Here is a 115,343-nt window from a genome sequence, read left to right as displayed (position 1 = left end):
ATCAAACAGCTTGCGGCCTATGCCTGACTGGTTGGTCGCGACCACCACCGTGTAGCCCGCCTGGTTGAGGCGGGCGATGGCTTGCAGTGAACCCGGAATCGGCTTCCATTCTTCGGGCGACTTGATAAAGTCGTCCGAGTCCTGGTTGATAACGCCATCGCGGTCAAGGATGATGAGTTTCATCTGCAATCCTGGTTAGTGTTACTCATATGTTCCATCGTGTTTCTGGTATTTCAATGCTGCCTCAAGCTGCCAGCTTGGAAATGTCGGCAACCTGGTTCATCATGCCATGCAGGCTTGCCAGCAAGGCCAGGCGGTTATTACGCAGGGCCAGGTCTTCTGCATTCACCATGACATCATTGAAGAAACTGTCCACCGCTGCACGCAGGGCTGCCAGGGTTTTCAAGGCACTGGTGAAGTCGCCTTTGGCAAATGCCGCATCCACTTCCGGTTTGACATCGGCCATGGCCTTGGCCAATGCCTGCTCTGCAGCTTCCTGCAACAATGCTGGCTGGACTGCGCCTGGCGTACCCTCGGCTTTTTTGAGGATATTGGTAATACGCTTGTTGGCAGCCGCCAGTGCTTCTGATTCTGGCAGGGCAGCAAAGGCTTGTACAGCTTGCAGGCGTTCAACGATGTTATCGAGCGTATCTGGTTGCTGGGCAACCACAGCTTCAACTTCACTTTGTGAAAAGCCCTTGTCGCGTAACTGGCCGCGCAGACGGTCAAACAGGAAGTTCAGCACATCGGCTGTCGGGTCTGTGAAATTGGCATTGCCAGCAAACAGTGCGACAGCCTGTGCCAGCAAGGTATTCAACGACAGCGGCAAGCGTTTTTCCACCAGCATGCGCAAGATACCCAGGGCATGACGGCGCAGCGCAAACGGGTCACGGTCACCGGTAGGTTGTAAGCCTATACCCCAGATACCGACCAGGGTTTCCAGTTTGTCAGCCAGTGCCACAGCAGTGCCTGTCAGTGTCGCAGGCAATGCATCACCGGCGAAACGTGGTTGGTAATGTTCAGACGCGGCAGCGGCAACATCCGCGTGCTCACCATCATGCTGAGCATAGTAAGTACCCATGATGCCTTGCAGCTCAGGGAATTCACCGACCATATCGGTCAGCAAGTCTGTCTTGGCCAGCAGGGCGGCGCGTTCGGTCAGGGCGACATCGCCATTCAGGCTGGCAGCAATCTGGCCAGCCAAAGTTTTAACGCGTTGCGTACGTTCTGCCTGGCTACCCAGTTTATTGTGATAGACCACATTTGCCAGCAAAGGCAGGCGTGACTCCAGGGTCTTTTTCTTGTCTTGCTCAAAGAAGAACTTGGCGTCCGACAGACGCGGGCGCACGACGCGCTCATTACCCTGAATGATGTATTGCGGATCGCTGGTTTCCAGATTGGAGACGATCAAAAAGCGTGAACGCAATTTGCCAGATGCATCTGTCAGGGCAAAATATTTCTGATTGGTCTGCATAGTCAGGATCAGGCATTCTTGCGGCACAGCCAAAAATTCCTGTTCGAAATTGCATTCATACACCACTGGCCATTCGACCAGGGCGGTCACTTCATCAAGCAGGGATTCAGGCATCAAGACCTGGTCTGCACCTGCTTTGCCCAACAGGGCTGTGCGTATCTGTTCTTTACGCTCATTGAAGCTGGCAATCACCTTGCCTTCGCTTTTCAGGATGGCTGCATAGTCTTCAGCCTTGGCAATGCTGACTTCACCCGCGGACAGGAAACGATGGCCCTTGGTGATGCGGTCACTGTTCAAGCCCAGCAGGGACAGTGGCACGATGTCAGCGCCATGCAAGGCGATGATTTTGTGCACAGGGCGCACAAAATGCACAGTCTCACCATCAGGACGCTGGTAGCTCATGACTTTAGGAATAGGCAGTTTGCCTATGGTTTCTTCCAGCGCAGTTTGTACTGCCGGTGCCAGGGCAGTGCCTGCTGCTGTATAGCTGTAAAAGAAACTCTCGGCCTTGCCATCCACAGCACGTTCCAGGTCACTGACCTGCAGGTTGGGGAAACCCAGTGCTGCCAGTTTCTTACCCAGCGGTGCTGTCGCATTGCCAGCCGCATCCAGTGCCACTGAGACAGGCAAGACTTTTTCACGCATCAGCTTGTCCGGGGAAGTGGCGCGCACACCAGTGATGCTGACGGCCAGACGGCGTGGTGAGGCATAGCTGGTTGCTACCGACTCAGCTTCGAGGAAATCGCGTGACTTCAGACCAGCGACGATACCGGCGCTGAATGCTTCACCCAGTTTGGCCAGTGCCTTGGGTGGCAGCTCTTCGGTAAATAATTCTACTAACAGTGTTTGGCTCATGTTTCTTATCCTACGTTCCGGCGTTGTGCCAGAATCTGTTTAATGATGTTCTTGTGGGCTATACGTAAAGCCTGTGCAGTGCTTATGCAGCGCTTATGTAGCGGCGACGGCAGCGGGAGCAGGCTTGTGCTTGTCATCCGCGGCGCACATGGGGAAGCCCAGTGCTTCACGCGATGCATAGTAAGCCGCAGCCACGGCACGCGACAGATTGCGTATGCGGCCTATGTAGGCAGCACGCTCAGTTACTGAAATCGCACCACGCGCATCCAGCAAATTGAAAGTATGTGCAGCCTTCAAGATCATTTCATAAGCTGGCAGGGCCAGGGACTTTTCTGTCACTTCCAGCAGGCGTTTGGCTTCTGCTTCGTAATTTGTGAACAGGGAGAACAGGAAATCAGTATTCGAATATTCAAAGCTGAAAGTCGATTGCTCAACTTCATTTTGATGGAATACATCACCATAAGACAGGCGCACGGTCTTGCCGTTTTCTTCGCGCTCAGTCCAGACCAGGTCATAGATATTGTCTACACCTTGCAAATACATGGCCAGACGCTCCAGGCCATAGGTGATTTCACCGAGGATAGGTTTGCAATCCAGACCACCGACTTGCTGGAAGTAAGTGAATTGCGTGACTTCCATGCCATTCAGCCAGACTTCCCAGCCCAGGCCCCAGGCACCCAGGGTAGGGTTTTCCCAGTCATCTTCAACAAAGCGTATGTCGTTTTGCTGCAAATCCAGGCCAAGGGCTTTCAGCGAACCGAGGTAGAGATCGAGGATATTTTCCGGTGCAGGCTTCAACACCACCTGATATTGGTAATAGTGTTGCAGACGGTTAGGGTTTTCACCATAACGGCCATCCTTGGGGCGGCGTGATGGTTGTACATAGGCCGCCCGCCATGGTTCTGGCCCGATGGCGCGCAAGAAAGTGCCGGTATGTGAAGTCCCCGCGCCCACTTCCATATCGTAAGGTTGCAACAGGGCGCAGCCTTGCTTGTCCCAGTAATCTTGTAATGTCAGGATAATTTGTTGAAATGTGAGCATCGTGCTATCTGCCTTTGTCACTTCTTGAAGAAGCGATGAATAAAGTTTGCCAAACCTTAGATTTTAACGGCTTTTGCGTAGGATAGGCGAATTTGCTTGATGCTATTTTATTAATTTTTGGGGCTTAAATGGAGAAAATCTTAAGACCATTAACCACATTACAGAGGAAGGAATGATTTTTTGCAAAAAATCATCGTTTCGTAAGCAAACAGCATGCTGTTCGAGTTCCTTACTGCACCACAGAGAAAAACAGAAGGAAAATATGAGGATGCTTATTATTTTGCAAATATTTGTTTTGTATTGCGTGACGCAATTGCAGCATAAGTAGGCAGCTTTGCTCGGGCGGTTTTTGTTGCAATTCATGTGGCTACGCGGTATAAAAATCCACCTGCCAATAAAAATAGCGAGTTTAACCGGAGACCGCAGAGCAATGGCTATCGTCGATCCTGATCTTACCCTGGATGCCGAGTCACACCGGCTGGAAGAGTGGTATCTCTTGTTGGGGGAACTTTCCCATTGCTTGTGGTACACGCCAGAATTGCCTGAGATGTTGCGTGGCTTCTGTCGCATCCTGGTACAGCGTGCTGGCTATCTGTGTGCCGAGGTGGAACTGGACTTGGGTGACAAGTCAGAAATTTACCGTTTTCGCGCCGACAGGCAGGCTGGAAAAGAGACAAAATACCTGGTTCTGCCTTTGCAGCGTTATGGTGATGTGCTGGCGCAATTGCGTGTTGGTGCTGACTTTGATCTCAGTGAAAATGGTGATGCATACAACATATTGAGCCGCTTTGCCAATGAACTTGCGCAAGCCATCCATGCCCTCAGCAGCACGCATGAGCACCATGATCTGCAAGACAACATGGAGATGCTGGCGCTCTCGGTGCAGCAAAGCCCGTTTGCAGTAGTCATTACCAATGCTGATGGTGAACTTGAATATGGCAATGACAGCTTTTGCCGTATTTCTGGCTATGCATTGAACGAGGTGCTGGGCAAGCATGTATTCTGGAATTCTGGTGACCCTGCTGATGAAAAAGTCATGCGCATCATCAAGGCGCTCAAGGTCGGCGAACACTGGCAGGGTGATGTGCTCAGCCACCGCAAGGACGGCACTGCCTACTGGGAAAGGCAGATGGTCAGCCCGCTGTGCGATGCTGACGGGCATATCACCCATCTGGTCGCTGTCAAACAAGACATTACCGATAGCAAATTCCAGTTGAAGGAAGTCGAGCAGGCCCTGCTCTTGCGTGAACAAGCTTTGGTATCAAGCAGTAATGGCATCATGATTACCCGCAGTGATGACAGTGATCATTCCATCGTTTATGTGAATCCGGCTTTTGAGCGCATTACTGGCTATGCGGCGCAAGAAGTCATCGGTCGGGAAGGGCGTTTCCTGGTAAGAGAAGATCTGGCGCAACCAGATCTCGAAGAGATACGCACGGCATTGCGGGAAAAAAGAGCAGGGTGTGCACTGTTGCGCAATTACCGCAAGGACGGTACGCAATTCTGGAATGAGCTGCATATCTCACCCGTCAAGGATGCGACGGGTGCCGCCACCACGCATTTTGTCAGCGTCATCAATGATGTCAGTGAGCGAGTCAATTACCAGAAAGAACTGGAATACCAGGCTACTCATGACAGCCTGACCGGTCTGGCCAACCGCAATTTGCTGAATGATCGCATCACCCAGGCCATCGCCTGGGCCAAGCGCCAGGACTTGTCGGTGGGCTTGATGCTGCTTGATCTTGACCATTTCAAGCTCATCAATGATGCATCTGGCCATGGTGCCGGGGATGAAATGTTGAAGCAGGTCGCTAACCGGCTCAGCCATTGTGTGCGCGAAACCGATACGGTGGCGCGTTTGGGCGGTGACGAGTTCGTCATCATCCTGACTGATTTGCCTGAGACTGGTGATGTAGATATCGTCGCTGAAAAAATCCTTGCCGCACTGGCGCGTCCGTTTGAAATCAATGGGCATGATGTATTTGTCACGGCCAGCATAGGTATTTCGCTATATCCGCGTGATGGTGATCATGGCGAGATTTTGCTGCGCTATGCCGACATCGCCATGTACCGCGTCAAGGAGCATGGGCGCAATAGCGTGCGTCAGTTTATTCCCGAAATGGGTGTTACTGCCATCAGCCGCCTCAATATGGAAGGCGCATTGCGTCGTGCGCTGGAAAGACATGAACTCACTCTGCATTACCAGCCCAAGATAGAACTGGCTACTGGCTATATCGTCGGCGCAGAAGCGCTGGTGCGCTGGCATCACCCGCAGATAGGCTTGATACACCCCATAGAATTCATTCCGCTGGCAGAAGAGACAGGGCTCATCCTGCCTCTGGGAGAATGGGTTTTGGCTGAAGCGTGCCGTCAGCAAGTCAACTGGAAAAAATCTGGTCTGGCTGATTTGAAAATTGCCGTTAATATGTCACCACGCCAGTTCCGGCAAGAAGATTTGTCTGAGCGCGTCGCTGCGATTTTTGCCGAGACGGGCGCTGATCCGTCCAATGTCACGCTGGAGCTGACTGAGAGCATGGTCATGCAGGATGTCAACAGTACGCTGGTCGCATTGCGCGCCTTGAAAAACCTGGGTTTGTCGATTTCGCTGGATGATTTTGGTACTGGTTATTCCAGCCTTTCTTACTTGCGGCGCTTCCCTATTGATGAACTGAAGATAGATAAATCCTTCATCAATGACATCCATGAAAATCCTGATGATGCAGCAATTGCCAGCGCCATCATTGCCATGGCACTGAGTCTGAGCCTGAGTGTAGTTGCCGAAGGGGTGGAAAAGAAAGAACAGGCTGAACTCTTGCGCAAAATGGGTTGCAGCCAGGTACAGGGCTATTATTTTGGCCGACCCATGGACGCCGCAGGTTTTGCCATCCGCTATCGCGAGCATATCAATGAATAAACTCATGAATAAGCTGATCTGGCGTACAGGCAAGGTGAGCGAAATCCCGGAATTGCTGATGGCAGCAACACTGGAGAAATCTGCAGCCGTCGGCGCGGCGACTGTCTATCATTTTAAGCACGATGGGCAGGAAAAACTGGCGATTTCCCTTCCCGATGGTCAAGCCCTGATCATAGAACCTCTGCCCAGTGGCAGGCCACGCAGACGGCGTGTTGACCCTCTCAAAACAGGGCAGGTGGGCAAGCCTGTGAATGCTAATGGTGATAGCTGAGTCAAATCTCGCATCAAGCTTCTTATGGCGTCATGCGTATTTGCCAGGCAACAATGCCGTTGAGAGATCATTCTAGCGGGCTACCACTAAGCTGTTGGGAGTTGCAATTGCTGCAATTGCTGCAGCGACCGTGTTTTCATATTTATCTCACCACTGGCAGTCATTACCCAGGCTCAGGGTATTTGAGAAATGCATGATTGTGTTGCTGATGCAAATGCGCGTAAAGAAATTCCCGGCTTGAAATGATATTAAAAATATATTTTTATGGGGTTGAGATGTTGTTTGTGGCTTGTTTGTGGCTTATCTCCACTATTTTTATACTTTCACAAGCCCTGGTAGCAAACCATCACCTGACATATCCATGATATTTCACTTATCATGCTGTCATGATAGAAGATCAGGAAGTTTCCCTCCCCCCTTATCCTGGTATCCAGGAAAAAGACATACTGCTGGTACAGACGCCCGCAGACGCAGAGCAAGCCTATGCAGAGATGCTGGCAGCTGATATTTTGGGTTTTGATACAGAATCCAAGCCGGTATTTTTCAAAGGCCAGCAATCCGATGGCCCGCATCTGATACAACTGGCTACCGATAGCAAGGCTTATCTTTTCCCCACGCTCAAGGCACAAAACACCGATGCCGTGAAAGCCCTGCTGGAGTCGAAAGACATACTCAAGGTTGGCTTTGGACTCAGCGATGACATGAAGCGTCTGAAAATCAAGCTTGGCATCTTGCCACAGCACGTGCTTGACCTGGCGCGTGCCATGCGCGAAAGCAAGCAGCGCGACATGGGGGCGAAAGCAGCGGTCGCCAAATTCTTTGGCATGCAATTGCAAAAATCCAAAAAAACCTCTACTTCCAACTGGGCCGCCCCAGCCCTGAATGACAGGCAAATCATGTACGCCGCCAATGATGCGCAAGTGGCCTTGCTGGTCTACAGGAAGTGGCTGGCACTTAAGCAGTGATGCAGCAAGGCTGAACTTTAAGGCGTCCCCAATGTCAGATGGCTCACGATAGCCGAGTTGATAGGGGATGTATGCTGGCAAAAAAGAAAATGTTGTTAATCCTCGCAGGGGCTTTTTTTTCTCTGTTTAACGAAGCAGCGCAGGCCGATGGACTGGCAGACTTAAAAGCCGCCCTGGCACGTCTGCCAGGGCAAACACCGGTGAAAGCTGTAGTCGAAGCCAAAACCTGGAGCCGCCAGGGTGACGGCAAGGATGCTGATGAGCAAAATGGCCAGGCCAGTATCAGTCTTGATGACAGCCCCCGTGGCTTGCAGCTTTTGTATAGCAAGGATTTATTGACGCGTCTCGAAACTGAAGAGCGCGCCAAGGAAAAAGATCCCAAAGCCAAAACTCCCACCATTGCCGCCATCAAGGAAGTCAATTCATCAGAATTGCGTCCCATGGTTTCTGCTGTCGGTAATCTGTCGCGCGTCTTGGAAAAGGCCATACTCAAAAATGAAAAAGCCGATGCTACTTACAATGGCAAGCCCGCGCGCTTGCTGAGTTTCGAGATTTCTATTGAAAAGCTCAGCGAAAAAGATCGTAAATACGTCAAGAAATTCGAAGGCAGTCTGGATGTATGGATAGGCCCGGATGGCATCCCGCTGGCCAGCCGTATGCATCAGGCTATCTCCGGACGCGCTTTTGTTGTCATCAGCTTTGAAACCAAAAATGAGGAAGAGCTGGTGTATGGAGTGAGCGGCGACCGGTTGGTTGTTACCAGAAAAGAAAGTAAGAGCAGTGGCTCAGGTGCCGGTGAAAAAGGTGAGATGCGCGTGGTCAAAACCCTGCAAGTGCAATCTTGATAAGCCTGAACTTGCTGCAACGCAACACCGATAATGCATAATTGTTTTGTCGATTTATTTGGGTTTGACATTACAATGTAGTGATGTAAAGCTAGTCTACAAGAAAGGTAATTCCAGTGTTTAGCACGCCTTATTTTCCTCCTTCTTCTGTTTCATCTTCCGGTCACTACAAATTGCGTAAGCTGCCTGACTTAGCCGTCACTGCTTTGCTGGTATGTCTGGCTTATGGCGCCTATGTTCCTGCTATCCACGCCGCCCCGGTGCTGGCAGAAGGCTCTGCCGCTGTCGCGATAAATGCAAAGAAAGTCATCAGTCATGATGTCTATGCAAACTGGCGCAGCATACAAGGCAATGTCTTGAGCCGTGATGGCAACTGGGCAGCCTATGCATTGGTGGGACAAGAGTCGGACGGCGAAGTCGTCGTCAGGAATTTGAAAGATGGCCGCGAATTTCGTGCGCCACGCGGCACTACACCGGCATTCAGTGCGGATGGACGTTACCTGGCTTTTGCGATTGCGCCAACCAGAGTAGAACTGGACAAGGCCAAGAAGGACAAGAAGAAGGGTGATGATTTGCCCAAATCTGGTTTGGGCATCATGAATCTGGCGACGGGTAAAATTGAAAACCTGGACAGGGTAAAACGTTTTGCCTGGCCAGAAGAGGGTGGCAACTTCCTGGCAGTCTTGTTCGATGCGCCCAAGGACGCAAAGAAAGATGCGAAGAAAGACGCTGAACCTGCCGCCAAGGACGATGATGATCAGCAGGCTGCTACGGCCAATGCCGCAGCAAAGAAAAAAGACACGGGTACAGAATTTCTGTTAATCGATGTGGCGAATACCAAACGCAGCAGCTTCAAGGACGTCGCTGATTTTACCTGGTCAAAAAATGGCGAATTGCTGGCTTTCAATGTCATCACCAAAGATGCACAAAAAGACGGCGCGCGTGAAGGTGTTTACCTTATCAGCCCGCAAGACCTGACACCACGTGCAATCATGGCAAGTGCAGGCAGTTACAAGCACATGAATTTTGATGAAGCTGGCCGTCAACTTGCCTTCGTCAGCAACCGTGATGACCTGGCAAAAAAACACGCCGAAGCAGATAAGTCTGGCAAGAAAAGTGCTGATACAGACAAAACTGACAAAGCTGAAAAAGAAATTACTGCATACAATCTGTATTACTGGCGCGCCGGTGATAGCGAAGCCAAAGCCATTGTCACAGCTGATACGGCAGGTTTGTCAGCAGGCTGGCTGCCCAGTGAGCATGCCAGCCTGAGCTTTAGCAAAGATGGCCAGCGCCTGTTCTTTGGGACCGCAGAACTGGCCAAGGCTGACGCCAAGGATGCGCCAGAACCCTTCAAGGTTGATCTCTGGCACTGGAAAGATCCTGAGCTGCAATCCATGCAAAAAGTCAAGGCAGAGAAAGAAAAACAGCGTAGCTATAAAGCGGTTTTCCATATCGCTGAGCAACGCTTCGTCCAGCTTGCCAACAAGAATATCCCAAATGTATTGATCAATGATAATGCGCGTTTTGCCATGGGGGCCAGTGATGTGCCTTACAAAATGCAGCAATCATGGGATGCGCTGTATCACGATGCCTATGCAGTAGATTTGCAGACTGGCCAGGCTCGCTTGCTGGTGCAAAAATTGCGTTATGTACCCAGCCTGTCGCCAGGTGGTAAATATGTGCTGGCCTTTGATGCCAATAGCAGCGTATGGTATTGCTGGTCAACTGCAGATGGCAGCAAGATCAACCTGACAGGAAAAATCAAGACACGTTTTGAAGACGCAAAACGCGATACACCTGAAGTCAAGGATGCCTATGGTTTTGCCGGCTGGACTGAGGACGATGCCAGCGTAGTCTTGTATGATCAGTTTGACTTGTGGGAAGTCAATCCGCAGACTCAAACCAGCCGCAACGTGACAGCAGGCTATGGTCGCAAGCACAATCTGGAGCTGCGTTATGTTCCTGTCGATATGGAGAAAAAACCGCCTGCTGATGAACCCTCACCCGTCGCCGAAGCCAAGGCTTTGCCGACAGATTCATGGATACTGGCCGCCACTAATGAAGGCAATCGCTCTACCGGTTATTACCAGCAAAACCCAAAATCTGGCGAACCAGTCAAACTGATACATGGCGATAAAATGTTCGCTGGCCTGATCAAGGCCAAGAAGGCAGATACGGTATTATTTACGCAGCAAAGTTTTACGGAATTCCCGGACTTGTGGACCAGCAACCTGGCTTTGCAAAACCCGCAAAAAATCAGCAATGCCAATCCACAGCAAGCCCAATTCAACTGGGGCAAGCAGGAAATGATTGAATACACCAGTCTCGATGGCAAGAAGCTCAAGGCCTTGCTGGCCAAGCCTGAGAATTTTGATCCGGCAAAAAAATATCCGATGATGGTCTACATCTATGAAAACATGTCGGAAAGTTTGCATAAATATGTCCCACCTGCACCTAGCCAGAACATCAATGTCACCCGTTACCTGAGTAATGGTTATGTCGTGCTGCGCCCGGACATCGTGTATAAGACTGGACATCCGGGCAAGAGTGCCTATAACACTGTCGTGCCAGCAGTACAAAAAGTACTGGCGCAAGGCTATGTCGATCCCAAACGCGTAGGCATACAGGGGCATAGCTGGGGTGCTTACCAGATTAATTACCTGATTACGCAAACCAACATGTTCCGTGCTGTTGAAGCTGGCGCATCGATGGCGAACATGATCAGTGGTTACGGTGGCATACGCTGGGGCACAGGCATGAGCCGCGCCTTCCAGTATGAAAAACAGCAAAGCCGTATCGGTGGTGCGCCGTGGAACAAGACGGCCGAGTATATAGAAAATTCACCCATATTCTATGTAGACAAAGTGCAGACGCCTTATCTGACCATCCATAACGATGATGATGATGCAGTGCCATGGTATCAGGCCATAGAATTTTTCACCGCTTTGCGCCAGTTGGGCAAGGAAGCCTACTGGTTCAATTTCAACGGTGAAAAACATGGTCTCAAAGAGCGCGACAATATGAAGTTTTATACCGTGCATATGGCCGAGTTCTTTGATCATTATTTGCTGGGTAGTCCACGTCCTGAATGGATGGACAAGCCTGTGCCTTATCTGGAACGGGGCAAGAGGGATGTGATGGGGCAGTTCAAGCCTGCTGCGGCAAAGGCTGAGTGATTTTTGGGGAGCCGCTTGCGGCTCCTCGCTAGCTGCCAGCACTTCAATCATAAGATACACGGCAATCTTAAATTCGTCGCTCCAGCGCAGGCTGGAGCCCAGTGGCGTTTGTTGCATTGCCGTGCTTTGATTAAAACGATTGCCCTTCGTGGATACAAGCCGGGTCTCGGCCCGGCAGCCGAAATTCTTTCTGTGTGTCGCCAAAGAAAGAATTCAAAGAAAGGCGACCCAGGCGTAGCACTCCACTGCGCCGCTTGCAAGCGGCTTAGATGTTGGCAGCGCAAAGCATGCTTTGCGAAACCCTGCCAACATCCCCTACGGGGTGCCCATTTGTGCAGTACAAAAAATGGGAAGATCCGAAACTCGCCTGCGGCCTTGCTTTAGGAACATGCGCTTGCAAGCGCATGTCGTTATGCAGGCGGGCAGCATGCTGCCCTACGCGGGTCGCCCGAAACCCCTGCTACACCTCAAACAGCGGTTCTTCTTAATCCATTTTCTGTACTGCACAAATGGCGGCTACACATGGGAACTGCTAACTTCAAAAACAACCCCAAAGTCAAATCCAACAGCAAAAGCAACATTACCCCCTCCGCAGCAATCCAGATGATCTGAGCAAATTGCTAACAATGGGCAAGCAAATCAAACACTTGCTCTCATAAAACTTTAAAAATGTCGTAAACGTACAATACATCCATCATCGAAGCAGGTAGCATCCACTACATGCCCAAGACCGACAAGACTCCAAAAGCGCAAACGCATATCTGGCCAGCCAGTGGTCAGACGGCTGAGCATGTGCTGATGTATATCGTGCGTGACACCCGTGGTTGCCATCTGGACGGGCAGGATCTGTTGAATCGCTATCCTGCCACGCCGTTCTGTTCTATTACCTGGATGCTGGAAGGCGAGGTCTGTCTGGTGCAGCAGGGAAATGTCAGCAAGGATCAACGCTTGCCGCAGGTATTTATGGCCGGTTGTCAGAGTCAGTATGGAGTATCCATGAATCTGGGTGACAGGCATAGTTTTATGGCAGTGTTTTATTCAGATGCTTTTCATGTCCTGTTTGGCCTCGATCTGGAAACCGTGCAAGATCACTTCGTCGATGCCAGCGATGTATTGAATCCACAAAGCCGGACACTGCTGCAAGCTGTTGCCTCGGCTGATTCCCACGCAGAGCGGCGTCAATTGATTGAAACCTATGTCGCGCAAAACAGCAGCTCCCTGCTCGCCAGTCCCTGGTCACGTTTGCGCAAGATGGGGCAAAACCTGAGTTTGCGCCTGAGTTGTAGTTTGCTTGGGGTTGGTGCCCGCCAGGCACAGAGGCGGGCCAGGAAGGAAGCTGGCTTGCCCTTGTTGGGCTTGTCCAGATTATGGCGCGCCACGCGCAGTCATAGCCAGGTCTTGCTTGATCTGGAGCAGGGGCACACGCCGAATTGGACCGAGCATGCCAGCGCAATGGGTTATGCAGATCAATCTCACTTGATCCGGGATTGCAAGGATGTGTCGGGACGCAGTCCGCAACAATTGGTGAACGATGCCCGGACCAATGAAAGCGACTGGATTTATCGCTTATAAGCGGTACATAAAAAGCAGTACATAAAAGCAGGACATAAGCGGGCATAAGAAAGAGTCGCTTCTCCAAAACCTTAAATAATCCCACATGACTACTCATCAACGCCTGCATTCCCTCGATAATCTCAGAGCCATCATGATGTGGCTGGGCATAGTCGTGCATGTGTCTGTCAACTATATGGTCAATCCTGCACCTACGCCCTGGCGCGATAACCAGACCAGTTTGCTGGCAGATTTACTCATCGTCTTCATCCATGCTTTCCGCATGCCTGTGTTTTTCATCCTGGCCGGCTTTTTCGTTGCCATGCTGGTCGCCAAGCGTGGAACGACTGCCATGCTGCACCAGCGCGTGCGCAAGCTGGTCTGGCCCTTCATGGTGTTCTGGCCTTTACTGCTTGTCTCAATGAGTTTGCTGGTGGCAGTGTATGCGCATCTGAATGCTTTTGGCACGATGGGTCTGGACTTTGACCTTATTCCACAAATACCTGGCCGACCTCGGGTATCGCTGCTGCATTTGTGGTTCATCTATTACCTCTTCCTGTATTGCCTGGTGTATGCCTTGCTGCTGCGTTGGATCGCATTTATTCCATCGGCGCTTCAGGATGGTTTTGCCAAAACCTGGAAAATGCTGTGCAACAACTGGTGGGGTGTACTTTTGTTGGTTCTGCCTTTGGCGGCTGTTGGGAGCATCTACCGTAATGGCATGGTGACACCACTTGGTTCTTTCATGCTGCACCCCGCCGAATTCATCCATAGCGGCATGTTTTTTACCTGCGGGATTTTCCTGTATCGCTTTCAGGCAGATTTGCTTCCCCGCTTTGAGCGCAAATGCTGGTGGTATCTTGGTGCTGGCTTGCCTGCATTCATCCTGTTTTTGGCGCTGGTCAATATTGGCGCTAACGCAGAGTCAGCCAGCCTTGGCATGCAGGCAGTAATGGCGTATTTGTACAATAGCGTCAGCTGGCTCTGGAGCTTTGCCCTGATAGGTTTATTCCTGCGTTACCTGCCCAGCCAGAATCGCTTGCTGTCATATCTGGCAGACAGCTCTTACTGGGTTTATTTGGTGCACATGCTGGGGACGGTAGGGTTTGGTGTTTTGCTATATCACAGCCCGCTTGGTGCAATCGGGAGGCTGATCTGCAATATCCTGTTCACAAGCCTGTTTTGCCTGCTGAGTTACCACCTGCTCGTGCGCCACGGTTTTGTAGAGCGCTTCCTGAATGGCGGTGTGCAAAAATTACCGGCTGATTCTGGCTCTGTCAGCCAGGGAGTGACTTACTAAGACGTGGACATATTTCTTCTTATACCCTATACGTATAACTGCAATCAGTTCCAGTATTTGCAATTAGCACTGGCTTTGGTGCATGATAGCAGGCACCTTTAATACAGTCATAAGCGTAGGGATAATGGATATGCAAACTTCAGGTAACAAGGTACTTGCACCTTTGCCCAGCGGGCATGGTGCGCGCTGGTGGAAGTCTTTCGGGCCGCAGATAGTCGTGGGTCTGTTGGCCGGCGTAGTGGTGGGTTTGATAGCGCGCAACATGGGTACACAAGGTAGCGAGGCCAACTGGCTGCAGGTCGCGCTTGGTGCAATCGGCAATGCCTATGTGGGCTTGTTGAAACTCATGATCCCGCCCCTGATATTGACTGCGGTGGTCAGCAGTATAGCCAATCTGCGCCGTTTGCAAAATGCAGCACAGCTGGCGACACAAACCCTGATCTGGTTTGCGATTACTGCTTTTATCGCAGTTGCCATTGGTTTGACGATAGGCTTGTTGGCTAACCCAAGTGCAGGTGCGGTCGTTGACGCTGCCAAGGCGAGCGCACCATCAAGGACAGGTTCCTGGTGGGCTTTCCTGAATCAACTGTTACCGGGAAATATCCTGGGTATGACAGCCAGCAGCTCAGTCAAGCTGGTGGGGGAGAAAGCAGTCGCCAGTACCCAGCTTGGTTTTAATGTATTGCAATTGCTGGTGATTTCTATTGCTGTTGGCGTGGCTGCACTCAAAGTTGGTGAACGTGCTGAGCCATTGCTACGTTTTACTGATGCTGTCGGTGCAGTGGTGCAAAAAATATTGTGGTGGATCATACGCCTGGCACCGATAGGGACACTGGCCCTGCTGGGGGATGCGGTAGCTAGTTATGGCTGGGACGCGCTGGGTTCGCTCGCCAGTTTCAGTGCCTCAGTCTATGTGGGTTTGCTGTTGGTTTTGTTCGTGGTTTATCCCTTGCTGGTCAAGTTGCATGGCTTGTCAGTGCGTCAGTATTTCAGCGGCGTCTGGCCAGCCGTGCAACTGGGGTTTGTGTCACGCTCATCGATGGGTACCATGCCTTTGACAGAACGGGTCACTGAGCGTTATCTGGGTGTGCCGCGTGAATATGCGGCCTTTGCCGTGCCCTTGGGCGCAACCACCAAGATGGATGGTTGCGCCTCGATTTACCCGGCCATCTCGGCTATCTTTATTGCACAATTTTATGGTCTGCATCTGGATGTGACTCAACTGGCTTTGATCGCCCTGGTTTCTGTGCTGGGTTCAACTGCGACCGCTGGCACGACTGGTGCGACCGTCATGCTGACACTGACCTTGTCCACGGTTGGCTTGCCGCTGGAAGGCGTGGGTCTGTTGCTAGCCGTAGAACCCATCATTGATATGGGCCGCACTGCGGTTAACGTCGCTGGTCAGGCACTGGTGCCAACGATAGTCGCCAAACGCCTGGGTTTGCTGAATCTGGAACTTTACAATGCTGAGCGTACTGCAGAAGCACTGGAAGCTGAACCCGTGGCACATTAACATACTGAGTAATCATGTTGATGCTTTTTATTGCAAGAGCTTATTTCAATGGTGCGCATGACTATCTTCGATGCTGCCGTGGCCCGGTTACAAGCCATGGCAGCAACTCTTGAGGCCTTGTCTGGTGTCAAAATTGGGTTGTTTGAGTATAGTTACGACTGTTGAGCATTTTCATCAAACAATAATGGATTGATATGTCAGAGCCACAAGATTCAATGTAAAAATTATCAGTCTGAACCTGCCCTGCAACACTATCGCAAGTCCTGCTTGTAAGTCTGCGGGAATTGTTAAATACTGGAGTTGGGAAGGTTCCACAATCTCCGTCTCCTGTTCTTATTGCGCTCCTTGCTCATCAAGACGAAGTGCCTGCCCTGATTTGAAAGTTTGCAGGCGTGCGTGCATTTCTATTACTGTTTTTCTTTGGCGTCTGTGCAGATGTCAGTGCTCGTGAACAGCCAGTGCAGCGTGAGGTATTGCGCTTTTCTTCTTCTCTTAGCGAAGCCGCTGAGGCTTTCGTAGACAGTAAAATTCTGTTGGAAAAACTGTGCAGACAAAGCGGCCTGAACTGCAGCCTGACAGCCTATCCGCCCGGACGTGCGGTGAGGATGTTGCAGGTTAGTGAAACAGCAGGCGAATTGCCGCGCTTTGAAGAATTTCAACATCTGGCACCAACAGCGAGCCGTGTCCCTACAGCTTTGGGTTATCTGAGTTTCAGTGTGCTGACCCATGACAAGAATATTATCGTGAAGTCTCTGGGCGATCTGAACAGGTATAAAGTATTTTATGTGCGTGGTAATGCAGCCATCGCGGCACACAAGGAGCTGGATCATCTGATTGCGGTCAGTTCGGAATACGATTGTGCCTATATGGTGTTGAGAAAGCTGGGTGATGCCTGCATCATGACCAAGTCACTTGCGCTGAAAATGCTTGAAGAGAATCAGCCAGCACCAGGTAGCTATAACCTGCAAGATTTGTTTTTCAAGCCTGTATATTTATATCTTTCCCCCCGTTACCAGTATCTGCAAGAGATTTTTGATCAGAAATTGAAGAATATGCGGCCAGAAGAAAAAATCGCGCAATAAATTTTAATACAAAGGTATTTACCTAAGTATTGGTTTGCGCTATATTATTCGCATGTCAATTCAGCAAATCCAACTCGACCATTTATTTTCTGCCCTCGGCGACACGACCCGTCGTGCAGTCTTGGCACGCTTATGCAAAGGGCCCGCAGCAGTCAGCGAATTGGCGCTAGAATTTGACATGGCCTTGCCTTCGTTTACCCAGCATTTGCGGGTACTTGAGCATTCAGGTCTGGTGATATCAGAAAAAAAAGGCAGGGTAAGGACTTACCAATTAGCACCAGAGGCCTTAAAAGAAGCTGAGCAATGGCTGGCGTCGCAGCGCAGTGATTGGGAAAAACGCTTTAATCAACTTGATGCATATTTAAACAAAATAAAGGAGAACCATGATGTCTGATGTCACGACGGAAGAGGGTAAGTTCGATCTGGTGCTGGAACGTATAGTCGATATCCCGCCATCTCTGGTGTGGGCTGCATGGACTACGCCCGCTCATTTGCTTGAATGGTTTACGCCCGCACCCTGGAAAACCGTGGACTGTGAAATTGACCTGAAAGCGGGTGGCATCTTCCGCACTGTCATGCGTTCGCCTGAAGGTGTTGATCATGACAACGCCGGTTGCTATCTCGAAGTCATACCCGGCAAGAAGCTGGTATTTACTGATGCCCTGGGGCCAGGTTTTCGTCCTGCCGGCAACTCCTTCATGACCGCCATCATTACATTTGAAGCGCATGAAACGGGTACAAGATATAAAGCCGTTGTCCTGCATAAGAATGCGGAAGACAAGCAAAAGCATATGGAAATGGGATTCCACCAAGGCTGGGGTACTGCTCTCGACCAATTGGTCGCCCATATGAAAAAACTCAATTGACAGAGTAAAAAGAGGACGCAGACGGCATGCTACAACTCGCTTTTTTACACACTTCATCTGTACATGTGGCGGGCTTTGATGCGCTGATGCTGGAATTGGCACCAGAGCTTAAAGTACATCATCATGTTGATGAAAGTCTGCTTACGGCGGCACAGCAATTTGGAGCCGCTGATCCTGTCGTTATCAACAGCGTAGAGGCAGCGATGCAAGAGGCGGCCGCCAGTGGCGCGTCCATGGTGGTATGCACCTGTTCCAGCATAGGTGGGATTGCTGAGCGCATGAATGGACGATCAGGTTTGCGGACAGCAAGAATAGATCGTGCCATGGCAGACCGCGCAGTTGCATCAGGACCACGTATATTGCTGGTCGCGGCACTGGAAAGCACGCTGGCTCCCACCACTGAATTGTTGATGGAATCGGCCAGCGCCTCAGGTAAACCGGTAGTGATCAGTAATCTCTTGCTGGACCATGCCTGGGCGTATTTTTTGCAAGGGGATAGTCATGCTTATTTGCAAGCCATCACTAATTCTGTCAGAGCTGCATTGCATGAGAAAACTGCTGACATTGATGTCGTGGTATTGGCACAGGCATCAATGGCAGCAGCGACGAGAGGTTTGAATGATATGGGCAAGGAAGTCTTATCCAGCCCCAGGCTTGGAGTAACACATGCCATCAGTTTACTGCTGAAAAACCAGAGCATTATCCTTACGCAAGCCGGGAGCGGCAATTACTCAACTAATACTCAATTTTCCTGGTAAATCGCAAACACTGCACCTTGAGGATCAGCCATGACAGCAAAGCGACCAGTATTTGGAATATCGCTAGGTGGCACATAAGTAGCCGCACCCAGGGCCTGCGCCTTGGTAGCCGTAGCATCGCAATCTGCAACACTGAAATACGCCAGCCAGTGCGAGGGTGCCATGGCACCGTCAGGCAAGTCCATCATGCCACCAATGGGCGTGCCATTGTGCTGCCATTCCGTATAAGTCATGCCACCATCGCTACCTGTTTTTGCACCCCAGCCAAACAAGGCCTTGTAATACGCCTCTGCTTTTGCCGTATCACTAGTATTGAGTTGTCCCCAGCAAAATGCACCCGGCTCATTATGTATACCAACGCCAATATTTTTGCCTGGCTGCCAGATATTATGGAATGCACCTGTAGGGTCTTTTAATACAGCCATGCGGCCCAGGTCAAACACGTCAAACGCCGGGACAATGACTTCGCCATCCAGTTCTGTGCTGTGCTTTGCAGTCGCATCTGCATCCTTGGTAGACACATAAATCGTCCAATGTGGCGGTACGCCAGCCTGCTGCTCAGAATCCAGAGTGTATGCTGCTGCGGCATCATTTCCCTTGAGCTGGAAAATGGTGTAGTAACTTCCTGGCCCCATCTCATTGTCCTGGGCGCTCCAGCCGAACAGTTCACCATAAAATGCCTTGGCGGCATTTTGATCATTGGTGGCGAGTTCTACCCAACAAAAGGCACCAGGTGCGTGTGAGCTAACGATACTCATGCTGATATCTCCTTCGATTTTTATTTCGGTATGAATTCATTTGATGTAACCGCAGTAATGAAACTAACGCAGTAATGAACTTAGATATAACAGTGCAGCCTCAGAATTATAAGCCGCTGCACCAGAAATGAAATGAGAATCTGTATGGAATATATGCACTTCATACGCTCGTTAAAACTTAATGTTATGCTATCGCATATCATTTTGTTGCTCGTCTGCAATTTATACTGGCATCAAAAGAAAAATCTCCTGAAATTATTCATTCATGCCATATAAAAAGACGCTGTTTTCTCTCTTCATTCTTGTGATGCTGACCGCCTGTCAGCCAGGTAATAGATCTGCAGCCAGTGCGCCTTCGCAACAAGATGCAATCCCTGTAGTGAGCAAGACTAGCCTGAGTGACTTTGAAAATTACAGCATGCTCAGCATACAAGATGACTGGAAGGTCGTCAGTTGGTCGGGTAAACCGGCAAGCCTGCCAGGTATTAAAAACAAAGCAGGAATATCAAGCACAATCAGCACAGTCAGCATACTGAAAAAAGAAAAGCAAGCCTGGCGGGTGGTGTCGCAAAAGCAGTTTGCCGATAGCTATAATCCACGCCTGCAGCTACATACTGAATTTACCCTGGCAGGAAAACCTGTATTCGTACTCAAGATACAGCAGGGTGCCGCATATGAGGAGTTGCAGGTTTATGGCATGGTACAAAGCGAATACAAGTTGCTGCAAACCCTGGTGGCAGGGGCTTTTGAATGGACTTATGATGTAGCCGGGAATAAAAAATCTCTGCTGGCAATATCTGCAACACCAGGTGAACAAGCCGAATCTTATCAATGGAATGGTCAGCAGTTCATGCTCATCAATGCTGCCGATGGTGCCGACGCTACTACTGGCACATCAGCAAAATCTGCTGGCTACGTCGTCGATTAAATTAATTCAGAAAACGAATTCAAATTGAAATTTTTCAAAAATGTAGCTCTTGCAGCGAACTCTGTATTTTTAATTACATTCATTTCGCTTGCAGCTAATGCGGGCGCGCAAACAGTAGCTATCACCATTGACGATGGCCCCAATCTGGAACAGACACCTAGGCTAAGCCCTGAACAGCGCAATCAAGCCATGCTGAATGCCTTGGCTAAACATGGCGTATCAGCAGCTTTGTTTGTAACGGCGGACTATGCCGCAAAACAGCCTGCCGGTTATGCACTGGCTAAAGCCTGGGGGGATGCCGGCCACGCTGTCGGCAACCACAGCATGAGCCACCCTGATTTGCACAGTGATAAAGTCAGCCTGGCGCAATATCAGCAAGAAATCCTGGATTGTGACCAGATCATCAGCACTTTGCCTGGCTACCAGAAATGGTATCGCTATACCTATCTGCGGGAAGGTAATACGCCAGAAAAGCGTGATGGCATGCGTAATTTCCTGAAGCAGCAAAATTACCGTAATGCCTATGTCAGCCTGGATACCAGCGACTGGCGCCTGAATGAGAAACTGGTAGACGTGCTAGGCAAAAATCCACAGGCAGATGTGAGCGCCATCAAGCGTGCTTACATGGCTCATGTACGTCAGCGTGCCGAAGCTTATCGCGCCTTGTCCTGGCAATTGCAGGGACGCGATATTCCGCAAGTCATGCTCATGCATCACAATTTGATCAATGCTTTGTGGCTTGATGACGTTATCGCCCAGTTCAAGGATATGGGCTGGAAGTTTACTACACCAGCTCTAGCTTTCAGTGATCCTGTTTATCAGTTGATGCCAGAACGGGCAGCAGCGGGACAAAGCCTGTTACTGTCCATGGCCAGAACTTTGGGATTGGGCAAATTTAAGGGATGGGAGCGTCTGGTTGATGACGGTGATTTTGAGATTGAGCAATTGAAACAACAGGGTTTGTAATTTCTGGCAAAACCAGTCAGAGACAAGCATTGTGGCGCTCAACATCCATTTTCAAGGCAATATTGACAATCATCAGCGTGAATACAGGCAATGGCAGGACAAAATAGTTGTGTTCATGCACCAATAAGGTGAATCGAAATCTCTTTGCTTTACTCGTGCTGATGAATGTTGTCTTGTTTTGTATTCAGTATTTGTATTAAAAATTGTTGCTCGCCTTCAAGCATACTCCCTTTGGTATATGATCGAATCGGGTGAGTTTGTTGTTCCCTGAGTATTGTCGCTCACATCATGTCGATGCCGGTTTTCTGCATGCTGAACATGTGCAAGCAATCTCTGACCACGAATACCGGGTAGATATGAGTCTGGATACTTCGCATAAGAGCAATGATGACTATCAGCATTTGCTGAGCTTGCACCGGCTATGCATGAATGGTATTGCCCGCAAGGCTGCACTTGATGAGAGCTTGCATCTGCTAGTTGCCAGCCTGGGGATTCACTATGCAGGGTTGCTGACAGCTATCGTAGTCTTGCGTGGTGCTGAGTCTGGGGCTGAAACCAGTGTATCGATTGCATCAGATTTACCTGAACCTTGCATCGCTGTCGTGCATGCCATGCCATTCATGGCCGAAAATTTTCAACCTGCAAGTGCTGATACTGCGCAATTTGAGAGCCCGCATCAGGGCAGGTGTATCAAGGATTTGCAAGAAGCAGCGCAAGCTCGTGGACTGTGCCTGGTTGATGGCCTGCCTTTTTTTAATCATGAGCATACTTTGCTCGGTGGCTTGCTCTTTTTTGCAAGGGATAGATCCTCCATTAACAAGCCTGAAGGGCAAGTCCTGCATGAGCTTGCCAGCCTGATCGCCACTCTCGTACAACACGAACATGATCAGCAAAAAATCCAGCAGGCACAAGTATTGGTACGGCAAAGCCAGGCTAGCATGCAGCGTATGGTATTGGCGATAGAAGGCAGTGGCACTGGTATCTGGGACAGGGATGTGCCAGCCGGGCAAATTCATTACTCGCCGGGCTGGAAAGCAATACTCGGCTATACCGATGCAGAAATCTCGAACCGCATAGAAGAAAGTTATACCAGACTCCATCCTGAAGACCTGCCCTATGTGCAAGCCACCATGAAAGCACATTTCGAAGGGCAGACTGAACAATATGTGGTTGAACACAGAGTGCGTTGCAAGGATGGCAGTTATAAATGGATATCCAGCCGTGGCAAGGTCGTCAGTCGTGCGGAAGATGGCAGCCCCTTGCGTATGATAGGCACTACTACTGACATCACTGCCATGCGCACCTTGTCACAACGCCTGCAGGAAAGTGTTGATCTGGTGACTTGCCTGACCAATGAGGTGCCCGGTCTGGCCTATCAGTACTGCATGCATGCCAATGGTGAAGAAAGCTTTACCTACCTCAGCGAAGGTGTACACGATATTTATGAATTAAATCCGGCACAGATGCATGAAGGGGTGGCACTGGTACATGCGCGCATACACCCTGATGATTTTCCTGCTTATCGCACTGCCGTCCTGAAATCAGCCAGCAGATTGGAATACCTGCATCTGGAATACCGCGTCAACCTGCCGCAGCAAGGCATACGCTGGCGTCAGATGGATGCCAGACCGCGCCGCTTGCCAGATGGATCTACACTGTGGCACGGCTTTATTACTGATGTCACCGAACACAAACGCATAGAGCAGGAGTTGCAGGAACTGGCGACCATCGATTTTTTAACGCAAATTCCGAATCGCCGCAGCTTCATGGGCCGCATGGAAGAAGAGCTGGCACGCGTACAGCGCGGTGCCAGTAAATCAGCCGCAGTCCTCATGTGTGACCTGGATAATTTCAAGCTGATCAATGACAGCTATGGCCATGCTGTTGGTGATCTGGTACTCAGGCATTTTGCCCATATCCTGCATGATGAATTGCGCAAGAGCGATTATGCCGGCCGCGTGGGCGGTGAAGAATTTGCCGTGGTGCTGGCAGGTACCGGCATTGCCGATGCCACTGTTTTCGCTGAGCGCGTGCAAAAACAATTACTGAATACGCCAGTTAATGTACATAGTCACATCATCCCGGTGACGGTCAGTATAGGTATTGCCATCATGCAGGCAAGCGATATTGACGCTGATGTATCGCTATCATCCAGCGACATGGCTTTGTATCGTGCCAAGGAGGCCGGTCGCAACCGTATTATCGTCGCTGCAGATTAAGCACTATGTTTTGTTTGCCAGCCATTCTGCCCTGTCCATGGAGTAGACTGCAGTATCCATGTCGTACCAGCGTTCTATGCCGCGATATTGCATGCCCAGTTTTTTCATGACATGGGCTGATCCATGATTGTCCTGGTGACAGACGGCGCATAAGGATTCTGCCTTGAGGTTTTCAAACGCAAATGCAACCATGGCTTGCGCGGCTTCTGAGGCATAACCCTTGTTCCAGCTCTCCTTGCGCAGACGCCAGCCTGTTTCCAGGGGATTGGCCGGGTCGCGTCCTAGATATTGTATGCAGCCAGCACCGATGACTTCATTGCTATCGAGTTCTATGAAACTCCACCAGGAAAAACCATACTCTATCCAGCGTGCCTTGACGCGCTCTATCATGGCCTGCGTGTCTTCCGGTGTATCTGGTTTGCCGGTAATGTATTGCATGACTTCCGGCTGGCTGTTCATGTGGAACAGGCCATCAAAATGGCTGTCGCTCATTGGTTCAAGGCGCAGGCGTGCAGTAGTGAGTATGGTCATGATCAGTCGGGTGGCTATGGGAAAGTGTTGAGTGTAAGCTTGAAAGTATTAGGTTTCAAGCACATAGCCATACGATCTGATATTTGCTAAAAAGTTTCAAGCCCTCAGCACATCCCTGATAAACACAGTGAGATCAGTAGACTGTGGCATGACCTTGGCCTGGTACATCATGTCACCGACAAAACCGCGATGATAGGTAGCGTGATTGACGACGTGCAGCAGCATTTCCTGGCAGCTCATGACACCCTCGCCACCACCGATGAAATTGAAATTGATGACGCGCTCCAGATCATCTTCATTCAAGTCTTGCGTGAAATTCCGGTACCACTCATTCATTTTTTTTGATGCATTCCACAGTTCGGTCAGTGGCGGTGTGGTGGCCGTATTGCGGTCTTGATATTCATGTTTTTGACCCAGTAAATGGGCACGAAAGACATCGTCGATGACATACACGTGGTTCAGGGTATGCAGCATGTTGCCAAAGCGTGTCAGACGAGGGCGCAATATCTCTTCTTCTGGCAAGGCACTCAGCATGGAAAACATCTTGTCGTCTGCCCAGGATTTATAGTGGGTCAGCATGCGTATATTCGATAACATCGTCATTCATATTCTCCGGTTGGATAAGAAAACCTGCCTCTCAGATAGAATATGCTTGTTGATATTGCGCCAGTAGATACAGATGTTTGCGATTACGGCAGATACAATGCGAAAAACAAAAAAGCCACCAGAACATCAGTCTGGTGGCTTTTGAGCCTGCATCAGCGAGGAAATTATTTCTTGAATTTCGCTTCAGCGATGCGATCAGCGATAACGCTGGTTGGCAAGCCTTCTGCATCAGCGCGGGCAAATACTTCTGCCAGGGTTTCACCGATACGGCGTACATGGGCGACCATGCCGTCTTCTGGCGTGTTCAGGTATTCGTAACAAACCTTGATGATGCCACCGGCATTGATGACAAAGTCAGGCGCATACAGGATGCCTTTTTGACGGCAGAGTTCGCCCATCTCTGGCGTCGCCAACTGGTTGTTGGCGCCACCTGCAACGATCTTCGCTTTCAAGCGTGACAAGGTGTCCGGGTTCAGGGTCGCACCCAGAGCGCATGGTGCGTAGATGTCGGCTTGTACGTCATAGATGGCATCGATGGCGACGACTTCTGCACCCAACTCTTCTTGCGCACGTTTCAGTGCGGCCTGGTCGATATCGGTGACGATGAGTTTGGCGCCGGCTTCTTTCAACTGGCGTGCATAGTCATAACCTACATGACCCAGACCTTGCAGGGCCACGGTCAGGCCATCAAAGCTGTCGCGTTTGAAATGGTGTTTGACTGCTGCCTGGGCACCCACGAAGCAGCCCAGTGCGGTATACGGGGATGGGTCGCCACGGTCACCCAGACCGGCAACGTATTTGGTTTTGCTGGCAACATTGGCCATGTCAGCCGGGCTGGTGCCTACGTCTTCTGCCGTGACATAACGGCCGCCGAGGCGCTCCAGGGCTTCACCCAGGGCTTCAAACAGGGCAGGGGTCTTGTCAGTTTTTGGGTTGCCGATGATGACGCTCTTGCCGCCGCCGATAGGCAGGCCAGCAACTGCGTTCTTGTAGGTCATGCCGCGCGAGAGGCGCAATACATCACGTACAGCTTCAGCTTCATCTGCATAATTCCACATGCGGCAGCCACCCATGGCCGGGCCAAGATTGGTGTTATGGACTGCGATAATGGCTTTCAAGCCGGATTTGGCTTCGGATGCGAACACGACTTGTTCGTGGTCGTCGAAATTGATTTCATTAAATACAAAAGCGGTCATGCTTATGGCTCCGCGCGGTACAACCAGGTTCTGCCAGATCAGGCAAATGCAGTAGTGCCGCAAAAAAGTGATTAAATAAGTGGTGTTGTTATGCAAGTAAAACAGTCTCTGATCACTGGTTGGTGTAATCAAAAACACAAGGCGGTGATTGTGTCACGCGTGCGAAGTATAGGGTAAGAGGGGGCGAAACTCAATCTTGCCCTCTGGTTAAGCGTATGTAAGAGACTCAGGCTGCGACACTGATTTGCGTCATATCAAGCAATTCTTTCATGAAGCGCTCCTGGGTTTTCAGGCAAAAACCGGCTGAATAGGGATTCATGAACCCATGTTTGCTGCCTTTGACCAGTTCTGCATCGTGGTTGCGTTGCCTTAAATCGGCCACCAATTCTGCCGGTTCAAATGCCGCTTCCTGTTCGGCAAATATCAGGCGAGTAGGGCAGGCGGGCTGCACATCGCGATAATCCCGTATGCGTGAACCATAAAACAATATGGTTTGCTGCAGGCTGGACATAAATGGATTGGCACTATTGAGCCACAAGGCGCTGGCACCGGCGCTAAAGCCTATGGCGTAACGCAGGCTGGACTGGTTGGCAGCTATCAGTTGGGACAGGTGTTCTGCATACGCGCCAACTCCACCCTCGGCAATAAAGGCATGGTAAGCCAGGGTTTCTGCCGGGTATTGTGTTTTCTCACCGCTAAAAGGCGATGCAATCAGGCAAGGCACAGAAAATTGCCGGGCAAAACTGGCGATTGCCGGCGTATTGCCAAAAACATCAGTGACGATTAATAAGACAGGTGGTGAAGCAGGGGTGAATACAGTAACAGACACAATAAGCAGCTTGGTAGATACGCAGGAGGCGGGAGCCTACCGGACTTATGCTGACATTGCAAGAAACACGCTTATATTTAGCTAATGTTGCAAGCTGGTAATGCATGATTGACACTAGCATGCATGCTCATGGATACTTGGCAAGAATTGGAACTTTTTGTTACAAATCAGCTTCTTAGTGAAACATTCATTATAAATATACGGAGATCCACCATGTTGCGACCCAGTCTGATTTTTCTTTCCCTTGCCTTGTCATTGACGGCATGCAGCAAGGGAGGAAAGGATGGCAAGGAATCGGACCAGGCCAAGGCCAGTGCCAGTGCAGGTTCAGCAAGCTCAAAGTCAGCCAGTGCCAAGATACCGGACAGCCCCTTGCTGGTGACGCAGGAAGATTTGCAAGTGATACAAAATAGCGCACTGTCGTCCGGCCCTGTGATTACCGGTTCGATACAGCCAGAACGCAAGGCCGATCTGCGCTCAGAATTGTCTACGGTGGTCTTGCAAGTATTGAAAGAAAATGGCGAGACAGTGAAACGTGGTGATTTGCTGGTGCGTCTGGATGATACCTCGATACGTGACAGCCGCAATTCTGCAGAAGAAGCTGCCAGGGCATCAGCCCAGTCACTGGAGCAGGCCGAACGACAATTCCAGCGCCTGAAAACTTTGCGCGCATCCGGCATGACTTCTACCCAGCAACTGGAAGATGCGGAAATCCGCCGCAATAATGCCCAGAGTGATCTGGTGGCCGCCAAGGCACGTGCTGCGCAGGCGCGTCAGCAAATGCAACGCACGGAAGTGCGCGCCCCCTTTGATGGTGTAGTCAGTGAACGCAAGGTTTCAGCTGGTGACACCGCACAGATAGGCAAAGAACTGGTCAAGGTTATTGACCCCACCAGCATGCGCTTTGAAGGCTTGCTGTCGGCCGACAAGGTGAACAATGTCAAGATAGGCCAGACCGTCAGTTTTCGTGTCAATGGCTATGGTGACCAGGTTTTTGCAGGCAAGGTGAAGCGTGTGGATATGGCAGCAAACGCCACCACCAGACAGGTGGAAGTGCTGGTAGCCTTTGCAGATGCCACACCGCCAAGAGTATCTGGCCTGTATGCTGAAGGCCGCATAGAAACAGGTTCTACCCAGACCCTGATGATCAAGAGCACAGCCTTGCTGCGTGATGGCGACAAGGCTTATGCCTGGCGCATCAAGGATGGCATCATCAACAAAATCAGTATTGTCGTTGGTGAGCGTGATCCGCGTCGTGGTGATTTTGAAATACGTAGTGGCCTGGCAGATGGCGACAAGGTGATACGTAATCCGGTTTCCACCCTCGTGGATGGACAAAAGGTAAAAATGGTAGCCTCAGCCGGTGCCGACCTGACTGCTTCAGCCGCCTCGGCTTCAGCTTCAATATCGGCTTCAACTCCGGCAACTGCCAATCCACAAGGGAAATAAATCATGTTCCTTTCCGATTTCAGTATCAAGCGTCCGGTCGCGATGATCGTTATCATCATCGCCCTCATGTGCATGGGTTTGCTGGCGCTGAAGAAACTCAAGGTCAATCAGATTCCCGATGTGGAAGAGCCAGTACTGGTAGTAAGCATTCCTTATCCAGGCGCATCACCAGAAACGGTGGAGCGCGAGATCATCAATCGCCTGGAAAAATCACTGCAAAGTATTTCCGGCGTGTACCAGGTGCGCTCAACGGCGTTTGAAGGCCGTGCACAAGTCGTGATTGTTTTTAATTTCAATAAAAACCTGATCGAAGCCTCGGATGAGGTGCGCAATGCGATTGCATCGGTACGCTATAAATTACCGACAGAAATGCGCGAGCCCATACTGCAGCGCAGTGACCCCTCGGCGCAACCGATCATGCAACTGGCCTTGTCTTCCAGTACGCTCAGCCATGCCGAAATTTCACGACTGGCAGAAGATGAATTGTCCGACAAGTTTCGCGGCATAGATGGTGTTGCTACCGTCAGCGTGAATGGTTCCCTGCGCCGTGAATTGACAGTATTACTACACGCCCAAAAACTGCGTGAATACAATGTCTCCGTTGGAGAAGTGGTCACTGCATTGCGCAATCAAAATACCACCGCACCAGTGGGTAAAGTGAGCGGCAAACTGGATGAACAAAGCATACGCCTGATAGGCCGCATAGAATCTCCGGCAGAATTCCAGAATATCGTTATCAAGCGCCGTGGTACTGATTTGGTCAGGCTGGCGCAAGTTGCTGAGATTGCTGACAGCTTTGCCGAAATTGGTGGTTTCAGTGTGCGCAATGGTAACCCCAATGTCGGTATCTCAGTCACACGCTCACGTGATGCCAGTACTGTGACAGTAGCCAATAAAGTACGGGACTTGATAGAAGAGATTAATAAGACCCTGCCAAAAGGCAGCAAGCTGGAAGTCACACAGGATGGCGGCAAGGATGCACAGTCCAGTCTTAACAACGTCATTGAGTCATTGATGTTTGGTGCCGTGCTGACGATTTTTGTGGTGTACGTATTCCTCAATTCATGGCGTTCTACCCTGATTACGGCGATGAGTTTGCCGACTTCAGTGATTGCCGCTTTCATCGCGGTGTGGTTGTGCGGCTTTACCCTGAACTTCATGACCTTGCTGGGCCTGTCACTGGCAATCGGTGTATTGATTGATGATGCGATTGTGGTGCGCGAAAATATCGTGCGTCATATGGAAATGGGTTCAGACCGCCGCACTGCCGCCAGCAATGGCACCAAGGAAATTGGTCTGGCGGTTGCTGCAACCACCTTCTCTATTATTGCCGTGTTTATTCCTGTGGCCTTCATGCCCGGTGTTTCTGGTGAATGGTTCAGGCCGTTTGCGCTGACGGTTGCCAGTTCTGTTCTGGTCAGTCTGTTTATCTCGTTCACGCTTGATCCCATGTTGTCTGCTTACTGGGGTGACCCGATAGGCCATCATCTGGAGCCCAAGCGTGGTATCAGTCTGGTGCTGGCCAAGTTCAATACCTGGTTTGATCACCAGGCTGACCGCTATGGCAACGTGATCGCCTGGGCCCTGCATCACCGCATCTGGATGGCGCTGATCGCAGCACTCAGTTTTGCCGGTGCCGTCGGCCTGCATGCGGCCAAGGGGGGAACCAGTTTCTTGCCAGTCTCTGACAATGGCACTCTGGTTATTGACGTACGCACGCCATCCAGTTCCAGTCTCGATTATGGTCGTATGAAAGTGGAAAAAGCCGCTGAGCTTGCACGCACCATTAAAGAAACCAAGGCCACCAATAGCGTTATTAACAGCGGCGGTGGTCGCGTGTATGTAGACATTGGCAAGAGTACCGAGCGCAAACGCTCAGCAACTGAGGTGGGTGTCGAGCTGCGTAAGCTGGTAGCCACCATCATTGGTGCTGAATACGTGGTGCAGGATGATCTGAGTAACGGCGCCAGAAAGCCAGTACAAATCAGGTTCTCTGGCCCTGACTCGAGGAAACTGACCGAGATTGCCACTGACTTCATGGGGCAACTGAGTAAAGTGCCGGGAGCGGTGGACGTAGGTTTATCCGAGCAAGATCCTAAAGATGAGTTGCAGATAGAACTGGATCGCGGCCTGGCAAACTCCCTTGGTATCTCGGTCAATGATGCCGCCCAGGCCTTGCGTGTGGCGTTTGCTGGTGTCGAGATCGGTGACTGGGTTGATCCCACTGGTGAAGCGCGTGACGTGGCAGTGCGCCTGCATCCGGATGACAGAATCAGTGCAGAAAACATAGAACGTCTGCCTATCGCTGTGGCCGGTAGTGACAAGATGGTGCCGCTGGAGCAAATCGCCAAGATCACCATGGGCAAGGGACCAGCCAAGATCCAGCATACCGATGGCAAACGCATGATAGAAGTATCTGCCAACGCACAAGGTAAGTCTTCAGGTGAAGTCACAACTGAGGCTTTGAAACTTGCCAGGGCCATGAATTTTCCTGCCGGCTTCGGCATAGAACTCGGTGGCGCGGCACGTTCGCAAAAAGAATTGTTTACTGAAATGACCATCGCCCTGGTATCTGGCATAGGCCTGATGTACCTGATCCTGGTCATGCAGTTTGGTTCTTTCACTGCACCTATCGCCGTCATGCTGTCCCTGCCTTTGAGTCTGATAGGTGTGGTAGTGGCCTTGCTGCTGACCAAGGGTACATTGAATCTGATGAGCTTCATCGGCATCATCATGCTCATGGGCCTGGTAGCCAAGAATGCGATTCTCTTGCTTGATTGCGCCAGGAAGCGCGAAGAAGAAGGCTACGACCGCGAAGAGTCACTCATGTATGCTGGCCGCAAGCGCCTGCGTCCTATTCTGATGACGACCTTTGCCTTGATTGCCGGTATGTTGCCGGTGGCCATAGGTCTGGGTGAGGGCGGTGAGTTCTATCGCCCGCTGGCGATCGCGATTATTGGCGGTACCATCACTTCCACCTTCCTGACTTTGCTGGTAGTGCCGACCTTCTATGACAGTATTGAAATCAGCCGTGACCGCATGCTGGCCAAGTTCCGCCGCCGTGAATCACGCTGGAATACCTTCTTTGCCTTCATCGCGACTTTTGTTGAAGCCTTGCTGACATTGGTCATGGTACGTTTTATTTTCCGTCTGCCATTCAGAGCGTGGCGAAAAATCAGCGGCAAACCTTCAGTAGCCTGATGTAAAAAATGCCCACCTGACAAGTGGGCATTTTTATTTTCAGTGCAGGATTTTCTTTATACGCAATAAAATTTTTTTGCTTAAATTTTATTCATAACCGTATCGTGATGAACCCATAAGTTTTTTATTTTTGCAGTGCACAAAGTCAATATTCATGCGGCTTGCAGCCTGGTTGAAGATTCGCTTTACATGGTATTTTGATGGCTCTCTGGCATCATTTTCAGGCTGTACTTCAAGTGATCTTCAATACACTGGTTTTCCAGGTCAAATGGGGGCGTTTTCAGGCTTGACTACCCCCTCACAAATCTGGATACTTCGCCCACTGTTTTTCCAGATATATCCATCTTATATGCTGGCAAAACTTATCCTTGACCCCAAAAGGCAAGCCCGTCTTCAAGAGAGATAGTTTGCCCAGGCTGTGAAAAAAACAATTGAACAGGAGAGACGAATGACTCAATCCGTGGCTATGGATAGCGTTGAAAAAGCGCAAATGCCAAAGCAAATACCCTATATCATCGCCAATGAAGGCTGTGAGCGCTTCAGCTTTTATGGCATGCGCAACATCCTCACACCTTTCCTGATTACCAGCCTGCTTTTGTCCATGCCAGAAGAACTGCGCAAGGGTATGGCAAAAGAGGTGTTCCATACTTTCGTCATTGGCGTATATTTCTTCCCCTTGCTGGGTGGCTGGCTCGCCGACAGGTTCTTTGGTAAATACAATACCGTTTTCTGGTTGAGCCTGGTGTATTGCTGTGGCCATGCCTGCTTGGCAATTTTTGAGAGTAACCGCAACGGATTTTATACCGGGCTATTCCTGATTGCCCTGGGGTCGGGGGGTATCAAACCCCTGGTGACCTCCTTTGTTGGTGACCAGTTTGACCAGTCGAACCGCTCCCTGGCGCAAAAAGTATTTGATGGTTTTTACTGGATCATCAACTTCGGTTCTTTCTTTGCCTCTTTGCTGATGCCCATCTTCCTCAAGGAGCTGGGGGCAAGTATCGCTTTTGGTATCCCGGGTTTGCTGATGCTGATCGCGACCATCATTTTCTGGTCTGGCCGTACCAAATACGTTCACGTGCCACCGGCACCGCGTGACCCGCATTCTTTCCTGAATGTGGTGCGTACTGCATTGACCACCGATGTACCAGGTCAGGCAAAAAGCGGTTACTTCATGGCAGTGGCGGGTGCCTTGCTGGCAGTAGGTTCTTTGTTCCTGATTCCTAAAGTTGGTATCGTTGCAGCACTCTGCCTGGCATTGGTGCTGGTTCTTGGTTTTGGTGGCATGGGCGCCTGGATGCAACTGGAGCGTGCCCGCGGCATTCATCCTGACGTAGCAGTTGATGGCGTGCGTTCAGTATTGCGCATCCTGGTGGTGTTTGCGCTCGTGACTCCATTCTGGTCTTTGTTTGATCAAAAGGCATCAACCTGGGTCTTGCAGGCAGATCAGATGACCAAGCCTTCATGGTTCCAGTCTGCTCAAATGCAGGCTCTGAACCCACTGCTGGTGATGTTGCTGATTCCTTTTAATAACCTGGTCTTGTATCCGTTGTTGAAGCGCATGGGCGTGGAACTGACTGCTTTGCGTCGCATGGGACTGGGTATTGCTTTCTCTGGTCTGGCCTGGATCGTGGTTGGCTTCATGCAGTTGGCCATTGATGGTGGTAACCCCCTGACCATCACCTGGCAAATCCTGCCATATGCCTTGCTGACTTTTGGCGAGGTCCTGGTATCTGCTACCGGTCTGGAATTTGCCTATAGTCAGGCACCACTGGCGATGAAGGGTGTGATCATGAGTTTCTGGAACTTGTCGGTCACTATCGGTAACCTGTGGGTCTTGCTGGCCAACTCCAGTGTCAAGAGTGAAGCAGTGACCGAGCAAATCAAGTCTACTGGTATGAGCGTCACAGCTTTCCAGATGTTCTTCTTTGCCGGTTTTGCATTGCTGGCAGCTTTCCTGTTTTCTCTGTATGCGAGAAGTTATCCTATGTTGAATAACTATCGTCAGGCCAAGTAAGACAATGACGCGCAAAAAAACCGCATGAATTTATCATGCGGTTTTTTTTCGTCCGGCTGTTGCTTAAGTAATTGTTTAGCTGATTGCTTAGCTTACCATTCAACGCAGTATTTCGTTCAGCACGCGTCCTTCAGAACCAGAAGGCGGGCGCACACGTAACAGGTGCGCCAGCGTAGGTGCAAGATCCATGACTTCAGCATATTGGCCATAGGAGCCTGCCTTGAAAGGTTTGCCCATCAGTATCAGCGGCACATTGGTGTCGTAGATATAGGGTGAGCCATGCGAAGTGCCGTGAGTCTCGCTACTGAAGTACCAGTAAGGTTTTACTATCACCATGACATCGCCGGAGCGTTGTTTATGCCATGCACGTTGTACCAGTGTGCCTATGCGGGTACGCGGCAGGTTGCCATTTTCAAACTGCGTACGGGTAAAACTATCTGCAACACCTGGCAAACCCAGCAAAAATCTGGCGGCAGCATTTTCCACATCTTCGCGTTTCAGGTTTTTTTGCTCTAGCAGTTTATAGTCGAGCAAGAAGTTGGGAGCAGACCATTTGCGAACCAGGTCTTTTTGCCCAAATTTTTCTGACAGATGCTGGTTCAAATCTGCGGTCATCTTTTTGCTATCCAGACGTTGCGCATCACGTTTGATGGATTGTGCAAATTCCGGCACATTCGGGAAACCGTGATCGGCGGTCAGCACGACCATGGTGTTTTCCAAACCTATACGCTTGTCGAGATAGGTGAAGAAATTTGCCAGCATCCTGTCCAGCCTTTGCAGATGATCATGTGACATGCGACTCTCTGGACCAAAGCTGTGATTGACATAATCATGACTGGACAAGCTGACACCCAGTACATCCGGCACGCCAGTCGGGTTTTGCCCCAGTTTTTCTCCTTCGATGGCGGCGCGGGCAAAGTCCAGGGTCATTTCATCGACATAGGGGCCAGTGTATAAATCTTTATAGTAGTCAGCATCAGGCTTGCCCGACTTGCTGGTATAGACAAACGGGAAACGCTTGTCTTTTTCTTTTTGATTGATGACCAGTTCATCATTGGCATCATTCACATAAGCGGCATCAGGCAGTAGTGGACGCCATTCCTTGCCATAAAAACGGTCTTGCGGTTTTGCAGCCTGGTATTGCTGTACCCATTGTGGGTGGGACTTCATGTAATACGTGGAACTGGCAAAATTGCCGGTCTTGCTCATATACATATAAGCGGTGCCAGTTTTGCCCGCCAGCAGGATCGCACCCCTGTCCTTGCCGGATACAGTAATCACCTTGCTGTGCTCGCCGTTCGAATAGCGCAATTCATCACCCAGGGTACTGACGCGCAGATTGGCAGGGGATGTGCCGTCACTGCCCTTGGTTTCTTCACCGATATAAGTGTGTTGCTTGTCTTCTGTGCAATAGATGGATTCCAGCGTGACCGGGTCTATCCAGTTATTGCCTATGATGCCATGTTGATAAGGATATGCACCAGTGAGCACGGCAGAGTGACCCACTGCTGTCACAGTAATTCCATGCGCCTGATGCGCATCTGAGAACCAGGCGCCCTGATCCAGCAAACGGCGGAATCCGCCCTGACCAAATTGATCACGATAACGAACGACTTGTTCCTGAGGCAGACCATCGACGACCAGAACCACGATCAGTTTGGCTTGTACGGGTTTTTCAACTGCAACAGCAGCGTGGGACGACAGGCTGGCAGAGGCGGTGAGGCAAGTCAGTAAAAACAGGCGGCGCATGGGCCGGGATATGCTTGGCAAGGGATTCTTCATGATGTATTGTCGAATGGTCAATGATGGTGGCGTTGGCTGATATGGGTTAGCATAGGCTAATGTAAGAGCCGACTTTGACACTGATCGGCACTCAAACTAGCATACACTAAGTGATGCTTCTGACAAGCGCATGACAGCGTAAATCTTGAGCAAAATACATAAGGTTTCCAGTATGTATTTTTTTATATTACATTTCACTTCGGTCCTTTATGATTGTTGCAGCCCAAAAACAATCTGCCTGATCTTGCATTTTCTTACTTTGCTCACCGTTGCCCGGCAGTAAAATGAAATGGCGCATCCCAGCATACATATAAGCGCGGAGCCGGGCTCTGATAGGATCATTCTTGAACAAAGATAATTATTTTGCTTACCTGTTTGATATCTTGCCAGTCGCAATAGCGATTGTTGTGGATGGTAAATTGGTAAAACTCAATCCCGCTGCGGTGCAGTTGCTTGAAGTCAGCGATGAACAGCTATTGATTGGTAAATCTGTCGATGAATTTGTTCATCCTATTGATCAACCAAGGTCACAAGGACGATTGAAGAAGCAGGGCAACAATTGGGCAAATGCGAATAGCAAGTTTCGCATACGTACCAGCAAGGGTAATTTCCGCATGCTGCTGGTGATCAGTAATGCCATCGTATTTGAGGGCAAAGATGCTGTCATGATCAGTGGTATGGACATGACTGAGCATAATGAGATGGAAGAGCAATTGCGCCTGAGTGAATTCAATTTCCGGCGTTTGTTTGAAAACATGCAAGACGTGTATTACCGCACCGATGTTGACGGCATAGTGCAAAAAGTCAGTCCGGCAGTATCTAAAATATTGGGATACACCCCTGAAGAGATTGAGGGCAAGCCTGCCGCAGCACTATATCCGCAGATGGCGGACAGGGAGGCCTTCAGAAAAGAAATCATGCTGCACGGTATGGTCAGTGATTTCCCCGGACAAATGGTCACCAAAGATGGCCGCACCATTGATATTTCAGTCAATAGCCAGGCCCTGTTTGACGACGAGGGTAATTATGCAGGGGCAGAAGGTATCTGCAGAGATGTTACCCAGCGCAAGATGCTGGAAAGGGAATTGCAAAGACTGGCAACCACAGATTCCTTGACTGGCATAGCCAACCGCAGAGCCTTTCTTGAGCATGCCGAGCACATATTCAAGAGCTGTCAGCGCTACCAAACCGAGATGACTTTGATGATGCTGGATCTCGACTACTTCAAAAGCATTAACGACAAATATGGCCATCAGTCTGGCGACCAGGCGCTGATTCGTTTTGCTGAGGCCGTCAAACTGGAGTTACGAGAATCAGATTTGTTTGGACGCCTTGGAGGGGAAGAATTCTGCGTACTCCTGCAGCAGGCCAGTCAACCAGAATCCATGCTGGTGGCTGAGCGCATACGCGCTCACATACAGTCCCTGGTCTTGAATTCGGCTGCTGGCGATGTCTTCGTGCTGACTGTAAGTATAGGCATCGCGACATACAGGTCAGAAGACGATCGCCTTGGCCGCTTGCTGGAGCGTGCAGACAAGGCTTTATATCAGGCCAAGAGTCATGGCCGCAACCGGGTTACCTGGGAAATCTAGAACTCATTTCATAAATAGGTTGAGATGCGTTTGCCTCATAACACGGGCTGGCAAAGGTAAAGCAAGGAATTCGTGCAGCATGCTGCACGCCTGCGTACGATGTGCGCTTGCAAGCGCACATGTGCCCTGCAAGGGGACGAGGCAGTCAATAGCGGTGCTATTGATCACGAGTCGAATTGTCAAAACCTGCAGTCCAGCACGCGTTATGAGGCAAACCCTTAGTGAACTGACGATTTGGGCGCATTGCAGCGTGCAGTTTGTTACCTCGCCCTCGCTAAGGCACCAGCCTTAGCTTCACAGGGTACACACCTTAGGCCTTGCACTGCATCCCAAATCGTCTTGTTCGCACTCACCCTATTTATGAAATGAGTTCTGGAATTTCCCCAGGCGACTGGCTGATCAGGCGCTCAGGCTCAAAATCAGTAACAGATAAATCAGCAAAGAACATCCTGCCACGAACAGCAAGGCTATCGTGCGCCACAGGCTGGCAGCTACTCCCAATTGATAAGCCTCACGTAATTGCCTGAACATATGCAGGGGCGGCACAAAAACAAATAACAGCGATGCCGTGGTACTAAAATTCATGGCATTCAGTATGGCCGTGGTCATCAGAAGCAAGGCCATGAAGGACAGGGAGTACAGCGAAAATACTGCGTGATCGAACATGCCATATCTGCGCTTGAAGATGAAGAGCAGCCATAAAAACGGCAAGGAGATAGGCATGAGCATGAAGGCAAGCTTGGATGCATTGCTCTTCATTTTGTATAAGGTCAATTCAGGTGTATTGACCGCATGCCTGATTTTTTCCTGTATGGATGGAAGAGAAGAAGTAACCGTTACTTTTTGTTTTTTCTCCGCTTGCTTTGCCTGATTTTCTTCTATTTTTTTATACAGTTTTTCATCCAGTTTTTGCGCCAGTTTTCCCACGCCACGGTTCTTGTCATCGTCCTTTACCTGGCTGTTTCCATCATTTTTGATGCCAAGTAAATTCAGTGAATTTTCCAGTGCAGTGATCTCTGATTTAAGATCGGCGATGCTTTCATCCAGTTCTTCCAGTTTTGAGTTACCTGCCGGCAGTTGACCGCGCTCGCCCTCCAGGGATGTCAACTTTGCCTGACTCTCTTGTAAAACCTTGCTGATACCTTCTCTGGTATGCGGTTTGTCAGAAATGCTCTCGAGCGGATTACTGGTCGTGAAAGAAAACACAAAGAACATCACGAAGATCAAAAACAAAAACAGGGCCAAAGGTGATACATAGCGCGTGCGCTGACCTTCTATGTAGTCACGGGTCAGTTTGCCAGGTGACCAGATCAGTTTGGGAATGGTCCGCCATGCCTTGGTCTCAAAGTGAAACAGGCCATGCAAAAGCTCTTCTACCAAATGCAGCAGGGAACGATGAATATGGGCTGATTGTCCGCAGGCATGACAATATGCACCCTGCAGGACGGCATTGCAGTTGGCGCAGGTATGATGAGCTTCATCAGTACTGGCAGCATGATGCACGCTTTTTTCTGCTTCGTTCACTAACACTGCTTCTGCTGCAAGGTCTGCAGCAATTTCTACATCCAGATTCATACGTTTGCTCTCTGATTTTTTTGATTGTACGATGTTGAGCTTCCCTCAGTCCGGCAAGATAGCACAATTCAGGTATGGATTTGATAATATGGTGGACTTTTTCCAGTTGGCCGTTAGAGCTTCTATTTGAGTTGCTTGCAAGGATATCCGTATGCGTCTGTTTCAAATATTGCTGTCTTCATTCTTGCTTGTGTTGAGTAGCGAGGTACTGGCCCAGCGGGCTGCCTCTGGTGAAGATTGTTTCTTCTTGGGTGGGCAGGCTGATGCACGTGTATGCCTGGAAAAACGTGTCATTGACAGCGATGTGCTACTCAGACAGGCGGAGGCAGATACTCTTGACCATGTGCGTCGCTGGGACGACACACCAGAAAACCGCAAGCGGGTGAATAATTATTTATTATCCTCAGGCAAACAATACTTGCGCTATCGTAAAGAACAATGCGAATTACAGGCCGCCCTGGCTGCTGGCGGCACCGGTGGTTCTCATCGGCGTTTCTTGTGCATACTGGAATTGAATGAGCAGCGCATGACTCATTTGCAAAGCGTGACTGAAGTGGTGAAGCGCTAAAAATACCTGCCTGATCTGGCGCAGAAGGGGTCTGGGTAGTTTGCTATGAATGCGTTACCTGATCCATATGGCACTTGTCAGTGAACCTGGTTTCTTGCATATTTACTTATGCTATCCCTGCAGTTGGTGCTATCCTAGAAGTCACTCCCTTCCTGCGTATGTAAAATCCCAAGCTGATCAGGCAGTTCAAGATCAGCCTTCATCAGTGTCATGCTTTATCTGTTGCAAATTGAAATCGTTTGATTTTTGATTACAAAGGTGCAAATAATGAAAAGTACACGCCTGTTCCTGATAAAAATCGCTGGCTTCATGATCTTAATGTGTAGTGCACTGACAGCCAGCAGTGTGGAAACTTATAAGCTGGGCGTCAATGCCCCGCGCTCAACGCAAGAGACCCAAAATCAGTGGCAAGACCTGGGCAAGTATCTGAGCAAGACAACAGGTAAGCAAGTAGAAATTGTCCCCATGGAAGTGTCCAAGGTGTTTGGCGATGCCAGTGCCAAGAAAGTTGATTTCATCCTTGCCAATCCCAACCAGACCTTGATGCTGAAGGTGAAACTGGGGGCGTCGCTGCTGGCTTCCCTGAATGGCAAGCAGGGCTCAGTATTTGGCGGTGTTGTCGTGGTTAAAAAGGGTGGTGCTATCAGCAAGATAGAAGACCTGAAAGGCAAACCTGTCAGTGCCTTGGGCATACAGTCTGCGGGCGGTTATTTATTCCAGGTTTATCATTTATCCCAAAAGGGTATGCAACCAAGGCGTGACTACGGCTTGTTCACGACCACCAGCCAGGACGATTCTGTGCTGGCTGTGCAGTCAGGCAAATCCAGCGCAGCTTTTGTCCGCACCGGCATACTGGAGAACATGGCCAAGGAAGGTAAAATCAAGCTGGAAGATTTCACTATCCTCGACGAGCGAAAAGATGCAAAATTCCCATTTCTGCTGACGACAGAACTGTATCCCGAATATTTCGTGGTCGCCTTGCCGCATGCGAATAAAGATGTGGCAGCTGAGATCAAGGCCGCATTACTCAAAATGCCGGCAACTGAGCCTGCAGCACAAACAGCAGGCATCAAAGGTTTTATTGAACCACTGAGCACCTCGACGCTGGAAAGCGCCATGCGTGCTGTCAAAGCACCGCCATTTGAATAATGCTGCTCGCCATAAAACCTGCCAGAGGCATCATCGCATCGCAGTGGTGATGTCTCTGGTTTTGATTAGTTCAGGTAATTTGATTGACAGTAAACCAGCCTTGTCACAACCAGCCGGATTTCTTGAAGCGGTAATATAAATAAGCACAGGCTGAGAACATGATGCCTACCGCCATTGGATAGCCATAATGCCATTCCAGTTCTGGCATGGCTTTGAAATTCATACCCCAGATACCGGCAAATGCGGTGGGTACCGCAAAAATTGCCGCACCTGCAGCCAGCCGCTTGTTGACTTCACTCTCATCGATGGCGACCATGGACAAGTTCACCTGTATCGCCGTGCTGATGGTGTCACGTATGGTTTCGATCGAGGTGTTGACGCGGTAAAGATGATCATATACATCGCGGAAATATTCCTGGGTATTCACGCACAAGGCTGGTACACGCCCACCAAATAATTTGCCGCATGCTTCCATCAAAGGTGTGACCGCATGTTTGACTACCATGATCTTGCGCTTGAGCTGATACAGGCGCTGGATATTTGCTCGTTCACTGCCCTTGGTAAAAATCTGTTCTTCGATAAGTTCCAGTTCTTCTTCCAATGTTTCTACGACAGGGAAGTAGCGGTCAACGACGGCATCAATCAGCGCATAGAAAACAAATGAAGAACCATGCTTGAGTAAATGTGGTTCGCGCTCGCAACGCTGGCGTACACCCAGGAAGTTTTGCTGACAACGGTTGCGCACCGACAATACATAATTTTCACCGACGAAGAGATTGAGTTCACCTATGTTCAGTTCGCCATCCAGCATTTCCACTGTGTGGATGACGGCAAACAAAGAGTCACCATATTCCTCGATTTTTGGCCTTTGATAGCCATGGCGCGCATCTTCAACGGCCAGTTCATGCAATTCAAATTCGACCTGCATTTCCTGCAATTCTTCATCCGAGGCATCGCGCAAGGCTACCCAGACAAACTGGTCTTTTTGTTGCACATAGTCGCTGATTGCTGCTACCGATATGTCGGACAGTTTGCGGCCTTCCTGATACGTAACGCAATTGATTAACATGTTTCAGTTTTCCGTCTTTTGTTAGGAGAAAAATAGCCTTAGTCTGATCCAATATGAGCGCTATGTAAACTCAGGTCTGGCATGGTTCAGTTTGTGTCATAGGAGGTTGTATCGCTGGCGCGCCACCAGCGCTTGTCTACCCGAAAGTTGAAGCGGCGCCGGAATTGCAAAGGGCTCATCTGGGTTTCTCTTTTAAACAGCCGGCAAAATGAACTATTGTCGCGGTAACCACATTGCTCTACGATGGCGCTGATATCCAGCATGCTGATTTCCAGCAATTGCTTGGCTCTTTGTATACGCAGTTTTTGCAGATACGAGAGCGGCGACATACCCAGCACTTCATTGAAATAGCGATTGATCGTGCGCGGACTGACGGCAGCGGCATGTGCAACTTCCTGCAGATCATAGGTGCGGCTGAGATCTGCTTCCAGCCAGGCACGGGCTTTGAAGACGATGCCGTCACGCGCTTTTGCTGACAGCACGGGGTTCATGTCTGCACTGATCTTGTAGCGCTCTTCCTGGTAGTAGGTGGCATCGATCGCACTATTGGCCAGGGCATCTCCAGAATGCAGGCGCATGACTTCATAAATCAAACGGTAATTGCTGGCTGGCGCACCGGTAGTAAAAATGTTGCTATCAACTACGACCTCGTGACGCAGATTCAGCAAGACATTTGGGTAATTATCGGCCAGCCAGCCACTCATCATCCAGCTCATGGCAGCCTGCTTGTGCTCAAGCAGGCCTGCTTCTGCCAGAAACCCGGTAGCGTTATAGCTGGCTGCGATGATGCCACCAGATTGATGGCGTGCCTGCAGCAAGGCTTTTTCTGCACCACCGGTTTTAACGCGCCTGTCCAAATCATAGATAGTGTTTATTTGCAGACCAGGCATGACCAGCACGGTTTGCCTGGCGGGCAGATATTCATCCGTGCCATCGAAGCCTGGTGCCATGGAGTTTGTCAGCCATGGCAAATGCAGGGCCTTGCCATGCACATCAATAATGCGCCAGCGAAATGGCAGGGCACGCCTGCCTGCCTGGCTTAGTTTTTCAGGGTTTCTCAAACTCCACAAGGTATTCCCCGCGGTAATGGCGTCAATGCTGGTCAGCATGGCACCAGGCATGCAGCCGTCCAGAAATAAGAGATCAAAGCGTATCGGTAACATTTGATTACATAGATTTGCTTACAAGTCATGGCTGAATCAGCACATCGCTTGTCTATTTTAGCTTATTAATTTTCCCCAAGCATGAATATACTTACTGCACAGAAACGATATTTCTGTTTCCAAACGGTGGGTGCGCACTCCACAGGAAAGGTTTTGTAGTCCCTCAAACTGCTTATACTTTGGATAAGATCATGCACTCACTTGCTCAGACAAATACCATCATTGGTATGCCACTGGACGTCCCTCGTCATAATAAGAGAGATGCTTTCAAGCGGCAGACACCACAGACCCCAGTATATCCCTGGCCGGACAAGCAGATTCCGAGTTTCAAAGTCAAGCTGGTAAATACCAGGAATGATAGAGAAACCATCGACATGCTGGTCAATGAACGCTTTTCCTCGCGTGGATATGCCCATCCTGAGGCGAGCAAAGCCGGCAATATTCTTAGCCTGCAGGCGACCATAGAAAATCGCGTGGTTGGCACGCTCAGTGTGCAATTCGATGCCGGTGAAGGCTTGCCGCTTGATAAGCTGTACCAGTTTGAACTGGATAGCTTGCGCAGGAGAGGTGCAAAGCTATGTCAGTTCACCAAGCTGGCGATAGAAAAAGAAGTCAAGTCCCGCAGCGTACTCGCGTCCTTGTTCCACCTGGCCGAGATATGGGCATTGCGGGTGCGCCAATACAACTATATCTGCATAGAGGTCAATCCCAGGCATGTGGCGTTTTATCAGCGCATGTTGAAATTTACGGTCTTGAGCGATGTCAGGGATAACCAGCAGGTGCAGGCACCATCTGTTTTGCTAGGCATCGATTTGCATTATGTTGCCAGGATGATAGAGATTTTTGGTGGCAAACCTGAGTTGGCTGACACCGAGCGTTCTTTTTATCCCTACCTTTTCTCCCATGAAGAAGAAGCCCGTCTGGCTGCCCGCATGCAGGGTTTGAGTGAGCAATAAAAATGAAACCATTACCAGCACATCCTGCTCAGTCAGCTTCTTCTTTTGATTACGATCAGGCTTTTTCCCGTAATCTGGGTTGGTTCACCGAGGCAGAGCAGGCCCAACTGCGTGGCAAGAAGGCTGCCATAGCGGGCATGGGTGGCGTAGGCGGTGCGCATCTGCTGACCTTGGCCAGACTGGGTATCGGTGCTTTTCATATTGCAGACTTTGACCAGTTTGACCTGCCTAATATGAACCGCCAGGCCGGTGCCATGCAATCCACCCTCGGCAAGGACAAGGCGCAAGTCATGCAGGCCATGGCCAGGGATATCAATCCTGAGCTACAGATAGAAGTTTTTGCCCAGGGTATAGGGCCAGCCAATATGGATGCCTTTCTGGATGGTGTGGATATCTATATTGACAGCCTGGACTTTTTTGCCTTCGATACCCGCCGCGCGGTGTTTGCTGCCTGCTATCGCAAAGGCATACCGGCTGTGACTGCAGCACCACTGGGTATGGGCACCGCAGTACTGGCGTTCATGCCGGGCAAAATGCGTTTCGATGATTATTTCCAGATGCAGGGCCAGTCAGAGTTTGAGCAAGGCATACGTTTTTTAATCGGGTTGGCACCGGCACGTCTGCATGGTTCTTACCTGGTTGATCCTAGCCGTGTGCGGCTGGATTTGAAAAAAGGCCCGTCAACGGTAATGGCCTGTCAGCTGTGTGCAGGCGTAGCTGCAACGGAAGCTGCAAAAATTCTGCTCGGACGTGGCAAAGTGGTTGCTGCACCGCGCGGCATCCATTACGACGCTTACCGGCAAGAGTTGAAGAAAACCTGGCTGCCAGGTGGCAACCGCAATCCCTTGCAAAAAATTAAACTGGCGATTGCCAGACGCATGTTAGGCCAGAAACTGGCCGAAGCAGAAAGACAGCATGAGCCCGCTTGAATACATACTGGACAAGGCACGCTGGGCACCTAGTGGTGACAATGTACAGAACTGGCGCTTTGAAGTTGTCTCGGAAGACGCTTTCATCATTCGTGCCTTTGATACCCGTGACACGGTAGTCTATGATTTCGATGGCCGTCCCAGCCAGCTCGCCCTCGGTGCTCTGCTGGAAAACATCAGCCTGGCAGCCAGCCACCAGCACAGGCATGCAGAATTTTTGCGTATAGACAGTCAGGGAAATTTGGACAATAGTCAGGCGCTTGCTTACCAGGTCAGGCTCTTGCCCGTCGACATCTGCATTCCACACCCTTTGGTGGAGATGATAGAAAAAAGAAGCGTGCAAAGACGGGCACTATCTACGCTGGCTCTGCGTGCAGAACATCAATTGTTGCTGGAGCAGGCTGTAGGTGGTAACTTCAGCATATGCTGGTTTGGTGGCTGGCAGCAACGCTGGAAGATGGCGAAATTATTATGGCAGAATGCAAAAATACGCCTGACCATGCCAGAGGCTTTTCCCACTCATAAAAAAGTCATAGACTGGGGTAAGCAATTCAGTACAGATCGCATACCGGATCAAGCCATAGGCATGGATAAACTGGGTTTGCTATTGATGCGCTGGGCCATGCATAGCTGGCAGCGGGTCAACTGGATGAATCGCTTTATGGCAGGCACATGGCTGCCACGTTTGCAACTGGATCTGATTCCGGCATTATTTTGCGCCACACATTTTATGATCGTGGCAAGGAAAGAGCCGCAAACTGTAGAAGATTTTATTGCTGCTGGCCGTAGCCTGCAGCGCTTCTGGCTGACAGCTACACAGCTGGGCATACAATTGCAGCCAGAGATGACACCACTGATCTTTAGCTGGTATGTCAAAGCCGGACGCTCTTGCAGTGATACTGCGGGTATACAGGAGCAGATGCTGGAATTGCAGCAAAACCTGGCGGCGTTGTGCCATCCCGCTGTTTTGAAAAATACCAGTTTTATGGGTAGATTAGGTTATGGCAAGGCAGCACAGTCACGCTCTTTAAGATTGAAGTTGCAGGATTTATGTCTTCAGCCCGGTGGCGACCTGAAAGATAATTCTCGCGACTGTCTGGCCGTGAGCAAGCTTCCTGCCAGGGAATATAGCTGATTCACACAAATTGTATAGCTTGAACAATTATCACTGTCACGCCGCAGGATCAGCGTCAGGAACGGGTGGGAGAAGACGCAGGTATTCTTTGCGGACGACTTCATAACATTCGCAGACGCGGGCTTCCATTGCAGGCCTGTCCACCACCGTGATATGACCACGTCTGCTGGTAATCAATCCATCTTTTTGTAATTGGCCTATGACTTGAGTGACGCTCTCGCGACGTACTCCCAATAAATTGGAAATCATTTCCTGGGTGATCACGATATCATTTGAATGCAATCTGTCCATACTCATCAAGAGCCAGCGGCACAATTGTTGATCCAGTAAATGGTGCTGGTTGCAAACGGCGGTTTGTGAAGTCTGGCAAATCAGTGCCTGGGTATACAGCAGAGCATATTGCTGCAACTTGCCACCCAGGGAAAATTCCCTTTTCATGACTTTTCTGCTGAGCTTATATGCCTTGCCGGTGCTTTGGACTTCTGTGCTGGACGGCATGCTATCACCACCCATGAAGATGGAAATGCCTACCATGCCCTCATTACCTACCAGTGCCACTTCACTCGATGAACCATCTTCCAAAGCGTAGATCAGCGAGACGATGCCAGAGATAGGGAAATACAGAAAACGTACATGGTCACCAGATTCCAGCATCGTCCATTTCAAAGGGAGAGGTACCAGTTCCAGGTCGGGCAAAATACGCTCGAAATCTGCCTTGGGTAGCGCAGCTAATATACTGTTCTGTTTTGGATTTTCAGACCATGCAGCTTTGCTTATTTTTTTCATATGCGCTTTAAGGTAGCTTGCTTGTTCTACCGCAGGCTTGGGCAGGCTGTAACGTCAAAGCAGTTTACATCTTTTCGGAAGCAGTCTATAGGTCAATTTGCTTGCGCAGGTGGAAACAACAACATTGCAGGTGCTCATCCTGATTTACCGTTAATAGTTTTCTCCAGGCTTAGCTGAACGTACATAGAAAAAGTGGCGCTCAGAATGAACTATCCCCTCATATCAAGCGATATCAGGGGATATCCATCATGCCTTGGCAGCCTTGTTTTTCTCAGTCTTTCTCTGCAAGACAAAAATAGGCTGCGCCCATTCAGTATCTTTTTTCTTCTTGCTGGTGATCAGTGTCAGTTCTGATGGGTCATACACATCAGTATTATGCGTCAGCGGCGTCGTCATCAGATACTGGGCATCCGTGTTCTTCAGGAACTCACCAACCAGCTGGATATTGCGTATATCCAGATGGGCGAAGGGTTCATCGATGAAGACAAAACCGCCTGAACCATCGTCAGATTTCAGCAAACCTATCAGCAGTATCAGTGACTTCATGACTTGCTGGCCGCCAGATGCTTCACCATCATTCATGCCTATCGGGCCTTTGCCGTCAAACTTGAAGCGTACATGCAAGCCAGCCTGGGCCAGTTGTATGTCGTCATTCTCCAGTTTGACCGGGTCGGTATGCACTTCTATGCCTGCCAGCTCACCTAGTTGCTTGATGTTCTTGCTGTATGACTTGATCGTGAAACGCAACCTGTCCATATAGGCGGCGCGGGCATTCACGGTGGCTTCTATCGCCCGGTTATTCTGGTAGCGGCGTTCATCAGTCTCAGCCTGGCGGCCTTGCAGCAGGGCGTTCAGGCGGGTGTATTGATCGACCACGGTGGAATCAGTTTCCCAGTCATCACGCGCCAGGTTATTCGTCAGGCTGCGTATGCGCAATTCTATCTGGTGGACGTTTTCATGCTCGGCCACCAGTTCCTTGCGGTGCGAAGCGCGCTTCCAGTTATGCGGCAGGGTATGCCAGGTGTCGCGCATGGCGCGCAGGGTTTCAAATTGTTCCTTGCGTTCATCGGCATGGCGCTTTTCTGATGTGCGCAATTGGGCTTCGGCATCGGCAATTGCAGCCTTGGCCTGCTCCCATTTCAAATGAGCTACCGAGCGTTGCTCGGTAGCTGCTTTCAGCAAAGGTGCGATTTCACCGAGGCGACCGCCGACTTCCATGCGCTGCTGTTTCAGCGGCTGAGTATTGCGGCTGGCTTCTTCAAATTCTGCATGGCGGGCACTCAGTTCTTTTGCGGCGTCAACACCAGCCAGGCGCGCTTTGAAAGAGCTGATTTCACCTGCCAGTTTGCTGATCTGCATGGTCAGCACATCTTCTTGCGATTGCAGGCGTGGCAAAGACTTTAGCAAGGCTTCCAGGCGCTGGGTGCGGCCTGCATTACCAAAGCGATAGCGTGATACTTCGACAAACAGCGAACGGCCACCACGGCGCTCGAAATGATAGGCGTCAGGCGTAATCCATTCCTGGTTCTTAGGCAACTTCATGCCAAGCTCAATTGAGCCTACGGTATCGATGCGCTGCAGTTGTTCTATCAGCCAGCCAGGTGCCTGGCCAGTGAAGTTAACGACAGACAGCAGGCTCTGGTCCTTGACCACCGGTGCACTGATACGGTCAGGCACAATGAAGTGGCTGTAGCGCTGCTTTTCACCAATGCGGTAAGCGGCAGAAGCATCGGTGGCTTTGTCCAGCAAGATGACTGAGGTATAGCCGCGCAATACACCTTCTACCGCCGCCTGCCATTTAGGATCGGTTACTTCGACAATCTCTGGCAGCATGCAATGTGGAATATTCGCATCAGTGAGTGCACGGCGCATCTGGCGCACATTCTCAGGGTCAGGCAGGGCAGACTTGCCTTGCAGGGCGGCGATGGTTTCCATCTCGCCAGCAATACGCTGGGTCAGGGAATCACGTTCCAGTTTCTGGCGTGACAGCTCGGCTTCTTTCTTCTCCAGATCGTCAGCGATATTGGCGACATCGGCATCAGCTTCAGCAGCCAGTTTTTGCAAACGGGCTTTTTGTTCCAGCAGGCTTTCTTGCGGTTTGAGTTTGCTGTTGATCTGTCCCAGCTTTTCTCGCAGTGATGATTCTTCAGCTTCCAGTGCAGCTTCTGCCTGCTTGGCATCTGTGACTTGCTGTGCCTGCTGTGCCAGGTGCTGGCGACGGTCAGACAGGGCCAGGTCTTGCGTCTTTAAAAAACGCTTGCTGGCACGCAGGGCCTGGCTGGTAGTGCCCGCTTTTTCCAATGCTTCATGGTATTGCAGGGTAGGCAGTATCTCTTCCTGCAGGTCGCGCTTTTCTTTGTTCAGGCTTTCATACTGGTGGTAATTGGCAACGCGCAGGCGCAAGCCTTCCAGATTGGTTTTTGCACCTTCCAACTCGGTTTCAAAACGCTGCAATTCAGTTTCAGTATCACGCTGGTGACGCTTGGCGTCATCATAGGCATCCAGCACTTCCTTGTCGCCAAAGACCTGGAACACCAGGTCCAGCAACTGGCGCGGCGCGTATTCACAGAGTTTGTCTGTCTCGCCCTGTTCCAGCGCCAGTACTTTACCCATGGCATTTGACAAGCCTGCATGTGACAAGCGTTTGCGATAACTTTCCACACCCAGCCAGTCATTGGCTTCCTGTATTTCTTCTATCTCGGTTTTGCCGCTGCGCATCAGGTATTGGCGCTTCCAATCACCACCATTTTTTTCTATCTTGCAAAACAGCGTGACCTCATCTTCATACAGGCCAGACATGCGGAAAGGGCGGTTGGAAATCTGCGGACCCACCGCGCTGTTATCCACCACCGCACGTATCCATGCTGTTTGCTGACCTGAGTGGCGGGCGTAATGTTTGTACGAACGCCCCATCGAACATTCCAGGCCAAACAGGGTGCGCAAGGCATCCAGCAGCGTGGTTTTACCCGAGCCATTTTGCCCGGCGATGGTAATGATCTTGGCATCGAGAGGGATGTTCTTGATGCGTTGCCAATAATCCCAATGGACAAGTTCAAGCGATTTGATATGAAACATGGTGCTTATTCTTTTTCGGTATTGGTGTCGGGATTGATGTCTGGACTGGCGTCTATATCAGTGCTGGTATTTGCACTTGCATCGGCAACGGGCGTTTCCACGTTTGCTTCATTTGTTTCAACAGAGATTTCAGCTTCAGGCGCAACAACAGGTGCGATGATGGCAGGTGTACGTGGTACCGGGATCTGGAAAATATCTGACAGCGCGCCATTGATGATGCGGTCTTTCAGGGTATCGGTATCCATGAGCAAATCCAGCAGCGGGCCTTCCAAAATCAGATCTGCCTTGCGCTCAATAAAACCTACGCGTGCCAGTTGGCCCAGGTTCATGTCCATGCGGGTTTTCTTGCCCAGCTTTTCACCAAAGTCTGCCAGCAGGGCGCGGTAGGAAATACCTATCGAGGTATCTTCTGCGCGCGGCATGGGTTTGTCTTTGCCGAACATATCATTCTGGTCTTCTTCTGCCAGTTGATGGGCTTCCTGGCGTTCACGCTTCGGTAAAATGATCAGTGACCACAAGACTACCAGCAAGGCCACGCCATCGCGAGCCAGGCCAAAATTATTGTTTTGCCAGGTCTCTTTGGTACCAAATACCTTGGATTCGCTATCGCGTGTCAGTGCCAGGGTCACATAGTCGGCATACACGTTATCGACAAACTTCATGCCGCAGGCTTTCAGGCGTGTATCGATCTCGGTGCGGAATAATTCATCTGACAAGGCGCGCTTGACCAGTTTGTCTTCACGGCGCAGGGTCTGGTGCGCCAGCAAGCGGGCGATCAGGATTTGTGCATCTTCGATCATGGTGTTTCTCTTGTCTGTACAGGTGGTGCAGATGGTGCAGATTGTTCAGCGGGTGCAGATGACTTCGCTTTGCGTGCTGGCTGGACTGCGTTGGCCGCATCGGGGGCGTTCAGGCTGGCAATGGACATTGCCGCGACATGTTCATCATGCACCTTGTGCATTTTGTCTTTGGAATTGAAGACCAGCGGCAGGCGTGCCAGTATCCCGGTTGCGCCCTGCAAGGCGGATTCATTGGGGTCACCCAGCAAAGGCAGCATGGAGGCCCGGTAAGAGGCAATCGAAAAATTCGACGGTAATAAAATATCTTGTAGCGAGATCGGTTTTTCTGAGGCATCGGCCTCAGTCAGCAAGGCCAGCCAGTGATCGAGCTCATGCAGGGCATCGCTATCATCGTTGGCAATCGACGGTGCATTTTCACCGGCAGGCAAGGCACCAGCGAGGGCAGAGACACGGTGGCTCAACAACTCACTCTCGGCCACGTCTATCATTTCTGAGGGCGTGATGAACATCGGCGTTACAGGTTTTGCCAATGCATCGTCAGCCAGTGCTGCCAGATCATCCTTTTGCAACAGCCAGGTCTTGATATCGGTGGTCGACAAGCCAGACTGACCCAGATGCACACGCTGGCGCTCAATCTGGTTCAAAGCTCTTGAGAACATGCCCTGCATATTCAGCAAGGCACTCTGGGCGCGGCCTATGGCCTGCGCTGCCCTGTGTGTTGCTGCATCGGCACGGCTGTCATTGGTGATGGCATGGATGATCTCTGAACCTTTTTCTACCCAGTCACAGGCGGTATGCCATTTTTGCTGGGCAGTGCGCAACTGGAATTCTGAGCCTGAGGCTATCGCATCCGAGAATTCTTCCGTCAACTCTATCAGGCGGCCCAGCAAGTGATGCAACTGTTCCACCGAGACGCCGCCAACGGCCTGTGCACCGGCAACCTGGGTGAGCATATAACTCATCTCAGCCTGGTCATTGTTTTCTTCGACTTGCAGCAAGGACTCTATCGCCGCCAGTACATTGCGGGCTGTCGGTGCAATGCGGTAGACCGACTGGCTGGCATCCCAGATTAGCAAACCGGTAGAGCGCAGGCGTGACAATACCGTCTCCAAAGCATCTGCTTCGAGATAACCGAGTTTGGCATTGATATCTGCCCGGCTTAGCGAAGGTGTTTCCACATCCGCTGTCAATTCCCGCAAAACCAGCAGGCGCAACAGCACCCCGTTGAAACCGCCATGAAACAAAGCCGTAAAAGCCTGTAAAACAGGCTGGCCACGCTTCAGGGGGAATACAGCGGAAACGTCTTCGGGAGTAATACCAGGCTTGAAATAGGTCTGCAGAGCGAGATCGTCTTCGTTCTGAACCTCAGCGTCGTTACTTATATTTTGCATGCGGGCATTTTAACCGCTTGCAGCCTGCTTGAGTATTGTCAGGATTTTAATTTTTGGCAGTGCGCATCAAGAAAATGATGTTGAGCATATGGCTAAAAATCCATTTTCTTAATGCTAATGCAAGTTTGTATAGCGAATTTATAAAATATGGATAATTTAAAAAATGTTGCTTTAAAATTAATCAGTGCAGGCGTGATCTGTCATAGCGATGTTCTATGATTTGCAGAAGCAGCACTTCACGCTCTGTTTCATTGGCATGTAACAGACGTGTCACCGCTTTGCGCGGTACCTTGAAGTAGCGACGGCGGTTTGAACGCATGTCCAGCGTGCGCCAGCCTTTTTCGGTCAGCCATTCCCATTGTTCATAGTCAATAGGCACGATCAATTGCATCTTCAGGCGTTTATAGACAACGGTGCTGCCAAATGCCGGTTTAGGGCCAGGTGGTGGCAGTTCGCGGTCATGGCGCACTCTGAAGATAGTCCTGAAACCGTTTTTGATAACGTCAATTAACATGGTGTACTTATTGAAATAGCAAAGAGAAAATATGCGCCAAATCTGGTCTGGCAATTAAATTCTGGTATCCGCCATCTCTACAGGATGTCTGTGGATATTTGAATGACTCACCACTGTGTCTGGCAGTGGGAGAAGACATCACCAAAATTGAGGAAATATTTTAGTCGTATACCAAGTATTTCCTTTCATATTCTCGTGTAAGTTTTTGTAATCTTTGGATTGCATGGTTACATTAATTCACATTTGGCCGGATTTTAAAAGTTGTTTTTTTGATTATCATTATGATGTGCTGCGCGTTGTGTACGTATTGTGTACATTGAACTAGAAAAGAATTCGGACAAATTGGGTGGATTCTGAAATTACCGCACTTGCATCTGAGCTTGCAGCTTGTGAGAAAAAAATTCATAAATGTAAGAAAATGACTTGTGAGCAGACTAAGTATATTCAACTGCCATATAAACCAGGAGAAAGCCATGACCACGACATCAACTCAATTTGCCACACTGGGAGGCGGTTGCTTTTGGTGTACCGAAGCGGTATTCCAGCAAATTCGCGGGGTATTGAAAGTGGAGTCCGGCTATTCTGGCGGGGCAGTGCATCAACCCACTTATGAACAAATCTGCACGGGCAAAACTGGCCATGCAGAAGTGGTGCGCCTGACGTTTGATCCGGCTGTCATCAGTTACAGGGAATTGTTGGAAATTTTCTTTACCATCCATGATCCAACCACGCTGAACCGTCAGGGTAATGATAGTGGCACTCAATACCGTTCCGTGATTTTTTTCCATGATACGCAACAGCAGGCAACTGCTGAGCAAGTCGTCAAGGAAATGGCGATGGTCTGGGATGATGCGATCGTCACGGAAGTCAGCCAGGCACCAATGTTTTATATTGCGGAAGACTACCACCAGAATTATTTCCGCCAGCATCCGCAGCAAGGCTATTGCTCATTCGTGGTAGCCCCAAAAGTCGCCAAGGCCAGGAAGATGTTTTCCAGCAAGCTGATCACTTAAGCATGATCAGAAGCTATGCCTACCATATTTGAAAGACTGATCTCTGGCGAGCTACCCTGTGCCAAAGTGTATGAAGACGCTTTGGTGTTTGCTTTCATGGATGCCGGGCAGATTAATCCTGGTCATGTGCTGGTCGCCAGCAAACAGCCTTACCCGACCTTGATGGATGCTGATGAAGCCACAGCCATGGCGATGATGCGCGCTGCGCATGCGATAGCCAGGGCTGTGCAGCAAGAATTTCAACCTGAAGGCATGACTATCTTGCAGGCAAATCGTGAAGCTGGCTGGCAAACTGTGCCGCACCTGCATTTACATGTGCTGCCGCGCTTTGCCGGGGATGGGGTAGAGCTTATCTGGCCACGCAAGGAGCCAGGCCTGGAGGTATTGCAGGCATATGCAGCGCGTTTGGCACTTAGTCAGGAAATTTGCTCGTTAACATGAACCTGAGCCAGAAGAACAGGAGAATTACAGCTTCTCCTGTTTTTCAAATCCATTTCACATCATTCAACGCAATTTATTCCTGAGCGCATCCATCATTTTCGGTATGCTGTCTTTGCTCATGCTATCAACTATCCAGCCCAGGCCCATGGGCACCGGGCCCGGATCGGTAAAGACATGGTATTTGACGACAGTTTTGGCGGGGTTGTCAGCCAGGGCTGTCAGTTCCCATTGACCTGAGGTATCGGCTATGGTTTCTTCCTGTTTCAAACCTTCCCATGGTTGCAATTTCCAGCTCAGATTACATGCGGCAGAGCTGACTTTGGGTGTCATTTTTAAGCGGTATTTTTTTATTTTCCCCAGCGGCAGATTCAGTGTGAAATCGACCAGGGCAGATTCATCTGGCTGACGAGTGACCTTGGCCTTGGCCGTATTAGGCATGAAGCTGGGATAGTCTTCATAAGCCTGTATGGTTGCGCAGACTTTGGCGACAGGCGCATTCAGGATAGTGCCTGCAGCAAAAGTCTTGCCATTGCTGTCTGCCTTGCTTTGATCTATCAATTGCACTTGTGTTTCAGTGAATTTGCTGGCGTCGAGTTGTGCTGCCTGGGTAGTTGGCAGCAATAGCAAGCTGGACGTGATGCCAATTAAAACTGATACATGCTTCATGGTTTATTCACACCTTCGCGTATTTTTTCTATATTCACTTTTTTCAAGTACTCCGGGATATTTTTCCACATGCTGTGATAGCCATAGCCACCCTTCATCAATTCTTCCAGTGCCTTCTCTTTTGTCCAGGCTTGATACAGGATACGGTACATGGCAGTCACCAGGCCAGTGCGGTCAGCGCCGTGCATGCAATGCAAAAGCACAGGGCCATCCTTTTCTGCCGCCTTGATGGCACGCAGGGCAGAGATGACATTGGTATCATTGATATTCCAGGTATTGATGCCTATGCGTTGCAGCTTGATACTGGAATCTTTGAAGATGCTGGCGTCAGAATGAAAGGAGCGTAAGCTGACCACCGTCTTGATGCCCAGGGATTGCAGTAAGGCGACATCCTTGCTGTCGAGTTGGGCGCTGCGGTAAAAGTCTTGATGTACGCGGAACAGGTTTTGCGTTTCTGCTACTGGAGTCGCCCAGTCCGGGGAACGAGTTTCCTGTGCGCTGACGGCACTTGTGACTAGCAAGACAGCACAGGACAGTGCAGCCAGATAGCTGTTGCCACGCTTATTTTGCATCTTGCTGATCTTCATGATCTTATTAAGCATGTTTTTTATACGAATAAATATAGAGAAAAATGGCACCGATTAATCCTACCCAATAATCGGTTGGTACACCCAGCAACCAGTGTATATGCCATGGCACATCACGCGGGCTGAAGCGTGAAATGCCATATGCCGGATTCATTACGAACCATAAAAAATCCTCGACTATCCAGAATGTCATGATATTGGCGATGGCACGACATTCCAGTTTGACCGTCCATTGCTGCAACATCGCAAAGGGAAAATGAAAAAACAAGGTGATGAAAGGAAAGACCCAGGCATGGTAACCCGTCATGGCCCTGCCACCCCAGAAAATGTCCAGCAGCCAGTGCTTTTCTATACGCCAGGTTGGCAGATTGGCTGCCCAGCCGCCACTGCCTTCGATCTGGATTTCTACCTGCGCAAAGAACAGCGCCAGTACACAGACAAAGATAAAGCAAAGCAAGAAGGCCTTGAATGCATTATTAGTTGAATTGTTAGCAGATTTCATCGTCAAACCAGGGCTCAAACCGGTGCATCCAGTATGGTTTGCAAGACCTGTATTGCTGCCTGTGGACGCCCCAGCGCTTGCGCCTTGAGATGCATGTCGTGCAATTTATCCGGATGCTGTAACAGATGATTCAGGCGATAGGCCAGGCTGACATCGTCATAGGCTTTCAGCGCAACACCTTGTTCCAGCAAAAAGTCGGCATTGCGTTCTTCCTGCCCTGGAATTGGTGAGTTGACGATCATGGGCAGTCCCATGGCCAGGCATTCAGATGTAGTCAGGCCACCGGGCTTGGTAATGACCAGATCAGCACAGGCCATGAGGCGTTCTACCTTGTCAGTGAAGCCTTGTGGAAGCAGGCGTCCGGGATAACGCAAGGCCAGTTTTTGCAAGGCTTGCAGGGCAGGGGCGTTTTTGCCAGCCAGTACGATAAGCTGAAAATTGCCAGGTAATGACAACAGGCGTTCAGCAACTTCGTCGAGGCCACCCAGGCCAGCACCACCGCCCATCAGCATGAATGTTTGCAGAGATGGATCGAGGCCGAATTCTGCTGCACAGGTTTTCCTGTCCAGTGCCTGGGTGAAAGCAGGCATGATGGGGATGCCAGTGACATGAATGCGCTCAGCCGGGATGCCAGACGTACGCATACGGTCGGCAACCTCTTCGCTGGCAGCGAAATAGCCTGCCATGTGTTCATGCACCCACATCCTGTGTAAATCAAAGTCGGTGACCTGTACCCAGACCGGGCAATGCAGCCTTTCCTTGCGCAGCAGACGTGACAACATTTCGGCAGGCAGGAAATGGGTGCAGATGATAACGTCCGGTGCAAAATCGGCAATAGCTTGCAGTAGAGGACGGGCATTCAGGCGCTCTATGCCGCGCCTGAGTTTTTCCATGGTGCTGTCAGACTGCGCTTCATTACTGGCGTGGTAAAGATAGCCCCACAAGGTCGGTGCCTTATTGACCAGCTTGATATAGAAGTCTGTATAGATTTTACGAAACCCGGCGGTGACAAAATCCATTACGTCCAGGTGCAAGACTTCAGTGTCGGCAGCGTGTTGCAGCGCGGTAGCCTGTATGGCCTGGGCAGCACGTTTATGGCCTGCACCAGCAGAAACGCTTAATAACAAGATCTTTTTCTTAGGCATGGACTTCGGTGTCGGTAAAAAAACACCGAGGATAACATGGTCTGTAAACCATCATGCCAAATTGACTTGCTGACTACCTCCTCACAGGAGGTAGTCCGGGGTGCGAAATAACATCAAAGAAGTTCAAATAAGCTCAAGGTTGCAGGCGGGATATCTTCCAAGCGCCATTGTCATCGCGGGTATAGATGATACGGTCATGCAGGCGCGAGCTGCGGCCTTGCCAGAATTCTACGCGCTCTGGCACTAGCCGGTAGCCACCCCAATGGGATGGGCGTGGCGGGTGATCGCCAAATTCTGCCACTACGGCGGCCAATTTTTGCTCCAGTGCTTCACGGTCAGAGATAGGCTGGCTTTGCTGCGAGGCCAGTGCACTTTGGCGGCTGCCCAGTGGGCGGCTGTTGAAGTAGGCATCATTTTCTTTGTCACTGAGCTTTTCTATGCGGCCTTCTATACGTACCTGTCTCTCCAGTGCAATCCAGAAAAACAGCAGGGCAGCATGGGGATTATTTTCCAGATCCTGGCCTTTGGCGCTATCGTAATTGGTGAACCAGGAAAAACCTCTCTCGTCAAATTCCTTGATGAGTACGATGCGTGAACTGGGTTTGCCTTCCACATTTACTGTAGACAGTGTCATGGCATTCGGCTCTGCCACATCGGCTTTCAAAGCCTGATCAAACCAGTTGGCGAACTGGCTGTAAGGATCGCTGGTTACATCAGATTCAGCCAGGCTGGCTTTTTTGTAGTCGGTGCGGATATCAGCTACGGACATGGTTTTCCTTGATAAAGTATTCAGAAGATCGGTATGTTTTTTTATGCAGCAATACCACGCCTTGCCTGCATGGCCGCGCCCAGCGCTGCCATTTGCGCCTCAGAAAACAGTCGCTTGGCCATGGGGGCGATCTGTGTTTCCTCTATCTGCATGTGTTCGATGTACAGTGCTTGAAAGTCTTGCACTTCGCTGGCAGATAAGGATGCCGCGCTTGCTGCTGCAATGGCACTTAATTGCTTTTCTAATTGTTGCCATTGCGCCGCCATGTCTTCATGTTGGTTAAGAATTTTTGGCAACAAACTGGCTAACAGGCTTGCATCTTCATTCTTGGCAGTGACTTGCAGTTCAGGCAATAGATTGATTTCTTCATCTTCGTGATGCAAGGGCGCTGCCTTAATGAAGTAATTCAAAACAGACTGCGCGGCCTGTTGGGCATCCTTGTCTGCTCCGTGCGCAGGCAAGTGCTCCAGCAGTTTAGTCATGGTTGCCAGTTGTTTGCGTATGCGATCATGGCAATGCTTGAGTACTGCCAGGGGCTGATCAAAGCCTGGGGCACTGTCGAATAGAGTATTCATGTTCACCTTGCATGTGTTGATCTGCCTATTATGCAATAGACAGGCTAGCCATGCTTGCGTCATATCAAATTCAGACGTGCTGACTTGGACGCGCTAACTATGCGCCAGACAAATATATTCCCCGGCGATAGCTTGGCTCTTGCTTGCCCGCTGAGTTGCTGCAGCGCTTTCTTTCAAGTCGTTCAGATTGAAACCATTTTTCTGCAAAAATGCCGGGACCTGGTCTTGTGCCATGCCAGACAAAAAAGGTTCGGCTTTTCTTTTCAGAAAAAAATCGATGATCTTGCTGGCCGGACGGAAGTTGGGCCGGCCGTCTGCCTGGATTTCCATCCAGGTGAAAATCAATGATGTCTCGGTTGCGGCTATTTTCATTTGCTGTAATAGCTGGGCAATATTGGTGGTCGTCAAATACATGAGCAAACCTTCTGCGATGAACAGGGTCTTTTGTCTTGCATGAAAGTGCGGACAACTGCTTAACACTTCGGCCAGAGATTGTTTACCCAGTTCAGCCGCGATATAGTGTATGCGATTTGCGTGTGATGGTCCTGCCGCAGCACGCTTCACAGTCTGTGTTGCCGGATGATCGATTTCTATCAGTTTCAATCCGGCAAACTGCTCAGCCAATTCCATGCACAGGGTATCGTAACCCGCACCTATCAAGACGATCTGACGTGTACCAGCGGCGACAGATTGTGCGACATATTCCCTGATCTGCTTTTTGCGCAAGACATAGTGCAACAAGATGCCTGGCAGAGTGATTTTCTCTGCCGCATAGGTCAGTGTGCGAAACCAGTGGCGTGCAACAAGGCCGGACAGACGCGGGTGGCTGGCCCGCAATAAGCGTCGGCCATGTACTGCCATCGCGTGTGGCACCAGGTCGCGGTAATCCGGATCACGCGCCAGCATCTGCACCCCGGCTGCGACGATCAGCGCAGTGTTGCTGGCCTGATTTGTCTTCATGCTGCCTGCTCCAGGTCCGCAGAGAACATGGCTGCATGATGCAGGAACCAGGTACTCTGAAATAGTGAATCAGGGTCAAAACGGTGCTTGTAAGCCAGGAAATTTTCAAAGTTGGGATAACAGTGGCGAATTTGCTCAACTGTCGCGAAGCGTCCATAAGTCAGGTAAAAACTGCCATCGCGTTTGATCGCCAGAGTTATCAAGCGACGGAAAGCTGCAGCGGTGGCGGCGATACCGCTCTCAGTATGTTCAGTATGCAAATTAAAGATGACGCAGGCATAATCTTGTTTGGCCCAGGGTAAAAAACTTTCTGTATCTGCCTCTATCAGGCGTACCGTGCCATAGATGAGATCCACTCCGTGCTGGCGAAAATCCTGCGCAGCATCATGCAAGAAGGCTGGCAGTTCAGCTTTGGGTACATACAACTCACCTATCATCTCCGAACCTTGATGCCCAAGCAGGCTGTCTATCTGTTTGTGATAGCCATCCAGATAAGTGGTTTGTTGCAGCCTGTCACTCCAGTAAACCTGGCCGGAACTGGCGATATAGTGCTGGGCATAACAATCAAAGGCACGGCTCTTGTCCACATGGGCGAGTACCAGCAATTGCTGCCATTGCTCATCGCTGAGCGCATGTTCTTCCTTGATGCTGCTGGCATCAGATACCGGGCAATAGCAGGAAAATACACCGCGCTGTAAAAAGTCCGGGCTGGCAGGGTCGATGGCGAACTGGAAGTCACCATAAGCGTAGCCAGCATCTATGCGTTGTGCAAACGCGGGCATCAACTCATCCAGCGAGATGATACTGACATCACGTCGCATTTTTTGTCTTTTAGCCAGACACAGGCTGACTTTGGTAATGACGCCAAACATGCCATAACCACCTATGACCAGTCTGAAAAGGTGGCGATTGATTTCGCGGCTGCAGTGTTGCAAGTTCCCCTGCGCATCAAGCAGGCTGAAGCTTTCTACGTCGGCAATGAACGGGCGCATTTGCAAGCCACGTCCATGTACATTCGCAGACAGGCAACCACCTATACTGAGGTCATCGGCCCCAGTTTGTTTTTGCCGTATGCCCCACTGATGCAAGCTGTCTTTCTGGGCGGCTTCCAGGTAATCAATCAGCGCAGGCCACTGTATGCCAGCCTCGACCGTGATGATGCCCAGTTCGCGATCGAAGTCCAGCACTTTATCCATGCCACGCATGTCCAGCAAGACCGCATCTTCAGCAAACTGCTGCCCACCCATGGCATGGCGGCCAGCACTGATGGCGATCTTTTTGCCATTGCTTTTTGCTGCGGCCAATGTGCTGGCAAGCTGTGCGAGATTGGTCACTTCAACAATCCTGCTCACTTTTGTGAGGTTGAGCGCGGAATGCACATCATTTACATTGATTACGCTATGTGACTGGTTTTTGTTGGGCATGTTGTTTTCTCCTGATTTGAAGATTCCATTTTGCGATTTTGGGTATTGATATACAATCTATTAAAAATTAGTATTGAATATCAATACCTGACGTTACTTTGTCACTTAAATTCATCCAGAAAGTGGGCGCAACATGAATCTGACTCAGCAAATCACGATTGCCCTGAAAAAGCATCTGAAGCAAAAAGGCCTGACTTATGCGCAATTGGCAGCCCATTTGCAAATCAGTGAAGCCAGCGTGAAACGTTTGTTTTCTGAATCGACGTTCACAGTACGCAGGCTGGAATCCATCTGCCAATTGCTGGAACTTGATTTCCTGGAACTGGCAAGGTTGGCGCGCGGCCAGCAAGAGTTAAAGGGGGAGCTATCAGAATCGCAAGAGCAAACACTGGCAGAGCAACCCAGGTTGCTGGGCGTGTTTTATCTCTTGCTGAACCAATGGCAAGTCAAGGAAATTGCCAGGCAATTTGAGATTGCAGAAACTGAGCTATTGCAGTTACTGATGAAGCTTGAGCGTCTGGGCCTGATCGAATTGCATCCAAATAACCGCATCAAATTATTGACCCATACCACCCTGCAATGGCGTGATGACGGCCCCATACGCAAGAAGTACCAGTCGCAGGTCATGGAAGAATTTTTGCAAAGTGATTTTCACGAAGAACAGGCGATTTTACGCTTTGAAACCCGAGAACTTAGCGCAGCCTCGATTGCAGTATTGCAAAGAAAAATGGCGCGCCTGCTGACAGAATTTAATGAGCTGGCTGACATTGATGCCAGCTTGTCATCAGAACAAAGGCAGGGCATGGCACTGCTGTTGGCAACCCGACCCTGGGTATTTTCGCTGTTCTCTGACTTGAAGCGCAAAGCTGGCAGTAAAGTCACGGCTTGAGCCGCATCAAGTAAAATAGCGCCTGCTTACAATGTCCAGCCTGCGGGCGCAATTTTCTTATGCAAGAAGTAATAGATATCGATTTTGAGCGCCGCTTTGGTGGTATTGCCCGTTTATATGGGGCTGCAGGTCTTGAACGTTTCAAGCAGGCACATGTCTGCGTCATCGGCGTGGGCGGTGTCGGCTCCTGGGTGGTAGAGGCGCTGGCGCGTAGTGCCATAGGCCGTATCACCATGATAGATCTCGACAATGTGGTTGAATCGAATATCAACCGCCAGATACAGGCTAATACCGATACTGTCGGCAAGGCCAAGGTCACTGCACTGGCCGAGCGCATTGCCCTGATCAATCCCTATTGTAAGGTGAACGAGGTTGAAGACTTTGTCACCCCAGACAATCTTGACGCCATGCTTGGCGAGCCCGGTTTTGATTATGTGATTGATGCGATCGACAATGTCAAAGCCAAGACTGCCTTGATTGCTTATTGCCGCCAGCATGCGATACCGCTGATTACCATAGGTGCAGCAGGTGGGCAGACTGATCCTGGCAAGATAGAAATACGCGATCTCTCACGTACCGAACAAGAGCCTTTACTGGCGCTGGTACGCAAGCGCTTGCGTCAAAACCATGGTTTCCCGCGCGGGGCAAAAAGCAAATTCGGTATTGACGCGGTATTCTCCATGGAAGCACTCAGCATGCCAGAGACTGCCGAAGCTTGTGAAGTCGATCTCAATCCCAGTGCCGATGGTAGTGCTGGTGTTACAGGATTGAATTGTGCAGGTTTTGGTTCTTCCATCGTCGTTACCGCCTCTTTCGGTCTGATGGCAGCTGCCCAGGTCTTGCGCAAACTGGCTGCGCCCGGCGTAGACAATCAAACAGAATAATTTAGGCATTTTTCAAATTTCATACCAATATTTGCGTATGGAAACAATCTTTCATACTTTGTCGGGAAAATAGCTCAAGAAATTGTGAAATTTTAGTCAGACCTTGAGTTATTGCCTCTTAGCACTTACAGTCAATTGTCAGACGAGTATATCTCGCTCTGTGGTTCTGCTTTAGTCCTGCTTTGGCCTTGATGATACTCATGTATCAGGCCAGATTCAAAAAAAGTCCTTTGCTTTAACCATGGTTTGTCACGTTCAACACAGCGTTTACGGGGGCAAGTATGTTTCAGGATATTCGCATCAAGACCAGGCTCATCTTCAGTTTTATCTTGTTGACAGCTTTGGTGTTATCCATAGGTGTGGCTGGCTATCTGAGCCTGAATGCCAGCAATAATTCGATTAAAACCGTGTATGACGACAGACTGGTCGCTCTGGGGCAACTAGATGCTGTCATGCGCCTGATTATGCGGAATCAGGTCATCGTCGCCAAGGCCATTACAGACGATCCAGAGAAGTCGGCAGCGCACATAGCCGCAGTTGAGAAAGGCAAGACAGAAGCCAGCAAGATATGGTCAGAATACATGGCGACTTATCTGACGCCAGATGAAAAAATCCTGGCCGACCAATTTGCTGTCAGACGCAAACAGTTCCTGGATGAAGGCTTAAATCCCGCGCTGGCTGCATTAAAAAATAAAGAGACGGACGCAGCGTCAAAATTATTCCATGGCAAAGTTGACCCCTTGTTTTTGACGATGAAGGAGAACATGGATGCACTCATACAACTGCAATTAAATGTCGGTAAATCTGAATATGAATCTTCGCAAAGCTTCTTCCACAGCTTCCAGATTTATGCCGCCATTTTCATCGTCTTGTCGGTGTTGTTTGCATCTGCCATGGGCATCTGGTTGGTCAACAGCATTTCACGGCCTTTGAATTATGCGGTTGAGATTGCCAATAATATCGCTGCAGGTGATTTACGCCAGGATATCAAGGTTAGCTCTAAAGATGAGACAGGCGAATTGCTGCAGTCGCTGTTCAATATGAACAAGAGCCTGATTTCCATCGTCAGCCAGGTCAGGATCAGCACGGACACTATTTTCACTGCATCGAACGAAATTGCAACTGGCAATCTGGATTTATCTGAACGTACTGAAAGCCAGGCCAGTTCACTGGAGGAAACCGCGTCGTCAATGGAGGAGCTGACCTCGACCGTACAGCACAATGCTGAAAGTGCTGCGCAAGCCAATCAACTGGTCATGTCTTCATCTGATTTTGCCAGCAAGGGCGGCGATGTGGTTGGGCAAATGGTGAATACCATGGGAGCGATCAAGGATAGCTCGCGCAAAATCGTCGATATCATCGGCGTCATTGATGGCATTGCTTTTCAGACCAATATTCTGGCACTGAATGCGGCTGTCGAAGCGGCCAGAGCCGGTGAACAGGGGCGTGGTTTTGCCGTAGTTGCTTCAGAAGTACGCAATCTGGCACAAAGATCGGCAAGTGCTGCCAAAGAAATCAAGCAATTGATCGGTGACTCAGTATCCAAAGTCAACGCAGGTACTGCACTGGTGGATGAAACCGGCGTTACCATGAGCCAGATCGTGACATCGGTCAAGCAGGTGGCAGACATCATGAGTGAGATTGCTGCGGCAGGCGGTGAGCAAAGCCGTGGGATAGAGCAGGTTAATGTGGCTATTACCCAGATGGACCAGGTGACCCAGCATAATGCCGCTTTGGTGGAAGAAGCTGCAGCAGCAGCCCAAAGCTTGCTGGAGCAGGCCGATAATCTGCATCAGGTGGTAGGCGTATTCAAAATGGCTGGCATGGCAGAAGGTGGTGACGGCAAAACCGGCAAGTTTAAGAAAGCGCAAGCAGCAAATCAGGATCAGCGTTTGCGATTAGGTTGAGCAGGCAATAAGCAAAGCCATAAGTAAAGCAATGAGCAGTAAACATAAAAAAGCCAGTCTGACTTTATATCAGACTGGCTTTTTTGAATTTCCAATCTTTAATTATCGAGTTTGAAATTGAATTCCAGCAGCGTTGTCAGGGGTTTGGAGATAGGTGCATATTTCCATTGGGATGCTGCGGCAATCACTTCCTTGTCAAAATGCTTGGGTGGATTGGCTTTGACGATCTCTACCTGCGAGACCTTACCGTCCGTATCAATGTGTACGCGCGCACTGACTACGCCTGAAGTGATGCCTGCACGTACTGCAGTGCTGGGGTATTTAGGTTGTATGCTGGAGACAACTTTCAAGGTCAGGTTTTCTACCGGTGCTGCCGCTGGTGCAGGCTTGGGTGCCGCAGCGACTACTGGTGGTGGTGCTTCAACAGGCTTGGGTGCAGGAGTAGGTGCAGGCGCTGTTGCCGTCGCGGATGCGACCTTGGGTACTTCTTTGACTTTGGCTGCCAGGGCTTTTGCTTCTGCTGCCAGTTTTGCATCCTTGGCGTCTTTAGCCTCTTTCGCTTCTTTGGCTTCCTTTGCTTCTTTCGCCAGTTTTTCTTCTTTGGCAATTTGTGCAGCGGACTTGTTGGATGCCATGTCCATCCACTTGGTCACGTCGGCAGTGTCGCCATGTTTAACGGGATTTTTTACCAGGCCAGTAGGCATGGCGCTGGATGCTGGCGCGTCATGCGCACTGGCAACAGGGGTTGGCTCCGGGGTCTTTTGACAAGCGCTAATGAGTAGAGCACTGGATGCCAGGCTGAAAGTAAGAAATGACAGCTTCCCTGTTTTTTTAATAACTACCGTTTTCATATTACTCCAGACAAAAGACCGTTTTTAAAGCTAAAGTTAAATCAAACAATCGGCTGCTTCGCTGCGAAAAAGACGGACGCATGGAAATAGTGCGATCAAAAATAAATGCATTAATTCGGTGCAAAATCGATTTGTTTGCTGCTAAGTAAATTTTCACAAATCCGAACGACTATCCTGCCATGGATATAGGCACTTAGCAATATTCAAATCACAGATGTGATTGAAATTGTGAAAATTGATATATCAAAGTTGTCCTGGTCATACCTAACTATGCAGGATTTGTGCCAAATGCTGGCTAAATCATTTAAATGATACGAATTGTGAAAAAAAAGCCAACTTCCTTCGAAGTTGGCTTGTAGTATTGTTACTAGATTATGTTGGGCTTGTTTAGTGATATTTAGTGATAAATAGATTTCATTTGCTTCAGGATTTTCCGAACACTTCATTTAATTGCTGTGTCACCCGGATAAATGTTGTGCGCTTGGTCAGTTCTTTGAGCTTGTGCGCGCCCACATAAGTACAGGCAGAACGTACTCCACCCAGAATATCCTGCAAAGTTGCTTCCACCGGGCCGCGATAAGGGATCAATACTTCCTTGCCTTCAGATGCGCGGTATTTGGCGACACCACCGGCATACTTGTCCATCGCAGCGCGGCTGCTCATGCCGTAAAAGCGCTTGAACTGCTGACCATCGCGTTCTATCAGATCACCGGCACATTCATCATGGCCAGCCAGCATGCCACCCAGCATGATGAAGTCGGCACCTGCACCAAAGGCCTTGGCCAGATCACCGGGTACAACGCAGCCCCCATCGGCACAAATCTGTCCACCCAGTCCATGGGCAGCGTCGGCGCATTCGATGACGGCGGATAATTGCGGGTAGCCTACACCCGTCATCTTGCGGGTCGTGCAGACTGAACCAGGGCCTATGCCCACCTTGACGATATCCGCGCCAGCCAGTATCAGCTCTTCAGTAATATCGCCAGTTACCACATTGCCTGCCATGATGGTCAGGTGAGGGTAAGTGGTGCGTACCTTTTTCACGAAATTGATAAAGCCTTCGGTATAGCCATTGGCCACGTCTATACAGACATACTCAATGGCATTTTGTGCACGCGCCATGACAGCTGAGAATTTTTCGAAATCAGACTGGGTAATGCCCATGGAATAGAAGGCCGTCGATTTTCTTTGCAGGGCAGAGAAATACTCAACCAGCGCGTCTTCATCATAATGCTTGTGCAGGGCAACCGACAATTGATGTGGGTCCAGTGCGGCAGCCATCTCCATTGTGCCAGTGGAATCCATATTGGCAGCAATAATGGGGATGCCGTGATAAGTCTTGCGTGAATGATGGAAAACGAATTCTCGTTCGAGGTTGACTTGAGAACGGGAGGTGAGGGTGGAACGCTTGGGGCGTATCAAAACGTCCTTGAAATCCAGCCTGAGGGTTTCTTCTATATGCATGACGACTCCAGTATGCGCCTGGCGGACGCGGGAAATCACGACCTGACGCAGCAATGCGATCAAGTCGTTGGGCCGTACTTGAGTATAGTGCAAAAAAATCCGGAATCATTATTTGAATTTCATATGGACGATATCATCCATTTCATATTCCGGATGCGCTTGATATTGCGAGGCTAATATGTTGACAGAGGTTAGGGAGAGCTTATCAGAGCGCCCACGGTGGCACAAAAACCTGACCATTTTCCAGTATTGCTTCTGCACCCACGGGCAATATCGCGACGGCACGAAAATTCTCTTCACTGGTCTTGCTGAGAGAGAATCGCGTATGCGCTGGTACGATAAGGCAGGCTCCTGCACTCAGACTGAGATGCTCTTCCCCCATGCTCACTTTTGCCGTGCCCGCAAGACAGATAAATATTTCTTCTCGCGTAAGTTCGTGGGTGGCGCCGGGTTTGTTGGAACTCAATTCAACGATCCAGGCCGAATTTTCGTGAGAACCGCGGCTGGGTGAGGCAAGGCCGGTAAATTTGGCCTCATGCATGGTAAAAACTTTGGCGGACGACGCTTCGATCAGATTCATGATTTCCTCTTGTGATATAATTCACCAAGGATTATAAACTAAGGTGAATTAAATTACCATGCAAGCAAATACTGATCTGGGTGTATTGCTGAATCTGGCTTTTGGCAGTTTCAAGGAGCAATTGCACCAGCACCTGGCACAACAAGGCTACGCCGATATAGGAAGTTCTTTTGGCTATGTTTTTCGTTTGCTGAAGAATAATCCACAAAATTTGAAGCAGGTCGCAGACAGCCTGGCAATGACGCCGCAGGGTGCCTTGAAGATCATTAATGACATGGTGCTGAAAGCCTATGTCCAGCGCGAAGATGATGCGAGCGATGCAAGGGTGCGTCTGCTTCACCTGACGCCACGTGCGCTGGCCCTGATGGAAGTGGCTCACGCATTCCACCAGGAGTTTGAACGCCACTTGAGCGATCGACTGGGGGCAAGTAAGGTCAAGGCCATGCGCAATGCACTCGAACAAATAGTCGCAGATGGAGATGACTCAGCGGGTGGTTTGCCTAAATTACGCCCTTTGTAAGCGGGGAGGGGCTTAATAACTGCGATCAGTGGCAGGCGGCCTTGCCCTTGTCGCTGAAGCTTTGCCCAGGCACAGGCAAAAATTCCCATTCATAAGACTTGTCATGCAGGCTTAGTTTCAATATGCCGTAGGTAGAATTATCGCGCACTTCGGTCGCGCCTTTGGGTAAAAACATGGGCGTCAGCTTGGCACCACCGGTACCAACGATGAAGCTGCGTATGCCGTTCTTGTCATCCCTGTCGCCATTGGCGTCCAGCGGGACAAAGCGTTCGTAATCATGATCGTGCGAAGCAAGTACGACGTCAGCTTTTGCTGCTACCAGCATGGCCCAGGCTTCCTGCATGTTTTTATTATTGCCATGGCCACCTGAGCTATATACAGGATGATGCCAGAAGGCCAGCGTGCAGTTTTGCTTCTTGTTGGCCAGCTCTGCCTTCAGCCATGTCAATTGCACTTGCATCTGGTTTTTATCTAGATTGCTGTTGAGTGAGAGAATTAACCACTTACCCAATTGTGTCGCATAGTAGCCGCGTCTGTCCGGCCCCGCCAGTTCGCCAAAGTAATTGTAATAACCTAAAGCCCTGGGCATGCCGTAATCATGGTTGCCAGGCGAGGGCAGGGTTTTATCCTTGAAGCGACCCCAGGTCGGTTCATAACATTTTGCAAATTCTTCGGGTTTGCCGACCGGGTAAGTGTTGTCACCCAAGGTAATCACCCTGGCTGTGCTATCTTTGGCGAGACTTGCGGCAATCAATTCCGCAGTTCTGGCTGCCATGCTTTCGAGCGGGTTCTTTTTCTTGCAAGCGGCGATATCACCAGCAGCGTAGATGGTCACGCTGATGGGTTTTTCAGCAGGTTTCTTGTCAGGCAGTTTTGTTTTTTCGGTTGCGTGTGCGGGGTAAATAAACAGGGTAGCAATGTAAAAGGCCAGAATGGAAATACGCATGAACTCTTCTTATTAAACTTTTCAACCAGCACAGCGCTGGCAGCGGACAGGAACAGGCGCGTATTTTACCTGTTCCTGGCGAGCCAATTTTATAGTTTGGCGTGCCGTAAGCGCAACGCATTGCTGATTACCGAAACAGAGCTCAGGCTCATTGCTGCACTGGCTATCATGGGGCTCAGCAAAATCCCGAACCAAGGATACAAAAGCCCGGCAGCCACAGGCACACCAACAAAATTATAGGCAAAGGCAAAGAACAGGTTTTGCCTGATGTTTTTCATCGCCTGCTGGCTCAGGGAGCGGGCTTTGACGATGCCGCGCAAATCGCCTTTCACCAGCACCACGTGGGCGCTATGCATGGCAACATCGGTTCCGCTGCCCATGGCAATGCCCACATCGGCCTGCGCCAGTGCCGGTGCGTCATTGATGCCATCGCCGGCCATGGCGACTATGCGTCCCTGTGCTTGCAATTCTTGCACGATACGGAACTTGTCTGCTGGCAGCAAGTCTGCGCGCACATCATCCAGCCCCAGTTGTTTTGCCACCGCCCGCGCCGTGTTGGCATTATCGCCAGTCAGCACGATGATTTGCATGCCCTGCTGCTGCAACTGACCAATCGCATCCTTGCTATTGTTCTTGATCTGGTCTGCCACGCTCAGCAAGGCTACCACTTTTTGTTCAACTGCCATCAACATGACGGTATGCCCCAGCATCTGTAAATCGGTGACTTGCTGTTCAAAATTCGACAAATTGATGGTGTGCTCTTTCAGCAGCGCAGGATTACCCAGCAAGACTGGCTTGCCGCCCACCATGGCACGGACACCCTTGCCCGTGATCGACGTGAAGTCACTGATCACTGCTGGCTTGCTGCCACGTGCTTCTGCATAGGTGACGATTGCATGGGCGACCGGGTGCTCACTACGCTGCTCCAGTGCCAATGCCAGCGCGAGTAAATCTGTTTCTGATTCGCCACTGGCAACACTAAAGTTTTGCAGCATTGGTTTGCCCTCGGTCAGGGTGCCGGTTTTGTCTATCAGCAGGGTATCGATTTTCTCCAGTCTTTCCAGTGCCTCGGCATCCTTGATCAAAACGCCATCATGGGCACCACGGCCTATGCCAACCGTGACCGATATCGGTGTCGCCAGGCCAAGCGCGCAAGGGCAGGCGATGATCAATACTGATACTGCGGCCATCAAACCATTCGCCAGTGCCGGTGTCGGTCCCCAGATAGCCCAGCCTATAAAGGCCAGCACGGCAACGGCAATCACGCCAGGCACAAACCAGCCGGATACCTGATCAGCCAGCTTCTGTATCGGTGCACGTGAACGTCCAGCCTGATTTACCAGGGAGATGATGCTGGCCAGCAAAGTGTCTTTGCCTATGCGTTGGGCCTGCATACTGAAACTTCCTTGCTGGTTGATGGTACCGGCGCTGACCTTGTCACCAGCCTGTTTGCTGACTGGCAGCGGTTCACCCGTCAGCATGGCTTCATCAACATTGCTATGACCATCCAGCAATACGCCATCGACAGGAATATGCGCGCCTGGCTTGACACGCAAGCTATCATTAAGCTGCACTTCGTTCAGTGCAATTTCAGTCTCGCTGCCATCGGCAGCAATGCGTATCGCAGTTGCCGGTGTCAAACCCAACAGTGCCTTGATGGCTGCATTGGTTTGCGAACGCGCACGCAACTCCAGCACCTGCCCAAGCAAGACTAAAGTAATGATGACGGCCGCAGCTTCAAAATAGAGGGGCGCCATGCCATCCATCTTGAAGGCAGCGGGCAAAATGTCTGGCAACAGCAATGCCACCAGGCTGAATACATAGGCGGCAGCCGTGCCCACACCTATCAAACTGAACATGTTCAGGCGCATGGTCTTGAAGGATGCCAGCGCACGTTCAAAAAATGGCAGCCCAGCCCATAACACCACAGGCGTCGCCAGGAGGAATTGCAGCCAGTTGAACACTGTCATACCCAGCAGGCTGTGAAAAGACACGCCAGGCAGCATGTCACCCATGGTCATGATCAGCAACGGCAAACTCAACACCAGGCTGAACTTGAAGCGGCGCGTCATATCGTCCAGTTCGCTGGTATCTTCTTCTGCCGAAGCTTCCTTGGGTTCCAGCGCCATGCCACAAAGCGGGCAAGTGCCGGGGCCAACTTGTTCTATCTCCAGATGCATGGGGCAGGTGAATATCGCATCTTTCGCTACTGCCTTGGCGACGGGCTTAGATACGGGGCGTTTGGCCGGGTCCAGCCAGGCAGCTGGATCTTTACGGAACTTTTCCAGGCAAGAGTTGCAGCAAAAATAATAGCTTTGTCCTGCATGTACAAACTGATGCTGGCTTTGCGCATTGACACGCATGCCGCAAACCGGGTCCTTGTGCTCACCCTGTGCATCGCTTTGCATGGCATCGCCACTGACATTAGCAACGCTACCTAGTCCGATGATCTTCTTGGCTTTGACATAGTTTTCTGGCGTCGCATTGAATTTGCTGACGCAGGAAGTGCTGCAAAAATAGTAGGCAATACCTTGGAAACGGGCCATTTTCTCAAGGTTCTTGCTGACTTGCATGCCGCACACAGGGTCTGTGAATTTCTTGTCCTGCGTTTTTTCTTGTTCAGTGCCTGGCTGCGCTTCATGCTTGTGCCCGCAGCAACTGCCCATATGCTGGTGATTGGTGTGATCTTGAGCCATCGTTTTTCCTTCCAATACAAATTTAGCTTGATTGGCTTATCATAGACCCCGTACCCAAGAACAGAGTCAAGGACTTTTTAACGATGCTTGATGCAGATCAATATACGATAGGGCAATTGGCCAAGGCAGCGGGCGTGGGCGTAGAAACCATACGTTACTACCAGCGCCGCGATTTGCTGCCTGTGCCTGAAGTTGCCAGTGGCTTCAGAACCTACCCAGCCCGCCTGGCAGAGCGCATACGGTTTATCAAAAGGGCGCAGGAACTGGGTTTTAGCCTCGATGAAATCGCCAATTTGCTGATGCTGGAAGATGGTAATGACAGGCAAGCCATACGCGATGTCGCACAGGAACGTTTGCTGCAAGTACAGGCCAAACTGGCTGATCTGCACAGGATGGAAGACATGTTGACTCAGTTGATACACCAGTGCGTGTCATCAACGCAGCAGGTGCAGTGCCCGATAATTCAGGCCTTGGCGAGCAGCAGTCCTGACGAAGTGAAAGCTTGTCAACACTGAAGCAAGTTCTGCCTCAGTGCTCACCGTTGGCGACCCAGTCCGGCTTCTCGGTTTGCACGTAGTGGATCAGGGCATCCACCACCAGAGGGTCAAATTGTGTGCCGCTCCGGGATTTGATATAGGCGATCGTGTCTTCCAGTGACCAGGGTTCCTTATAGGGACGGCGGTGCAATAAGGCATCAAACACGTCGACCACTGCAACGATGCGTGCTGACAAGGGGATATCTTCCCCTTTCAATTTGCGTGGATAACCATGACCATCAAAATGCTCATGATGGCTGCCTGCAATTTGTGAGCCATAAGTCAGGTAGCTGACACCGTCCACCATGGTAGCGGCACGCGCCAACACGGTTTCACCTGCCAATGCATGGTATTCCATGATGACGCGCTCCTCCTTGTCATGGCCGCCAGCTTTCAGCAAGACCGCGTCTGGTGTCGCCACCTTGCCCACATCATGCAGGATGCTGGCAATACCCACCATTTCCATGAATTGTGGTGTCAGGTCAGTGGCAAAATTATTGCGTCGCTTGAGTTCACTGGCAATGGCATTGGTCAGTCTGCAGACGCGCTGTACATGGCCACCTGTATCGGTATCGCGGGATTCTGCAAGGTCAGTCAGGGCGACAACCGAGGCTTCCTGCGCTTTTTGCAATTGCTCGTTCAGATAGCGATTATCAAACGCGGCAGCAATGCGGTCGCAGAATAATTCCAGCAAGTCGCGCTGCATTTGCCCCAGTGGCCAGGGCGGCGTCACCAGGATGGCAAATTCATGGCCTTGCCTGGTGTGTATGAACAAGACATCCGCAGGATGCTGGAACTGGCTTTTCTTTTCGTTGAAGGCTTTTTCGACGATGACGGTCCATTCACAATCTTGCGGCAATTTATCCAGTCCAGAAAAATTGCTGTAAGTACCGGTCGCCGCAATAACGCTGGCTTGCAGATTGCCATCTGGTGTGCCAAGCGGATTACGTGACAGGCATAAGACGCCATCAGCACCGACATCGAGGATGGCGCCGATCTGGTTCAGCACGCCACAGGCAAATTCCTTCAATGACTTTAACTCATACAAATTGGCAGATGCCTGCAGTATGCGTGTCAAACCTATGCGGCTGCGCTCTATCGACAGCAAGCCTTCGTAAGCACGCAGTGATGCTATCACCGTGGTGAACAGGCGCTGTGTAGTCAGTTCGGTCTTGGTTTTATAGTCATTGATGTCGTAATCGACAATGACACTTTTTTCAGGTGCCTGGCCAGGCTGGCCAGTGCGCAGTACGATGCGCACCAGTTGATTCTTGAGTTCTTCGCGTATGCGTTTTACCAGGCGCAAACCGGCGTCATCGGTCTCCATGACGACATCCAGCAAGATCAGGTTGATGTCGTTTTCCCTGCTTAAAATGTCAAACGCTTCTGATGCACTGTGGGCTGACAATATGTCCAGCGGGCGTCCCTTGAAAACGATATTGTTCAGGGCCAGGCGGGTAACGGCATGTATGTCTTCTTCATCATCAACGATGAGCAGTCGCCAGGGGTGTGATTCAAATGAGGTGTCCAGCTGTTCCTGTGACTTGTCATTACTTTCATCTTCAATGATCCAGTCTTCTTCTGATCCCTGTTCGTGATTCATGCACTCCCCCGATCATTTGCACTGCAACATCGTTTGTGGTCAGATAATCAATCGAAACGGCCTGTATCCTGGGAATTTATTATGCCAGCAATTCTATGGAAATGCCTTCCAGCATCATTTTATTATGTGGTATTTGACAGACATTCACATTGCTGCCGTAGTGATGGCGGTTTCGCTGGGCGTAACAGCATTGAGTCGCAGTCGATGCAATACCATATCAACAATTAATGTCTCGGCCTCCTCAAAATCATTTTCATTCAGTGGGCTATGTCCCAGTACGAGGCTCATCTGGGCGGCAAAATCGGCATAGGACTGCGTCATCGCCCAGATCGAAAATAACAAGTGTGTCGTATTCACTGCAGCAATTTTGCCAGCCGCCATCCAGGCCTCAAATACAGCGATATCTTTCTGTAACAACGGCAGGATTTTATTGCGCATGGTCTCGGCATATACAGGTGCACCGCTGATGACTTCCATCGCATATACACGCGAGGCTTGAGGCTGCTCACGCGAGAAGCGCAGTTTGGCGCGTATGTAATTACCAAGCAGTGTCGCCGGGTCATGCTCGGGGTCTGCCAGTATGTTCATACGGTCCAGCCATTGGTCCAACACCTGATCCAGCACCTTCTCATACAGTATCTGTTTGGTAGGGAAGTAGTACAGCAGATTCTGCTTCGACAGACCAGCCCGCTCGGCTATCGATGCCAGCGCCGTGCCTGCATAACCGGCTTCGGCAAACACTTCGACTGCTGCCTGCATGATGCGGGCTTCCAGCGCATCGCGTGAGCGTGTGAGTTTATCCGGCGCTCTATCCATGACGCTGCTTCATCAAAAAGGCTTTCAATACATCTGAGTCACTATAAGCGATATTGAAACGGAACCAGGGGTGGTCGCTGGCGCGCAGGCTAAAGAATTCGTCCGGTGCGAGCAAGATGCCTTCCTGTAAAGCCTGGCGCGAAATCTCGCTGGCACTAGCCTTGCTGTCTTTCCAACCTGCGCTGATGAACATGCCGCCGCGCGGTTCAGCCAGGGGTGTCAAACCTGCTGCCAGCAGCATGTCCATACTGGCATTGCGCGAGGTTTCCAATTGGCGTTTAAGTTTTTCCAGCATGCGCCGGTACAGGCGCGAGCTGATTGCATGCAGCACCGCACGTTCATTGATTTCAGATGTCGTCAAACCAGCCAGCATCTTCACCCTCAGCAGTTCACCTACCAAAGAATGCGATGCGCAGACCGAGCCTACACGCAGGGTAGGGGATAGCGTCTTGGAAAAACTGCCCACCCGTATCACACGGCGCAAACCATCCATCGCTGCCAGTGAAGGTTCAGGCCGTGGGCAGAGTTCACGGTAGATATCATCTTCCACCAGCCAGAAGTCAAACTGTTCTGCCAAAGCCAGCAGGCGGTGTGCCTGCGCCTGGCTCAGGCTGGTGCCCAGCGGGTTTTGCAAGACCGTATTCACAAACATCAGCTTGGGCTGGTGCAGCAGAGCTTTTTCCATGAGGCTGTCGAGATTCAGACCTTTTTCATCACGGGCTATGCCTATCGGTATGCAGCCGTGATGGCGTATCAGGGATAGCAGATTGCTATAACCGGGGTCTTCTACCAGTACAGTGTCACCGGGTTTGCATAGCGTGCGCAGGATAAGGTCAAAACCATGGGTAGCACCATGGGTCAGCAATATCTGTTCAGAATCAACGCTGAACAGTTCCTGTGACAGGCTGCCGGCCAGGTGCTGGCGCAGGCTGGGGAAACCCAGCGGGTTACCATAGCCACGCAGGCGCTGGGTAGGGATACGCATGGATTGCTTAAGTGCATCCAGCAAAATATCATCGCCATACCACTCTGGCGGCAACCAGCCAGAACCTACCGGCAGGGCGCTAGATACGCCAGAATACAAATCCGGGCTTAAGGCATCCAGCGCGCTAGGTATGACGGCTTGCGCCATGGGCTGCGGTGTACAGGCTGGTTTGGTGACAAAATAACCAGAACCACGTCGTGAACTGAGCAGGCCCAGGGTAATTAGCCGCTCATAAGACTCCACAACTGTAAAGGTGCTGACCGCATTGCATTTGGCAAACTGCCGCACTGAGGGCATTTTGCTACCCTGCGCCAGGTCATTCTGCCGCACCAGCCTGGTTACCTCTTGCACAATCTGGTCGACCAGGCTGGCCTGGCGGCTGCGCTCCAGCGACAGTTGCGGCCAGACTGGGCTTTGCTCTATTGCCTGCATTTCTTTTACGGCGTCCATGCTTTTTACTCCTCGCTAGACATAAACTAAATTGTGCAGGTGCACACAACTGTTATGTCTCGGCTACCAATACGGTTGGATGAAATTAAACTGGCTGTATATGTCATTACTGCATATGCTTATTTAGCATTTCAGCATATTTTTACCACTTGGTAAATTGTTTTCAGGAGAAGCCCATGCTCAGCAAACAACAACTCAATTCCTACTGGATGCCTTTCACGGCCAACCGTGACTATAAAGAGGCCCCGCGTCTGGTGGCTTCTGCCTCTGGCATGTACTACCGCGACCAGAATGGCCGCGAGATACTCGATGGTACGGCAGGCCTGTGGTGCGTGCCGCTGGGCCATTCCCATCCAACTGTGGTGAAAGCGGTACAAGATGCCGTAGCGACACTTGATTACGCACCTGCCTTCCAGATCGGCCACCCGCAAGCCTTTGAGCTGGCAGAACAGTTGATAGCCTATAGCGGCAACAAATTTGGCCAGGTGTTTTATACCAATTCCGGCTCGGAAGCTGTCGATACCGCCATGAAAATGGTGCTGGCATACCACCGCAGCCGCGGCGAAGCCCAGCGTACCCGCTTCATCAGCCGCGAACGTGCATATCACGGCGTAGGCTTTGGCGGCATGTCGCTCGGTGGCCTGCCAGCCAACCGCAAACAGTTTGGCACCTTGCTGGCCGGTGTTGATTACCTGCCGCATACACACAACCTGGAAAAGAATGCCTTCACCCGTGGCTTGCCAGAATACGGCACGCATCTGGCAGATGAACTCGAACGCCTGATTGCCCTGCATGATATTTCCACCATCGCTGCCGTCATCGTTGAGCCACTGGCTGGTTCTGCTGGCGTCATCCTGCCATCAAAAGGATATCTGAAACGCCTGCGTGAGCTTTGTGATAAACACGGCATCCTGCTGATATTTGATGAAGTCATCACCGGCTTTGGCCGCATGGGTACGCCATTCGCATCCGATTTCTTTGGCGTCACGCCTGACTTCATGACGACTGCCAAGGGCCTGACCAATGGTGTCGTGCCTATGGGAGCGGTATTCAGCCATCAAAAAATCTACGACGCCTTGATGGAAGGCCCGGCAGGCATAGAACTCTTCCACGGCTACACCTATTCCGGTCACCCACTGGCAGTTGCTGCCAGCCTGGCTTCACTCAAAGTATTCAAGGAAGAAAAAGTGCTGGAACATGCACAAAGCATGACTGCTTATTGGGAAGACGGCCTGCATTCATTGAAAGGCTTGCCGCACGTCATAGACTTGCGCAATGTCGGCCTCATCGGTGCGATAGAGCTGGAATCCATGCCTGGCAAAGTCGGCGCACGCGCCATGGCCGCCTACAAGAAAGCCTTTGCTGAAGGCGTACTGGTACGCACGACGGGCGACATCATCGCCATGTCTCCTCCATTGATTTTGGAGAAAAAACACGTAGACCAGCTGTTCGGCAAACTGCACGACATTTTGAAACACCTCGATTAATCTGGCGAACATCATGACCACATATCAAGTCAATCACTACATCAACGGCGAACTGCATCAAAGCGTGCAGCCACGTTTTGCCGATATTTATAATCCTGCGCTCGGTTCAGTCCAGGGCCAGGTCGCGCTGGGTAGCGAGCAGGATGTCAACCTCGCAGTCGCCGCGGCAGTCAAGGCTTTTCCTGCATGGTCAAACACACCGGCCCTGTCACGCGCCCGCGTGCTCATGGCTTACCTGAACCTGCTGCAACAGCACACCGATGAATTTGCCAATCTGCTGACCAAGGAACATGGCAAGACCCTGGCCGATGCCAAAGGTGAAGTCGCGCGTGGCATAGAAGTGGTGGAATTTGCTATTGGCATTCCACAACTTTTGAAGGGCGAATATTCCGAACAGATCGCCCGCGGCATCGATGCCTGCAGCATGCGCCAGCCGCTGGGTGTAGTCGCTGGCATCACGCCATTCAACTTCCCCGTCATGGTGCCGATGTGGATGTTTCCTATCGCTATCGCCTGCGGCAATACCTTTATTCTGAAACCGTCCGAGCGTGATCCATCTGCATCCTTGCTGCATGCAAAATTGCTCAAGCAGGCCGGTTTGCCAGATGGTGTTTTCAATGTCGTACAGGGTGATAAAACTGTCGTTGATGCATTGCTTGATCATCCTGATATTCAAGCCATCAGCTTCGTCGGTTCCACCCCGATTGCCCAGGCAATCTACGCACGTGGCTGTGCCAATGGCAAGCGCGTGCAGGCACTCGGCGGCGCAAAAAATCATATGGTCGTCATGCCAGATGCTGATCTGGAAATGGCTGTCGATGCACTCATGGGTGCAGCCTATGGCTCTGCCGGTGAACGCTGCATGGCCATCTCGGTTGCCGTCGCCGTTGGTTCTGCTGCTGATGCCCTGGTCGATGCCATGGCAGCGCGGGTCAAATCCCTCAAGATCAATAATGGCCTTATCCCTGATGCAGAAATGGGCCCGGTCATTACTCACGCCGCCAAGGAGCGCATAGAAAGCCTGATAGGCGATGGCGTGGCAGAAGGTGCGAAACTTGTTGTTGATGGACGCAACTTCAAAGTGCCAGGACATGAGCAAGGTTTCTTCTGCGGTGGCAGCCTGTTCGATCATGTGACGCCAGAAATGACTGTATACAAACAAGAGATTTTTGGCCCCGTCCTGTGTGTAGTACGCGTACCAGACATGGAAGCAGCAGCAGACCTCATCAACAAACATGAATATGGCAATGGCGTCGCCGTCTTCACGCGCGATGGTGGTACTGCACGTGAATTCGTGCGCATGATACAGGTTGGCATGGTCGGTGTGAACGTACCTTTGCCTGTGCCTATGGCCTTCCATAGTTTTGGTGGCTGGAAGCGCAGCCTGTTTGGCGATCATCATATCTATGGCCCGGAAGGTGTGCGCTTTTATACCCGTGTCAAGGCAGTTATGCAACGCTGGCCGGATAGCATTTCGAAAGGGGCAGAATTTTCATTCCCTCAAAATAAATAATCGCTGTCACGAAACTTGCTTTTAGAAAAAAGTTAGCAAACCGAGATTGATTGGAGCCACCATGTTGGAAGCCCTTAAGCATTTACCCCAGGCAGAAGAAAGTCAGGAAACGCTGCGTTCGCATTTCACTGACTTGAATCCGGCACTGAACAAGCGCCAGGCAGCGATAGAAAGTGACCGCTGCCTCTATTGTTACGACGCTCCCTGCACACGCATCTGCCCGTCAGAAATTGATGTGCCCAGCTTTATCCAGAATATTGCTGTCGGCAATATCAATGGTGCGGCCAAAGTCATCCTCGATCAAAACATCCTTGGTGCAAGCTGCTCACGCGTCTGCCCAACTGAGATTTTGTGCGAGCATGCCTGCGTGCGCAATCATGATGCAGAAGGTGCACCAGTCAAGATCGGTCTGCTGCAACGCTTTGCACTCGACAATGCAAAATTCGAACAGCATCCTTTCCAGCGTGCTGCCAGCACAGGTAAAACAGTCGCCATCGTCGGCGGTGGCCCTGCTGGTTTATCCTGTGCGCACAGGTTGGCGACATTAGGTCACGATGTCGTGATTTTTGAAGCAAAACAAAAATCCGGCGGCCTCAATGAATATGGTATCGCCAAATACAAACTGACAGAAGACAGCGCCCAGCGTGAGGTGGAATTCCTGCTGCAAATTGGTGGTATCACCGTCAAGCATGAACAGGTACTTGGCAAGAACTTGCAACTGGCAGATTTACGCCGTGATTATGATGCCGTCTTCCTCGGCCTTGGCTTGGGTGCCAGCCGCCAGCTTGGCCTGACAGGTGAAGATGCCCCCGGCTTGATGGCTGCGGTAGATTACATCGCCGAACTGCGCCAGGCAGACGACCTGACTAAACTGCCGGTACCCAAACAATGCGTGGTCATCGGTGCCGGCAATACTGCCATCGATATGGCAGTGCAAATCGCACGCCTTGGTGCAGAGCAAGTCACTCTGGTGTACCGCCGTGGTGCGGAACATATGTCTGCCACCCATCATGAACAGGATATCGCCAAGGCCAACCAGGTGCGCATCGTCACCTGGGCGCAACCGCAAGAAGTCTTGCGCGATGCAGAAGGCAAGGTCAGTGGCATGCGTTTTGCCCGTACCAAAGAAGTGGACGGCAAATTGCAAACCAGCGGTGCCACTATCGACATCCCCGCACAAGCCGTTTTCAAAGCCATAGGCCAAAGCATGGACAACAGCAGCCTGTCAGATGCACTGGCAAAGGACCTGCAAAAGCAGAATGACAAAATCCATGTGGATGGGCAGTACCGCACCAGTGTCACAGGCATTTATGCCGGTGGCGATTGCATCGCCGACGGGCAGGACTTGACGGTACAGGCAGTCCAACATGGCAAGCTGGCAGCGCTGGCGATTGATAATGATTTGAAAGCGAAGGTGTAATATGGCTGACCTCTCGATTAACTTTGCCGGTATCAAGGCACCCAATCCTTTCTGGCTGGCTTCTGCACCACCGACCGACAAGGCCTACAACGTCATCCGCGCTTTTGAAGCAGGCTGGGGCGGCGTGGTCTGGAAAACCCTGGGTGAAGACCCGCCACCGGTCAACGTCTCTTCCCGTTACTCTGCCCACTTTGGCAAGAACCGTGAAGTTATCGGTTTCAATAACATAGAACTGATCACCGACCGCAGCCTCGAAATCAACCTGCGCGAAATCACGCAAGTCAAAAAAGACTGGCCAGACCGCGCCATGATCGTGTCCCTGATGTACCCCTGCGAAGAAGAAAGCTGGGCACGCATCCTGCCACTGGTAGAAGCGACAGGCGCAGACGGCATAGAACTCAACTTCGGCTGCCCGCACGGCATGCCAGAACGCGGCATGGGCGCTGCCGTAGGTCAGGTGCCAGAATATGTGGAAATGATCACTCGCTGGTGCAAGAAATATTGCTCATTGCCCGTCATCGTCAAGCTCACACCTAACATCACCGATGTGCGCATACCAGCCCGCGCTGCCTTCAATGGCGGTGCTGACGCGGTGTCGCTGATCAACACCATTAATTCCATCACCTCGATAGATCTCGACCAGATGATTGCCCGCCCCATCGTCGGCACGCAAAGCACGCACGGCGGTTACTGTGGCAGCGCCGTCAAGCCGATTGCCCTCAACATGGTGGCGGAAATAGCGCGTGACCCGGCCACCAAGGGCCTGCCCATCTCAGGCATAGGCGGCATAGGCAACTGGCGTGATGCGGCAGAATTTCTGGCACTGGGTGCAGGTTCAGTGCAGGTCTGTACCGCAGCCATGTTGCACGGCTTCCGCATCGTCAAGGAAATGACGGACGGCCTGTCACGCTGGATGGATGAAAAAGGCTACGAGCGCATCAGTGACTTTGCCGGTAAAGCCGTCGCCAATACGACAGACTGGAAATACCTGGACATGAACTATGCCGTCATTGCCGAAATAGACCAGGACAAATGCATACAATGCGGCCGCTGCTATATTGCCTGCGAAGACACATCGCATCAGTCGATTGCCCAGTTGATTGCTGACAACGGCACCCGCAAATACGAAGTCATCAAGGAAGAATGCGTAGGCTGCAACCTCTGCCAGATCACTTGCCCGGTAGAACAGTGCATCACCATGGTGCCCCAGGCAACTGGCAAGCCGTATATGAACTGGACGCAAGACCCGCGCAACCCGCGTGCGGTGTTGAAATAATTGCTTGTACTTGGAGGTGAGTGGGGGTATAAATTCTGTCAGATTTAGTAATCTGGGTGTTTAGACTCCTTCCCCTTCAAGGGGTGAGGATATTTTGCACATCATCAGCATCTGGAATAAAGTTTGCTATAGCTTTCGTACCTGAATTTTTTCGAATATTCCACCTGGAGAAGAGTATATGCAGACACAAAGCGGGCAACTTTGGAATGAGGATTTAGCACCTACTTCAGAAGCACAGCGCACCTGGCGCTGGTATCACTTTGCTGCGCTCTGGGTCGGCATGGTCATGTGTATCCCGGCTTATACGCTGGCGGCCAGCCTTATCGAAGGTGGCATGTCGGGCTACCAGGCGGTGGTCACCGTGTTCCTTGCCAATGCCATCGTACTCGTCCCCATGTTGCTGATAGGCCATGCCGGTGCCAAATATGGCATCCCTTATGCGGTGCTCGCGCGCACTTCCTTTGGCGTACGCGGTGCACGGTTACCTGCCTTGATGCGTGCCATCGTCGCCTGCGGCTGGTATGGCATACAAACCTGGTTTGGCGGGCAAATGATTTATACCCTGGGCGGCGTCATGATCGGCCATCCGCTGGGGGGTGACAATATCGCTGGCCTGGGCATTAACGCCACGCAACTGGTGTGTTTCCTGATTTTCTGGGGCATACAGTTCTGGTACATCTTCCATGGCATGGACTCGATACGCAAGCTGGAAACCTATACGGCACCTTTGAAAATCATCATCTGCTTTGTGCTGCTGGGCTGGGTGTATAACAAGGCGGGCGGCTTTGGCCCATTACTGGATCAGCCTTCCCAATTCGTCGAAGGCGGTAAAAAAGCCGGGCAATTCTGGTCTGCCTTCTGGCCTTCACTGACAGCCATGGTCGGCTTCTGGGCTACCCTGGCTTTGAACATCCCTGACTTTACCCGCTTTGCCAAATCACAAAAAGACCAGATCCTCGGCCAGACCATAGGCTTGCCTGCACCCATGGGTTTGCTGGCGCTGCTGGCAGTGATCGTCACATCTGCCACGGTAGTTTTGTACGGCAAAGCATTATGGGATCCGGTAGACCTCGCCAGCCGCATGACGGGCATTGCCGTCCTGATCGCCTTGCTGATCTTGCTGATAGACACGGTCTCCGTTAACCTGGCTGCCAACCTCGTCGGCCCGGCTTATGATTTCTCGGCTCTGAACCCAAAGCTGATCTCGTATAAAACCGGTGGCTATATCACCGCCTCCATTGCCCTGATCATGATGCCTTGGAAGATTCTGGAATCTACCCAGGGTTATATCTTCACCTGGCTGATAGGCTATTCCGCCTTGCTTGGCCCCATCGCCGGTATTTTGATTATCGATTATTACTTCATCCGCAAGACAGAAATTGATGTCGCTGCCCTGTACCAGGATGAAGGCAAGTACAGCTATAAAAATGGCTGGAACATGGCTGCCGTGATCGCTTTCGTGATCGGCGTCTTGCCGAATATCCCGGGTTTTTTGAATGCAGCTTTCCCTGCCAGCTTCCCGGCTATTCCAGAAGTATTAAAAACCATCTACACCTACGCCTGGTTCGTCGGCCTGGCCTTGTCCGGTGTGGTGTATATGGGTTTGATGAGTGGTAAGAAGGTTTGAATGTGCAAAATCACGGAGTAGGTGTTGAAGGATGAGGTTGGCGAATGCGTAGGTTGGGCAACGCTTTATCTGCCCAACACTGGGCCTCAATTAACGTATACGTTTTTTAACGCCGAGTGTTGGGCTTGATGAAGCGAAGCCCAACTTACGAGAAGCGACCTCCCTGATCTCGCACACCCAATGAATTAATGAAGGAACTGCCATGACCATCCTGATACGCGGCGGCACTGTCGTCAACGCAGACCGCGAATTTAAAGCCGATGTCCTCTGCGACAACGGCAAGATCATCGCCGTCGGCGATAACCTCGACGCACCTGCGGGTGCCGAAGTCATAGACGCTGGAGGCCTCTACGTCATGCCCGGTGGCATAGACCCGCACACCCACATGCAATTGCCCTTCATGGGCACGGTCACGCAAGATGATTTCTTTACCGGCACTGCCGCTGGCCTGGCGGGCGGCACGACCAGCATCATCGACTTCGTCATCCCCAACCCGCAACAAAGCTTGATGGAGGCTTTCAACATCTGGCGCAGCTGGGCAGAAAAATCTGCCGGTGATTATTCCTTCCATGTCGCTGTTACCTGGTGGGATGAGACCGTTCACGCTGATATGGGCAAGCTCGTTAATGAACATGGCGTCAACAGTTTCAAGCATTTCATGGCCTACAAGAACGCCATCATGGCCGATGATGAAATCCTGGTCAAAAGCTTTTCCCGCGCACTGGAGCTCGGTGCCATACCCACCGTGCATGCAGAAAATGGTGAGCTCGTCTATGTCCTGCAGCAAGAGCTCATGAAAAAGGGCATGACAGGCCCACAGTCCCACCCGCTGTCACGCCCACCCATGGTAGAAGGCGAAGCCGCACAGCGTGCCATCGCCATTGCCAATGTGCTTAACACGCCGCTCTACATCGTCCATGTATCCTGCCAGGAGTCACTCGACGCCATCACCCGCGCCCGTGCACATGGCCAGCGCGTATTTGGTGAAGTGCTGGCAGGCCACCTCGTCATTGATGACAGCGTCTACAAGAACCCTGATTTTGCACAATCGGCAGGCCATGTCATGAGCCCACCTTTCCGCAGCAGCCATCATCAAGAGGCTTTGTGGCAAGGCCTGCAAGGCGGCAACCTGCATACCACGGCCACTGATCACTGCACCTTCTGCGCTGCCCAAAAAGCTGCAGGCAAGGATGATTTCACCAAGATACCCAACGGCTGTGGCGGCGTAGAAGAACGCATGATGATCCTGTGGGATGCAGGCGTCAACACTGGCCGCCTGACACCGTCAGAATTCGTCAAGGTAACCTCCGCCAACTGCGCACAGATTTTCAATATCTACCCGCGCAAGGGCGTGATTACCGAAGGTGCAGATGCCGACATCGTGCTGTGGGACGTCAATGGCACCAAGACACTGTCCGCAAAAACGCAATTCTCCAAAGGCGACTTCAATGTCTTTGAAGGCCGCACCGTCAAAGGCATACCAACTCACACCATCAGCGGTGGCAAGCTGGTTTTCAAACAAGGTGAATTAATGGCAGAGATGGGGGCAGGGCGCTATATCAAACGTCCGTCCTTCTCGCCCATGTTTCATGCGCTCAATAGAATGCGCGCGTAAGAAATTATCAAGAAGGATTGAACATGAAGGATTTAACATGACTACGGCAAATCTACGCATCAATGGTCAGCGTCTCTGGGACTCATTGATGGAACTGGCACAAATTGGTGCCACACAAAAAGGTGGCGTCAAACGCCTGGCCCTGACTGACCTCGACAAACAAGGCCGCGACCTCGTCGTCTCCTGGGCCAAGCAGGCCGGCCTCACCGTCACCATAGACCAGATAGGCAATGTCTTCATGCGCAGGGCAGGCAAGAACCCGGCACTGCCACCCATCATGTCCGGCAGCCATATCGACACCCAGCCCACCGGCGGCAAGTTCGACGGCAACTACGGCGTGCTGGCCGCGCTTGAAGTCGTGCGCACCCTCAACGACCACAACATAGAAACAGAAGCACCAATCGAAGTCGCCTTCTGGACCAATGAGGAAGGCTCACGCTTCGTCCCCGTCATGATGGGTTCAGGCGTATTCTGCGGCGCATTCTCATTGGAGACTGCTTACGCCGCCAAAGACACCGAAGGCAAAACCGTAGGCGATGAACTGGAGCGCATAGGCTACAAAGGCACAGAAGTGCCAGGCCAGCACCCCATCGGTGCCTACTTCGAAACCCACATAGAACAAGGCCCGGTACTCGAAGATGCCGACAAGGTCATCGGCGTCGTCCCCGGCGTGCTTGGCCTATCATGGTACGACTGCATCGTCACCGGCATGGAAGCCCACGCAGGCCCCACCCCCATGGCCCTGCGCAAAGACGCCCTGCAAATCTCCACAAAAATCATGCAAGAAGTCGTCAACATCGGCAACCGCTACCCGCCCTATGGCCGTGGCACAGTAGGCATGGTGCAGGTCTTCCCCAACAGCCGCAACGTCATCCCCGGCGAAGTCAAATTCAGCATAGACCTGCGCAACGTGTCGTCCGAATTGCTGGACACCATGCACAATGAAATCCTCGCCTTCGTCGACAAGACCAGCAAGGACAGCGGCCTCAGCATCAGCGTAGAACGCGTCTCCTACTACCCCCCATGCCCCTTCCACCCAGACTGCGTCAACGCCGTACGCGAAGCCACAGCCACCCTGGGCTACAGCACCATGGATGTAGTATCAGGCGCAGGCCACGACGCCATCTACACCGCCAGACTGGCGCCATCAGGCATGATCTTCGTACCCTGCAAGGATGGTATCAGCCATAATGAAATTGAAGATGCGAAATCAGAACACCTGGAGGCAGGGTGCAATGTGTTGTTGCATGCGATGTTGGGGAGGGCTGGGGTGGTGTAGCAGCTTATCAGGAAGGATTCAGGGCGGCTGTGATAGATGCTTGTGGTTTAACTCGAAGTTAATTTTTACTTCGCCGTTTTTACTTCAAGCATCATCTTTTGGTTTTCAACAGTATCATTTCATGCAATCCATACCGCTGCGCCGTTAGCAATTGCAAGCTCACAGGCACGGATAATATTGTACAGCCGATGATTGTAATCAAAGTTATGATCTAAAGCGTTCAGCAAGGTAGTGGCTTCATTTCTTAACGTGACAACATCACTTCCAAATACAAGAATATCCTGATGCTTGAGTGAGCATAGTAAAGAGAGCCCGAGTTCAACGCTTTCAGGCGATCCATATAATGACTTTCGCCACTGCTCCGGTCCTGCCAACTCTGTTCCTGCTGATAAAGGTATCTCGCCTGAAAATTTTCCAGTCAGTTCATCTATATACATTACGGAAACAATCAGGGACATTTTTTACTTGTGTGTATCAATTACTTGGTAAGCCGAGTTTATCAAAGAAAGCTCTATTTCTTTCTTTTGCGGCTGTTACTAGTTGGTTAAAAGAGATTACTTCTATATATGCTTTAAAGTTGTCGTTGAATCCAAAATAGCCCATGCCATCAGCGGTAACGGTTAAATTTGCACTCTTGCAGCGCTTAACCATTTTTTCAGTTAAGTCGCACAAAACATAACAATATCCTGGTATATATTGAGATCCTGGAATAAGGAGGCCAGATGCTGTTTTTGCTTTTCCTTCACGTACTCGCTCTAAATAATCAAGTGACTGCTGAATAGGATCTTTATCTTCACCCTCTTTCATATCATTGCGCATAGGGCGTTTTATCTCAACCACGGTAATCGATGCAAGTGGAAAAGTTGATTGATTATGCACTAGCAAAGGATTGTCAAAAATCCGTAGGCTCAATAAGTCAGGTTCCTTGTTTGAATTGCTTTCGGTGATAGGCATTGCATTTAAAGTTTTGTCCGAAGCTAAGTAGTTATGAAATGCAAGTCTTTCATCAAGAAGCCATAAATTACATGAGTCTAAGAAAACCTCGGTTGAATCTTTTCGCATAGGCATGATTAGCTCATGAATCATATCTTCGCGCGCATATTTTCCGTTGTCCAGGCGTTCTATGGATTTCTGAAGAAGATCAATAATGACCTTGCGGTGAGATACGTAGTTGGCAAGATCTGATTTTTTCAGATCTTCAGCTTTTTGCAAATAAGCTTGCAGTCGTGTGCTATATTCCTCGGCATATTCATCAATTTGTGGCTGCATAATATCGTGCCCTTCACTTAAAAGTTCTCGCTCTATTTCATACCATTGAGCGTGCAGATAAAGTTCTAATTCTTTATCTGTCTTTTCGGGATCGATGATTAGGTCGGCATCATTTACGTAATTTACAATAGGTCTGTACCGTGGTGCTCGAGTCGCTATAAAGTCTTCAACACGTTTTTTTCCAGCAGCTAGATTTTCAGACAGTAGATCCGACAGATATTCTTTCGATCTTTCGAGGACTGCATCACGGATATCTTTTAAACTGAGTTCTGCGTCAGAAAATATACCCTCTAAATCCTCGGTAATATTGAAAGATGTGCGTTCAGTTCTAACATGGTCATTTAAGTAATCTGAGGAAACATAGCATGTGTAGGTGAATTCACCAATCGCATCACCGATTTTGTTATACAGCCCAGGTATTTTTCCTTGAATGTTTTCTTCTTTTACTAATCTGTTTGCCGCACACAGGGCAATTTGATGTTTCTTATTTACTGATGCTCTGAATTTAATATGAGTAAGTTCAAAGATTTTCTCCTTGATAGTAATTTTTTCATGATGTGCTGCTGTGTGCATATGGAGGTCATAGAGATCACTTAAATCCAGTAAGTCATTGCCATCTTTGAAAAAAATCTTAGGCACGCCTTCTTCCCGAACAAAATACCACAAACAATGTTCTAGTAACTGATTGGCGATTGGTTCAGCGCTACTTGGTGCGGCTTTCCTATATTGCTCTTCAAACCCAACTAATTTGATTGTGGTGCCAGTTTCTTTGCCGTGGGTTGAGGTAATCTCATTAGCATGCACACCCAATTTTTCATCAAAGCGAAATGATCTACGCTGGTGGTCTGAAGATTGATCTATAAAATCACTTATAACTTCGACTTGCTTAAACGCTTTTAACCACATCAATCTGCCGACACCACGGCAGCCTTTCTCAATTTTATGATCTGAGTCTAGTGTTTCAAAAGAGTTGAAATTGGCATGATTGAAGCCACAACCATTGTCTTTAATAGTAAAGCCAATTATGGGAGCGATAGCTTTTGCACCGATATCAAGGTTCCCTTGATTCAAGCGAAGAAGTTCGACAGTAATCTGTCCGTCGCTACGCAAATTTCCTTTTTCCTCAATTGATTGAATTGAGTTAACTACTGCCTCAAACATAGGCATTAGGCCATGGCTCTTAGGGAGCGATGTATTGCGCAAGCGGCCCTTTAAATTTGTTTGTAAGCTCACAGTTTCATTCCATTATTTTAGTTGTTTGAAATACCAAATTCATGAAAAACCAACTACGTATATTTTTATTGCAAGGAAATAAATCCATAGACCCCTAATGTAGAGATCCTGCATTGAATGTGATTATATTGTCAATTTATTCTGTGATAATTTGACAAATATTAACTTCTAATTATTCAGCAGCCCCTTGAGTTGCTCATCCAATGAGTCAAACAAACTATGCACGCTGGTTTTAACCCTTGCTTGGATGAAAACATCAAATGGACGATATCGTGCTTCAGTGTGCATTAGAGAAGCAACTGGACCAGGCGGCCATGTCATAACTGATCTTTGACAGACTAGTCGGTTTTCTTGTTTGTTGCTTAGCCGTCCTTTTTCCCCAGAAAACACCCAACAATCGCATCCGCAACAGCCCTGACCCGCGCAGTGCGTGCAAGGTCGCCATGCATGACCAGCCACACGTCGTAGCTGTCTTCCCGCTCTGGCCACAGGCGGGTGAGCAGGGGGTCGTTTTCTGCGAGGTGGACTGCCAGTTCCGCTATGCCCATGCCAGCGCGGGTGGCTTCGAGCATCATCATGACGCTGCTGACTTCCATGGTGACGCGGGCGTTGGCGATGGGCAGGCCGCAGATTTTTTCTGCATGGCGGGGTGCGATGCGGTGTTGATAGGTGATGATGTCGTGGCCGTCGAGGCCTTTGCTGTCTGCTGTTACTTCGTGTTTTTCGAGGTAGGTTTTTGCCGCGAACAGGCCTAGCTTGCGCTTGGTCAGGTGGCGGGCGATCAGGTCTGGGTCGGTGGGTCTGACGAGGCGGACTGCGATGTCGGCTTCGCGTCTGGTGAGGTTGCTCAGTTGGGTTGCGGTGCTCAGCACGATGCGGATATCGGGGTGGCTAGCGTGCAGCTTTTGCATGGCGGGGATGACGAAGTGGCTGGCCATGGTGTCGGACGTGGCAACGCGCACTACGCCTGAGAGGCGGTTATCAATCCCGGCGATTTCGCGCTGCAATTTGTCTGAGGCTTTTTCCATCATCTCGGCGGCTGCTAATGCATGTTCACCTGCCGGTGTCGCCACGTAGCCGGAAGGTGTGCGCAGGAACAGCCGTGCATTCAAGGCCAGTTCCAGCGCGGCCAGACGCCTACCTGCGGTGGCCTGGTCGATATTGAGCGTGGCCGCTGCACTGCGTAGGGTGCCAGCGCGATAAATCGCCAGGAAAATTCTTGTGTCGTCCCAATCCATGTTTGATGCAGTCATTTCAGTATTCAATTGATGATGCATTTTTGCATCATAGCGATGATCTTATGCTTATTTACTGCATCAGACAAGACAACTACCATGCTCCCAGGCTTATTAAAAAAGGAGTTCTCATGAGCAGGGCAAGTGGTGGGCAAGGCAGTATCTATCTGGCGCATGAGTGCGAAACATTGGAAGCGGCAGTGGCAGCGACAGGCGGCCCGCGCCTGGGCAGGCTGGATGAAGCACTGATCTTGCTGACACTGGCGCTGGGTTTCATGATGGCGATGGTGGATGTTACCTCGGTCAATATCGCGCTGCCTGCGATTGCCAGTAATTTTTCCCTGCCGCTGAGCCGCCTGGTATGGGTGGTGGATGCCTATACCCTGAGTTTTGCTTCGCTCTTGCTTATCGGCGGCGCGCTTGCAGAGCGATGGGGCGCGAAGACGACTTACCAGGCAGGCTTGCTGGTGTTTATCCTGGCGTCGCTGTTATGCGGCTTGGCTGATAGCGGTACTGTGCTGATTATTGCGCGGCTATTGCAGGGCCTGGGGGCGGCCTTGTTCATGCCTGCCTCATTGAGTCTCATGAGCCATACTTTCCAGGACCAGAAACAGCGCACAAAAATGTTGAGCATATGGTCGGCACTGGTTGGTGTTGCCAGCGGCAGTGGCCCGCTGATAGGTGGCATGCTGATGCAGCAGTTTGGATGGCGCAGTATTTTCATGGTGAATATCCCGTTGGGGATACTGGGTGTGCTGATGGTGAAGAAGATGATACCCAAAGCACCTGCCCACCCCAGACCGCTGTCCCTGCTCAGTCATGCCTTGCTCGTTGCGGCGTTGGTCAGCCTGACTTTCATCCTGATCGAAGGCCCGGCTTATGGCTGGCAATCTGCACTTGTCATGTTGCTGCTGGCTGGCATGGCCATCAGTGCGCTGGCATTGGTAGTGCAAGAGCGGCGTGGCACTCATCCCTTGTTGCCGCGCGCCCTGTTTGCCAATGCGACTTTCCCGGCGGCGAGCGGTATAGGTTTCCTGATCAGTTTTTCTACCTTCGCGCAAATCTTCTTGTTGGGTATTTTTTTCCAGGATGCCTTGCACATCACAGCCAGCCAGACCGGTTTGCAAATGCTGCCCATGATGTTTTCTTTCATGGTGGGTAATCTGTTGTCGGGCCAGATTTCTGCACGGGTGGGCACGCGCTATCCGCTATTGTTTGGCACGGCCAGTGCAGCCTTGATGGCATTGTGCATACTTGTGACTACACTGAGCTGTGATATGACATCCGCCTTGATGCTGCAGTTACTGACCCTGTGCGCCATGGTCATGAATGTTTCGGTGGGTTTGGCCTTGCCCGCGATGACCGCCACCGTGCTGCAAGTATGTGGAACCCGTTATGCAGGCAGCGCATCTGCCGCCGTCAATGCCAGTCGCCAGATTGGTGCGCTGGTTGGCGTTGCCATCATGGGCGGGATTTTTCATGCGACCGCAGACTGGGCATGGCGCATGCCTGTGGCTTTTGTGGTGCTGATGAGCAGCTATGCGCTTGCCAGTGTGTTGACGTATCTGTTTATTCCCAGATTCAAGCAAGATTGATTGCGCATGCAAAATCAGGAGTGGCCTGGTCATTCCTGATTGTTTGGGTAGTTTCTGTAAATCTCTAAACTCATGTCCCCGCATCTGCAAATGCAGGCCAGACGAACGACGTCGTGTTTCCGTGACCAGTAGTAAATATTGGCAGGGGCGGCCATTCCGAGTTTTTTTTCTTCTTCTCATTACCGCCAGGAATGTGACGCCTGCGTTACCAGGGCGAGGCTACGCATATCGTCGAAACAGGAAAATCCTGAAGTCGTAACAATTTGTAAGAAATTGTTCTTGTGATCATTGTCCGAATGTTGGATACTTTGCCATCTTCCCTACTTTCATGCCTTTTCTGTTCGTCCCATCCGTCTGTTTGTTTGCAGCAATTCTCTAAGTCGATTTTTTCATCAAAGGAAATACGCATGGCCTTGCCTGAGCGCGCGACTGAGCGCCACCTTCTTCATTTCGATCTTGCGCGGCATCTGTCTGCCACCGCTACTACTACAACTTCTGTCACCGACCCTGCGGCCAATATCTTGCACGCTGCCGCGCCTAGCCCGGCGGCCAGCTTCAAGCTGCATGTGGCGATGAATGAATACGATATTACGCCGCATACTGATCAGTCGCTGGTCGAGGGGCGGCAGAAAAATGGTTTCCTGAAAATGGTGCCTGACGAGGTCGTCAGCCATTATGCCGAGGTGGATTTGCCGTCTGATGCAGTAGCGCTGATGTGGGTGACTACGCCGGTGATCGTCGACGGTTATGAAACCGAACGCACGATCTCCATGGGCATCCATGTGCCGCGCGACGCCAGGTTGCGCGACGTAAGGCGCAAGCTCTTGCGCGCCAATCCTGATGAGGCCTTGCACCCCAAGCTTGCTTATCGCCAGTTTGGCCAGAATTTTTTGTCGACGCAATTGCAGGCGATAGAGGCCACGCCTGACCATATCGCCAATTACCAGGATGCGTATGAGACTGCAGTGGCGCTGCTGTTCAAGCATCCTGAACTGATCAATCTCAACCAGGCTGCTACTGAAGGTGGGCCGGTGACGGTGATCGAGGCATGCATACGGCGTGCCCTGAATGATTTTAATCTGGTGGTGCTGAAGATACTTGAACATCCTGATGACTGGTCTACGGTAGAGCGCGTGTATGACGGCGACCAGCCAGCGGTGGGGGATGACGGCAAGCCGGTATTCACCATGGGCCTGCATCCTGATGTGCTCGATGCGATCAGCAAGGCATTGTCGCGGGCGCTGGTGTATGCCAGCCAGGCAGAAGAGTTGCGTGGCCAGACCTGGTCTACCCAGTACGGCACGACCGACGCGGCCTATGACGGCAAGGTGCAACCCAAGCATATGCTGCGCTCAGAAAAACTGCGCGCCTCAAGCGATGTGCGCTGGCGGCTGAAGAACCTGACGCCCACCGATGGCCTGGTGTTCGAGCCGGATGTGCGCTACCAGGCTGCACCAGCCGGCAGCAATTGGCGGGCTGAAGGCACCTGGTCCAGCCGTGAAGACAAACCCAGCTATGCCTTTGATGAAGACGCACAAAAAGCCTTGGCCGACCAAAACCTGTTTGTCGTGCTTGATGACATGACCGGTCCGCTGCGGGCCTTGCCCAATGCCGCCGGGCGCTATGCGGCGCTGGTCACTTCGCCCAGCGGCAGGCATGCCCAGGTTGAATGCATACTGATGGGTGGTGGCACGATTTTGCAGTATCTGGTCACATCGAATGGCGCAGCCTTTGGCAAATCGTATTTTGCAGTAGGCAAGGCGGATGAAGCCAAGAAAGTGTTTCACTTCCCCATGCTCTCCAGCGGTGCGAATGGCAACCTGACCATCGTCCTTAAAAATCACTGGCTGCGTCATTTGTCTTGCTATGTTGAATTTCTCGATGTCAGTGGCAAGGCCAAGGCACCTGAGAACTGGACTTCGCGCTTCCCCTTGTTAGATTCGGTGTTTGACAGTGACAGCTATAAACGCTATGTCGGCATGGTTGACCCTGTAGAAACCATTATGGGCATACCCTTGTCTGCCGATTCTTCTCACTTCGATGTGCCGGTGCCGCATGATGCTGGCACCATACGCTTCACCTGGGGTGGCCTGGGTTGCGGTGCGAATGACCCGGTGGCTTGCCCGCCGGGCATAATCATGACTGTGATCATAGAAATGGCGCTGCCTACGATGTTGCTGGTGGCGGGGGCCGCCCTGACGGCTTCTGGCGGCATGATGAAACTGCTGAAGCAAAAACCGGTCTATGGTGCTTTGCTGGCCGCCTTTGTCGGGATGTATATCGGTTTTGCTGACAACCCCGCCAAGGCTGCATGGACAGTGGGTAAAAAACTGCTGGTCGTGCTGGCCAAGGCTGGCCTCGGTCAACTGACGCAAATCATTGCCGAGATGATAGCCGTTGGTGCTGCCAAGAAAGCTATCCCTTTCATCAACGTGGCCCTGTTACTGGCTGATATTGCTGCCACTGCGGCGCAACTGGCGCAGACTACCAGTGCCATACGTCAGTCGCCACGTGCCCACGTCACGGAAGTCACCCGCAGCATAGACTTGCGCGTTACCGTTACCTCCAGCAAGCTGTACAAAAAATTCCCCGATCATCACCATCACTTGAGCGTGGTGGTAGCTTATGACAATGGCGCGACCCTGCCAAGGCTGGTCAAGACCTTGCCGCCAGAAACCATCAGTGACGATATCGTCATCAGCTTCGATGGCGTGCCCGCTGCTGGCAACCTGCGCGTGCTGGTGTTCTTCTATGCCGAGAATGGCTGGCAATCAGGGCAGGGGGCTAGTGGCTGGCTGAAAGCGGAGGGTAGCAATGGCCAGGCCGTGCTCACTGTGCCACCGATAGAAATCGACATCAACGAAGTGCCACTTGGTGCCTGGTCAATCTATGAACACCAGGAAAAAATCACCATGAAAAATGGTGAGCATGTCTGGAAGGCGGGACCTGCCCCACTGGCGACCATGAAGTCGCCTTCAAGTCAGCATGGCATCATCGAAAAACTGCATTCCATCACCGTGGCACAGTATCCGGAAATGATAGGCTATGCCTGGAAGGCCACTGACCTGCACCTGCCACCTGACGTTGCATCGCGGCCAGCGACCAATGCCAGCATGTACACCACGCAAAACCTGTCGGTGCTGCAACATCCGCAAAAAGCCTACGCTACCCAGCATGTCGGCTTTACCGGTGGTGGTGGCATTGGGTATGACGTGGTATCGCCCGACGATGGCAGTGGCCGCAATTTCCTGATTGACCCCAGCCGTGGCGTCTATCATGAAACCCGCAATCCTGATGGTGGCTTCCATTTGCGCCGGGTGGCTTTGCAATATAGCCACGTGCCAGAATTCAATGCTGTTGCCAACCAGAGCTGGGGCCGCTTCCCCGACAGCATAGACCAGATGGTGGTACACCCGCATGGCTATGTATTTGGCATCAACCGCAGCATCCACAAAATCTACCGTATTGGCTTGCCTACCCAGGCTGGCAGTGATGCCAGCGCGCCGCTGGCCACCCTGATGTCGGGCGAAGGCAAGCGCCACGGCCTCATCAAGACACCGGTAGCAGTTGCCCTGGCTGTGGATGGGCGTGTGCTGGTGCTGGAGTCAGGCAATGTACGCGTCCAGTGTTTTGATGTGAATGGCAATCCGGTGGCCTACTTTGCCAATCCCGAAGGCAAAGAACTGACCAAAGTGCCTGTCATGGCGCTGCGCCCTGGCAAGCTCAACCTGCTTGACATGGCGGTTGAGGCCAAGGGCCATATCTTTATTCTTGGTCACACTGGCAGTGGTGCCAAGCCCGAAGACTACCGCATGGATTTGTACGACCCGGCAGGTGTCTTCCTCGCCAGCACTGGCAACTTCACTGCGGCGCGCATTACCGTTGACTTGCTGCGCAACCTGTTTGCCCTTAATTACGAAGTGTTGGCTGGCAAAGATGGCCGCCCCGAACCTGGCATCAGCCACTGGCGTCCACCTGCACCTCCACAACATTAAGTCACCAGGATATATCAATGAAAACATTCGCCGGAAAATTTCAGTTCACCGTTGGTAACCATAAGCTCATCCTGTGGGAGCAAAGACTGGGCCTGATCAGCAAAGACCGTACTACCATCCGCAAAAATGGCACTGACACCTATGTGCCACTGCCAGCAGATGCGGGCAGTTTTCTTGCCATTGCCAAGGGTGATGGCACATTCGTGCTGCAAGCCAGCAATGGCGAGATTGTCAGCTTCAATCAATTTACCCCGCATCTGATAGCCACCACGCTGCCCACTGGCATGCCGCTCTATCCTGTGCCTGTGCGTCCATTACGTCTGAAGCTTGACCGTTTGCGCACCCCGGTTGGAGTCAAAGTCAACCTGCGTTTTTATCTTGAAGGTCAGGACCCGACAAAACTGTTTGACCTGATATGTAACCCGCATTTCGTCGAAGTGGACGATATCAGCAAGGCGCGTCACTTGAGTAATCTGAATAGCGTGCCCATGGCAGGCGACACGAATGCTGTGTGGACAGCCGTGCAGCTTGGCGATGGCGTGGACCAGATGCAGGCCAGCAAGTCGGTCACGCATTTTGACTTTACCCCGGCTGGCGCTGCCATCGTTGAGTTGTCAGGCGAAAATCTGGCGGGCATCAATTTTGGCCGCGCCAATTTCAGTCGTGCTTTGCTCAAGGACACCATTCTTACCAGTGGAACCTTCAACAAGGCCAGTTTTAGCCGCGCCACACTTGATGGTGCCGATTTTAGTGGCTCGGCCATGACGGGGGTAGATTTTACTTTCGCCTTGATGAAAGGCACTAACCTCAGCACGCTGACCGGCGGTAATTGTGATTTTTCAAACTGCGATCTGCTCAGCGTCATCAATAGTGCGCCACTTGTGCTGACTTCTACCGCTGCTGCTCCCATGCGCTTTGTGCGCAGCAAACTTAAATACGCCCTGATTGGTAAAGACTGGAGCCACAAGATACTGGCCTATGCCCGTATCACTGAGCGACCAAGCAACATCGACGACCTCAATGCACAGTCCGCCGACCTTACAGTCGTTGACCTGAGCGGGCTCAGCGGGGCAAGGGCCAACTTCAATAATGCCATCATGCGTGGCATCAAGCTGTCCAATGCCAACCTGCCCGCCGCCCAGTTCAAGGCCAGCATCCTGGAAACCACACTGGAACTACCAGCGGCAGACTTTACCAATGCGAGCCTGACAGGCTGCAGCTTTGAAAATGCACTCCTCTCGGGTGCCAGCTTTTCCGGCGCGCGCATGGATGAAACCACATTCAATGGCGCTACCATGCGCCTGACCAACTTCAGCAATGCCTACCTCAAGGCTGTTAACTTTAGCGCGGTCGAACAAAAAATGATGACTGGTGCCAGCTTCACCCGCGCTTTTTTGGTTGGTTGCGACTTCAGTAATGCCGACTTGTCTACTTACGACACCATCGCTGTCAACATGACCAGTGCGTATCTGCAAGGCGCAAATTTCACGGGGGCCAAACTGGATGGCACTTTCCTCACCGACGCTGGCATTTCCGAAGGCGAAGGCAGTCTCAGCGTCAAGCTTGGTGGCATCACTTTCCCCGTCAATTACGAGGCGACGGAGATCGATCCTGAAATTTCCACCAGCGCCAACACTACCTGCCCCATCGGCGCACCCGGCCCCTGCACTGAGGACAAAATGCACACCCTCAAACCTTTCCCCACATCGTGGCCGTGGCCAGGGCGGCTCAAGCAGTTGCAGAAGAAACGGAGATAAACAGGCAAGGGTTGGCCAGTGTGTGAAGATGGTGATGCCGAGACAAATAGTTCGCACCAGAGGACAGACTGACCAACTCCCTGAAGGGCAGGGGATCTCGTACTCTTTGCAGTAAACAATAAATGCAGAGGGTCCGGCAGGCTGTTTCTTTAGTTCCAGTTATTCGGCAAGTCCATAAATTATTCATCCAGCATATCAATCAGGCTGCACACGGCAAGCCTTATCCACCGCCTTGATGGAAACACCAGGTGGACGATGCCGTGCTTCTGCGTCCAGTAGGGAATGAGCTGGACCAGGCGGCCATCCTTCAATTCTCCTTCCTCATCACTGGCAGTGTCACGACGCCTGCACCAGCGATGGCAGCCAGGCGTCAGCAGCGTGTGCCTAATGCCTTGACACCCAGTTCGCTGGCTTCGAGTTGCAGGGTCACGCCCAGGCGTTCTTCCAGCAGGGCGATGCGGCGGCTGAGTTTTGATTTGGGTATACCTATGGCACGCCCAGCCATATTACTGATTACCGGAATCTGATCAACAGCTATACCAGGGCAACAGCGAGCAAGTAAGATTTTGAAGCGGCAAGCCTGCTTGCATGGAACAGAAGGGCTTCCTTATATGTATAGGGAAGCCCTTTCCTGCCTTCATTCAGCCAGGGTCATACCGGGTGTTACTGCATGCATGGGTCGCAGGCTTCTTTACTGTATTTATTGCGGCAGATGTTTTTGCCCGGATATTTTTTCTCAAGATCAGCAAAATATTTGCAGGTCGATTCTTTCAATGGCTTGATTTCAGGCAGTTGCATTTTGACGCCATTCTGGTCAGACACGCTGAGACGTGATCCATTTGCATCAGAGCGTAATTCTATGCCATTGTCACTGTTCCAGAGACGCAGGGCGCTGGCTTCACCTTCAGGCCCGGCGACGAATAAAGCCAGTTGTTTATGCTTGCTGTCGAGGGTAATCATGGCGTTGCTGCCATTGTCCTGGGTGACATAACCACCGCGTTCTATGCCTTCTTCATCAAAGATGATCAGACCAGCCGCATTGCTGCCACGCGGTGTGACTTTGCCATCGATAATGGCATCGGGCAGGTTACCACCAAGGCGGGCACGGACTATGCCCTTGTTGTCGACGATGACGATTTCTTTGGCTTTGATAATACCGCTTTGATCCGGGCCTTGCGCCTGGGTAGGCGAGGCAGTGAACCATACGGCGATGCACAGGAAAACCAATGCTTGCAGCCAGAACAGTTTTTTCATGCGCTTGTTGGATTGCTCGCAGTCAGCCAGCCTTTGCATTAAATCTGCATTCATATTTTCTCTTTTTTTAAATCAGGGTTGATGTTTGCAAATGAGTTTTACCCATTTATTTTTTGGGGATGTCTTTTGCAAATCAGATGACTGTCCTTGGCGGATAGACATAAGACTATTTAAAAAGTTTCATCGTGGAAACTATTATTGCACATATGAATACTGTTGAGTTTGCAATTTAGCATTGCATGTATAGAAAACAGATTGATCCGTCGCCGGGACGGATCGGTGAAACAAGTAAGGGGCTGGTATCAGTAAAAAAGACGCATGCGAATGAACAAATCAAACATAGGCATGGATATCAAATTCATCGATCTGCTCAGGGTTCATGAACAGCCTGCCGTATTCCAGATAGGCACCTGATTTAAGGAAGAGCCCGAATAATTCTGCATCGATATGCTGGTCTTTTTTCATGAAACTCATGATCTTGATCGCTTCTGACAGGGTCTTGCCTTTCTTGTAGGGACGGTCAGCAGCGGTCAGGGCTTCGAAGATGTCGGCGATCGCCATCATGCGCGCGGGGATGCTCATGTCGGCGGCGGCCAGGCGTTTGGGGTAGCCTGTGCCATCCATTTTTTCATGATGACCACCGGCGATTTCTGGCACTCTGGCCAGGTGACGCGGGAAGGGGAGTTTTTCCAGCATCATGATGGTTTGTATCATGTGTTCATTGATCTTGTAGCGCTCTTCTTCTGACAGGGTGCCACGTGCCACGGTGAGGTTATAGACCTCGCCACGGTTATACAGATGCTCTGGTACCTTGACCTTGAAGCCCCAGGGGTTGTCAGGTGTGATGGTGTCGCGGGGTGATCTGGTGAAGATGTGTTCTGGCTTGTCGCTCAGCAGCTGTTCCTGCACTGGTAAGCTGGGTTCTGTTGTGCGGTTTTTGCGTTCTTTTTCATCGTGGGAAATGCCGATGCGGTCAGACAGTGTCCTGAGCCAGTGGCGTCCGGCGATGTCTTGTATGCGGGCGATTTTATCGGGGGCCATGAATTCACCGCCTTCATTGCATTCTGCGAGGAAGGCGAAATCACTGTCCAGCTTGTCGATATTTGCGTCTAGTTGGGTTTTCAATTCCGTCGCATTACCACCATTGGCTACCGCTTGCCAGTAATCGATTTGCGCGTCGCGTTTCAAGACTTCAAAGCGCATGCGTATTTCATGGATGCGGTCGTACAGGGTTTCCAGCTTTGTGGCTTTGTCGACGATGTATTCAGGTGTCGTGACTTTACCGCAATCATGCAGCCAGGCGGCGATGTGCAGTTCTTCCCATTCTGCGTCTGTGAGCTGGAAGCCGGCAAAGGGACCTTCGGTTTCCTTGCAGGCAGCCTGGGCCAATAGTTTTGTGAGTACCGGTACACGCTGGCAATGGCCGCCGGTGTAGGGGCTCTTGGCATCGATGGCGCTGGCGATGAGTTGTATGAAGGCTTCCAGCAGGGCTTTTTGTTCCTGTATCAGGCGCTGGTTTTCGATGGCGACTGCGGCTGCGCCAGATACTGCTTCGGCCATGGCTTGCCTGCCCGGGTCTATGTTTGCATCATCTATCACCAGGGCGATTGCGCCGACCAGCGTGCCGCTCCTATCTTTCAAGGGGATGGCGATCAGGGTGGTGGTGTGGTCGGTGGCAGGCAGGGTGCTGAAGTAGCGTGTCAGGTCCGCTGCCTGCAACTGGCAAATGCTGCTGCGGGACTTGCACGCCTGTATGACGGGGTGGTTCTCATCTGCCATGCTGATGCTGTGTGCATTGGTTTCCAATACCTGATGATCAACATAGGCTTGCACCACTTGCATGGCCTTGTCTTGCGGTTGATAGAGATAGAGGATACCGGATTTGGCTTCGGTGATTTCTGACATTTCCTTTAGTACCCGTGCCAGCAATTTGTCGTAATTGGTTTCTGATGCCAGGCTGCTGGCAATGTCGAGGAAGGAGCGTATGGTCGCCTTCATGCCGCGCATGGAATTGCTGAGATCAGCAATTTCCTTGATGCGTGACTGGATATTGATGGGGCTCTTGAAATCGAAGCGGGCAATCTTGCTGGCTTCGTCATTCAATTGTTTCAGGGGGTTGGATGCCAGGCGCGAGAAGTAAATGGTGACAGCTATGCCTATCATCAGCATTACCAGAAACAGCAAGCTCGTTTGCTCGCGCATCCTGATGATATCGGCCAGTAATTCTTCATGCGGGCTGGCGATGAGTATGCGCAGGTCATGGCCGCCGGGGATATTTATCTTGCCCTGATAGGTCGCCCAGGTTTTATCGATTGCATCCAGTGTCTGGCTGCTATTGCCAGTACTGCTGTCGAGTTCGCGTATTTTATTGAGGACTGGGGCATTTTGCTCAGCCAGGGTGGGCATGCCCTGGGTACCATCGAGCTTGGTGACGATCTGTGGTTTATAGGCGGGCTGTTTGCCGTTTTGCCAGGCTAGCAACTGACCCTTGCTATCTATCAGGGCGATTCTGGTGGAAGGGGTGACGTTGCTGTTTCTGATGGTTTCATGGATGGTGGGCATTTCTATGTCGATGCCGACGACAGCATCGGCATCGACAATTTTTTGTGCATAAGTCACGCCTATCTGGCCGGTCGTGAAAAAGTAATAGGGTTCGCTGACATTGGCCTGGCTGGCGTTTTTCATGGCGGTTTCATACCAGCCACGCTGACGCGGGTCATAATTGCGCAGAGGGATTTGCTGGCGGCTGATTTCATTGAGCCTGTCGTCCAGATACACCAGGTGTTCTACCATCTTGCCCGCATCCATGCTGCTGCTTTGCACTATCCAGGCTGTTTTATCCGGTGCCTTGAATATGTCTTGCCCACCATTGGATTTGGCATACTGGCGTAGCAGAAAAAATTCGCCATTGGCAAAACCCACATAAGCAGAGGTCGCAGATTTGACGCTGACGATGGCCTTGGCCAGATAGTTAACGTGGGTAAGACGTTCGTTCAGATCTTTGCCAGAGATGGGATGTGATTGGGCAAGTATCTCCGTCTGGTTTTTTACCGGTTCATAAATGTCTTTGACATTGCTGGCGACTTCATTACCTATCAGGGCATAGCTGCTATTGGCTTGCGCCAATATGATCTGGCTCATGCGGCTGAATTGCACAGTGCCCATGGCGATGGCAAAGATAAGGATCAATGCAGTAAAGAGATACGAGATGTAGATATAGAATTGAACATTCCTGGTTGCACGCATTGCCTGGTCCGCCTGTTTTGGTGGGTGACGCGGTGGAAGAAGTGAAGCAATGAATATAGCAAAGAGCAAAGCAAATAAGATATGTAATGAGCATATCTAAAAAGCAATAATTGTGGTAGTGCTTTATCTAATAATGCACGAAAACTTTTCACTTGCTGGCAATGCGTTGGCAATGAGAAATTGATGCACTCGTGAAGTGTTGCGTTGATGATGAAGAAATGAGTTGATGAAGTGAAGCGCAATGCTTCAAGGCATTTCAAGAGACCGGCAAATCCACATAAAACCTGGTGGCTTGTCCGGGTATCGATTCAAAACCTATGGTGCCGCCCATTCTTTCTACCAGTTCGCGGGTGATGGCCAGGCCCAGGCCGGTGCCGCCGTTTTGCCGTGTGTCAGAAGAATCTGCCTGGGCAAATTTCTGGAATATCCTGTCGCGGAATTCATGCGGTATGCCGACGCCGTGATCAATGACGATGATGCGCAGCTTATGTCCCCGCTTTTCTGCTTCGATGCTGACCACATCATTTTCAGGTGAATACTTGATGGCATTTGACAACAAGTTCGACAAGACTTGCATGAAGCGCTGGGTATCGACCGAGATATTGATCTCCGGCATTCGTTTTGCCAGTTGCAGGCTGACTCCACGTTCTGAACCAAAGGTCTGATTGGCTTCCACCGCCTGTTGCAGCAACTCGCGTATGGCGATCGTTTCAGGGCGGAATGTCATCTTGCCTGCCGTGAGTTTCTCCATATCCAGCAAGTCATTGATGAGGAAGGTCAGACGCTGGCAGTTTTTGTTGGCGACATCGATCATCTGTTTCATGCGTTCTGGATAGCTGCCAAAGACGCCGCCAGAAATCAGACCAAGTGCGCCCGAGATAGAGGTGAGGGGTGTGCGCAATTCATGGCTGACTGTAGAGATAAATTCATTCTTGATGGTTTCAGTGCGCTTGCGTTCGGTAATATCACGCATCAGGGCGATGAACAGTGGTTGCCCTAATCTTGAAACGGTGGATACCGACAAATCAAGCGGGAACAAGCTGCCATCTTTACGACGGGCTTCCACTTCGCGCCCTATGCCTATGATGTTTTGTATGCCGGCTTTTTGCGCTTGTTCATTGTCGCTTTCGTGCACGGGATAGGGGATGATCTGGCGTATGTTCTGACCCAGTAATTCGTCAACGGCATAATCAAAAATATGTGCTGCTGCATTGTTGACGCTGAGGATGATCTCCTGGTCATCAAAGGTGATGATGCCATCCAGCACATTATCAAGTACTGCGCTGGTATGGGCAGCCTGGTCGCGCAAGTCTTCTGCGGCGGCTCTTCTCTCACTGATATCCTGAAAGGTGCCGTAGACACGTACACACACGCCTTCTTCAAATTGCGGGAAGCCGATTACGTGTACCCATCTGTCATTGCCCTTGGCACTGAGTATACAAAATTCGCTATCAAAAGAAATATTCTCGCGTATGGCCCTGACAAATAATTCACGAATTTCTTGCTGGTTTTTTGCGCCTTTGTAAAAAGCTATGGCATTATCAACACCGCATTCAAATGTCTCATCAACTTCATGTATCTGCCGGGTGACTTTACTCCATTGCAGCTTGCGGGTTTTGACTTCAAAGCCCCAGGTACCTATGCGCGCGGCAGTATTGGATTTTTCCAGCAATTCATAGGCGTGTTCGAGTTCTGCTTCCGCTTCTTTTTGCTTGGTGATGTCGGCATGGCTGCCTGACATGATCAGGGGTTCGCCATTGGGCCCCCAACTGACGACGCAACCACGGTCATGTATCCATATCCAGTGGCCGTCCTTGTGACGCATGCGGCTCTTCAGATCAAAGTACTCGATTTCACCCCTGAAGTGCTGTTCTATCATGGCGCTGGTCAGCTTCAGGTCTTCAGGATGGCATAGCTTGAGCCAGGTATCAACGGTAGTGGGCTCCAGTTCTGCCAGGGTGTAACCCAGCATCTCGGCCCAGCGCTCGTTATAGATGGTTTCGCCGGTGAGGATATTGCATTCCCATGTGCCGATATTGGTGCCCTTGATGACATTGACCAGTTGACGCTCAGTTTCATACCTGCGCTTTTGCGCACGTGCTGCGCTGATCAACTGACCAAGCGTGCTGAACAGGGGTTTTAAGAATTCTGTTACATACTGGTCGTAGGCATCTGGCTTGTTGGCGATACCGACCAGGGCTATCAGTTCGCCATCGTATTGCACGGGTATGCACAAGAAGCATTGCAAGGCATCGAAATGTGCAGGAAAAACCTTGTCGAGCGCATCTGCTGCATTGTCGATGACTGCTTGCCCTGATCTGAGGGCTGCGCCATATCTGGATTTTAATTGCAGGCAGGCGATATCCCTGGCGGCGGTGTCCAGGCTAGTGCTGGAAATATTCGGGCTGAGTGTATTCCAGGCCAGCATCATGCTTTTCAGGGCAGGATTGCTGACAGTATTATTCTTGACTTCGCAAATGAAGCCGTAAGCGCTGCCTGTCAGTTTCAAGATCGCAGCCAGCAGTGATTCAAAGCCTTTTTCCTGATCTGTTTCACGTATGAACAGAGCCTGTGCCATGGCGATGGCGTCGCTGAGTGCACGTTGCCTTTGCAGTTGCCGGTCAAGTTCCTGTCTTTTCATGACGCCAGTGACCCAGTCGGCCAGCAGGCGTACAAATTCTGTTTCTACTTCTGAAAACGGGAATGACCTTGGCTCGGTATGCCAGATACACAGTGCAGCATCATCCCTGGCATTGATATGCAGGCGCAGGCCTATCAGGCATTGTATCTGTGCAGGCACTTTGCCCCTGTACTTGCTTTCTGCCAGGTCTGCCGCATGAATGAGGCCCTTGTTCGCATCTTCTGGCAGGATGCACAGCGGTGCAGAATGCGAGCTTGCCATTTCAGGATGCAGAGAATCTCCGGACTGACAGACCAGGCTGGCTTTGCCACCTGCTTGCACGCGGCTGATCTGGCCGCAAGTCATACCCAGATAGTCACAGGCCATGGCCAGGGTCTGTTGCAAGGCTGCTTCAGGGTTCTGGTGCGACAGGGCAGTGATGGCAGTCAGCGATAGCAAGGCATGCAATTGTCTTTGCTGTTCTTCGCGTGAAAATTCACTCTCGACACAATCAGCCAGGTCACGCAGGGCAGCCAGGTCTTCTGCGCTGAGTATGCGCGGTTTGGTGTCGATGATGCACAGGGTGCCCAGGCTCTGGCCGTTACGTGCGCGCAAGGGGGCGCCAGCATAAAAGCGGATATTGGGGACATGGCTGACCAGAGGGTTGTCGGCAAAACGCGCATCCTGGCTGGCATCGGCGACGTACAGGATATCTGGCTTGAGTATCGCATGGCCGCAGAAAGAAATATCTCTCGCCGTTTCGCTGACATCCAGACCCTGTTTTGATTTGAACCACTGACGCTCACTGTCGATGAGGGAAACCAGAGCGATGGGTGTCTTGAACAGGTGACTTGCCAGCCGCGTCAGCCGGTCAAAACGCTCTTCTGGCGGTGTGTCCAGTATGGCGCAGGCTTGCAGGGTTTGCAGGCGCAATATCTCATCGACAGGAAAATCAGGTGCTTGCATCGTGAATCAGTCGTGAGCGTGGCTTGCCAGACCGTCCAGCCATTTTTGTAAGCCTTCGCCATACAGCGGTTTGCTGGCGAAATAGCCTTGCATGGAATCACAACCAAGCTGGCGCAGGCTTTCTCGTTCGGCTGCGGTTTCTATGCCTTCGGCAATCACGCTCAAACCCAGGCCATGGCCCATTTCTATGATGGCCTTGACCAGACCCTGGGTCGTGGGCAGTTTGTCGATATCGGTGACAAAACTGCGGTCTATCTTGAGTTCACTGACGGGCAGGCGCTGCAAGTAGGACAGGGAAGAATAGCCAGTACCAAAATCATCGATAGACAAATCGAGACCAATGGCGCGCAGTCGGTTCAGCAATTCTATGGTGCTGCCCGGGTCTTCCATGATGCCGCTCTCGGTAATCTCCAGCTTCAGCAATTTGGGGTCAAGGTCATACTGACGCAACAGGGCCGCAATCTGGTCCGGGAAGCTGGTGTCACGCAAATCATGGGTGCTGACATTGACGGCAATGGTTTGGCCGGGATATTTTTCTTGCCAGTTTTTGAGTGTGACGATGGCTTGTTCCAGCATCCACATGGTGAGCATGCTGATATAGCCTGTGCGTTCAGCAAAGGGGACAAACTCTGCGGGCGAAATAAAACCGCGTACAGGATGTTGCCAGCGCACCAGCGCTTCAAAACCATAGGCCTTGCCAGATTGCAGATACAGCTTGGGTTGCAGCCACATTTGCAATTCTGATTCCCTGACAGCAGAGCGCAAGTCAGACAACAGGCTAAGATGGGTCAGGCGCGAAGCTTCTTGCGCATCGGTGTACCAGGCGGATGAGCTGGCGCTGCGTTTGGCCGCATACAGGGCAACTTCAGCATTTCTGATCAGGGTCATCAAGGGCAAGGGTGTGGCTGCGGTGATGGCAAAGCCATATACCAGACTGACATCGACCGAGTGCTGGCCGCACTTGACCGGATCGGCCATGGCAGCATCTATGCGTTGGTGCAAGTCTTCAATCGCAGTTTTGGAGCTGTCATGGCAAAGTATGGCAAACGCACCGCCAGCCAGTCTGGCGAGCCATGGTTTTTGTGACGCAGTATCGCCGCCGATAACTGTTTTAAGACGCATGGCCACATCTGATATGACAGTATCACCGGTATCAAAACCCAGGGTTTCATTGATGACTTTCAGACGTGCCAGGTCCATCAGGATAAAGCCCTGGTGGGGTAAACCCTGGCCTTCATGGGTTTTGAGCAGCAGGGTGCGGTTGGGCAAGCCGGTCAGGCTGTCGTAATACGCCAGACGCTCTACTGCTTGTTCGCGTATGCCTATGGCTTCAGCCATGGTGTTCAGGGCTTCACCGACGCGTGCTACTTCTTCAGTCTTGCTGGGGATGAAGCGTGTCTGGTAATCACCTCTGGCAATTTGCAAGGCGCTGGTTTCCAGACGTGCCAGCGGCCTGACCACGCTACGGGTAGTCAGCCACGCCAGTACCGCAGCCAGGATCACGCCAAATATTGAGAGCATGGCCACCATCTTGCCAGTTTCTTCCAATTCCAGTTGCGCTTCCGCCTGATGCGTCTGGATCAGCTCCTGCTCGCGTTTGAGGAAGGTTTTTGACTGATCCAACAAGGCATCCAGCGCAGGTTTTACCCGCGTGATAAAACTGGCCTTGGCGGCATCTTGCCCTTCATCTTCCAGCTGGTTGACTGTATCAAGATAGTGCTGATTGTAGATCGCCCGTTTTTGCTTGAGGACTTTCAGGCTTTTCAATTGCTCATCATCACTGAGGCTGGCTTCGAGATCGCTGATCAGACGATCTATGCGGCGATTTTTTTCATCGACGATGGTGTATTCAGGAACACGTTGTTCATAAGGAACAGTCAGGAATTGCAACAGGGCTCTTCCGACGTTTTCTGTTGCGACACTGAGTTCTTGCACATATAAAAGACTTTGCACCTCTTTGCGGGCAAATTGCTCATTACGCGCAGTCATGTTGCGAATTTGTGAAATTGGCAACAGCAATACAATACTGAATAAAATCAGCAGCAAACCATAGCTGAGCGCCAGACGCATACCTATACGGCGCAAGCGCAGGAGCTGAATCAGACGATTTAAGCTAGAAGACATAAGTTATCAATGTATCGTTTTGGTTTGCTACAGAAGGTGCAGTTTCCAGATTCATGCAAAAGCCACTGGCATGGCATGAGCCTGACATTATGGTCTTATGTTAATGCACTATTAACAGCGAGAGCAATACTATTGTGAGTGAGCGATCTCAGGGAGGCAGGATCAGCGTGCTATCAGTATATACAACATCAGCACATTGGCGACGATGGACAAGACTGCCAGCATGCGCCAGGTGGCCAGTGGATCGCGCTGAGCCAGGGGTTTGGCTTGCGGGGCGGGCAGGGGATGGGCTGCGCCACGTTCCAGTGCCAGCAAGAATTCTTCTGCTGTTTCAAAACGATCGGCCTCGTCGCGTGCGACGGCTTTGAGCAAGACATTTTCCAGCCAGTGTGGCAAGTCGGGACGATAACGACCTGGTGATGCCGCCTCACCAAATTTGGGGCGCTGGAATGGCTCCACTTCACCATAGGGATAATGGCGCGTCAGCAAATAGTAGAGCGTGACCCCGGTGGCATACAAATCCGTAGACCTTGACGGTGCGGCACCCTGGAATTGTTCCGGTGCCAGAAATGAGGGTGTGCCCGCCATGGTGTGGCTGGCGTTACCCTGGCCATCCTGGCTGTCAAAGCCGGATTGTGCTACGCCGAGGTCAAGAATGCGGATCTCATCATCATCCCCCAGATGCACGTTGGCGGGCTTGATATCCCTGTGCAAGATGCTGCGCCTGTGCAGGGCACCAATGGCGCGTACCAGCTTGCCGCCATAGGCAACTGCTTCTGGTATGGTGAAATGCTGACCGGCTTCCAGCCTTTTTTGCAGGGATGCACCGGCATGCCAGGTCGAGAGATAGTACAGGTAGTTTCTCTGATCAGGAGTGATGACCTGTGGGAAAAAGCGCGCCACGACGCGTTTTGCCAGCCATGCTTCATGCGCGAAGGCAGAGCGTTCTTGCGTATCGTTGGCCTTGTCCGGGTGCAGGGTTTTTAATACCAGTTGCCGGTGATGTGATGGTTCGCTGACACGATACAGTACCGTCGTCAGTGAAGTATGCATGACTTCTTCTATGGCATAACCGTCCAGGGTCTGGCCAGGCTTCATGCGCGGCGGCACGGGCAGGGCATGCAGCTCGCTGATGGCATCGCGCAGTTCACCTTCAGGCAAGGTCTCTACGCGTGCTATCACAGCGCTGCAATTATCTTGCGACCCTGCCTTTAGTGCGGCTGCACATAGTGCTTCGCAGGCGACTTCGCTGCCCAGGCTGCCTGCACTGACTTGCTTCAAAAAATCTGTCAGGTCATATTCGGTCAGGCTGGCCCAGATACCATCACAGGCCAGCAAAAAGACATCATTGACACGCAATTCACCCATGCCATGATCGATGACGAGGTGGCTGTCCAGGCCGATAGCACGGGTCAGGACATGCTGCATCTCTGGCCTGTCCCAGACATGGTCCTGGGTCAGTTTTTGCAGCACACCATCACGCAACAGGTAGCAGCGGGTATCGCCCACGTGGGCGCTGTAATACATGCGCCCCCGCAGGACCAGTGCAGTCATGGTGGTGGCCATGCCTGCCAGCTCACGACGCACTGAGCCTTGCTGCTGTACCCAGCTATTCATGGCAACCAGCACCTTGTCCAGCGCTGTTGTCACTTCCCAGGTATCGGGCGTGGCATAGTAATCGGTGAGCAAGCCACGCACTACATATTCAGCCGCTTCACGTCCGCCTTCATTGCCGGAGACCCCATCGGCTACGGCCAGTACCATGCCCTTGCAGGATAGCTCGGGTTCGCCCGGCGTGACCATGCCGACAAAGTCTTCATTGCGCGGGCGTAAGCCGGCGACGCTGTGATGTCCTGTGCTGACAGTCAGTGGCATATGCGATCGATTAAATTTTTGCTGTAGTCATGGCGGCGGAACCCCAGGTAGTGCGCCAGCGTTTCTTGACCAATGATAAACCCAGCAAGGCGACGATGGCGAGGCTGGCGAAAATTGACAAGCCTATTTGATAGCTACCAGTGATCTGACGTGAATAACCCATACTGGCAGCCAGATAAAAACCACCTATGCCACCGGCCATGCCGACCAGGCCAGTCATGACACCCATCTCTTTACGGAAGCGCTGCGGCACCAGTTGAAATACCGCACCATTACCTGTACCCAGTGCCAGCATGGCAACCACAAATACACATACCGCAGCAGTAGCCGATTGCAAACCTATGGCGGCAATGAACAGGAAGGCAGAAGCGATGCTGTACATGACAGACAGGGTTTTGATACCGCCGATGCGGTCGGCAATACGGCCACCCATGGGACGCACCAGCGAACCGGCAAAGACGCAGGCGGCAGTGAAATAACCAGCCGTCACTGGCGTTAAACCATATTGCGTATTGAAATAAATTGTCAAAGAGGATGCCAGGCCAGAAAAACCACCAAAGGTAACGCTGTAAAAGAACATGAACCACCAGGCGTCTTTGTCTTTCAAGACGGCCAGATATTCAGTCAGGGATTTGCTTGGTGCGTCTCCCGGTGCATCCTTGGCGAAAATCAGATAAACAGCCAGTGCTATAAATAAGGGGATCAGCGCCAGGCCAAACACATTTTGCCAGCCAAAGGCGATTGCCAATGCTGGTGCAAACAGGGCAGCAAAGGCGGTGCCAGAATTACCTGCACCCGCTATCCCCAGAGCAGTGCCCTGGTGTTCAGGAGGATACCAGCGTGATGCCAGCGGTAATGCCACGGCAAAGGCAGAGCCAGCGACACCAAGGATCACGCCGAGGAACAGTAGTTGTTCATACGTATGCAAATTACCCAGCCATGCCCAGCATAAGCCTATCAGTACGACGATTTGCCCTATCAAACCGGCTTTCTTGGGTTTTAAATGATCTACCAATACACCCATCACGATGCGCAATAGAGCGCCAGCTAATAATGGCGTAGCGACGATCAAGCCTTTTTGTGCCGCTGTCAGACCCAGGTCTTTGGAAATCTGGATGGCGAGTGGCCCCAACAATACCCAGACCATGAAACTCAGGTCAAAATAAAAGAAAGATGCCAATAGGGTGGGTGTGTGCCCGGCTTTCCAGAATGATGTTTTTTGCATGGTCGCTCCAATAGTGAACACGCATGCCACTTGCAAGGGACGTGCCATCAAAATGTGCATGCCTTTGCTCTGCTTTATGATTAAAAACAAAACTTACTGCGCGAAAATCGTGCGTCATCTGAATTAAATGGTGCAATGCACCAGAATGGCTTGGTTTTGTATGAGTGCAGTGAGGATTTTGGGCGCATGCTTCAATAAGTGGCATTGCTCTTGCTGCCAACAGAGGAATTCTCAGTTTTTCTTGGTGAAAACCGTATTAATGCGCAGTTAAATTGGTGCAGGCTTATAAAAACATTCTGCCTTTCCCTCTGATAAAAATGAACTGGCATTGCTCTTGCTTAGTGTCTGGGGAGACAAGCAAAGGAGCAGCCATGAAGAAACTTAAGCTAGTGATGGTAGGGAATGGTATGGCAGGTGTGCGTACCCTGGAAGAATTAATCAAGATCGCCCCCGACCTGTATGACATTACCGTATTTGGTGCAGAACCTTATGCCAATTACAACCGCATCCTGCTATCACCTGTATTGGCAGGTGAGCAAACCATCAAAGACATCATGCTCAATGATGTGGATTGGTATGAAGAAAACAATATCACTCTGCACCTGGGCAAAAAAATCGTCAAGATAGACAGGGCACGTCGCCTGGTGATAGCCGAAGATGGCACCCAGACTGAATACGACCGTCTGTTGCTCGCGACAGGTTCCACACCTTTCATGCTGCCCGTGCCTGGCAAAGACCTCAAGGGCGTGATTGCCTACCGCGATATTTACGACACCAATACCATGATAGAGGCGGCAGAAAAGCATACGCACGCTGTCGTCATCGGCGGTGGCCTGCTGGGTCTGGAAGCGGCAAATGGTTTGAAAATGCGCGGCATGAGTGTCTCTGTGGTGCATCTGCCTGGCTGGCTCATGGAGCGTCAGCTTGATCCCGTCGCTGGCAAGATGCTGCAAAAATCGCTGGAAGACCGTGGCCTGAACTTCCTGCTGGAAAAAAATACCGAAGCCATCATTGGTGATGATGCTGGTCATGTCAAATCCATACGCTTTACCGATGGCCTGGAAATCCCTGCACAATTGATCGTCATGGCAGTTGGCATACGCCCCAATACGGCGTTGGCAGAGTCTGCAGGCTTGTATTGCAATCGCGGCATCATCGTCAATGACACCATGCAGACTTATGACCCGCGCATTTACTCTGTTGGTGAATGCGTTAATCATCGCGGCACGGTATATGGCCTGGTTGCCCCTTTGTTTGAAATGGCCAAGGTCTGCGCCAATCACCTGGCGAATTTTGGGATTGGCCGTTACCAGGGTTCAGTCACATCCACCAAACTGAAAGTGACAGGCATCGATCTGTTTTCTGCCGGTGAATTCATGGGTGGCAAAGACACTGAAGAAATCATTTTGTCTGACCCTATAGGTGGTGTTTATAAAAAGCTGGTGGTGAAAGACGACAAGCTCATCGGTGCCTGTCTGTATGGTGATACCGTCGATGGCAGCTGGTATTTCAAACTGCTGCGCGAAGGCAAGAATATTTCCGAAATCCGTGACTCATTGATGTTTGGTGAATCAAATACCGGCGACGTTGGCCACGAAGGTCATACCAAGGCTGCCGCCATGCCAGACGAGGCCGAGGTCTGCGGCTGTAACGGTGTCTGCAAAGGCACCATCGTCAAGGCCATCAAGGAAAAAGGTCTGTTCACACTCGACGATGTGCGCAAGCATACCAAGGCATCGGCGTCCTGTGGTTCCTGTACTGGGCTGGTAGAACAGATCATCATGTTTACTGCCGGTGGTGATTATTCGACGGCGTCTAAAGTCAAGCCCATGTGCGCGTGTACTGATCATAGCCATCAGCAAGTGCGTGATGCCATCAAGGCCAACAAGCTGTTGACGGTCTCCGGCGTGCAGGAATTCATGGAATGGCGCACACCTAATGGTTGCTCCAGCTGTCGTCCGGCCATTAATTATTATCTGATTTCTACCTGGCCACGTGAAGCCAAGGATGATCCGCAATCACGCTTCATCAACGAGCGCTCGCATGCGAATATCCAGAAGGATGGTACTTACTCTGTTATCCCGCGTATGTGGGGCGGTGAAACCAATGCCAGTGAATTGCGCAGGATTGCTGATGTCGTCGATAAATTCAAGATACCGACAGTCAAGGTCACCGGTGGTCAGCGTATTGATTTGTTGGGTGTAAAAAAAGAAGACTTGCGCGCCGTGTGGCAAGACCTGGGCATGCCATCCGGTCTGGCTTATGCCAAGGGTTTGCGTACCGTGAAAACTTGTGTGGGCAGTGAATGGTGCCGTTTTGGTACGCAAAACTCTACCCTCATGGGACAACAGCTGGAACGCGAACTGGCACGCATGTATTCACCGCATAAGGTCAAGTTGGCGGTATCCGGCTGTCCGCGTAATTGTGCCGAGGCAGGTATCAAGGACGTTGGTGTCATTGGTGTTGATTCAGGTTGGGAAATTTATGTAGGCGGCAATGGCGGTATCAAAACCGAAGTCGCACAATTCCTGGTCAAACTGAAAACCCATGAAGAAGTCATGGAGTATACCGGCGCCTTCTTGCAACTGTACCGTGAAGAAGGTTGGTACCTGGAGCGCACCGTACATTACCTGGCCCGCGTCGGTTTGGATTATGTGAAGAAAATCATATTGGAAGACCACGAGCGCCGCAAAGACCTGTATCAACGTTTGCTGTTTGCACTGGAAGGTGAATCTGATCCGTGGCATGAACCAGAAAAAGCCCAGGTCGATACGCGTCAGTTTGAACGCTTGCCAGCATAACGCCATTTTTTGAGAGGAAAAAACATGAGTCATGAATGGCAAGTTATTTGTCGTGTTGAAGATATTCCCGTACTGGGCGCACGCGTGGTTGCGCGTGCCGCCAAACCGGATGTGGCTATTTTCAGGAATACAGAAAACAAGGTCTTTGCTTTGCTGGACAAGTGTCCGCATAAAGGCGGCCCATTGTCACAAGGTATAGTCTTTGGTGAAAGAGTGGCCTGCCCCTTGCATAACTGGAATATCGAATTGGCTTCTGGCTGTGCAATTGCGCCCGATGAAGGATGCACGCAAAAATTCAGCTTGAAAGTGGATGCAGATCAGGTATATCTGGATGCGAATGAATTGCGTACACTTGCAATAGAGGCTTAGAACCTGTTCACGATCTTAAGCGCGAGCGTGATCGGGGGTTCATGTGCTGCTCAAAATGCTCATGTACTAGAGTACATTCCGCTTTTTGCGCTGCTCCTCACTCCCGCTGACGCGCGCTCGCTACATATCGTAAACAGGTTCTTAGAAAAAATGCGCTGCATCACATACTATGGTGATGCAGCGAGCACTTAAAGGCATGTATGACTGAAACCAAATCTACCTGTTGTTATTGCGGCGTTGGTTGCGGTGTAGTGATAGAAAGCGATGGCAAACAAGTGCTGGGTGTGCGCGGTGATGCTGAGCACCCAGCCAATTTTGGCCGTCTGTGCAGCAAAGGCAGTACCTTGCATCTGTCTGCAGATGCAAGAATACAGCAGCAAGTCAGGGCTCTTTATCCTGAAATGCGTGATCCGCTAATGCGTGAAGAGACGCGTCAGCGCAGTGACTGGGATACCGTCATTGCCAGCATGGCGGGCAAGTTTGCGAACACCATCAAGACGCATGGCCCAGATAGTGTGGCATTTTATATTTCTGGTCAGTTGCTGACTGAAGACTATTACGTCTTCAACAAACTCGCCAAGGGTCTGGTAGGCACCAATAATATCGACAGCAATTCGCGTCTCTGCATGTCCAGTGCCGTGGCCGGTTACAAGCAGACCCTAGGTGCCGATGCGCCGCCTGCCTGTTATGAAGATATAGACCTGGCAGAAGTTATTTTTATTGTCGGTTCCAACACGGCTTACGCACATCCGATTTTGTATCGCCGCCTGGAGCAGGCGAGGGAAAAAAATCCAAACCTGAAAGTGATAGTCGCTGATCCGCGCCGTACTGATACCGCGCGTGAAGCAGATTTATTCCTGCCTATCTTGCCAGGCACCGATGTTGCCCTGTTCAACGGCATGTTGCATCTGTGTCTTTGGGAAGACCTGATTGATCTGGGGTATATCCAGGAACATACCGAAGGCTTTACCGAACTCAAGAAAACTGTGCGTGATTACACGCCTGCGGCTGTCGCCAAAACCTGTGGCATCAAGGAAGCTGACCTGGTACAGGCAGCGCGCTGGTTTGGCCAGTCCAAAGCCAGCCTGTCACTGTATTGCCAGGGGCTCAATCAATCATCTGCCGGTACCGCAAAAAATGCTGCCCTGATCAATCTGCACTTGGCTACCCATCAAATTGGCAAGCCAGGTGCCGGGCCGTTTTCTCTCACTGGGCAGCCAAATGCCATGGGCGGACGTGAAGTCGGTGGCATGGCCAATCTGATGTCGGGCCACCGCGACCTTGCCAATGCTGAACACAGGGCGGAAATTGCCGCCTACTGGGGTGTAGACGATGTACCCGCCACACCGGGCAAAACCGCAGTAGAAATGTTTGAGGCAGTCCGGCAGGGGGAGATCAAGATCATCTGGATAGTCTGCACCAATCCCGCTCAATCCATGCCTGAGCAAAATCTCATACGCGAAGCCCTGCAAAAAGCTGAGCTGGTGATCGTGCAAGAAGCTTATGCAAGCACCGCCACCGTACCTTACGCCGACATACTTTTGCCAGCCAGCACCTGGGCAGAGAAAACTGGCACCGTCACCAACTCAGAACGCCGCATATCCCGTGTGCGCCCCGTCATACCGGCACCTGGCGAAGCAAAACACGATTGGCAAATCGCCAGTCAGTTTGCGCAGGCACTGGCCCCTTTGCTGGGCAAGTCGCCAGCAAACTTCAGGTACGGCAGCGACGAACAAGTCTGGAACGAACACCGCGACAGTACCCGTGGCCGTGACCTCGATATCACCGGCTTGTCATACGCCATACTGGAACAGCAGGGGCCACAGCAATGGCCTTATCCGGCTGGTGCCAGCGCTGGCAAACAGCGTTTGTATGAAGATGGTATCTTCCCTACGCCAAATGGTCGCGCACGTTTCGTCAATACCGTGTATCAGCCTGTCAAGGACGCAGTTGATGCACGCTACCCATTTTCCTTGAACACTGGTCGCCTGCGCGATCAATGGCATGGCATGAGCCGTACGGGTACTGTCGCACAGTTGTTTGCCCACGTGGCTGAACCTGGCATTTGCATGGAGGCCACAGACATGCAGAGGCGCTTCCTCAAAGCGGGTGACCTGGTGCATGTCAGCAGCCGCCGTGGCACTGTTATTTTGCCGGTAGTTGAAAGTGATGAGCAGCGCGCTGGCCAGGTTTTCATCGCCATGCACTGGGGTGAAGAGTATGTATCTGGCCGTGGTCATGCCAGGAACGCCAGCTATGGCGTGAATGCATTGACTTCACCGGCAATCGATCCCAGTTCAAAACAACCAGAACTGAAAGCCGCTGCCGTCAAGATTTTGAAAGCAGAATTGCCATGGCGTTTCGTGGTATTCGCCTGGCTGGATAGTGAAGAAGCTTATGCCGTCCAAACTGTCTTACGCCCTTACATGCGCGAGTTTGCCTATGCATCCTGCACACCATTTGGCCGTGACAAAGTGGGAGTGATCTTCCGTGCTGCGAATGAGGAAGCGGTAGCAACTGAAATTCTGGAAAAAATCGAGCAGCTGTTTGGCATACAG

General features: G+C 51.1%; 86 protein-coding genes and 1 pseudogene (2 of these 87 running past the window's edge). 44 read left to right on the top strand and 43 right to left on the bottom strand.

From position 1 onward, the window contains the following. From gmhB to glyQ, 3 genes are all read right to left on the bottom strand, one after another. On the bottom strand, positions 1 to 183 hold the 5' portion of the coding sequence (gmhB, locus tag AC07OI_RS20635; RefSeq protein ID WP_110255684.1) for a D-glycero-beta-D-manno-heptose 1,7-bisphosphate 7-phosphatase. Its footprint begins 381 nt before the window's first position; only the first 183 of its 564 coding nucleotides appear in the window; the start codon lies at positions 181 to 183; the stop codon falls past the left edge of the window. Between the two features lie 61 nt (positions 184 to 244). Continuing rightward, complete coding sequence (gene glyS / locus AC07OI_RS20630) at positions 245 to 2,329, bottom strand: glycine--tRNA ligase subunit beta (protein ID WP_495258557.1); 2,085 nt, start codon at positions 2,327 to 2,329, stop codon at positions 245 to 247. A gap of 93 nt (positions 2,330 to 2,422) precedes the next feature. After that, on the bottom strand, positions 2,423 to 3,370 hold the full coding sequence (gene glyQ, locus AC07OI_RS20625; RefSeq protein ID WP_495258556.1) for a glycine--tRNA ligase subunit alpha: 948 nt from the start codon (positions 3,368 to 3,370) through the stop codon (positions 2,423 to 2,425). A gap of 430 nt (positions 3,371 to 3,800) precedes the next feature. On the opposite strand from glyQ, the gene AC07OI_RS20620 reads away from it, so the two are divergent. The 12 genes from AC07OI_RS20620 (at position 3,801) to AC07OI_RS20565 (ending at position 18,614) form a co-directional block, all read left to right on the top strand. Continuing rightward, the gene (locus tag AC07OI_RS20620) at positions 3,801 to 6,284 is read left to right on the top strand and encodes a putative bifunctional diguanylate cyclase/phosphodiesterase (protein WP_495258555.1); all 2,484 of its coding nucleotides are present in this window, start codon (positions 3,801 to 3,803) and stop codon (positions 6,282 to 6,284) included. Between the two features lie 4 nt (positions 6,285 to 6,288). Then, positions 6,289 to 6,555, top strand: coding sequence for a hypothetical protein (locus AC07OI_RS20615; protein WP_492706501.1), 267 nt, complete (start codon positions 6,289 to 6,291; stop codon positions 6,553 to 6,555). Between the two features lie 386 nt (positions 6,556 to 6,941). Then, entirely contained in the window at positions 6,942 to 7,520 is a 579-nt protein-coding gene (locus tag AC07OI_RS20610) for a 3'-5' exonuclease (RefSeq protein WP_492706503.1), read from the top strand. 89 nt (positions 7,521 to 7,609) lie between these two features. Next, positions 7,610 to 8,365 (top strand): hypothetical protein, encoded by a 756-nt coding sequence (locus AC07OI_RS20605; protein ID WP_495258554.1) that lies wholly within the window; start codon positions 7,610 to 7,612, stop codon positions 8,363 to 8,365. A 116-nt stretch (positions 8,366 to 8,481) separates the two neighbouring features. Beyond that, positions 8,482 to 11,544 carry an alpha/beta hydrolase family protein gene (locus AC07OI_RS20600; protein ID WP_495258553.1) on the top strand — a complete coding sequence of 1,021 codons (3,063 nt, stop codon included), beginning with the start codon at positions 8,482 to 8,484 and terminating at the stop codon, positions 11,542 to 11,544. Positions 11,545 to 12,264: 720 nt separating this feature from the next. Further along, positions 12,265 to 13,116: a hypothetical protein gene (locus AC07OI_RS20595; protein ID WP_495258552.1), complete on the top strand. Its 852-nt coding sequence runs from the start codon at positions 12,265 to 12,267 to the stop codon at positions 13,114 to 13,116. An 85-nt stretch (positions 13,117 to 13,201) separates the two neighbouring features. Continuing rightward, positions 13,202 to 14,395, top strand: coding sequence for an acyltransferase family protein (locus AC07OI_RS20590; protein WP_492706511.1), 1,194 nt, complete (start codon positions 13,202 to 13,204; stop codon positions 14,393 to 14,395). A gap of 130 nt (positions 14,396 to 14,525) precedes the next feature. Beyond that, a complete protein-coding gene (locus AC07OI_RS20585) occupies positions 14,526 to 15,908 on the top strand; it encodes a dicarboxylate/amino acid:cation symporter (protein WP_492706513.1) in 1,383 nt (460 codons plus the stop codon). A gap of 392 nt (positions 15,909 to 16,300) precedes the next feature. Continuing rightward, entirely contained in the window at positions 16,301 to 16,990 is a 690-nt protein-coding gene (locus tag AC07OI_RS20580; protein WP_495258551.1) for a hypothetical protein, read from the top strand. Between the two features lie 52 nt (positions 16,991 to 17,042). Then, on the top strand, positions 17,043 to 17,384 hold the full coding sequence (locus tag AC07OI_RS20575; protein ID WP_492706517.1) for an ArsR/SmtB family transcription factor: 342 nt from the start codon (positions 17,043 to 17,045) through the stop codon (positions 17,382 to 17,384). Further along, positions 17,374 to 17,856: an SRPBCC family protein gene (locus AC07OI_RS20570; protein WP_495258550.1), complete on the top strand. Its 483-nt coding sequence runs from the start codon at positions 17,374 to 17,376 to the stop codon at positions 17,854 to 17,856. Before AC07OI_RS20575 ends, AC07OI_RS20570 begins: the two co-directional genes overlap by 11 nt. Positions 17,857 to 17,882: 26 nt before the next feature. Next, on the top strand, positions 17,883 to 18,614 hold the full coding sequence (locus AC07OI_RS20565) for an Asp/Glu/hydantoin racemase (protein WP_495258549.1): 732 nt from the start codon (positions 17,883 to 17,885) through the stop codon (positions 18,612 to 18,614). Here AC07OI_RS20565 and AC07OI_RS20560 read toward each other — a convergent pair. Then, positions 18,599 to 19,372, bottom strand: coding sequence for a VOC family protein (locus tag AC07OI_RS20560; protein ID WP_495258548.1), 774 nt, complete (start codon positions 19,370 to 19,372; stop codon positions 18,599 to 18,601). The two genes, AC07OI_RS20565 and AC07OI_RS20560, sit on opposite strands and share 16 nt — an antisense overlap. A 265-nt stretch (positions 19,373 to 19,637) precedes the next feature. Between AC07OI_RS20560 and AC07OI_RS20555 the strand changes: the two genes are divergently transcribed. The 3 genes from AC07OI_RS20555 to AC07OI_RS20545 all read left to right on the top strand — a co-directional run bounded on the left by AC07OI_RS20555 (position 19,638) and on the right by AC07OI_RS20545 (position 23,485). Further along, on the top strand, positions 19,638 to 20,300 hold the full coding sequence (locus AC07OI_RS20555; protein WP_495258547.1) for a hypothetical protein: 663 nt from the start codon (positions 19,638 to 19,640) through the stop codon (positions 20,298 to 20,300). A 24-nt stretch (positions 20,301 to 20,324) separates the two neighbouring features. Further along, a complete protein-coding gene (locus AC07OI_RS20550) occupies positions 20,325 to 21,266 on the top strand; it encodes a polysaccharide deacetylase family protein (protein ID WP_495258546.1) in 942 nt (313 codons plus the stop codon). 251 nt (positions 21,267 to 21,517) lie between these two features. Further along, positions 21,518 to 23,485 carry a sensor domain-containing diguanylate cyclase gene (locus tag AC07OI_RS20545; protein ID WP_495258545.1) on the top strand — a complete coding sequence of 656 codons (1,968 nt, stop codon included), beginning with the start codon at positions 21,518 to 21,520 and terminating at the stop codon, positions 23,483 to 23,485. 3 nt (positions 23,486 to 23,488) lie between these two features. Here the strand turns inward: AC07OI_RS20545 and AC07OI_RS20540 are convergent, their stop codons facing one another. The 4 genes from AC07OI_RS20540 to AC07OI_RS20525 form a co-directional block, all read right to left on the bottom strand. Next, the gene (locus AC07OI_RS20540; RefSeq protein ID WP_492706531.1) at positions 23,489 to 24,016 is read right to left on the bottom strand and encodes a GNAT family N-acetyltransferase; all 528 of its coding nucleotides are present in this window, start codon (positions 24,014 to 24,016) and stop codon (positions 23,489 to 23,491) included. A 96-nt stretch (positions 24,017 to 24,112) separates the two neighbouring features. Beyond that, complete coding sequence (locus tag AC07OI_RS20535; protein WP_495258544.1) at positions 24,113 to 24,619, bottom strand: DinB family protein; 507 nt, start codon at positions 24,617 to 24,619, stop codon at positions 24,113 to 24,115. Positions 24,620 to 24,786: 167 nt separating this feature from the next. Further along, positions 24,787 to 25,818 carry a Leu/Phe/Val dehydrogenase gene (locus AC07OI_RS20530; RefSeq protein WP_492706535.1) on the bottom strand — a complete coding sequence of 344 codons (1,032 nt, stop codon included), beginning with the start codon at positions 25,816 to 25,818 and terminating at the stop codon, positions 24,787 to 24,789. A gap of 226 nt (positions 25,819 to 26,044) precedes the next feature. Next, a complete protein-coding gene (locus AC07OI_RS20525) occupies positions 26,045 to 26,647 on the bottom strand; it encodes a dienelactone hydrolase family protein (protein ID WP_492706537.1) in 603 nt (200 codons plus the stop codon). A 213-nt stretch (positions 26,648 to 26,860) separates the two neighbouring features. On the opposite strand from AC07OI_RS20525, the gene AC07OI_RS20520 reads away from it, so the two are divergent. From AC07OI_RS20520 to AC07OI_RS20510, 3 genes are all read left to right on the top strand, one after another. Next, on the top strand, positions 26,861 to 28,096 hold the full coding sequence (locus AC07OI_RS20520; protein ID WP_492706539.1) for an efflux RND transporter periplasmic adaptor subunit: 1,236 nt from the start codon (positions 26,861 to 26,863) through the stop codon (positions 28,094 to 28,096). Positions 28,097 to 28,099: 3 nt separating this feature from the next. Beyond that, positions 28,100 to 31,297: an efflux RND transporter permease subunit gene (locus tag AC07OI_RS20515; protein WP_495258543.1), complete on the top strand. Its 3,198-nt coding sequence runs from the start codon at positions 28,100 to 28,102 to the stop codon at positions 31,295 to 31,297. 448 nt (positions 31,298 to 31,745) lie between these two features. Continuing rightward, positions 31,746 to 33,311 carry a POT-type proton-dependent oligopeptide transporter gene (locus tag AC07OI_RS20510; protein WP_492706542.1) on the top strand — a complete coding sequence of 522 codons (1,566 nt, stop codon included), beginning with the start codon at positions 31,746 to 31,748 and terminating at the stop codon, positions 33,309 to 33,311. A 99-nt stretch (positions 33,312 to 33,410) separates the two neighbouring features. On the opposite strand, the gene AC07OI_RS20505 is transcribed toward AC07OI_RS20510, so the two are convergent. Beyond that, the gene (locus AC07OI_RS20505) at positions 33,411 to 35,093 is read right to left on the bottom strand and encodes an alkaline phosphatase family protein (RefSeq protein WP_495258542.1); all 1,683 of its coding nucleotides are present in this window, start codon (positions 35,091 to 35,093) and stop codon (positions 33,411 to 33,413) included. A 344-nt stretch (positions 35,094 to 35,437) separates the two neighbouring features. Between AC07OI_RS20505 and AC07OI_RS20500 the strand changes: the two genes are divergently transcribed. Beyond that, positions 35,438 to 36,685, top strand: a complete 1,248-nt coding sequence (locus AC07OI_RS20500; RefSeq protein ID WP_492706546.1) for a sensor domain-containing diguanylate cyclase — start codon at positions 35,438 to 35,440, stop codon at positions 36,683 to 36,685. Positions 36,686 to 37,084: 399 nt separating this feature from the next. Here AC07OI_RS20500 and AC07OI_RS20495 read toward each other — a convergent pair whose 3' ends face one another. Next, positions 37,085 to 38,260, bottom strand: coding sequence for a DUF3667 domain-containing protein (locus tag AC07OI_RS20495; protein WP_495258541.1), 1,176 nt, complete (start codon positions 38,258 to 38,260; stop codon positions 37,085 to 37,087). A 151-nt stretch (positions 38,261 to 38,411) separates the two neighbouring features. Between AC07OI_RS20495 and AC07OI_RS20490 the strand changes: the two genes are divergently transcribed. Together AC07OI_RS20490 and AC07OI_RS20485 are read left to right on the top strand one after the other, a co-directional pair. After that, positions 38,412 to 38,828: a lysozyme inhibitor LprI family protein gene (locus tag AC07OI_RS20490; RefSeq protein WP_495258540.1), complete on the top strand. Its 417-nt coding sequence runs from the start codon at positions 38,412 to 38,414 to the stop codon at positions 38,826 to 38,828. A gap of 267 nt (positions 38,829 to 39,095) precedes the next feature. Then, complete coding sequence (locus AC07OI_RS20485) at positions 39,096 to 39,977, top strand: phosphate/phosphite/phosphonate ABC transporter substrate-binding protein (protein WP_495258539.1); 882 nt, start codon at positions 39,096 to 39,098, stop codon at positions 39,975 to 39,977. Positions 39,978 to 40,080: 103 nt separating this feature from the next. On the opposite strand, the gene corA is transcribed toward AC07OI_RS20485, so the two are convergent. Together corA and AC07OI_RS20475 are read right to left on the bottom strand one after the other, a co-directional pair. Continuing rightward, positions 40,081 to 41,046, bottom strand: a complete 966-nt coding sequence (gene corA / locus AC07OI_RS20480) for a magnesium/cobalt transporter CorA (protein WP_495258538.1) — start codon at positions 41,044 to 41,046, stop codon at positions 40,081 to 40,083. Between the two features lie 86 nt (positions 41,047 to 41,132). Next, a complete protein-coding gene (locus AC07OI_RS20475) occupies positions 41,133 to 42,209 on the bottom strand; it encodes a GlxA family transcriptional regulator (RefSeq protein WP_495258537.1) in 1,077 nt (358 codons plus the stop codon). Between the two features lie 191 nt (positions 42,210 to 42,400). Here AC07OI_RS20475 and AC07OI_RS20470 point away from each other — a divergent pair, with 191 nt between their 5' ends. From AC07OI_RS20470 to AC07OI_RS20460, 3 genes are read left to right on the top strand one after another with little or no spacing between them, the layout of a single operon-like run. Next, entirely contained in the window at positions 42,401 to 43,165 is a 765-nt protein-coding gene (locus AC07OI_RS20470; RefSeq protein ID WP_495258536.1) for an N-acyl amino acid synthase FeeM domain-containing protein, read from the top strand. Between the two features lie 2 nt (positions 43,166 to 43,167). Then, the gene (locus tag AC07OI_RS20465; RefSeq protein WP_495258535.1) at positions 43,168 to 44,094 is read left to right on the top strand and encodes a ThiF family adenylyltransferase; all 927 of its coding nucleotides are present in this window, start codon (positions 43,168 to 43,170) and stop codon (positions 44,092 to 44,094) included. Continuing rightward, complete coding sequence (locus AC07OI_RS20460) at positions 44,081 to 45,229, top strand: nitroreductase family protein (protein ID WP_495258534.1); 1,149 nt, start codon at positions 44,081 to 44,083, stop codon at positions 45,227 to 45,229. Before AC07OI_RS20465 ends, AC07OI_RS20460 begins: the two co-directional genes overlap by 14 nt. Positions 45,230 to 45,265: 36 nt before the next feature. Here the strand turns inward: AC07OI_RS20460 and AC07OI_RS20455 are convergent, their stop codons facing one another. From AC07OI_RS20455 to AC07OI_RS20435, 5 genes are all read right to left on the bottom strand, one after another. Beyond that, positions 45,266 to 46,015 (bottom strand): Crp/Fnr family transcriptional regulator, encoded by a 750-nt coding sequence (locus tag AC07OI_RS20455; RefSeq protein ID WP_492706564.1) that lies wholly within the window; start codon positions 46,013 to 46,015, stop codon positions 45,266 to 45,268. A gap of 246 nt (positions 46,016 to 46,261) precedes the next feature. Then, positions 46,262 to 49,090, bottom strand: a complete 2,829-nt coding sequence (locus AC07OI_RS20450; RefSeq protein WP_495258533.1) for an ATP-binding protein — start codon at positions 49,088 to 49,090, stop codon at positions 46,262 to 46,264. Between the two features lie 5 nt (positions 49,091 to 49,095). Further along, on the bottom strand, positions 49,096 to 49,890 hold the full coding sequence (locus AC07OI_RS20445; RefSeq protein ID WP_495258532.1) for a hypothetical protein: 795 nt from the start codon (positions 49,888 to 49,890) through the stop codon (positions 49,096 to 49,098). Next, a complete protein-coding gene (locus AC07OI_RS20440) occupies positions 49,887 to 51,281 on the bottom strand; it encodes a hypothetical protein (RefSeq protein ID WP_495258531.1) in 1,395 nt (464 codons plus the stop codon). Before AC07OI_RS20440 ends, AC07OI_RS20445 begins: the two co-directional genes overlap by 4 nt. A gap of 181 nt (positions 51,282 to 51,462) precedes the next feature. Beyond that, on the bottom strand, positions 51,463 to 51,795 hold the full coding sequence (locus AC07OI_RS20435) for a hypothetical protein (RefSeq protein WP_492706572.1): 333 nt from the start codon (positions 51,793 to 51,795) through the stop codon (positions 51,463 to 51,465). 473 nt (positions 51,796 to 52,268) lie between these two features. Between AC07OI_RS20435 and msrA the strand changes: the two genes are divergently transcribed. Then, the gene (msrA, locus tag AC07OI_RS20430; protein ID WP_492706574.1) at positions 52,269 to 52,808 is read left to right on the top strand and encodes a peptide-methionine (S)-S-oxide reductase MsrA; all 540 of its coding nucleotides are present in this window, start codon (positions 52,269 to 52,271) and stop codon (positions 52,806 to 52,808) included. Between the two features lie 15 nt (positions 52,809 to 52,823). Continuing rightward, positions 52,824 to 53,249 (top strand): HIT family protein, encoded by a 426-nt coding sequence (locus AC07OI_RS20425; protein WP_495258530.1) that lies wholly within the window; start codon positions 52,824 to 52,826, stop codon positions 53,247 to 53,249. Positions 53,250 to 53,312: 63 nt separating this feature from the next. Here the strand turns inward: AC07OI_RS20425 and AC07OI_RS20420 are convergent, their stop codons facing one another. The 8 genes from AC07OI_RS20420 to AC07OI_RS20385 all read right to left on the bottom strand — a co-directional run bounded on the left by AC07OI_RS20420 (position 53,313) and on the right by AC07OI_RS20385 (position 59,877). After that, positions 53,313 to 53,915 carry an SRPBCC family protein gene (locus tag AC07OI_RS20420; protein WP_495258529.1) on the bottom strand — a complete coding sequence of 201 codons (603 nt, stop codon included), beginning with the start codon at positions 53,913 to 53,915 and terminating at the stop codon, positions 53,313 to 53,315. After that, positions 53,912 to 54,517, bottom strand: a complete 606-nt coding sequence (locus AC07OI_RS20415; RefSeq protein WP_492706580.1) for a dual specificity protein phosphatase family protein — start codon at positions 54,515 to 54,517, stop codon at positions 53,912 to 53,914. Before AC07OI_RS20415 ends, AC07OI_RS20420 begins: the two co-directional genes overlap by 4 nt. Further along, the gene (locus AC07OI_RS20410) at positions 54,510 to 55,004 is read right to left on the bottom strand and encodes a hypothetical protein (RefSeq protein WP_492706582.1); all 495 of its coding nucleotides are present in this window, start codon (positions 55,002 to 55,004) and stop codon (positions 54,510 to 54,512) included. The genes AC07OI_RS20415 and AC07OI_RS20410 overlap by 8 nt, the downstream gene beginning before the upstream one ends. A 14-nt stretch (positions 55,005 to 55,018) precedes the next feature. Then, on the bottom strand, positions 55,019 to 56,149 hold the full coding sequence (locus AC07OI_RS20405; protein WP_495258528.1) for an MGDG synthase family glycosyltransferase: 1,131 nt from the start codon (positions 56,147 to 56,149) through the stop codon (positions 55,019 to 55,021). A 133-nt stretch (positions 56,150 to 56,282) separates the two neighbouring features. After that, a complete protein-coding gene (gene pdxH, locus AC07OI_RS20400; RefSeq protein ID WP_495258527.1) occupies positions 56,283 to 56,918 on the bottom strand; it encodes a pyridoxamine 5'-phosphate oxidase in 636 nt (211 codons plus the stop codon). Between the two features lie 41 nt (positions 56,919 to 56,959). Then, positions 56,960 to 57,493 (bottom strand): hemerythrin domain-containing protein, encoded by a 534-nt coding sequence (locus tag AC07OI_RS20395; RefSeq protein WP_495258526.1) that lies wholly within the window; start codon positions 57,491 to 57,493, stop codon positions 56,960 to 56,962. A 93-nt stretch (positions 57,494 to 57,586) separates the two neighbouring features. Beyond that, entirely contained in the window at positions 57,587 to 58,453 is an 867-nt protein-coding gene (locus tag AC07OI_RS20390; RefSeq protein ID WP_495258525.1) for a class I SAM-dependent methyltransferase, read from the bottom strand. Next, the gene (locus tag AC07OI_RS20385; RefSeq protein ID WP_495258524.1) at positions 58,450 to 59,877 is read right to left on the bottom strand and encodes an FAD-binding oxidoreductase; all 1,428 of its coding nucleotides are present in this window, start codon (positions 59,875 to 59,877) and stop codon (positions 58,450 to 58,452) included. The genes AC07OI_RS20390 and AC07OI_RS20385 overlap by 4 nt, the downstream gene beginning before the upstream one ends. Before the next feature lie 133 nt (positions 59,878 to 60,010). On the opposite strand from AC07OI_RS20385, the gene AC07OI_RS20380 reads away from it, so the two are divergent. From AC07OI_RS20380 to AC07OI_RS20370, 3 genes are all read left to right on the top strand, one after another. Then, complete coding sequence (locus AC07OI_RS20380; protein WP_495258523.1) at positions 60,011 to 60,766, top strand: helix-turn-helix domain-containing protein; 756 nt, start codon at positions 60,011 to 60,013, stop codon at positions 60,764 to 60,766. A gap of 59 nt (positions 60,767 to 60,825) precedes the next feature. Then, complete coding sequence (tcdA, locus tag AC07OI_RS20375; protein ID WP_495258522.1) at positions 60,826 to 61,650, top strand: tRNA cyclic N6-threonylcarbamoyladenosine(37) synthase TcdA; 825 nt, start codon at positions 60,826 to 60,828, stop codon at positions 61,648 to 61,650. 281 nt (positions 61,651 to 61,931) lie between these two features. After that, on the top strand, positions 61,932 to 63,557 hold the full coding sequence (locus AC07OI_RS20370; RefSeq protein ID WP_495258521.1) for a methyl-accepting chemotaxis protein: 1,626 nt from the start codon (positions 61,932 to 61,934) through the stop codon (positions 63,555 to 63,557). Between the two features lie 98 nt (positions 63,558 to 63,655). Here the strand turns inward: AC07OI_RS20370 and AC07OI_RS20365 are convergent, their stop codons facing one another. The 3 genes from AC07OI_RS20365 to AC07OI_RS20355 form a co-directional block, all read right to left on the bottom strand. Continuing rightward, on the bottom strand, positions 63,656 to 64,408 hold the full coding sequence (locus AC07OI_RS20365) for an energy transducer TonB (RefSeq protein WP_492706599.1): 753 nt from the start codon (positions 64,406 to 64,408) through the stop codon (positions 63,656 to 63,658). Between the two features lie 423 nt (positions 64,409 to 64,831). After that, positions 64,832 to 65,872 carry a GMP reductase gene (locus AC07OI_RS20360; RefSeq protein WP_492706831.1) on the bottom strand — a complete coding sequence of 347 codons (1,041 nt, stop codon included), beginning with the start codon at positions 65,870 to 65,872 and terminating at the stop codon, positions 64,832 to 64,834. Between the two features lie 205 nt (positions 65,873 to 66,077). Then, on the bottom strand, positions 66,078 to 66,452 hold the full coding sequence (locus AC07OI_RS20355) for a cupin domain-containing protein (RefSeq protein ID WP_495258520.1): 375 nt from the start codon (positions 66,450 to 66,452) through the stop codon (positions 66,078 to 66,080). 58 nt (positions 66,453 to 66,510) lie between these two features. On the opposite strand from AC07OI_RS20355, the gene AC07OI_RS20350 reads away from it, so the two are divergent. Then, complete coding sequence (locus AC07OI_RS20350) at positions 66,511 to 66,972, top strand: MarR family winged helix-turn-helix transcriptional regulator (RefSeq protein WP_495258519.1); 462 nt, start codon at positions 66,511 to 66,513, stop codon at positions 66,970 to 66,972. Positions 66,973 to 66,997: 25 nt separating this feature from the next. On the opposite strand, the gene AC07OI_RS20345 is transcribed toward AC07OI_RS20350, so the two are convergent. Then, the gene (locus tag AC07OI_RS20345; RefSeq protein ID WP_495258518.1) at positions 66,998 to 67,918 is read right to left on the bottom strand and encodes a metallophosphoesterase family protein; all 921 of its coding nucleotides are present in this window, start codon (positions 67,916 to 67,918) and stop codon (positions 66,998 to 67,000) included. Positions 67,919 to 68,007: 89 nt separating this feature from the next. Beyond that, positions 68,008 to 70,614: a heavy metal translocating P-type ATPase gene (locus tag AC07OI_RS20340; protein ID WP_495258517.1), complete on the bottom strand. Its 2,607-nt coding sequence runs from the start codon at positions 70,612 to 70,614 to the stop codon at positions 68,008 to 68,010. Between the two features lie 83 nt (positions 70,615 to 70,697). Between AC07OI_RS20340 and AC07OI_RS20335 the strand changes: the two genes are divergently transcribed. Further along, positions 70,698 to 71,129 carry a MerR family transcriptional regulator gene (locus tag AC07OI_RS20335; RefSeq protein ID WP_492706609.1) on the top strand — a complete coding sequence of 144 codons (432 nt, stop codon included), beginning with the start codon at positions 70,698 to 70,700 and terminating at the stop codon, positions 71,127 to 71,129. A gap of 13 nt (positions 71,130 to 71,142) precedes the next feature. Here AC07OI_RS20335 and AC07OI_RS20330 read toward each other — a convergent pair whose 3' ends face one another. The 3 genes from AC07OI_RS20330 to AC07OI_RS20320 all read right to left on the bottom strand — a co-directional run bounded on the left by AC07OI_RS20330 (position 71,143) and on the right by AC07OI_RS20320 (position 75,004). After that, positions 71,143 to 72,753, bottom strand: a complete 1,611-nt coding sequence (locus AC07OI_RS20330) for a DUF3369 domain-containing protein (RefSeq protein ID WP_492706611.1) — start codon at positions 72,751 to 72,753, stop codon at positions 71,143 to 71,145. 144 nt (positions 72,754 to 72,897) lie between these two features. After that, positions 72,898 to 73,569, bottom strand: a complete 672-nt coding sequence (locus AC07OI_RS20325) for a TetR/AcrR family transcriptional regulator (protein WP_495258516.1) — start codon at positions 73,567 to 73,569, stop codon at positions 72,898 to 72,900. Continuing rightward, a complete protein-coding gene (locus AC07OI_RS20320) occupies positions 73,562 to 75,004 on the bottom strand; it encodes an aminotransferase-like domain-containing protein (protein ID WP_495258515.1) in 1,443 nt (480 codons plus the stop codon). The genes AC07OI_RS20325 and AC07OI_RS20320 overlap by 8 nt, the downstream gene beginning before the upstream one ends. A gap of 176 nt (positions 75,005 to 75,180) precedes the next feature. Between AC07OI_RS20320 and aptA the strand changes: the two genes are divergently transcribed. The 7 genes from aptA (at position 75,181) to AC07OI_RS20285 (ending at position 85,221) form a co-directional block, all read left to right on the top strand. Then, a complete protein-coding gene (aptA, locus tag AC07OI_RS20315) occupies positions 75,181 to 76,491 on the top strand; it encodes an omega-aminotransferase AptA (RefSeq protein ID WP_495258514.1) in 1,311 nt (436 codons plus the stop codon). A gap of 13 nt (positions 76,492 to 76,504) precedes the next feature. Next, complete coding sequence (locus AC07OI_RS20310) at positions 76,505 to 78,004, top strand: CoA-acylating methylmalonate-semialdehyde dehydrogenase (protein ID WP_495258513.1); 1,500 nt, start codon at positions 76,505 to 76,507, stop codon at positions 78,002 to 78,004. A gap of 61 nt (positions 78,005 to 78,065) precedes the next feature. Further along, positions 78,066 to 79,424, top strand: coding sequence for an NAD(P)-dependent oxidoreductase (locus AC07OI_RS20305; RefSeq protein WP_495258512.1), 1,359 nt, complete (start codon positions 78,066 to 78,068; stop codon positions 79,422 to 79,424). Between the two features lies 1 nt (position 79,425). Beyond that, entirely contained in the window at positions 79,426 to 80,700 is a 1,275-nt protein-coding gene (gene preA, locus AC07OI_RS20300; RefSeq protein ID WP_422640317.1) for an NAD-dependent dihydropyrimidine dehydrogenase subunit PreA, read from the top strand. 178 nt (positions 80,701 to 80,878) lie between these two features. Then, positions 80,879 to 82,327: an NCS1 family nucleobase:cation symporter-1 gene (locus AC07OI_RS20295; RefSeq protein ID WP_495258511.1), complete on the top strand. Its 1,449-nt coding sequence runs from the start codon at positions 80,879 to 80,881 to the stop codon at positions 82,325 to 82,327. 202 nt (positions 82,328 to 82,529) lie between these two features. Next, positions 82,530 to 83,942 (top strand): dihydropyrimidinase, encoded by a 1,413-nt coding sequence (gene hydA / locus AC07OI_RS20290; RefSeq protein ID WP_495258510.1) that lies wholly within the window; start codon positions 82,530 to 82,532, stop codon positions 83,940 to 83,942. A 37-nt stretch (positions 83,943 to 83,979) separates the two neighbouring features. Then, positions 83,980 to 85,221 carry a Zn-dependent hydrolase gene (locus AC07OI_RS20285; RefSeq protein WP_495258509.1) on the top strand — a complete coding sequence of 414 codons (1,242 nt, stop codon included), beginning with the start codon at positions 83,980 to 83,982 and terminating at the stop codon, positions 85,219 to 85,221. 119 nt (positions 85,222 to 85,340) lie between these two features. Here the strand turns inward: AC07OI_RS20285 and AC07OI_RS20280 are convergent, their stop codons facing one another. The 3 genes from AC07OI_RS20280 to AC07OI_RS20270 all read right to left on the bottom strand — a co-directional run bounded on the left by AC07OI_RS20280 (position 85,341) and on the right by AC07OI_RS20270 (position 88,961). After that, entirely contained in the window at positions 85,341 to 85,679 is a 339-nt protein-coding gene (locus AC07OI_RS20280; protein ID WP_495258508.1) for a hypothetical protein, read from the bottom strand. 16 nt (positions 85,680 to 85,695) lie between these two features. Beyond that, positions 85,696 to 87,723, bottom strand: coding sequence for an ATP-binding protein (locus tag AC07OI_RS20275; RefSeq protein WP_495258507.1), 2,028 nt, complete (start codon positions 87,721 to 87,723; stop codon positions 85,696 to 85,698). A 362-nt stretch (positions 87,724 to 88,085) separates the two neighbouring features. After that, positions 88,086 to 88,961, bottom strand: coding sequence for a LysR family transcriptional regulator (locus tag AC07OI_RS20270; protein WP_495258640.1), 876 nt, complete (start codon positions 88,959 to 88,961; stop codon positions 88,086 to 88,088). 128 nt (positions 88,962 to 89,089) lie between these two features. On the opposite strand from AC07OI_RS20270, the gene AC07OI_RS20265 reads away from it, so the two are divergent. The 3 genes from AC07OI_RS20265 to AC07OI_RS20255 all read left to right on the top strand — a co-directional run bounded on the left by AC07OI_RS20265 (position 89,090) and on the right by AC07OI_RS20255 (position 96,305). Then, entirely contained in the window at positions 89,090 to 90,553 is a 1,464-nt protein-coding gene (locus tag AC07OI_RS20265) for an MFS transporter (protein WP_495258506.1), read from the top strand. Between the two features lie 407 nt (positions 90,554 to 90,960). Beyond that, positions 90,961 to 94,548 (top strand): NHL repeat-containing protein, encoded by a 3,588-nt coding sequence (locus AC07OI_RS20260; protein ID WP_495258505.1) that lies wholly within the window; start codon positions 90,961 to 90,963, stop codon positions 94,546 to 94,548. Positions 94,549 to 94,565: 17 nt separating this feature from the next. Continuing rightward, positions 94,566 to 96,305, top strand: coding sequence for a pentapeptide repeat-containing protein (locus AC07OI_RS20255; RefSeq protein WP_492706637.1), 1,740 nt, complete (start codon positions 94,566 to 94,568; stop codon positions 96,303 to 96,305). A gap of 420 nt (positions 96,306 to 96,725) precedes the next feature. Here the strand turns inward: AC07OI_RS20255 and AC07OI_RS20250 are convergent. From AC07OI_RS20250 to AC07OI_RS20220, 7 genes and pseudogenes are all read right to left on the bottom strand, one after another. After that, positions 96,726 to 96,807: pseudogene (locus tag AC07OI_RS20250) on the bottom strand (LysR family transcriptional regulator); the annotation flags it as partial. Between the two features lie 161 nt (positions 96,808 to 96,968). Continuing rightward, complete coding sequence (locus tag AC07OI_RS20245) at positions 96,969 to 97,613, bottom strand: hypothetical protein (protein WP_495258504.1); 645 nt, start codon at positions 97,611 to 97,613, stop codon at positions 96,969 to 96,971. 279 nt (positions 97,614 to 97,892) lie between these two features. Next, a complete protein-coding gene (locus AC07OI_RS20240) occupies positions 97,893 to 100,805 on the bottom strand; it encodes an HD domain-containing phosphohydrolase (protein ID WP_495258503.1) in 2,913 nt (970 codons plus the stop codon). A 256-nt stretch (positions 100,806 to 101,061) separates the two neighbouring features. Beyond that, positions 101,062 to 104,391, bottom strand: coding sequence for a PAS domain S-box protein (locus AC07OI_RS20235; protein ID WP_495258502.1), 3,330 nt, complete (start codon positions 104,389 to 104,391; stop codon positions 101,062 to 101,064). 6 nt (positions 104,392 to 104,397) lie between these two features. Further along, positions 104,398 to 106,515 (bottom strand): EAL domain-containing protein, encoded by a 2,118-nt coding sequence (locus AC07OI_RS20230; protein WP_492706645.1) that lies wholly within the window; start codon positions 106,513 to 106,515, stop codon positions 104,398 to 104,400. Between the two features lie 162 nt (positions 106,516 to 106,677). Next, positions 106,678 to 108,390 carry a bifunctional protein-serine/threonine kinase/phosphatase gene (locus AC07OI_RS20225; protein ID WP_495258501.1) on the bottom strand — a complete coding sequence of 571 codons (1,713 nt, stop codon included), beginning with the start codon at positions 108,388 to 108,390 and terminating at the stop codon, positions 106,678 to 106,680. Positions 108,391 to 108,400: 10 nt separating this feature from the next. Next, positions 108,401 to 109,615 carry a nitrate/nitrite transporter gene (locus AC07OI_RS20220; RefSeq protein WP_492706650.1) on the bottom strand — a complete coding sequence of 405 codons (1,215 nt, stop codon included), beginning with the start codon at positions 109,613 to 109,615 and terminating at the stop codon, positions 108,401 to 108,403. 371 nt (positions 109,616 to 109,986) lie between these two features. Here AC07OI_RS20220 and nirB point away from each other — a divergent pair, with 371 nt between their 5' ends. From nirB to AC07OI_RS20205, 3 genes are all read left to right on the top strand, one after another. Beyond that, on the top strand, positions 109,987 to 112,416 hold the full coding sequence (gene nirB / locus AC07OI_RS20215; protein ID WP_492706652.1) for a nitrite reductase large subunit NirB: 2,430 nt from the start codon (positions 109,987 to 109,989) through the stop codon (positions 112,414 to 112,416). Positions 112,417 to 112,440: 24 nt separating this feature from the next. Next, complete coding sequence (nirD, locus tag AC07OI_RS20210) at positions 112,441 to 112,785, top strand: nitrite reductase small subunit NirD (protein ID WP_492706654.1); 345 nt, start codon at positions 112,441 to 112,443, stop codon at positions 112,783 to 112,785. 200 nt (positions 112,786 to 112,985) lie between these two features. Beyond that, positions 112,986 to 115,343, top strand: partial view of a nitrate reductase gene (locus AC07OI_RS20205; protein WP_495258500.1) — the 5' portion only. Its footprint extends 405 nt past the window's final position; the window shows 2,358 of its 2,763 coding nt (coding positions 1–2,358); its start codon is at positions 112,986 to 112,988; the stop codon falls past the right edge of the window.

Source organism: Undibacterium sp. GW821-FHT07F11 (assembly GCF_059418665.1).
This window is presented reverse-complemented; position numbering and strand designations above follow the sequence as displayed.

What these genes read in the sequence shown, in the direction of transcription:
- glyS (WP_495258557.1), bottom strand. Translation starts at nt 2,329, where the DNA reads ATGAGCCAAACACTGTTAGTAGAATTATTTACCGAAGAGCTGCCACCC.
- glyQ (WP_495258556.1), bottom strand. Translation starts at nt 3,370, where the DNA reads ATGCTCACATTTCAACAAATTATCCTGACATTACAAGATTACTGGGAC.
- AC07OI_RS20620 (WP_495258555.1), top strand. Translation starts at nt 3,801, where the DNA reads ATGGCTATCGTCGATCCTGATCTTACCCTGGATGCCGAGTCACACCGG.
- AC07OI_RS20615 (WP_492706501.1), top strand. Translation starts at nt 6,289, where the DNA reads ATGAATAAGCTGATCTGGCGTACAGGCAAGGTGAGCGAAATCCCGGAA.
- AC07OI_RS20610 (WP_492706503.1), top strand. Translation starts at nt 6,942, where the DNA reads ATGATAGAAGATCAGGAAGTTTCCCTCCCCCCTTATCCTGGTATCCAG.
- AC07OI_RS20605 (WP_495258554.1), top strand. Translation starts at nt 7,610, where the DNA reads ATGTTGTTAATCCTCGCAGGGGCTTTTTTTTCTCTGTTTAACGAAGCA.
- AC07OI_RS20595 (WP_495258552.1), top strand. Translation starts at nt 12,265, where the DNA reads ATGCCCAAGACCGACAAGACTCCAAAAGCGCAAACGCATATCTGGCCA.
- AC07OI_RS20590 (WP_492706511.1), top strand. Translation starts at nt 13,202, where the DNA reads ATGACTACTCATCAACGCCTGCATTCCCTCGATAATCTCAGAGCCATC.
- AC07OI_RS20585 (WP_492706513.1), top strand. Translation starts at nt 14,526, where the DNA reads ATGCAAACTTCAGGTAACAAGGTACTTGCACCTTTGCCCAGCGGGCAT.
- AC07OI_RS20575 (WP_492706517.1), top strand. Translation starts at nt 17,043, where the DNA reads ATGTCAATTCAGCAAATCCAACTCGACCATTTATTTTCTGCCCTCGGC.
- AC07OI_RS20570 (WP_495258550.1), top strand. Translation starts at nt 17,374, where the DNA reads ATGATGTCTGATGTCACGACGGAAGAGGGTAAGTTCGATCTGGTGCTG.
- AC07OI_RS20565 (WP_495258549.1), top strand. Translation starts at nt 17,883, where the DNA reads ATGCTACAACTCGCTTTTTTACACACTTCATCTGTACATGTGGCGGGC.
- AC07OI_RS20560 (WP_495258548.1), bottom strand. Translation starts at nt 19,372, where the DNA reads ATGAGTATCGTTAGCTCACACGCACCTGGTGCCTTTTGTTGGGTAGAA.
- AC07OI_RS20555 (WP_495258547.1), top strand. Translation starts at nt 19,638, where the DNA reads ATGCCATATAAAAAGACGCTGTTTTCTCTCTTCATTCTTGTGATGCTG.
- AC07OI_RS20540 (WP_492706531.1), bottom strand. Translation starts at nt 24,016, where the DNA reads ATGACCATACTCACTACTGCACGCCTGCGCCTTGAACCAATGAGCGAC.
- AC07OI_RS20535 (WP_495258544.1), bottom strand. Translation starts at nt 24,619, where the DNA reads ATGACGATGTTATCGAATATACGCATGCTGACCCACTATAAATCCTGG.
- AC07OI_RS20530 (WP_492706535.1), bottom strand. Translation starts at nt 25,818, where the DNA reads ATGACCGCTTTTGTATTTAATGAAATCAATTTCGACGACCACGAACAA.
- AC07OI_RS20520 (WP_492706539.1), top strand. Translation starts at nt 26,861, where the DNA reads ATGTTGCGACCCAGTCTGATTTTTCTTTCCCTTGCCTTGTCATTGACG.
- AC07OI_RS20515 (WP_495258543.1), top strand. Translation starts at nt 28,100, where the DNA reads ATGTTCCTTTCCGATTTCAGTATCAAGCGTCCGGTCGCGATGATCGTT.
- AC07OI_RS20510 (WP_492706542.1), top strand. Translation starts at nt 31,746, where the DNA reads ATGACTCAATCCGTGGCTATGGATAGCGTTGAAAAAGCGCAAATGCCA.
- AC07OI_RS20505 (WP_495258542.1), bottom strand. Translation starts at nt 35,093, where the DNA reads ATGAAGAATCCCTTGCCAAGCATATCCCGGCCCATGCGCCGCCTGTTT.
- AC07OI_RS20495 (WP_495258541.1), bottom strand. Translation starts at nt 38,260, where the DNA reads ATGAATCTGGATGTAGAAATTGCTGCAGACCTTGCAGCAGAAGCAGTG.
- AC07OI_RS20490 (WP_495258540.1), top strand. Translation starts at nt 38,412, where the DNA reads ATGCGTCTGTTTCAAATATTGCTGTCTTCATTCTTGCTTGTGTTGAGT.
- AC07OI_RS20485 (WP_495258539.1), top strand. Translation starts at nt 39,096, where the DNA reads ATGAAAAGTACACGCCTGTTCCTGATAAAAATCGCTGGCTTCATGATC.
- corA (WP_495258538.1), bottom strand. Translation starts at nt 41,046, where the DNA reads ATGTTAATCAATTGCGTTACGTATCAGGAAGGCCGCAAACTGTCCGAC.
- AC07OI_RS20475 (WP_495258537.1), bottom strand. Translation starts at nt 42,209, where the DNA reads ATGTTACCGATACGCTTTGATCTCTTATTTCTGGACGGCTGCATGCCT.
- AC07OI_RS20470 (WP_495258536.1), top strand. Translation starts at nt 42,401, where the DNA reads ATGCACTCACTTGCTCAGACAAATACCATCATTGGTATGCCACTGGAC.
- AC07OI_RS20465 (WP_495258535.1), top strand. Translation starts at nt 43,168, where the DNA reads ATGAAACCATTACCAGCACATCCTGCTCAGTCAGCTTCTTCTTTTGAT.
- AC07OI_RS20460 (WP_495258534.1), top strand. Translation starts at nt 44,081, where the DNA reads ATGAGCCCGCTTGAATACATACTGGACAAGGCACGCTGGGCACCTAGT.
- AC07OI_RS20455 (WP_492706564.1), bottom strand. Translation starts at nt 46,015, where the DNA reads ATGAAAAAAATAAGCAAAGCTGCATGGTCTGAAAATCCAAAACAGAAC.
- AC07OI_RS20450 (WP_495258533.1), bottom strand. Translation starts at nt 49,090, where the DNA reads ATGTTTCATATCAAATCGCTTGAACTTGTCCATTGGGATTATTGGCAA.
- AC07OI_RS20445 (WP_495258532.1), bottom strand. Translation starts at nt 49,890, where the DNA reads ATGATCGAAGATGCACAAATCCTGATCGCCCGCTTGCTGGCGCACCAG.
- AC07OI_RS20440 (WP_495258531.1), bottom strand. Translation starts at nt 51,281, where the DNA reads ATGCAAAATATAAGTAACGACGCTGAGGTTCAGAACGAAGACGATCTC.
- AC07OI_RS20435 (WP_492706572.1), bottom strand. Translation starts at nt 51,795, where the DNA reads ATGTTAATTGACGTTATCAAAAACGGTTTCAGGACTATCTTCAGAGTG.
- msrA (WP_492706574.1), top strand. Translation starts at nt 52,269, where the DNA reads ATGACCACGACATCAACTCAATTTGCCACACTGGGAGGCGGTTGCTTT.
- AC07OI_RS20425 (WP_495258530.1), top strand. Translation starts at nt 52,824, where the DNA reads ATGCCTACCATATTTGAAAGACTGATCTCTGGCGAGCTACCCTGTGCC.
- AC07OI_RS20420 (WP_495258529.1), bottom strand. Translation starts at nt 53,915, where the DNA reads ATGAAGCATGTATCAGTTTTAATTGGCATCACGTCCAGCTTGCTATTG.
- AC07OI_RS20415 (WP_492706580.1), bottom strand. Translation starts at nt 54,517, where the DNA reads ATGCTTAATAAGATCATGAAGATCAGCAAGATGCAAAATAAGCGTGGC.
- AC07OI_RS20410 (WP_492706582.1), bottom strand. Translation starts at nt 55,004, where the DNA reads ATGAAATCTGCTAACAATTCAACTAATAATGCATTCAAGGCCTTCTTG.
- AC07OI_RS20405 (WP_495258528.1), bottom strand. Translation starts at nt 56,149, where the DNA reads ATGCCTAAGAAAAAGATCTTGTTATTAAGCGTTTCTGCTGGTGCAGGC.
- pdxH (WP_495258527.1), bottom strand. Translation starts at nt 56,918, where the DNA reads ATGTCCGTAGCTGATATCCGCACCGACTACAAAAAAGCCAGCCTGGCT.
- AC07OI_RS20395 (WP_495258526.1), bottom strand. Translation starts at nt 57,493, where the DNA reads ATGAATACTCTATTCGACAGTGCCCCAGGCTTTGATCAGCCCCTGGCA.
- AC07OI_RS20390 (WP_495258525.1), bottom strand. Translation starts at nt 58,453, where the DNA reads ATGAAGACAAATCAGGCCAGCAACACTGCGCTGATCGTCGCAGCCGGG.
- AC07OI_RS20385 (WP_495258524.1), bottom strand. Translation starts at nt 59,877, where the DNA reads ATGCCCAACAAAAACCAGTCACATAGCGTAATCAATGTAAATGATGTG.
- AC07OI_RS20380 (WP_495258523.1), top strand. Translation starts at nt 60,011, where the DNA reads ATGAATCTGACTCAGCAAATCACGATTGCCCTGAAAAAGCATCTGAAG.
- tcdA (WP_495258522.1), top strand. Translation starts at nt 60,826, where the DNA reads ATGCAAGAAGTAATAGATATCGATTTTGAGCGCCGCTTTGGTGGTATT.
- AC07OI_RS20370 (WP_495258521.1), top strand. Translation starts at nt 61,932, where the DNA reads ATGTTTCAGGATATTCGCATCAAGACCAGGCTCATCTTCAGTTTTATC.
- AC07OI_RS20365 (WP_492706599.1), bottom strand. Translation starts at nt 64,408, where the DNA reads ATGAAAACGGTAGTTATTAAAAAAACAGGGAAGCTGTCATTTCTTACT.
- AC07OI_RS20360 (WP_492706831.1), bottom strand. Translation starts at nt 65,872, where the DNA reads ATGCATATAGAAGAAACCCTCAGGCTGGATTTCAAGGACGTTTTGATA.
- AC07OI_RS20355 (WP_495258520.1), bottom strand. Translation starts at nt 66,452, where the DNA reads ATGAATCTGATCGAAGCGTCGTCCGCCAAAGTTTTTACCATGCATGAG.
- AC07OI_RS20350 (WP_495258519.1), top strand. Translation starts at nt 66,511, where the DNA reads ATGCAAGCAAATACTGATCTGGGTGTATTGCTGAATCTGGCTTTTGGC.
- AC07OI_RS20345 (WP_495258518.1), bottom strand. Translation starts at nt 67,918, where the DNA reads ATGCGTATTTCCATTCTGGCCTTTTACATTGCTACCCTGTTTATTTAC.
- AC07OI_RS20340 (WP_495258517.1), bottom strand. Translation starts at nt 70,614, where the DNA reads ATGGCTCAAGATCACACCAATCACCAGCATATGGGCAGTTGCTGCGGG.
- AC07OI_RS20335 (WP_492706609.1), top strand. Translation starts at nt 70,698, where the DNA reads ATGCTTGATGCAGATCAATATACGATAGGGCAATTGGCCAAGGCAGCG.
- AC07OI_RS20330 (WP_492706611.1), bottom strand. Translation starts at nt 72,753, where the DNA reads ATGAATCACGAACAGGGATCAGAAGAAGACTGGATCATTGAAGATGAA.
- AC07OI_RS20325 (WP_495258516.1), bottom strand. Translation starts at nt 73,569, where the DNA reads ATGGATAGAGCGCCGGATAAACTCACACGCTCACGCGATGCGCTGGAA.
- AC07OI_RS20320 (WP_495258515.1), bottom strand. Translation starts at nt 75,004, where the DNA reads ATGGACGCCGTAAAAGAAATGCAGGCAATAGAGCAAAGCCCAGTCTGG.
- aptA (WP_495258514.1), top strand. Translation starts at nt 75,181, where the DNA reads ATGCTCAGCAAACAACAACTCAATTCCTACTGGATGCCTTTCACGGCC.
- AC07OI_RS20310 (WP_495258513.1), top strand. Translation starts at nt 76,505, where the DNA reads ATGACCACATATCAAGTCAATCACTACATCAACGGCGAACTGCATCAA.
- AC07OI_RS20305 (WP_495258512.1), top strand. Translation starts at nt 78,066, where the DNA reads ATGTTGGAAGCCCTTAAGCATTTACCCCAGGCAGAAGAAAGTCAGGAA.
- preA (WP_422640317.1), top strand. Translation starts at nt 79,426, where the DNA reads ATGGCTGACCTCTCGATTAACTTTGCCGGTATCAAGGCACCCAATCCT.
- AC07OI_RS20295 (WP_495258511.1), top strand. Translation starts at nt 80,879, where the DNA reads ATGCAGACACAAAGCGGGCAACTTTGGAATGAGGATTTAGCACCTACT.
- hydA (WP_495258510.1), top strand. Translation starts at nt 82,530, where the DNA reads ATGACCATCCTGATACGCGGCGGCACTGTCGTCAACGCAGACCGCGAA.
- AC07OI_RS20285 (WP_495258509.1), top strand. Translation starts at nt 83,980, where the DNA reads ATGACTACGGCAAATCTACGCATCAATGGTCAGCGTCTCTGGGACTCA.
- AC07OI_RS20280 (WP_495258508.1), bottom strand. Translation starts at nt 85,679, where the DNA reads ATGTCCCTGATTGTTTCCGTAATGTATATAGATGAACTGACTGGAAAA.
- AC07OI_RS20270 (WP_495258640.1), bottom strand. Translation starts at nt 88,961, where the DNA reads ATGGATTGGGACGACACAAGAATTTTCCTGGCGATTTATCGCGCTGGC.
- AC07OI_RS20265 (WP_495258506.1), top strand. Translation starts at nt 89,090, where the DNA reads ATGAGCAGGGCAAGTGGTGGGCAAGGCAGTATCTATCTGGCGCATGAG.
- AC07OI_RS20260 (WP_495258505.1), top strand. Translation starts at nt 90,961, where the DNA reads ATGGCCTTGCCTGAGCGCGCGACTGAGCGCCACCTTCTTCATTTCGAT.
- AC07OI_RS20255 (WP_492706637.1), top strand. Translation starts at nt 94,566, where the DNA reads ATGAAAACATTCGCCGGAAAATTTCAGTTCACCGTTGGTAACCATAAG.
- AC07OI_RS20245 (WP_495258504.1), bottom strand. Translation starts at nt 97,613, where the DNA reads ATGAATGCAGATTTAATGCAAAGGCTGGCTGACTGCGAGCAATCCAAC.
- AC07OI_RS20240 (WP_495258503.1), bottom strand. Translation starts at nt 100,805, where the DNA reads ATGCGTGCAACCAGGAATGTTCAATTCTATATCTACATCTCGTATCTC.
- AC07OI_RS20235 (WP_495258502.1), bottom strand. Translation starts at nt 104,391, where the DNA reads ATGCAAGCACCTGATTTTCCTGTCGATGAGATATTGCGCCTGCAAACC.
- AC07OI_RS20230 (WP_492706645.1), bottom strand. Translation starts at nt 106,515, where the DNA reads ATGTCTTCTAGCTTAAATCGTCTGATTCAGCTCCTGCGCTTGCGCCGT.
- AC07OI_RS20225 (WP_495258501.1), bottom strand. Translation starts at nt 108,390, where the DNA reads ATGCCACTGACTGTCAGCACAGGACATCACAGCGTCGCCGGCTTACGC.
- AC07OI_RS20220 (WP_492706650.1), bottom strand. Translation starts at nt 109,615, where the DNA reads ATGCAAAAAACATCATTCTGGAAAGCCGGGCACACACCCACCCTATTG.
- nirB (WP_492706652.1), top strand. Translation starts at nt 109,987, where the DNA reads ATGAAGAAACTTAAGCTAGTGATGGTAGGGAATGGTATGGCAGGTGTG.
- nirD (WP_492706654.1), top strand. Translation starts at nt 112,441, where the DNA reads ATGAGTCATGAATGGCAAGTTATTTGTCGTGTTGAAGATATTCCCGTA.